The sequence below is a fragment of the Marinobacter sp. BW6 genome, assembly GCF_008107725.1.
In the GTDB taxonomy this organism is placed as follows: Bacteria; Pseudomonadota; Gammaproteobacteria; order Pseudomonadales; family Oleiphilaceae; genus Marinobacter.
This window is the reverse complement of the sequence record NZ_VIRN01000064.1, coordinates 864,524-978,015: the sequence shown is the minus strand read 5'-3', so window position 1 is coordinate 978,015 and position 113,492 is coordinate 864,524. Positions and strand designations below refer to the sequence as shown.

Annotated in this window: 110 protein-coding genes, 1 tRNA gene and 1 pseudogene (2 of these 112 running past the window's edge); 64 read left to right on the top strand and 48 right to left on the bottom strand. The window is 57.5% G+C overall.

The window, feature by feature from the left end; genetic code table 11:
- Nucleotides 1–612, top strand: the 3' end of a protein-coding gene (locus FMN52_RS13060; RefSeq protein WP_148609025.1) for an aldehyde dehydrogenase family protein. The gene continues 798 nt to the left of window position 1, outside the view; 612 of the gene's 1,410 nt are visible here — the last part of the coding sequence; its start codon lies beyond the left edge, outside the window; its stop codon occupies nt 610–612.
- 64 nt (nt 613–676) lie between these two features.
- Here FMN52_RS13060 and feaR read toward each other — a convergent pair whose 3' ends face one another.
- Entirely contained in the window at nt 677–1,591 is a 915-nt protein-coding gene (gene feaR, locus FMN52_RS13055) for a transcriptional regulator FeaR (protein ID WP_148609024.1), read from the bottom strand.
- Between the two features lie 262 nt (nt 1,592–1,853).
- On the opposite strand from feaR, the gene FMN52_RS13050 reads away from it, so the two are divergent.
- The gene (locus tag FMN52_RS13050) at nt 1,854–2,507 is read left to right on the top strand and encodes a cation transporter (RefSeq protein WP_148609023.1); all 654 of its coding nucleotides are present in this window, start codon (nt 1,854–1,856) and stop codon (nt 2,505–2,507) included.
- Here the strand turns inward: FMN52_RS13050 and FMN52_RS13045 are convergent.
- The gene (locus FMN52_RS13045) at nt 2,504–3,421 is read right to left on the bottom strand and encodes an AEC family transporter (RefSeq protein ID WP_148609022.1); all 918 of its coding nucleotides are present in this window, start codon (nt 3,419–3,421) and stop codon (nt 2,504–2,506) included. The genes FMN52_RS13050 and FMN52_RS13045 overlap by 4 nt on opposite strands.
- A 194-nt stretch (nt 3,422–3,615) precedes the next feature.
- Here FMN52_RS13045 and FMN52_RS13040 point away from each other — a divergent pair, with 194 nt between their 5' ends.
- The 6 genes from FMN52_RS13040 to FMN52_RS13015 are packed head-to-tail and all read left to right on the top strand — an operon-like array spanning nt 3,616 to nt 9,166.
- The gene (locus FMN52_RS13040) at nt 3,616–4,065 is read left to right on the top strand and encodes a cytochrome c (protein WP_148609021.1); all 450 of its coding nucleotides are present in this window, start codon (nt 3,616–3,618) and stop codon (nt 4,063–4,065) included.
- Nucleotides 4,066–4,075: 10 nt separating this feature from the next.
- Nucleotides 4,076–5,491 carry a cbb3-type cytochrome c oxidase subunit I gene (locus FMN52_RS13035; protein ID WP_148609020.1) on the top strand — a complete coding sequence of 472 codons (1,416 nt, stop codon included), beginning with the start codon at nt 4,076–4,078 and terminating at the stop codon, nt 5,489–5,491.
- Nucleotides 5,492–5,547: 56 nt separating this feature from the next.
- Nucleotides 5,548–6,498 (top strand): 4Fe-4S binding protein, encoded by a 951-nt coding sequence (locus FMN52_RS13030; protein ID WP_148609019.1) that lies wholly within the window; start codon nt 5,548–5,550, stop codon nt 6,496–6,498.
- A 15-nt stretch (nt 6,499–6,513) separates the two neighbouring features.
- On the top strand, nt 6,514–8,337 hold the full coding sequence (locus FMN52_RS13025) for a VWA domain-containing protein (protein ID WP_148609018.1): 1,824 nt from the start codon (nt 6,514–6,516) through the stop codon (nt 8,335–8,337).
- Nucleotides 8,338–8,342: 5 nt separating this feature from the next.
- Nucleotides 8,343–8,915 (top strand): cytochrome c oxidase subunit 3, encoded by a 573-nt coding sequence (locus tag FMN52_RS13020; RefSeq protein WP_148609017.1) that lies wholly within the window; start codon nt 8,343–8,345, stop codon nt 8,913–8,915.
- A gap of 11 nt (nt 8,916–8,926) precedes the next feature.
- Nucleotides 8,927–9,166 carry a cytochrome C oxidase subunit IV family protein gene (locus FMN52_RS13015; RefSeq protein ID WP_148609016.1) on the top strand — a complete coding sequence of 80 codons (240 nt, stop codon included), beginning with the start codon at nt 8,927–8,929 and terminating at the stop codon, nt 9,164–9,166.
- A gap of 34 nt (nt 9,167–9,200) precedes the next feature.
- Here FMN52_RS13015 and FMN52_RS13010 read toward each other — a convergent pair whose 3' ends face one another.
- From FMN52_RS13010 to FMN52_RS12985, 5 genes are read right to left on the bottom strand one after another with little or no spacing between them, the layout of a single operon-like run.
- Nucleotides 9,201–9,575 (bottom strand): hypothetical protein, encoded by a 375-nt coding sequence (locus tag FMN52_RS13010; RefSeq protein ID WP_148609015.1) that lies wholly within the window; start codon nt 9,573–9,575, stop codon nt 9,201–9,203.
- On the bottom strand, nt 9,541–10,329 hold the full coding sequence (locus FMN52_RS13005) for a CbbQ/NirQ/NorQ/GpvN family protein (RefSeq protein WP_148609014.1): 789 nt from the start codon (nt 10,327–10,329) through the stop codon (nt 9,541–9,543). The genes FMN52_RS13010 and FMN52_RS13005 overlap by 35 nt, the downstream gene beginning before the upstream one ends.
- Nucleotides 10,326–11,072 carry a hypothetical protein gene (locus FMN52_RS19750; protein ID WP_153245340.1) on the bottom strand — a complete coding sequence of 249 codons (747 nt, stop codon included), beginning with the start codon at nt 11,070–11,072 and terminating at the stop codon, nt 10,326–10,328. Before FMN52_RS19750 ends, FMN52_RS13005 begins: the two co-directional genes overlap by 4 nt.
- 1 nt (nt 11,073) lies before the next feature.
- The gene (locus FMN52_RS12990) at nt 11,074–12,288 is read right to left on the bottom strand and encodes a cytochrome D1 domain-containing protein (protein ID WP_240339512.1); all 1,215 of its coding nucleotides are present in this window, start codon (nt 12,286–12,288) and stop codon (nt 11,074–11,076) included.
- Between the two features lie 45 nt (nt 12,289–12,333).
- A complete protein-coding gene (locus FMN52_RS12985; protein ID WP_240339475.1) occupies nt 12,334–12,672 on the bottom strand; it encodes a cytochrome c in 339 nt (112 codons plus the stop codon).
- 308 nt (nt 12,673–12,980) lie between these two features.
- On the opposite strand from FMN52_RS12985, the gene FMN52_RS12980 reads away from it, so the two are divergent.
- The 9 genes and pseudogenes from FMN52_RS12980 to FMN52_RS12940 all read left to right on the top strand — a co-directional run bounded on the left by FMN52_RS12980 (nt 12,981) and on the right by FMN52_RS12940 (nt 21,016).
- Nucleotides 12,981–14,639, top strand: a complete 1,659-nt coding sequence (locus FMN52_RS12980; protein WP_240339511.1) for a nitrite reductase — start codon at nt 12,981–12,983, stop codon at nt 14,637–14,639.
- A gap of 27 nt (nt 14,640–14,666) precedes the next feature.
- Nucleotides 14,667–15,131, top strand: a complete 465-nt coding sequence (locus FMN52_RS12975) for an AsnC family transcriptional regulator (RefSeq protein ID WP_148609009.1) — start codon at nt 14,667–14,669, stop codon at nt 15,129–15,131.
- Nucleotides 15,132–15,160: 29 nt separating this feature from the next.
- Nucleotides 15,161–15,673, top strand: a complete 513-nt coding sequence (locus tag FMN52_RS12970) for an Lrp/AsnC family transcriptional regulator (protein ID WP_148609753.1) — start codon at nt 15,161–15,163, stop codon at nt 15,671–15,673.
- A complete protein-coding gene (locus FMN52_RS12965) occupies nt 15,657–16,139 on the top strand; it encodes an Lrp/AsnC family transcriptional regulator (protein ID WP_148609008.1) in 483 nt (160 codons plus the stop codon). The genes FMN52_RS12970 and FMN52_RS12965 overlap by 17 nt, the downstream gene beginning before the upstream one ends.
- Entirely contained in the window at nt 16,114–16,629 is a 516-nt protein-coding gene (locus FMN52_RS12960) for an Lrp/AsnC family transcriptional regulator (RefSeq protein WP_148609007.1), read from the top strand. The genes FMN52_RS12965 and FMN52_RS12960 overlap by 26 nt, the downstream gene beginning before the upstream one ends.
- Before the next feature lie 13 nt (nt 16,630–16,642).
- Nucleotides 16,643–17,839, top strand: a complete 1,197-nt coding sequence (gene nirJ, locus FMN52_RS12955; protein WP_148609006.1) for a heme d1 biosynthesis radical SAM protein NirJ — start codon at nt 16,643–16,645, stop codon at nt 17,837–17,839.
- A 77-nt stretch (nt 17,840–17,916) separates the two neighbouring features.
- A pseudogene (gene cobA, locus FMN52_RS12950) lies at nt 17,917–18,714 on the top strand (uroporphyrinogen-III C-methyltransferase); the annotation flags it as partial.
- Nucleotides 18,711–20,207 carry a nitrite reductase gene (locus tag FMN52_RS12945; protein WP_148609004.1) on the top strand — a complete coding sequence of 499 codons (1,497 nt, stop codon included), beginning with the start codon at nt 18,711–18,713 and terminating at the stop codon, nt 20,205–20,207. The pseudogene cobA and the gene FMN52_RS12945, both read left to right, overlap by 4 nt.
- A gap of 101 nt (nt 20,208–20,308) precedes the next feature.
- Complete coding sequence (locus tag FMN52_RS12940) at nt 20,309–21,016, top strand: Crp/Fnr family transcriptional regulator (protein WP_148609003.1); 708 nt, start codon at nt 20,309–20,311, stop codon at nt 21,014–21,016.
- A gap of 94 nt (nt 21,017–21,110) precedes the next feature.
- Here FMN52_RS12940 and wrbA read toward each other — a convergent pair whose 3' ends face one another.
- A complete protein-coding gene (wrbA, locus tag FMN52_RS12935) occupies nt 21,111–21,710 on the bottom strand; it encodes an NAD(P)H:quinone oxidoreductase (protein ID WP_148609002.1) in 600 nt (199 codons plus the stop codon).
- A 190-nt stretch (nt 21,711–21,900) separates the two neighbouring features.
- Here wrbA and FMN52_RS12930 point away from each other — a divergent pair, with 190 nt between their 5' ends.
- Nucleotides 21,901–22,566: a hemolysin III family protein gene (locus tag FMN52_RS12930; RefSeq protein ID WP_148609001.1), complete on the top strand. Its 666-nt coding sequence runs from the start codon at nt 21,901–21,903 to the stop codon at nt 22,564–22,566.
- Here FMN52_RS12930 and FMN52_RS12925 read toward each other — a convergent pair whose 3' ends face one another.
- Nucleotides 22,567–23,130: a Yip1 family protein gene (locus FMN52_RS12925; RefSeq protein ID WP_148609000.1), complete on the bottom strand. Its 564-nt coding sequence runs from the start codon at nt 23,128–23,130 to the stop codon at nt 22,567–22,569. It lies immediately after the preceding gene.
- 73 nt (nt 23,131–23,203) lie between these two features.
- On the opposite strand from FMN52_RS12925, the gene FMN52_RS12920 reads away from it, so the two are divergent.
- From FMN52_RS12920 to FMN52_RS12910, 3 genes are all read left to right on the top strand, one after another.
- Nucleotides 23,204–24,361: an NnrS family protein gene (locus FMN52_RS12920; protein WP_148608999.1), complete on the top strand. Its 1,158-nt coding sequence runs from the start codon at nt 23,204–23,206 to the stop codon at nt 24,359–24,361.
- A gap of 258 nt (nt 24,362–24,619) precedes the next feature.
- On the top strand, nt 24,620–26,212 hold the full coding sequence (locus FMN52_RS12915; RefSeq protein WP_148608998.1) for an antiporter: 1,593 nt from the start codon (nt 24,620–24,622) through the stop codon (nt 26,210–26,212).
- Between the two features lie 161 nt (nt 26,213–26,373).
- A complete protein-coding gene (locus FMN52_RS12910; RefSeq protein WP_148608997.1) occupies nt 26,374–26,790 on the top strand; it encodes a globin in 417 nt (138 codons plus the stop codon).
- Nucleotides 26,791–26,896: 106 nt separating this feature from the next.
- On the opposite strand, the gene FMN52_RS12905 is transcribed toward FMN52_RS12910, so the two are convergent.
- Nucleotides 26,897–28,396 carry an MFS transporter gene (locus FMN52_RS12905; RefSeq protein ID WP_148608996.1) on the bottom strand — a complete coding sequence of 500 codons (1,500 nt, stop codon included), beginning with the start codon at nt 28,394–28,396 and terminating at the stop codon, nt 26,897–26,899.
- Between the two features lie 46 nt (nt 28,397–28,442).
- On the bottom strand, nt 28,443–28,904 hold the full coding sequence (locus FMN52_RS12900; RefSeq protein WP_088828169.1) for a universal stress protein: 462 nt from the start codon (nt 28,902–28,904) through the stop codon (nt 28,443–28,445).
- A gap of 308 nt (nt 28,905–29,212) precedes the next feature.
- Here FMN52_RS12900 and FMN52_RS12895 point away from each other — a divergent pair, with 308 nt between their 5' ends.
- Nucleotides 29,213–30,574: a nitrate/nitrite transporter gene (locus tag FMN52_RS12895; protein ID WP_148608995.1), complete on the top strand. Its 1,362-nt coding sequence runs from the start codon at nt 29,213–29,215 to the stop codon at nt 30,572–30,574.
- 101 nt (nt 30,575–30,675) lie between these two features.
- Nucleotides 30,676–31,134 carry an EVE domain-containing protein gene (locus FMN52_RS12890; RefSeq protein ID WP_148608994.1) on the top strand — a complete coding sequence of 153 codons (459 nt, stop codon included), beginning with the start codon at nt 30,676–30,678 and terminating at the stop codon, nt 31,132–31,134.
- Nucleotides 31,135–31,158: 24 nt separating this feature from the next.
- Here FMN52_RS12890 and FMN52_RS12885 read toward each other — a convergent pair whose 3' ends face one another.
- Complete coding sequence (locus tag FMN52_RS12885; RefSeq protein WP_148608993.1) at nt 31,159–32,511, bottom strand: hypothetical protein; 1,353 nt, start codon at nt 32,509–32,511, stop codon at nt 31,159–31,161.
- 219 nt (nt 32,512–32,730) lie between these two features.
- Between FMN52_RS12885 and FMN52_RS12880 the strand changes: the two genes are divergently transcribed.
- Nucleotides 32,731–33,552, top strand: coding sequence for an ion transporter (locus FMN52_RS12880; RefSeq protein WP_148608992.1), 822 nt, complete (start codon nt 32,731–32,733; stop codon nt 33,550–33,552).
- A 1-nt stretch (nt 33,553) separates the two neighbouring features.
- Here FMN52_RS12880 and FMN52_RS12875 read toward each other — a convergent pair whose 3' ends face one another.
- Nucleotides 33,554–33,925, bottom strand: coding sequence for a SirB2 family protein (locus tag FMN52_RS12875; protein ID WP_148608991.1), 372 nt, complete (start codon nt 33,923–33,925; stop codon nt 33,554–33,556).
- 122 nt (nt 33,926–34,047) lie between these two features.
- Here FMN52_RS12875 and FMN52_RS12870 point away from each other — a divergent pair, with 122 nt between their 5' ends.
- Entirely contained in the window at nt 34,048–35,232 is a 1,185-nt protein-coding gene (locus tag FMN52_RS12870; RefSeq protein WP_148608990.1) for an NnrS family protein, read from the top strand.
- A gap of 8 nt (nt 35,233–35,240) precedes the next feature.
- Here the strand turns inward: FMN52_RS12870 and FMN52_RS12865 are convergent, their stop codons facing one another.
- On the bottom strand, nt 35,241–35,756 hold the full coding sequence (locus FMN52_RS12865; protein ID WP_148608989.1) for an SRPBCC family protein: 516 nt from the start codon (nt 35,754–35,756) through the stop codon (nt 35,241–35,243).
- 219 nt (nt 35,757–35,975) lie between these two features.
- Between FMN52_RS12865 and fabA the strand changes: the two genes are divergently transcribed.
- A complete protein-coding gene (gene fabA / locus FMN52_RS12860) occupies nt 35,976–36,485 on the top strand; it encodes a bifunctional 3-hydroxydecanoyl-ACP dehydratase/trans-2-decenoyl-ACP isomerase (protein ID WP_148608988.1) in 510 nt (169 codons plus the stop codon).
- An 11-nt stretch (nt 36,486–36,496) separates the two neighbouring features.
- Entirely contained in the window at nt 36,497–37,708 is a 1,212-nt protein-coding gene (gene fabB / locus FMN52_RS12855) for a beta-ketoacyl-ACP synthase I (RefSeq protein WP_148608987.1), read from the top strand.
- A 6-nt stretch (nt 37,709–37,714) separates the two neighbouring features.
- Here the strand turns inward: fabB and FMN52_RS12850 are convergent, their stop codons facing one another.
- A complete protein-coding gene (locus FMN52_RS12850; protein ID WP_064227559.1) occupies nt 37,715–38,071 on the bottom strand; it encodes a helix-turn-helix transcriptional regulator in 357 nt (118 codons plus the stop codon).
- 158 nt (nt 38,072–38,229) lie between these two features.
- On the opposite strand from FMN52_RS12850, the gene yegQ reads away from it, so the two are divergent.
- The 8 genes from yegQ to FMN52_RS12810 all read left to right on the top strand — a co-directional run bounded on the left by yegQ (nt 38,230) and on the right by FMN52_RS12810 (nt 46,210).
- Nucleotides 38,230–39,549, top strand: coding sequence for a tRNA 5-hydroxyuridine modification protein YegQ (gene yegQ, locus FMN52_RS12845; protein ID WP_148608986.1), 1,320 nt, complete (start codon nt 38,230–38,232; stop codon nt 39,547–39,549).
- A gap of 334 nt (nt 39,550–39,883) precedes the next feature.
- Nucleotides 39,884–41,332 (top strand): Fe-S cluster assembly protein SufB, encoded by a 1,449-nt coding sequence (gene sufB, locus FMN52_RS12840; RefSeq protein ID WP_148608985.1) that lies wholly within the window; start codon nt 39,884–39,886, stop codon nt 41,330–41,332.
- 85 nt (nt 41,333–41,417) lie between these two features.
- Complete coding sequence (gene sufC / locus FMN52_RS12835) at nt 41,418–42,191, top strand: Fe-S cluster assembly ATPase SufC (RefSeq protein ID WP_148608984.1); 774 nt, start codon at nt 41,418–41,420, stop codon at nt 42,189–42,191.
- Between the two features lie 12 nt (nt 42,192–42,203).
- The gene (sufD, locus tag FMN52_RS12830) at nt 42,204–43,490 is read left to right on the top strand and encodes a Fe-S cluster assembly protein SufD (protein ID WP_148608983.1); all 1,287 of its coding nucleotides are present in this window, start codon (nt 42,204–42,206) and stop codon (nt 43,488–43,490) included.
- 6 nt (nt 43,491–43,496) lie between these two features.
- Nucleotides 43,497–44,750 (top strand): cysteine desulfurase, encoded by a 1,254-nt coding sequence (locus FMN52_RS12825; RefSeq protein WP_148608982.1) that lies wholly within the window; start codon nt 43,497–43,499, stop codon nt 44,748–44,750.
- 13 nt (nt 44,751–44,763) lie between these two features.
- Nucleotides 44,764–45,117 (top strand): iron-sulfur cluster assembly accessory protein, encoded by a 354-nt coding sequence (locus FMN52_RS12820; protein ID WP_148608981.1) that lies wholly within the window; start codon nt 44,764–44,766, stop codon nt 45,115–45,117.
- A gap of 79 nt (nt 45,118–45,196) precedes the next feature.
- Nucleotides 45,197–45,739 carry a putative Fe-S cluster assembly protein SufT gene (gene sufT, locus FMN52_RS12815; protein ID WP_148608980.1) on the top strand — a complete coding sequence of 181 codons (543 nt, stop codon included), beginning with the start codon at nt 45,197–45,199 and terminating at the stop codon, nt 45,737–45,739.
- Nucleotides 45,740–46,210: a SufE family protein gene (locus FMN52_RS12810; protein ID WP_148608979.1), complete on the top strand. Its 471-nt coding sequence runs from the start codon at nt 45,740–45,742 to the stop codon at nt 46,208–46,210.
- A gap of 12 nt (nt 46,211–46,222) precedes the next feature.
- Here FMN52_RS12810 and FMN52_RS12805 read toward each other — a convergent pair whose 3' ends face one another.
- A complete protein-coding gene (locus tag FMN52_RS12805; protein WP_148608978.1) occupies nt 46,223–47,428 on the bottom strand; it encodes a flagellar assembly protein T N-terminal domain-containing protein in 1,206 nt (401 codons plus the stop codon).
- 27 nt (nt 47,429–47,455) lie between these two features.
- Complete coding sequence (locus FMN52_RS12800) at nt 47,456–48,004, bottom strand: LPP20 family lipoprotein (RefSeq protein WP_148608977.1); 549 nt, start codon at nt 48,002–48,004, stop codon at nt 47,456–47,458.
- Between the two features lie 248 nt (nt 48,005–48,252).
- Between FMN52_RS12800 and FMN52_RS12795 the strand changes: the two genes are divergently transcribed.
- The 5 genes from FMN52_RS12795 to trmL all read left to right on the top strand — a co-directional run bounded on the left by FMN52_RS12795 (nt 48,253) and on the right by trmL (nt 53,311).
- Nucleotides 48,253–49,512, top strand: a complete 1,260-nt coding sequence (locus FMN52_RS12795) for a conjugal transfer protein TraF (RefSeq protein ID WP_148608976.1) — start codon at nt 48,253–48,255, stop codon at nt 49,510–49,512.
- A 147-nt stretch (nt 49,513–49,659) separates the two neighbouring features.
- Nucleotides 49,660–50,781 (top strand): multifunctional CCA tRNA nucleotidyl transferase/2'3'-cyclic phosphodiesterase/2'nucleotidase/phosphatase, encoded by a 1,122-nt coding sequence (locus FMN52_RS12790; protein WP_148608975.1) that lies wholly within the window; start codon nt 49,660–49,662, stop codon nt 50,779–50,781.
- Nucleotides 50,782–50,790: 9 nt separating this feature from the next.
- Nucleotides 50,791–51,537, top strand: coding sequence for a pteridine reductase (locus tag FMN52_RS12785; protein ID WP_148608974.1), 747 nt, complete (start codon nt 50,791–50,793; stop codon nt 51,535–51,537).
- A gap of 125 nt (nt 51,538–51,662) precedes the next feature.
- Nucleotides 51,663–52,841, top strand: a complete 1,179-nt coding sequence (locus tag FMN52_RS12780) for an acetyl-CoA C-acetyltransferase (protein ID WP_148608973.1) — start codon at nt 51,663–51,665, stop codon at nt 52,839–52,841.
- A 5-nt stretch (nt 52,842–52,846) separates the two neighbouring features.
- Complete coding sequence (gene trmL / locus FMN52_RS12775; protein WP_148608972.1) at nt 52,847–53,311, top strand: tRNA (uridine(34)/cytosine(34)/5-carboxymethylaminomethyluridine(34)-2'-O)-methyltransferase TrmL; 465 nt, start codon at nt 52,847–52,849, stop codon at nt 53,309–53,311.
- Nucleotides 53,312–53,361: 50 nt separating this feature from the next.
- Here trmL and secB read toward each other — a convergent pair whose 3' ends face one another.
- Together secB and FMN52_RS12765 are read right to left on the bottom strand one after the other, a co-directional pair.
- A complete protein-coding gene (secB, locus tag FMN52_RS12770) occupies nt 53,362–53,865 on the bottom strand; it encodes a protein-export chaperone SecB (protein WP_064227537.1) in 504 nt (167 codons plus the stop codon).
- A 144-nt stretch (nt 53,866–54,009) separates the two neighbouring features.
- Nucleotides 54,010–54,426, bottom strand: coding sequence for a rhodanese-like domain-containing protein (locus tag FMN52_RS12765; protein ID WP_148608971.1), 417 nt, complete (start codon nt 54,424–54,426; stop codon nt 54,010–54,012).
- A gap of 147 nt (nt 54,427–54,573) precedes the next feature.
- Here FMN52_RS12765 and gpmM point away from each other — a divergent pair, with 147 nt between their 5' ends.
- The 4 genes from gpmM to FMN52_RS12745 all read left to right on the top strand — a co-directional run bounded on the left by gpmM (nt 54,574) and on the right by FMN52_RS12745 (nt 59,591).
- A complete protein-coding gene (gpmM, locus tag FMN52_RS12760; protein ID WP_148608970.1) occupies nt 54,574–56,121 on the top strand; it encodes a 2,3-bisphosphoglycerate-independent phosphoglycerate mutase in 1,548 nt (515 codons plus the stop codon).
- Between the two features lie 20 nt (nt 56,122–56,141).
- Complete coding sequence (locus tag FMN52_RS12755; protein ID WP_148608969.1) at nt 56,142–57,275, top strand: peptidoglycan DD-metalloendopeptidase family protein; 1,134 nt, start codon at nt 56,142–56,144, stop codon at nt 57,273–57,275.
- Between the two features lie 97 nt (nt 57,276–57,372).
- The gene (locus FMN52_RS12750; RefSeq protein ID WP_148608968.1) at nt 57,373–58,779 is read left to right on the top strand and encodes a S41 family peptidase; all 1,407 of its coding nucleotides are present in this window, start codon (nt 57,373–57,375) and stop codon (nt 58,777–58,779) included.
- Nucleotides 58,776–59,591 carry a divergent polysaccharide deacetylase family protein gene (locus FMN52_RS12745; RefSeq protein WP_148608967.1) on the top strand — a complete coding sequence of 272 codons (816 nt, stop codon included), beginning with the start codon at nt 58,776–58,778 and terminating at the stop codon, nt 59,589–59,591. The genes FMN52_RS12750 and FMN52_RS12745 overlap by 4 nt, the downstream gene beginning before the upstream one ends.
- 48 nt (nt 59,592–59,639) lie before the next feature.
- Here the strand turns inward: FMN52_RS12745 and hisF are convergent, their stop codons facing one another.
- The 5 genes from hisF to FMN52_RS12720 form a co-directional block, all read right to left on the bottom strand.
- The gene (gene hisF / locus FMN52_RS12740; RefSeq protein ID WP_148608966.1) at nt 59,640–60,413 is read right to left on the bottom strand and encodes an imidazole glycerol phosphate synthase subunit HisF; all 774 of its coding nucleotides are present in this window, start codon (nt 60,411–60,413) and stop codon (nt 59,640–59,642) included.
- A 9-nt stretch (nt 60,414–60,422) separates the two neighbouring features.
- Nucleotides 60,423–61,160, bottom strand: coding sequence for a 1-(5-phosphoribosyl)-5-[(5-phosphoribosylamino)methylideneamino]imidazole-4-carboxamide isomerase (gene hisA / locus FMN52_RS12735; protein ID WP_148608965.1), 738 nt, complete (start codon nt 61,158–61,160; stop codon nt 60,423–60,425).
- Nucleotides 61,154–61,795: an imidazole glycerol phosphate synthase subunit HisH gene (gene hisH, locus FMN52_RS12730; protein WP_148608964.1), complete on the bottom strand. Its 642-nt coding sequence runs from the start codon at nt 61,793–61,795 to the stop codon at nt 61,154–61,156. Before hisH ends, hisA begins: the two co-directional genes overlap by 7 nt.
- A 71-nt stretch (nt 61,796–61,866) precedes the next feature.
- On the bottom strand, nt 61,867–62,460 hold the full coding sequence (hisB, locus tag FMN52_RS12725; protein WP_014578250.1) for an imidazoleglycerol-phosphate dehydratase HisB: 594 nt from the start codon (nt 62,458–62,460) through the stop codon (nt 61,867–61,869).
- A gap of 138 nt (nt 62,461–62,598) precedes the next feature.
- On the bottom strand, nt 62,599–63,060 hold the full coding sequence (locus tag FMN52_RS12720; RefSeq protein ID WP_148608963.1) for an SRPBCC family protein: 462 nt from the start codon (nt 63,058–63,060) through the stop codon (nt 62,599–62,601).
- A 193-nt stretch (nt 63,061–63,253) separates the two neighbouring features.
- Here FMN52_RS12720 and FMN52_RS12715 point away from each other — a divergent pair, with 193 nt between their 5' ends.
- From FMN52_RS12715 to FMN52_RS12695, 5 genes are all read left to right on the top strand, one after another.
- Nucleotides 63,254–65,419: an AsmA family protein gene (locus FMN52_RS12715; protein ID WP_148608962.1), complete on the top strand. Its 2,166-nt coding sequence runs from the start codon at nt 63,254–63,256 to the stop codon at nt 65,417–65,419.
- Nucleotides 65,419–66,486, top strand: a complete 1,068-nt coding sequence (mutY, locus tag FMN52_RS12710; protein WP_148608961.1) for an A/G-specific adenine glycosylase — start codon at nt 65,419–65,421, stop codon at nt 66,484–66,486. Before FMN52_RS12715 ends, mutY begins: the two co-directional genes overlap by 1 nt.
- A 75-nt stretch (nt 66,487–66,561) precedes the next feature.
- Nucleotides 66,562–66,834 (top strand): oxidative damage protection protein, encoded by a 273-nt coding sequence (locus FMN52_RS12705; protein ID WP_148608960.1) that lies wholly within the window; start codon nt 66,562–66,564, stop codon nt 66,832–66,834.
- A gap of 121 nt (nt 66,835–66,955) precedes the next feature.
- Nucleotides 66,956–67,031 (top strand) — tRNA-Phe (locus FMN52_RS12700).
- A gap of 219 nt (nt 67,032–67,250) precedes the next feature.
- Nucleotides 67,251–67,616, top strand: coding sequence for an EF-hand domain-containing protein (locus tag FMN52_RS12695; protein ID WP_148608959.1), 366 nt, complete (start codon nt 67,251–67,253; stop codon nt 67,614–67,616).
- A gap of 125 nt (nt 67,617–67,741) precedes the next feature.
- On the opposite strand, the gene FMN52_RS12690 is transcribed toward FMN52_RS12695, so the two are convergent.
- The gene (locus FMN52_RS12690; RefSeq protein ID WP_148608958.1) at nt 67,742–67,930 is read right to left on the bottom strand and encodes a hypothetical protein; all 189 of its coding nucleotides are present in this window, start codon (nt 67,928–67,930) and stop codon (nt 67,742–67,744) included.
- 316 nt (nt 67,931–68,246) lie between these two features.
- Here FMN52_RS12690 and FMN52_RS12685 point away from each other — a divergent pair, with 316 nt between their 5' ends.
- On the top strand, nt 68,247–70,055 hold the full coding sequence (locus FMN52_RS12685; RefSeq protein ID WP_148608957.1) for a Na/Pi symporter: 1,809 nt from the start codon (nt 68,247–68,249) through the stop codon (nt 70,053–70,055).
- Between the two features lie 62 nt (nt 70,056–70,117).
- Complete coding sequence (locus tag FMN52_RS12680) at nt 70,118–70,363, top strand: hypothetical protein (RefSeq protein ID WP_148608956.1); 246 nt, start codon at nt 70,118–70,120, stop codon at nt 70,361–70,363.
- Here the strand turns inward: FMN52_RS12680 and FMN52_RS12675 are convergent.
- Complete coding sequence (locus tag FMN52_RS12675) at nt 70,341–71,912, bottom strand: inorganic phosphate transporter (protein WP_148608955.1); 1,572 nt, start codon at nt 71,910–71,912, stop codon at nt 70,341–70,343. The genes FMN52_RS12680 and FMN52_RS12675 overlap by 23 nt on opposite strands.
- Before the next feature lie 92 nt (nt 71,913–72,004).
- Nucleotides 72,005–72,445, bottom strand: a complete 441-nt coding sequence (locus tag FMN52_RS12670; protein WP_148608954.1) for a universal stress protein — start codon at nt 72,443–72,445, stop codon at nt 72,005–72,007.
- A gap of 188 nt (nt 72,446–72,633) precedes the next feature.
- On the opposite strand from FMN52_RS12670, the gene FMN52_RS12665 reads away from it, so the two are divergent.
- Together FMN52_RS12665 and rhtB are read left to right on the top strand one after the other, a co-directional pair.
- Nucleotides 72,634–73,587, top strand: coding sequence for a calcium/sodium antiporter (locus FMN52_RS12665; protein WP_148608953.1), 954 nt, complete (start codon nt 72,634–72,636; stop codon nt 73,585–73,587).
- Nucleotides 73,588–73,599: 12 nt separating this feature from the next.
- Nucleotides 73,600–74,220 (top strand): homoserine/homoserine lactone efflux protein, encoded by a 621-nt coding sequence (gene rhtB / locus FMN52_RS12660; RefSeq protein ID WP_148608952.1) that lies wholly within the window; start codon nt 73,600–73,602, stop codon nt 74,218–74,220.
- 12 nt (nt 74,221–74,232) lie between these two features.
- Here the strand turns inward: rhtB and FMN52_RS12655 are convergent, their stop codons facing one another.
- The 8 genes from FMN52_RS12655 to dctP all read right to left on the bottom strand — a co-directional run bounded on the left by FMN52_RS12655 (nt 74,233) and on the right by dctP (nt 82,467).
- Complete coding sequence (locus FMN52_RS12655; protein ID WP_148608951.1) at nt 74,233–74,673, bottom strand: DUF4124 domain-containing protein; 441 nt, start codon at nt 74,671–74,673, stop codon at nt 74,233–74,235.
- Between the two features lie 102 nt (nt 74,674–74,775).
- Nucleotides 74,776–75,984, bottom strand: coding sequence for a glycolate oxidase subunit GlcF (glcF, locus tag FMN52_RS12650; protein WP_148608950.1), 1,209 nt, complete (start codon nt 75,982–75,984; stop codon nt 74,776–74,778).
- Between the two features lie 2 nt (nt 75,985–75,986).
- Nucleotides 75,987–77,054, bottom strand: coding sequence for a glycolate oxidase subunit GlcE (glcE, locus tag FMN52_RS12645; RefSeq protein ID WP_148608949.1), 1,068 nt, complete (start codon nt 77,052–77,054; stop codon nt 75,987–75,989).
- Nucleotides 77,047–78,519 (bottom strand): FAD-linked oxidase C-terminal domain-containing protein, encoded by a 1,473-nt coding sequence (locus FMN52_RS12640; RefSeq protein WP_148608948.1) that lies wholly within the window; start codon nt 78,517–78,519, stop codon nt 77,047–77,049. Before FMN52_RS12640 ends, glcE begins: the two co-directional genes overlap by 8 nt.
- A 39-nt stretch (nt 78,520–78,558) precedes the next feature.
- Complete coding sequence (locus FMN52_RS12635) at nt 78,559–78,984, bottom strand: heme-binding protein (RefSeq protein WP_148608947.1); 426 nt, start codon at nt 78,982–78,984, stop codon at nt 78,559–78,561.
- Nucleotides 78,985–79,006: 22 nt separating this feature from the next.
- Nucleotides 79,007–80,539, bottom strand: coding sequence for a TRAP transporter large permease subunit (locus FMN52_RS12630; protein WP_148608946.1), 1,533 nt, complete (start codon nt 80,537–80,539; stop codon nt 79,007–79,009).
- Nucleotides 80,536–81,240 carry a TRAP transporter small permease subunit gene (locus FMN52_RS12625; RefSeq protein WP_148608945.1) on the bottom strand — a complete coding sequence of 235 codons (705 nt, stop codon included), beginning with the start codon at nt 81,238–81,240 and terminating at the stop codon, nt 80,536–80,538. Before FMN52_RS12625 ends, FMN52_RS12630 begins: the two co-directional genes overlap by 4 nt.
- Before the next feature lie 99 nt (nt 81,241–81,339).
- On the bottom strand, nt 81,340–82,467 hold the full coding sequence (dctP, locus tag FMN52_RS12620) for a TRAP transporter substrate-binding protein DctP (RefSeq protein ID WP_148608944.1): 1,128 nt from the start codon (nt 82,465–82,467) through the stop codon (nt 81,340–81,342).
- A 264-nt stretch (nt 82,468–82,731) separates the two neighbouring features.
- On the opposite strand from dctP, the gene FMN52_RS12615 reads away from it, so the two are divergent.
- The 6 genes from FMN52_RS12615 (at nt 82,732) to astE (ending at nt 87,962) form a co-directional block, all read left to right on the top strand.
- Complete coding sequence (locus FMN52_RS12615; RefSeq protein WP_148608943.1) at nt 82,732–83,490, top strand: FCD domain-containing protein; 759 nt, start codon at nt 82,732–82,734, stop codon at nt 83,488–83,490.
- Nucleotides 83,491–83,645: 155 nt separating this feature from the next.
- Nucleotides 83,646–84,416 (top strand): ABC transporter ATP-binding protein, encoded by a 771-nt coding sequence (locus tag FMN52_RS12610; RefSeq protein ID WP_148608942.1) that lies wholly within the window; start codon nt 83,646–83,648, stop codon nt 84,414–84,416.
- A 100-nt stretch (nt 84,417–84,516) separates the two neighbouring features.
- The gene (locus FMN52_RS12605) at nt 84,517–85,269 is read left to right on the top strand and encodes a transporter substrate-binding domain-containing protein (RefSeq protein WP_148608941.1); all 753 of its coding nucleotides are present in this window, start codon (nt 84,517–84,519) and stop codon (nt 85,267–85,269) included.
- 51 nt (nt 85,270–85,320) lie between these two features.
- On the top strand, nt 85,321–86,025 hold the full coding sequence (locus tag FMN52_RS12600; RefSeq protein ID WP_148608940.1) for an ABC transporter permease: 705 nt from the start codon (nt 85,321–85,323) through the stop codon (nt 86,023–86,025).
- A 3-nt stretch (nt 86,026–86,028) separates the two neighbouring features.
- Nucleotides 86,029–86,751 (top strand): ABC transporter permease, encoded by a 723-nt coding sequence (locus FMN52_RS12595; protein ID WP_148608939.1) that lies wholly within the window; start codon nt 86,029–86,031, stop codon nt 86,749–86,751.
- A gap of 158 nt (nt 86,752–86,909) precedes the next feature.
- Nucleotides 86,910–87,962 carry a succinylglutamate desuccinylase gene (astE, locus tag FMN52_RS12590; RefSeq protein ID WP_148608938.1) on the top strand — a complete coding sequence of 351 codons (1,053 nt, stop codon included), beginning with the start codon at nt 86,910–86,912 and terminating at the stop codon, nt 87,960–87,962.
- Here the strand turns inward: astE and FMN52_RS12585 are convergent.
- A complete protein-coding gene (locus FMN52_RS12585; protein WP_148608937.1) occupies nt 87,928–90,954 on the bottom strand; it encodes an efflux RND transporter permease subunit in 3,027 nt (1,008 codons plus the stop codon). The two genes, astE and FMN52_RS12585, sit on opposite strands and share 35 nt — an antisense overlap.
- Nucleotides 90,954–92,033: an efflux RND transporter periplasmic adaptor subunit gene (locus FMN52_RS12580; protein ID WP_148608936.1), complete on the bottom strand. Its 1,080-nt coding sequence runs from the start codon at nt 92,031–92,033 to the stop codon at nt 90,954–90,956. The genes FMN52_RS12585 and FMN52_RS12580 overlap by 1 nt, the downstream gene beginning before the upstream one ends.
- Before the next feature lie 166 nt (nt 92,034–92,199).
- Between FMN52_RS12580 and FMN52_RS12575 the strand changes: the two genes are divergently transcribed.
- Complete coding sequence (locus tag FMN52_RS12575) at nt 92,200–92,835, top strand: TetR/AcrR family transcriptional regulator (protein WP_148608935.1); 636 nt, start codon at nt 92,200–92,202, stop codon at nt 92,833–92,835.
- A gap of 22 nt (nt 92,836–92,857) precedes the next feature.
- On the opposite strand, the gene astB is transcribed toward FMN52_RS12575, so the two are convergent.
- From astB to FMN52_RS12545, 6 genes are all read right to left on the bottom strand, one after another.
- Nucleotides 92,858–94,198 (bottom strand): N-succinylarginine dihydrolase, encoded by a 1,341-nt coding sequence (gene astB, locus FMN52_RS12570; protein WP_148608934.1) that lies wholly within the window; start codon nt 94,196–94,198, stop codon nt 92,858–92,860.
- A 14-nt stretch (nt 94,199–94,212) separates the two neighbouring features.
- Entirely contained in the window at nt 94,213–95,688 is a 1,476-nt protein-coding gene (astD, locus tag FMN52_RS12565; RefSeq protein WP_148608933.1) for a succinylglutamate-semialdehyde dehydrogenase, read from the bottom strand.
- The gene (gene astA, locus FMN52_RS12560; RefSeq protein WP_148608932.1) at nt 95,676–96,776 is read right to left on the bottom strand and encodes an arginine N-succinyltransferase; all 1,101 of its coding nucleotides are present in this window, start codon (nt 96,774–96,776) and stop codon (nt 95,676–95,678) included. Before astA ends, astD begins: the two co-directional genes overlap by 13 nt.
- 52 nt (nt 96,777–96,828) lie before the next feature.
- Entirely contained in the window at nt 96,829–97,848 is a 1,020-nt protein-coding gene (locus FMN52_RS12555; protein WP_148608931.1) for an arginine N-succinyltransferase, read from the bottom strand.
- Between the two features lie 9 nt (nt 97,849–97,857).
- Complete coding sequence (locus FMN52_RS12550) at nt 97,858–99,072, bottom strand: aspartate aminotransferase family protein (protein WP_148608930.1); 1,215 nt, start codon at nt 99,070–99,072, stop codon at nt 97,858–97,860.
- A gap of 99 nt (nt 99,073–99,171) precedes the next feature.
- A complete protein-coding gene (locus tag FMN52_RS12545; protein WP_148608929.1) occupies nt 99,172–100,632 on the bottom strand; it encodes an exonuclease domain-containing protein in 1,461 nt (486 codons plus the stop codon).
- Nucleotides 100,633–100,794: 162 nt separating this feature from the next.
- Here FMN52_RS12545 and FMN52_RS12540 point away from each other — a divergent pair, with 162 nt between their 5' ends.
- Complete coding sequence (locus tag FMN52_RS12540) at nt 100,795–101,940, top strand: DcaP family trimeric outer membrane transporter (protein ID WP_148608928.1); 1,146 nt, start codon at nt 100,795–100,797, stop codon at nt 101,938–101,940.
- 286 nt (nt 101,941–102,226) lie between these two features.
- Here the strand turns inward: FMN52_RS12540 and aceF are convergent, their stop codons facing one another.
- Together aceF and aceE are read right to left on the bottom strand one after the other, a co-directional pair.
- A complete protein-coding gene (gene aceF / locus FMN52_RS12535) occupies nt 102,227–103,888 on the bottom strand; it encodes a dihydrolipoyllysine-residue acetyltransferase (RefSeq protein ID WP_148608927.1) in 1,662 nt (553 codons plus the stop codon).
- 10 nt (nt 103,889–103,898) lie between these two features.
- Nucleotides 103,899–106,562, bottom strand: a complete 2,664-nt coding sequence (gene aceE / locus FMN52_RS12530; protein WP_148608926.1) for a pyruvate dehydrogenase (acetyl-transferring), homodimeric type — start codon at nt 106,560–106,562, stop codon at nt 103,899–103,901.
- A gap of 685 nt (nt 106,563–107,247) precedes the next feature.
- Here aceE and FMN52_RS12525 point away from each other — a divergent pair.
- Nucleotides 107,248–108,612, top strand: coding sequence for a lysine 2,3-aminomutase (locus FMN52_RS12525; protein WP_148608925.1), 1,365 nt, complete (start codon nt 107,248–107,250; stop codon nt 108,610–108,612).
- A gap of 59 nt (nt 108,613–108,671) precedes the next feature.
- On the opposite strand, the gene FMN52_RS12520 is transcribed toward FMN52_RS12525, so the two are convergent.
- Together FMN52_RS12520 and trxA are read right to left on the bottom strand one after the other, a co-directional pair.
- Entirely contained in the window at nt 108,672–108,995 is a 324-nt protein-coding gene (locus tag FMN52_RS12520) for a hypothetical protein (RefSeq protein ID WP_148608924.1), read from the bottom strand.
- Between the two features lie 71 nt (nt 108,996–109,066).
- Nucleotides 109,067–109,930, bottom strand: coding sequence for a thioredoxin (gene trxA / locus FMN52_RS12515; protein ID WP_148608923.1), 864 nt, complete (start codon nt 109,928–109,930; stop codon nt 109,067–109,069).
- A gap of 207 nt (nt 109,931–110,137) precedes the next feature.
- Between trxA and lon the strand changes: the two genes are divergently transcribed.
- Complete coding sequence (gene lon, locus FMN52_RS12510) at nt 110,138–112,588, top strand: endopeptidase La (RefSeq protein WP_148608922.1); 2,451 nt, start codon at nt 110,138–110,140, stop codon at nt 112,586–112,588.
- A gap of 106 nt (nt 112,589–112,694) precedes the next feature.
- On the opposite strand, the gene FMN52_RS12505 is transcribed toward lon, so the two are convergent.
- Nucleotides 112,695–113,189 (bottom strand): MarR family transcriptional regulator, encoded by a 495-nt coding sequence (locus FMN52_RS12505; protein ID WP_148608921.1) that lies wholly within the window; start codon nt 113,187–113,189, stop codon nt 112,695–112,697.
- Between the two features lie 164 nt (nt 113,190–113,353).
- On the opposite strand from FMN52_RS12505, the gene FMN52_RS12500 reads away from it, so the two are divergent.
- A protein-coding gene (locus FMN52_RS12500) for a tetratricopeptide repeat protein (RefSeq protein WP_148608920.1) crosses the window boundary here: on the top strand, nt 113,354–113,492 show its 5' portion. Its footprint extends 770 nt past the window's final position; 139 of the gene's 909 nt are visible here — the first part of the coding sequence; the start codon lies at nt 113,354–113,356; its stop codon lies beyond the right edge, outside the window.

Below are 113,492 nucleotides of genomic sequence, written 5' to 3'. Positions count from 1 at the left end.
TGGGGCGCATTCCTGAACATGGGGCAGACCTGCGCGTGCATCAAGCGCTTGTATGTCCACGAAAATGACTACGACTCGGTGATTGCCGCCCTCAGTGATCTTGCCCGCCAGATGCCCATTGGCGACGGCATGAACGAGAACAACCTGATTGGCCCGCTCCAGAACGAGATGCAGTACAACAAGGTGAAAGAGCTGGTCGGCGATGCCCGGTCCAAAGGCTGCGATGTCATGGAGTTCGGCGATGTGCCTGAAACCGGCTACTTCCTGCCTGTGACCCTAGTGGGCAACATCCAGGATGGGCAGAGACTGGTGGATGAGGAGCAGTTCGGCCCGGCTCTGCCTATCGTCCGTTACAAAAACCTGGACGAAGCAGTCGCTTCCGCCAACGCCCTGTCGGCAGCCCTTGGCGCCTCGGTCTGGGCCAACAACCCGGAAGAAGCTGAGCTGGTTGCCATGAGGCTGGAAGCTGGAACCGTCTGGATCAATCAGCACGGGGCAATTCATCCCATGGTGCCTTTTGGTGGCAATAAAGCGTCCGGCTATGGGGTAGAGTTTGGCCTGGAAGGGCTGAAAGCGGTCACGCAGCCCAGAGTTATCAGCATCAAGAAATAAAGCGGCGGCAACACTGACCCTTCCGGGAGCTGCCAGATTCAACGGCCTGACAGCTCCCCTTTTTTCAGGAAGTACGGTCCTGGCAAAAACTCGAAGGTGTCACCCCAAAGTGTTGCCTGAAAGACGTCGAAAAAGCACTGGGACTGGCAAAGCCGAAACGGTATCCGACTTCGGTCAGGTTCACCTTACCGTTGGACCTCTTCAGGTAATCGGCGCACATCTCCAGCCGCTGGGCTTTGATGTACCCCGACACGGTCAGCGAGCGGGCCGAAAACGCCCGGTAGAGGCCGCGAACCGAGGTTCCGGTGGTATTTGCCACCATCCGCGCGCTCAATTCAGACTCGCCGATGTTTTCCCGGATAAATGAGGCAGCTTGTAGAAATACGCGCTCACTGGGGCTGTGCTGCCCTACGCTTCGAATCACGGAGGGTTTGATCAGCATGATCAGTGAGTCAATGATCGCCGCACCTTCTTCCTCGTCGAGGCTATCGTAATCAGCTGCTCCGCTAATCAACAGGTTGGCGACTCGGGCAATGTGGCTATCGGAGGGAATGCGTACACCAAGCTCAATGCCAGACAGATTCAGGGTTCTTTCAACGATTGTGCGGGGCAGAATCAGGGAAATCTGCTCGGATTCATTGTCATAGGTAAAACTGAAGGGAAGAGCGGAATCGACCAGAACAATGTCCCCTGCCTGGAGAATGGACCCATTTCCTGCCTGCTCAACCCGCGACTTTCCGCGAAGCTGGAACACACAGAAGAATTCTGGAGTGACACAACGACGGATTTCGCTTCGGCCACGAACAAGCTGCGCGCCACGGATGGTAACGTGGGACATATCCAGTGCGCTGGAGCCCATTTTGCTTATGTTTCCGGAGAATTCCTGTTCGAGAGGTTCTGCCGAAAAAGGCCCGCAGATCTGGTTTACATCACTGATCCAGCGGTCGAACCCTGCCGTTGAGAAGGTGTTTCCAAGCATAACTGGCCCACCGAGATCGGCTTTTGTGATTGTTTGTAAGGAGGTTGGCCAGTTCCTTTGTATATGTCAAGCGTTCTTATATGGCGATACTGAGAGCACTGACGAAACAACTCGATACCCACTTGCCAACCTCCTGCCTGAATTTTGAATCGCCTTTTTAGCCGTTTCAGGAGCGCTGCCTACATGAAATATTATCGAAGAGACTTGACCCTGTAGTTACTACAGGGTTTTCAATAAGACCATCTGAACTAAGGAGGTCTTTATGGCGTGCAGTTGTTCCGCCCCCGAACCCAAATCCCCGGCCCCGGGCTTTCGCAAAGCGCTGTGGATTGCCTTGTGGGTAAACCTGGCCATGTTTGTCGTGGAAGGCATCGCCAGCCTGTCATCCGGCTCGGTCTCTCTAATGGCGGACGCCATCGATTTCTTTGGTGACAGCGCCAACTACATTCTGTCCCTGACTGTACTTTCCATGGGTATGCTCTGGCGGGGACGCGCTGCCATGGTCAAGGGGATCACCATGACGCTGTTTGGCCTGGTGGTCTGGGCCCGTGCGGTCTGGGTGGTTCAGGCAGGTATTACACCGGAGCCGCTGACCATGGGAGCGGTCGGCCTGCTGGCCCTTGTTGCGAACGTGAGCGTTGCCGCCCTGCTGTTTAAATTCCGTGAAGGGGATTCCGATATGCGCTCGGTCTGGCTATGCAGCCGGAACGATGCCATCAGCAACATAGCCGTTATGGTGGCCGCTCTCGGTGTATTTGGCACCGGAACAGCCTGGCCGGACCTGATTGTCGCCGCAATTATGGGCACGCTGGCGATCACCGCCGGCATCAGCGTTATGCGCCACGCCCGCAGCGACATGGCCGAGGCCAGAGCCTGCGCAGTGGAACCGACAGCGGCAATCTCAAACAATCGTTAAAACGCCAGGGAAATCATCACCGGTATAAACGCCAGGGCAAACAGCGTGGTCAGCAACACCGTACCCGCTGCCTGCCTTGGCGAGGTATCCAGCAGGGTGGCAATAACCACGGTGTTCGCGGCAATCGGCGTGATCGAAATCAGGAACATGGCCTTGTGAACGGCCGGCTCATAGATCCCCAGCACGGTTGAATCCAGCCACCAGAACACGATGGCCACCAGTGGCCAGATCACGAACTTCCCGAAGAACGCCAGGGCCGTGAATCGGACATTGCCCGCCAGGCCGCGAAAGCTGGTGATGCTCATGCCGATGATCATCATGCCCAGAATGCTGTAGGCACCGCGCAGGTTATCAAACAGTGGCACGAAGATATCCGGAATCCTAACACCCGCCAGATTCAGGGCAACGGCCGCCAGGAAGGCATAGACAGACGGGAGCTTCAGCACCCGCCAGAGCGCATCCTTGATGCTGTAGCGCCCCCTCGCCGCCAGATAGAAGCCCACGGAGTTCTCGAACAGCGTGGTGCCCAGCATGCATACAATGTAGAGCCCGAGCCCTTCTTCCCCGAACAGCAACAATGCCACCGGCACACCGAAGTACCCGGTATTCCCGGAGCCCACACACAGAGGAATGATGTTGGCACTGCCGTCGGTAAGCACCCTATTTGCCAACCTTAACTGCACGATCCCCAGAACGGACGAGATTCCGAATACCAGAAATGGCAGCAGGATGACTTCCGGAGAAAGCGGCGCTGCCATAACCCCGGAAAACACCACGGACGGTGTCACGATATAGAGCATGATGCCGGCAATGTGGCGGCCGCTCGCCTCAAGGTAGCGGCCGGCAACCCAGCCCAGGGCGACCGTTACATAGAGCGGAATAAGCTTGAAAAAAAGCGCAAATGCGGCGGCCATTGGCACTCCGTGGGCAAGAAAACGAATCCGGACATGCCGGGCGCGCAGTTTACCACCTACCCCTCCAGAGGTAACTCCCCGGCGCAATGGTGAAATATCCGGGCATGCTTGATAATCATCAACAGCATTTAGGATGCATCTTTATATCCTAGTAGCGCAGTCAGGTATTCCACAAAGACCAAGGAGAGAGACCCATGGCCGAGCGCTTTACCAAAAGCATGGCCAGGAACATATACCTGGGAGGAAGTGCTTTCTTCGTCCTGTTGTTTCTGGCGCTGACTTTTGACACCCAGATTCGGGCAATGCCCGAACGGGATAACCGCGACCAACTCACTGACCAGGTGGTGCGCGGCAAACATGTCTGGGAGAACAACAACTGTGTGGGTTGTCACTCCCTGATGGGCGAAGGCGCATATTTTGCTCCGGAACTTGCCAACGTATTCGACCGCCGTGGCGCGGGAAACAGCGAAGTCTTCAAGGCGTATATGAACGCCTGGATGAACGCGATGCCCACCAATGTGCCCGGTCGCCGGCAGATGCCCCAATTCAATCTGACCGATCAGGAAATCGAGGATCTCGCTGCCTTCCTGGAGTGGACTTCGAAGATTGACGATAACGACTGGCCACCCAACATCGAAGGCTGAGGGAACAAACATGAAATACGAATCCCAAAGGGTAGCAATGCCCTACTTCATCTTTGCCCTGGCTCTGTTCGCCGGCCAGATTCTGTTCGGCTTGATCCTTGGTCTCCAGTATGTGGTGGGTGATTTCCTGTTTCCGGAAATTCCCTTCAACGTTGCCAGGATGGTTCACACCAACCTGCTGATCGTCTGGTTGCTCTTCGGCTTTATGGGGGCAACCTATTACCTGGTTCCGGAAGAGGCACAGACCGAGCTGCATAGCCCGCTGCTTGCCTGGATCCTGTTCTGGGTATTCGCCGTCGCTGGCACCCTTACCATTCTTGGCTACCTGTTTGTGGATTACGCCACCCTGGCGGATGTCACTATGAACAAGCTGCTACCAACAATGGGGCGTGAATTTCTTGAACAACCCACGATCACCAAAATAGGCATAGCGCTGGTTGTCGTCGGATTTCTCTACAACATCATGATGACTGCCCTGAAAGGTCGTAAAACGGTGGTCAACATTGTGTTGATTACCGGTCTCATTGGCCTGGCCGTGCTGTGGATGTTTTCTTTCTACAACCCGGGCAACCTTACTCAGGACAAGTACTTCTGGTGGTTCGTGGTGCATCTGTGGGTTGAAGGCGTCTGGGAACTCATCATGGGCGCGATCCTGGCCTATGTCCTGATCAAGCTCACCGGTGTTGACCGGGAAGTCATCGAGAAGTGGCTGTACGTCATCATCGCCATGGCGCTGATTACCGGCATCATTGGCACCGGACACCACTTTTTCTGGATCGGCCCACCCGAATACTGGCTATGGCTGGGGTCTGTGTTCTCTGCCCTTGAGCCCCTGCCGTTCTTCATGATGGTGATCTTCGCCTTCAACATGATTAACCGGCGTCGGCGCAATCATCCCAACAAGGCCGCCATGCTGTGGGCTATGGGTACTGCGGTTATGGCCTTCCTGGGGGCCGGTGTATGGGGCTTCCTGCATACCCTTGCGCCGGTAAACTACTACACCCATGGCAGCCAGATTACTGCGGCCCACGGCCATATGGCCTTCTACGGTGCCTATGTAATGATCGTACTCACCATCATCTCCTACGCCGTTCCTATCATGCGGGGCCGGCCCTACGGCAACAGCAATACCGCGCAGATTGTCGAGATGTGGGGGTTCTGGCTGATGACCATCTCCATGGTATTCATCACGCTGTTCCTGACAGGCGCTGGCGTATTGCAGGTCTGGCTGCAGCGACTTCCGGAAAGCGGTGAAGCACTGTCGTTCATGGCCACCCAGGACAATATCGCATTGTTCTACTGGATGCGTCTGGTCGCCGGCTGCTTCTTTATGGCAGGCCTGGTGGTGTACTTCGGCAGTTTCTTCATCAAGGGGCAGGCATCCCCGGCAGAAGAAGTCCGTGGTCCTGCTACGCAGGAAGCCTGAAAACCGCAGGCCGGAGCTGAACGCTCCGGTCTGCCCTACTTCAACGGACACTCACCGTGCATGAGCAGACTCTCCCGAACAAGGACACCCTCCAAAAGAAACGGTTGCTGACACGCACCGCTTTCTTCGGGCTGTTTCTGCTTGCGCCGGTACTAAACATTTTTCGGTACGATCTTACGGAAACCCACTTCGTACTTCTCGGGTTTCCCCTGTCATTCAATCTCGAACTTGCCTGGGTTAGCCAGAGTTCGCCGGCAGAAGTGGCCGGGCAGATCCTTGTCTGGTTCATACTCCCCATCACCCTGCTGGTACCGTTGGTGCTCTGGATTGCCTGGAAATGGGGGCGCATTTACTGTGGCTGGTTGTGCCCACACTTTTCAGTGGTGGAAACCATCAACCATTTGATGACCCGGATCACGGGCCGCCCAACTCTCTATGAGGCGCTACGCAGAGGCAAACGGGGCAAGGCACTTCACTGGGCCGGCCTGGTGCTGGTCTGCGGGCTGATCGGCTTCTCCTGGGCCCTGGCCATGCTGTCTTACCTGTTGCCACCCATACCGCTATACCTCGATCTGGTCACCGGCAACCTGGCACTTTACCCCGCCATTTTCCTGGCTGTCGCCACCTCACTGTTCACCCTGGACTTCCTCTTTGCCCGGCACCTGTTCTGCAAATACGGTTGCGCGTTCGGAGTGGTGCAGAGCATTGCCTGGATGACCAACGGTAAAGGCAGGGTTGTCACCTTTGATACCGAACGGGCCGCTGCGTGCCGTGACTGCACCAGAGCCTGCGATGAAGCCTGCCCCATGCGTTTACCGACCCGCAGTCACAAGCGCGCAAAATTCACCTGTACCCAATGCCTGCAGTGTGTCAGCGCCTGCCGCGAGGTGCAGAAGAACAATCCGGAAGGGTCCCTGCTCAGCTGGGAACCCGGAGAGCCTGGCAAACAGACCGTTCTCATTCCGGTTCGCCAGCTTGATCCATCATCACGTCAACAAAAGGCCTGAACCTGAGGAGCTGAAATGGAAGAGTGGGTAGGCTTCAAATGGCACGAATACATTACCCGACAGGCCATGGGGGAGTTCCCGGAGCATGCAGTTTATCTGAAAGATGAAGCGCGAACTCTGGGCGTTCTGTTCCGGGCGCTCGGTGGCGACCCGGCACTCAGCCTGGTTACCGCAGAACCCCGACATTTTCATACCCGGCGGCGCTTCCTTCAGAAGCTGGCCGGCACCCACAAGAAATTTGAACTGGCCTGGCGCGATGAACAAAGCCTGAGGTTGCCAGAACGGCTCGCACTGTTCCCCTCAAAGCGAACAAACCGGGATCTTTATCTTTGGCTGGCGGCACTGGCCTCCCTTGGCGAACTGACGGATTCCGACTGGCTGACTGGCAACCAGACCATGGTTCAGACCCTCCTGGCCAAATGGCCGGGGTTGGAGCCGGTTTACCAGCGTCTGGTGCGCCATACCCTGCAATGGCGACCAGACCACACCACTTTGCCAGCATCCGAAAGCCGTCGAGAGAAGGCAATCCGACAGGCACTGATTGATCCGGGCAGCGTCGAATATCTGCCAAGGGCTGAGTCCGATCCCTGGCCAGTTGTCATCTGGCTTTACCCCACCCTGGCCCAGGGCAAGGTTACCGGGCAAATCATCGGTGATGACAATCTGAACTCGACACCGGGCGGACTGGCCAAAAAGCGGAAGCGCCGGCGTGCTGAACGGGTGGATGCATTTGATAAAGATCAGGGCCTGATGCTGTTCCGACTGGAAAACCTGTTCTCCTGGAGCGAGTTTATTCCTGTAGACCGGGCCGGCGACGATACCCAGGAAGACGATGCCGACGCCGTGGCCGATGACATGGACATGATTTCTGTCTCCAAGGACCGGCGCGAAGCCTCCTCAGCAATCAAGTTCGACCTTGATCTGCCTTCGGAAGAAAACGACGACCTGCACCTTGGGCCCGGCATCCATCTGCCGGAATGGGACTGGCGTAGCCAGAGCTACCGGGAAAAATTCTGTTGCCTGCAGCCAATGCTAAGCAAGGAGTCTGTGCCCACGCGACTCCCGGACCACCTGTCCAGATCCGCCATGAGACTGCGCCGCCAGTTCAGTGCCCTGAAACCACTCCGACAATGGGAGCGCCGCCAGACCGAGGGCGAGGAGCTGGATCTGGACGCCTGCATGGAACGGGAAGTCCAGCACAGACGTGGCGCCGGCGTTATCGACCAGAAACTGTTTCGCCGCTGCAAACAGAACCAGCGGGACCTGGCATGTCTGATTCTGGCTGACATATCCATGTCTACAGATACCTTCATCAATAACAGCCAGAGGGTCATCGACATTGCCCGGGACGGCCTCCAGTTGCTCAGCGAGGCTCTCCAGGCCAGCCGGGACCCTTTTGCGCTTTTTGCCTTTTCTTCACGCCGTCGGGACCACGTACGCTTCCACCACATCAAGTCCTTTGACGAACCCTACAATGATATCAGTCGGGGCCGCATCCAGGCGCTCGAACCGGGCTACTACACCCGCATGGGCGCTGCCATACGCCAGGCTACCCGCATGCTGCAGGGCCGCCACGAACACCAGAAAATCCTGCTCCTGCTCACCGACGGCAAACCCAACGACCTGGACCTGTATGAGGGCCGCTATGGAGTGGAAGACACCCGAATGGCCGTTCAGGAAGCCCACAAAGCCGGCCTGACCCCCTTCTGTGTCACCATTGACGACGACGCCAATGAATACCTGCCTTATGTCTTTGGCAGCAATCATTTTGTGGTCATCAAAGACCCGACACAGCTGCCGCTCCAACTGCCCAAACTGTACATGAACCTGACTCGTTGAGACCGATGAAAACATCCGCCCCGACACATAGACACCTGCCCGGCGACCTCGCCGTCTGGTTCTTCATATTTGCGGAACTCGCGGTATTCGGCATCCTGTTCATCGGTTTCGGCGTCGCCCGCAGCCTGGATCCGGACACCTTCAGCGCCGGCCGGCAAGTGCTGCACCCCTGGACCGGTCTGATCAACACCATCGGTCTGATCACCGCCAGCTACCTGGTCGCCGTCGCCGTTCACCGCCTGCGCCATCGCCAGCCTGGCGTTACCCCGCTGCTTTGGGGTGCCATCGCCGCGTCCTCCACTTACTCCTTCGGCAAGCTCTGGGAGTACGCAGACCTATACAGCAACGGTTACAACCTGGGCACCGACACCTTCTTCATGTTCTATTTCTTCCTCACCTTCTTCCACTTTATGCACGTTGTCCTGGGCCAGATCATCCTGGTGGTTCTGGCCATGAAGGTCAGCAGAGGCGAGTACAACGGCGACGACATGAACGGTATGGAATCCGGCGCATCCTACTGGCACATGGTGGATCTGGTGTGGCTGGTTTTGTTCCCGATGCTTTACGTTCTGGCGTAAGGAGAAAGCAGATGTTTGCGGTTTATATCGCCCTTATGGTTTGCACCATGGCACCAGTAATTGCCATGCAGACAGGTGCTGATGCTTCCGTTCTGTTATGGCTGGTTTTCGCACTGGTCATCGTAAAGGCGCTTCTGCTGGTGGATCATTTCATGGAAATGCGAAAGGCACCCGCCGGTTGGCGCCTCGCCGCCCAGGCATGGGCGCCCATCATTGTGTCAGCATTAGCCGTCTCTCACTGGACAGGTTGACCACGACTTCAGCAGCCGGAGTCGAGCCTATCGGCTATAGAAATTGCCGCGGGAAATAGGGCGGTTTTTCACTAACCGCCTGAGCCAACGAAACCATCCCCCACAACACAAACGATGTGTGCAGAACAATCGCCCAGACAATGGCGCCAGTCCAGAAGTTGCCGGTATTACCAAACAGCAGCCAGAACACCCCCACGCCGGAGAAAATCAGCGCTGCGCCGATCATCGACATATAAAACGACGCGCGGGTATGGGCCCGTCGCAAGGCCGGCACCTGTTCGGAACTCAGGTACAGCCATGCCAGCACTGCGAATCCGATAGCCGGCAGAGCCAGCAGATTCAACAGATACCAGACAACAGGAACAACGGCGCCACTACTGGCCTTCGTCTGACCTCCCGAATACTGCATAGACCACCTCCATGAGTGCACTGACAGTTGCTTCGTCATCCGATAACGGCTCGATCATCCCGGCTCGGCAGGCTTCACTGACCGGCACGCCAGCCCGCACCAGGTGAGCTGTGTGAATCAGCAACCGCGTTGATGCCGCTTCTTCCAGATCATGGTCTTTCAGGTTCCGGACCGAACGGGCCAGATTCACGAGTTGCTCCGCCAGCTCCCGATCGCAACCTGACTCCTCCATCACGATGGTCTGTTCGGCAGCGGCTTCCGGGTAATCGAAACTCATCGAGACAAATCGTTGCCGGGTACTGGGCTTCATGCCCTTAAGCAGGCTCTGATACCCCGGATTGTAGGAAACCACGAGCATAAATCCGGGAGCAGCCTTCAGCACCTCGCCCGTGCGCTCTATCGGTAATTCACGACGATCATCAGCCAGCGGGTGCAGAACCACCGTTGTGTCCTTGCGGGCTTCCACAACCTCATCAAGGTAGCAGATGCCACCCTCACGCACCGCTCGAGTCAAAGGTCCATCCTGCCAGTACGTACCCTCCGGTCCGATCAGGTGGCGGCCCACCAGGTCGGCGGCGGTCAGATCATCATGGCAGGCAACGGTATACACTGGCCGTCCGAGCTTCTCGGCCATGAACCGGACGAAACGGGTTTTGCCGCAGCCTGTAGGCCCTTTGATGAGCACGGGCAAGCCGTTGGTTGCCGCCGCCTGAAACAGCTCTATTTCGTTACCAACCGATTGGTAAAACGTCATTGCATTGAATCCTCTGAATACTGTCTTTCGGGCAAGGCAAAGCCAAACACCCATTCAGGGAAGATGACGAATATCTGCGAATCATCTTCCCGCTGTAACCTTAGCAATGCCTGCTCACAGGCCAACGCCGCCTGGCTCCAGGCAGCCTGACGGTACCAGGCTGCTGCGGCTACCGGTTTGCCCTGCCAGCTCACCACCAGGTTGTTCCCGTCCAGAAACGGCCTCACAAACCCCAACTCTGAAACCGACGCGTGGGTGTTGTTGTGAAGCAGCAAGCCCAGAGCAGAGCTGTAGTCTCCCGCTTCGTACAACTGCTCCGCCGCAGGGATGAAGCCTTGTTTTTTCAGTTCCGCCAGCGGCAAGCTGGCACCCAACAGATCTCTGCCGGCAACCGTCGCAAGATCACGACCCTGCAGGTCCCGAATATGCCTCACACCGGCCATTCTTCGCGTAACCCAGACCGGAACCGGAAGCTGTCCATTCCGGTTAACCGCCTCCAGAATCGGCGCTCGCCCGGCCGGAATACCCGACAAGAACGCCAGGGCAAAGTCTCCGACTTCGGTGTTAAACCTGAGGTCGGCCCGGCAGCCCTGATCAAGCAGATACTCCGTCAGCCGGTAGCGAGCCACATCGGTAACGCTGGTCGCGGACTCAACCCCGATCACAATCCGTTCGCCCCCGTCGCTCGCATGCACGGTAGACAAAAGGCCAGCCAGCACCACGCCAGGTAATATCCGCCACATTTTAGAGGCCCAGGGCATGGGCCCGACTGGTAAAAAAGATGCCACTGGGTTTTTCGGCACTCAGCGTTGCAACGGGCTCCAGCGAGCGAGTGTTGTATACGGTCACCCGATTACTGTCCCTGGCAGATACCCAAACCTCTTCGCCGCGGGGCGTGAATTCCATGTGCAGAACTGCGTCACCGGGCTCCAGAGTACGGATAATTTCACGAGTCTGTGAGTCGATCACCTGCACCACATCGTTGTTCGGGTGGGCAAAGCTCACCCAGATCTGGCGATTGTCCGGACTGGCCATCACAAATACCGGCTGCCCCTGCACGGGAATACGATCGCTCAGGGACCAGTCATTGGTATCCGCCACCAGTACCTGATGGTGACCAACGGCCGGAACAAAAGCCCGCCCATCGGCGATAGCCCAGCCTTCCAGATGAGGCATCTTGTAAACCGGCAACTTTTGCTCACCCTTGCCATAACCCGGAAGGATTTCTGTCGCCCCCTGCCCCGGATTCCACAGATCCAGCATCGACAATCCGTCCTCACCAAACAGACCAGCAATGTAGTAACGGCCATCCGGAGTGATCAGGGCGTCATAGGGCGCATTGCCGGCCTTGAAGCGGTTGATTTCAGGCGACTCACCGCTCATGTCGAGGGTCCATATTTCTCCCGCCTCGAACAGGCTGAACACGAACAGGTTGCCTGGTGCATCCACCAGCCCCACCGTTTTTGATCGACCAGGCTCTCCGTCTTCGCCGGTATAGCTGGCGGAGACCTCTGCCACCAGCTCCAGGGTCTGGCTGTCAAACACCTTCACACCACCGGGCTCGTAATTGGATACCGCAACGTAGCGGCCATCCTGAGAAATCGCGCCGCCAATACTGTTACCCGACTGGATAACTCGATCGGCAATGGACCGGCTCAACAGATCCACTTTCGTAAGCCCGCCATCGCGCCCGAATACATAGCCATACCGTGCGTTTCTGGAGTAAACAACCGACGCATGGGACAGATCTCCCAACCCTTCGACTCGCCCAAGAACCTGGTGGCGGGAAGTATTAATGACCAATACTGAGCCAGAAGCACGCTCAATGATCAGGCCCAGATCACCCGTCCCCATGAGCTCAGGATGAGACTCTGCCCCCGCCGATCCCTGGAACGCCTGACACCCGGCCAGGCTCAGGCTGACGATCAGGAACAGCGCCAGGATCGGTTTTTCGGGCAGCTTAAATGTTGGACTCATACTTGATCATTCCTCCAGGTTGGCCCTTCAGGGCGACACCAGTGCACCGGATTTCAATCGCTTGCTGATCCAGTAGATCTCTTCCGGAGATAACAGAGGCTTCCAGGGTGGCATCGCTGTACCCGGCACACCTTCCCGGATAATGGCGGCAATGGCCTCGACCGGAAGGTGGTCGAGATTCTCTGGCCGCAAGGATGGTCCCAGACCGCCTCTCAGGGTCAGCCCATGACAAGAGCCACAATCCTGGACCACAAGATTTGCAAGACGGGCACGGCTCTCATTCCGGTCTGGGTTGTCGTCGCCCAAAACGGTGACGGACATCATGCTTAACCCGAAAAACAGGAGTGCCGAAATCAGCATTCGCATCTGCGCTTCCCACCAAAAGCCATTCACACGCCACATCCTCCCAAGTCTTGGCCACATCGTGAAGACAGCAATAAAACTCATCCTTGATATTGGTTAATAGAGAACTTCAGATCCAGGACTATTTTGGCTTACCTATAATTTGGTATAGCGCAACGACATAACATATATCTGATATTAATCAATGACCATGAGAGCAAAGAAGCGAAACCTACGGGGACTCTTAAATCCAAGGAGAGAACCTGATGAGAGTAACAAACCTGCTGTTCAAACCATTGGCTCTGGCCGTCGCCGTTGCCTCCTTCGGAGTGATGACTGTCCAGGCCACGCCCAAGGATCCCGATCCTTCGACAACTGCTTATGAGGGCACCGCCAGCGCGGTCGACCCTGAATCCGCGAAAGTGGTTCGCACGCCAGGCGCCCCGGACCTGACCGATGCCGAGTTCGAAAAAGCAAAGCAGATCTATTTCGAGCGTTGTGCAGGGTGTCATGGCGTTCTGCGCAAAGGCGCAACGGGCAAGCCACTGACCACTGACATCACCCAGGAAAGAGGCATCGATTACCTCAAGGCCTTTATCAGCTATGGCTCACCAGCGGGCATGCCGAACTGGCTGACCTCTGGCGACCTGACCGAGCAAGAAGTGGAGCTGATGGCCAAATACGTCATGCACGAGCCACCCCAGCCTCCGGAATACGGTCTGGAAGAAATGAAAGCGACCTGGGACGTGGTTGTTCCGCCTGAAGACCGTCCCAAAAAGCAAATGAACGACCTGAACCTGAAGAACCTGTTCAGTGTGACCCTGCGCGATGCGGGCCAGATTGCCCTGATTGATGGCGATACTCATGAAATCGCACACATCATCAACACGGGTTACGCGGTCCACATATCACGCATGTCCGCCTCTGGCCGCTACCTGTTTGTTATCGGTCGCGATGCACTGGTGAATATGGTCGACCTGTGGATGGAGGAGCCGGATACGGTGGCCAAGATCAAAGTCGGCATGGAGGCGCGGTCGGTCGAAACCTCAAAATACAAAGGCTATGAGGACAAGTTCGCCATCGCTGGCACTTACTGGCCACCCCAGTTTGTGATCATGGACGGCGAAACCCTGGAGCCGAAGAAGATCGTCGGCACTCGAGGGATGACTGTGGACACCCAGGAATACCATCCTGAACCACGAGTCGCCGCCATCGTGGCCTCTCACAAGCATCCGGAATTCATCGTCAACGTGAAGGAAACCGGCAAGATCATGCTGGTGAACTACGAGGATCTGGACAACCTCTCCATCACCAATATTGATGCAGCGCGATTCCTGCATGACGGCGGATGGGACAGCAGCATGCGCTACTTCATGACCGCCGCCAACCAGTCCGACAAGATCGCCGTAGTGGACTCGCAGGACCGCGACCTTGAAGCCCTGGTGGACGTGGGCAAGATTCCCCACCCCGGCCGCGGCGCCAACTTTATGGATCCTGAGCATGGACCGGTCTGGGCGACCAGCCACCTGGGCGATCCGACCATCCAGTTGATCGGCACCGACCCCGAAGGTCATCCGGATAAGGCCTGGAAAGTGGTCAGAACGCTGAATGGCCAGGGTGGCGGATCGCTGTTCATCAAGACCCACCCGAAATCCACCAACCTTTGGGTCGATACCGCCCTGAACCCGGCTGAGACTGTTAGCCAGAGCATTGCGGTGTTCGACATCAATAACCTGGATGCCGGCTATGACGTGCTCCCGATCGCCGAATGGGCAGACCTGGGCGAGGGGCCCAAACGTGTCGTGCAGCCGGAGTACAACGTGGAGGGCGACGAAGTCTGGTTCTCGGTCTGGAACGCTCAGGACAAGAAATCGGCTCTGGTGGTCGTTGATGACAAGACCCGTGAGCTGAAGTCGGTGATCAAGGATGAGCGGCTGGTAACGCCCACCGGCAAGTTCAACGTCTACAACACCCAGCACGACGTGTACTGAGCCGTTCCGGCCCGGAGGAGAATGATGATGAGACTGGATAGCACTGACAGACACCTGATCAACCTTTTCCAGCGGGATCTGCCCGTGTGTGAAAGGCCCTATCAGGCAATGTCCCGACAACTGGGCATTGCCGAGGAGGACGTCATTGAGCGACTGCATTCGCTTCAGGCTAGTCAGGTTCTCAGCCGGGTCGGACCGGTTTTCGAACACAGCCGGGCGGGCGCAAGTCTGCTGGCTGCCGTGGCGGCACCAGAGGAACAGCTGGATCTGGTCGCTGCCCGGGTAAACCGTGCTCCCGGCGTGAATCACAACTACGCACGCGAGCACACCTACAATCTCTGGTTTGTCATGACCGCACCTGACGAAGAGACCCTGGAAGAACGGCTCGACGAACTGGAACACCAACTCAGACTTCCCATGCTTCGCTTACCCATGGTCGAGGCCTACCACATCGATCTTGGCTTCCCGATTGACTGGGAGGCACTGCCGTGACCCTTCACCACTGCCCGGAAAGTCTGGCAATGGTGCCGGAAATCGCCTCAGCCGGTCCTGTTAGTGCCTGGGGTTTGTTGCGGCTTCGGCGGCAGCTGGAACTCGGCCTTCCACTGACACCAAAGCCCTATGAGATTCTGGCTGAAAAGACCGGTTTGTCGGAGCACGAGGTGATGACCGCAATCAGACAGTGGCAGGCCCACGGGCTCATCAAACGATTCGGGCTGGTTGTCCGGCACCGGACGCTCGGTTACACCGCCAATGCCATGGTGGTGTGGGATGTGCCTGACGACCACGTACAGGCGCTGGGCCAGGCACTGGCTCACACATCGTATATCACGCTCTGCTACCAGCGCCCTCGCCGGCTCCCTGACTGGCCCTACAACCTGTTTTGCATGATCCACGGCGTTGACCGGCAACGGGTAATGAACCAGCTGGCAACGCTGATTGCCGAGCAGGGGCTGGAACAGACACCCCATGCCGTGCTGTTCAGTACCAAAGCCTACCGGCAGAGAGGAGGCCGTTATGTCAGCCATGACTGAGAGCCTGGCGACAACGCCCGAATTTACTGAGGTGGAGCGGGCTGTGATTAACCGGCTGCAAACGGGGCTGCCTCTGGTGCATTCCCCTTATGCAGCAGTAGCCGATGAGCTGGGCGTGGCCGAGGAAGAGGTTCTGAACACCCTGCAGGATCTGCTGGACCGAAACATTCTCAGACGCTTCGGCCCCATGTTCCACGCCGGCGAAATGGGGGGCGGGCTGACTCTGGCTGCCATGCGCGTTCCCCAACAGGACTTTGACCGCATCACCGCGAAGGTTAACGCCTTTGAGGAAGTGGCCCACAACTACCGCAGAGAGCATGAACTGAACATGTGGTTTGTCCTGGCAACGGAAGCGCCGGACGACATAGCCCGGGTTATCGCCGCAATTGAATCCGCGACGGGCTATCGCGTTTACAACATGCCCAAGGAGGAAGAGTTCCATGTCCATCTCCACTTCCCGGTCTGACCAAAGCTACGTGCTCTGCGCGCTGGACCGGAAACTGATCCTGGCCACACAGGGCGGTTTGCCCCTGGCAACGGACCCGTGGGGAGCTTTGGGCGAACAACTGGGATTGCCCGCAGACGAGGTTCTGGCCCGCTTCCAGCGCATGCAGAACGCCGGCGTTATCCGGCGGGTGGCCGCGGTGCCCGACCACTACCGGCTGGGTTACCGCTTCAATGGCATGACGGTCTGGGATGTCCGCGACGACGCCATCACCGACATGGGCCTTCAGGTGGGTGAACTGCCTTTCGTCAGCCACTGCTACCGACGCCCGCGGCACCTGCCCAACTGGACCTACAACCTGTTCGCCATGGTTCACGGCATCAGCCGTGAAGAAGTCGAAGACAAGGCTTCGCAGATTCACGACTTGCTCGGAGACACCTGCGAAGGCCACACCATTCTTTACAGCTCGGCCATCCTTAAAAAAACCGGTCTGCGGCTGCGGAAATCATAAGAGAGGGAGCACCATGTTCAGAATGACCCGCTACATCAAGAGCCTGATGAATCCGGCTCCTGTGCGCCCGGTTCCGAAACCGACAGGCCCGGTCGTAATCTGGAATCTGATTCGCCGCTGCAACCTGACCTGCAAACACTGCTATTCCATCTCCGCCGATGTGGATTTCAAGGGCGAATTGAGTACCGATGAGGTCTACACCGTGATGGACGACCTGAAGGCCTTCGGCGTGCCGGTGCTGATCCTGTCTGGCGGCGAGCCGCTGATGCGCCCGGATATCTTCGACATCTCTCACCGTGCCAAAGCTTTGGGCTTCTATGTCGGCCTTTCCACCAATGGCACGTTGATCACGGAAGATAATATCCAGCAGATCGCCGAGGCCGGCTACGACTACGTGGGCATCAGTATTGATGGACTTGAACAGACCCACGACGAGTTCCGCCAGAAAAAAGGCGCCTTCGCGGCCTCCATGAAGGCCGTTGAGCTGTGTAAGAACGCGGGGATCAAAGTAGGCCTTCGCTTCACGCTCACTCAGGACAATTTCCCCCAGCTGCCCGACATGCTCAAGCTGCTGGACGAACACGATATCGACAAGTTCTACCTGTCGCACCTGAACTATTCCGGCCGTGGCGGCCGCAATCGTAAGCGGGATGCCTGGTACGACATGACCCGCGACGCCATGACTCTTCTGTTCAACCATTGCCACGAGGAACTCAAACGCGGCATCGAACGGGAATACGTCACCGGCAACAACGACGCCGATGGCCCCTTCCTTCTGCAATGGGCCCAAGAAAACTACCCCGATCAGGTTCCAGCCCTGGAACAACGGCTGAGGTATTGGGGGGGCAACGCCTCCGGCGTCAACATTTCCAATATCGACAATCTCGGCGAGGTTCACCCAGACACTTTCTGGTGGGACTACAACCTGGGCAATGTCCGGAACACACCGTTCTCCCGGATCTGGTCAGAAGCCAGTGACTCACTGATGACAGGCTTTCGCCAGAACCCACGCCCCGTCAAGGGACGCTGCGCTGACTGCCGGTACCTGGCCATCTGCAATGGCAACACCCGGGTTCGGGCCTACAACATTTCCGGTGACTTCTGGGAAGAGGACCCTGGCTGTTACCTCACCAATGAAGAAATCGGTGTGCTCGACATGCCCCGGCGGGTTGCCGCGCCAGTCATCGAGATTCCGGTTCATAACCTGTAAGGACAAGCATCATGACAACCAGCCAAAGGAAGAAGTGCCTGGTGGAGTTCCAGTTGGCGGAACAACCCTTACGGGCAGGAGAGGTAGCCATCGTTGGAGCAGGTCCGGGAGACCCCGGACTTCTGACCCTGCGGGCCCTGATGCTGATAAAGCAAGCCGATGCCATTGTGTACGACCGCCTGGTTTCGCCCCAGATTATGGAACTGGTGAACCCGGCGGCCGAACGCATTCACGTTGGCAAGGCGAGCGGGTGTCATTACGTTCCACAGGAAGACACCAATGAATTGCTGGTGCAGCTGGCAGTCAAACAACGCCGGGTGGTCCGGCTGAAAGGCGGGGACCCTTACATCTTCGGCCGTGGTGGCGAGGAAGCGGAGTTCCTGGTGGATAATCATATCGACTTCCAGGTGGTACCCGGCATAACTTCCGCCGCCGGTTGCGCTTCCTACTGCGGCATACCGCTGACGCACCGGGATTACTCCCAGAGCGTCACCTTCGTAACAGGCCACCGCAAGGCCGACCAGTCCCTGGAACTGAACTGGCGTGTACTGGCGGCGCCCGGCCAGACCCGGGTGTTCTACATGGGACTCCACAACGCCCCCACCATTGTCAGGGAACTCATTGCCCATGGTTTGCCGGGTGACTGCCCCGTGGCTCTTGTGGAACGCGGAACAACGCCACAACAGCACATGGCGGTAACAACGCTGCTGGATCTCGAGGCTACCATCGCTCGTGAAGGCTTCCAGCCTCCGACGCTGATCATTGTTGGTGACGTTGTCCGGCTGGCAGAGAAACTGGCACAACCAACTGCAGCCGGCTGGTACATAAGCCAGCCCGAGGCCACTGCAGCCAGTGCGGGAGGTCGGCCGGCATGACGATTCACAATATCACCCGACTGATTATGGCCTTCAGTCTGCTGATGCCAGCCTCGATACAGGCGACACCCTCACCGGAAACGGAGTGGCTGTACCAGCAACACTGCGCCAGTTGCCATGGCCAGGATCGTCTTGGTGGCATGGGCCCGGCCCTGCTGCCGGATAATCTGTCACGGCTGAAAAAGCCGCAGGCCGAGGACGCCATTAGTAACGGCCGGCCCGCCACCCAGATGCCGGCCTTTGCCGATGTTCTCGACAAGGAATCCATAACAGCACTGGCCGATTTTATTTACCGACCGCCAGCCAGCCCGCCGACCTGGGGCCGGACCGAAATTCTGGGCAGCCATTTACTGCCCCACCCACAAGGTACTCTGCCCGACAAGCCGGCTTACCAAGCCGACATGATGAACCTGTTTCTGGTGGTGGAAATCGGCGATCATCACGTTACCCTTCTCGACGGCGACAGGATGGAACCCATCCACCGCTTCCCGAGCCGTTACGCCCTTCATGGCGGACCGAAATACAGTCCTGACGGCCGTTACGTCTACTTTGGCTCACGAGACGGCTGGATAACCAAATACGACTTGTACAACCTGAAAGTAGTCGCCGAAGTACGCGCCGGTATCAACATGCGGAACATCGCCATTTCGGCCGATGGCGACCACGTTATGGCTGCCAATTATCTGCCCCACACCCTGGTTCTTTTCGACGCCAACAACCTCGAAGTCATGGACATCATCCCGGTGGAAAACGGCGCAGGCGAAAGCTCACGGGTCAGCGCCGTGTATGCGGCTCCACCCCGGGACAGCTTCATTGCCGCCCTGAAGGACATCCCTGAAGCCTGGGAAATCACCGTAAACGATGGCGAGGCCAACGTTCGCAGGATGCAAACCGACACCTGGTTAGACGACTTCTTTTTCGACCCCCGATATGACCACCTTATTGGTGCCGCCAGGGACGGAAAGCACGGCCTGGTGATCAACCTGGATACTGGCACTACCATCGCTGAGCTGCCCCTACCAGGAATGCCGCACCTGGGCTCGGGTATAACCTGGGATTACCATGGCAAACGGGTCATGGCCACCCCGCACTTCCGAACTGGCGCCGTTTCTATTATCGACATGGACAACTGGGAAGTGATCAAAACCCTGGAAACCGACGGCCCCGGCTTCTTCATGCGCAGCCACGAAAACTCACGCTACGCATGGGTGGATGTATTCTTTGGCCCGAACAAAGACAAGGTCCACGTCATCGACAAGCAGACCCTGGAAATCGTCAAAACCCTTCAACCCGCCCCAGGCAAGGTCGCTGCCCATGTCGAATTCGACCGATACGGTGAAAAGCTTCTACTGAGCGTCTGGGATAAGGATGGCGCCGTCATTGTCTACGACGCAGATACCTTGGAGGAAGAGAAACGAATTCCCATGAACAAACCCTCCGGCAAATATAACGTCTGGAACAAGATCAACTACGAAGAGGGAACCAGTCATTGATTGTTATCGACTCAGTGAAAAAGCCTTAATGATTTAAGTCATTTCTAAAGATGCTTCTCTGATACCATAATTGACCTGACACTCGTAACAGGGTCAACGCAATGAACAGCATCTTCAGGCCAGACGTTTCCTCCGCCCCGTGCATGTTGGGAGAAAACAACCCCGAGATTATCCAGCAGGATGCCGCACCTGAGTCAGCCGCCCTGCTGAATGGTCTCAGCCGGGTCTTCGGTATTCGCCTGGCAGGGCACGAGAATGATCCGGACGCACGGTTTCTGGCAGACCTCGCCCGCTTGTTTCACCTTCGCAGGGTTGACCCCGAAACCGCGCTGGAAAAACACGACACGCCCTGGGCAAACGTTTATCTGGTTCAGTACGGCATACTTCGGCTGTTCCGGGAAGCACCCAGCGGCAAGGTGTCCGTCCACCACTTCTTTTCCGAAGGGGATATGGTCTGGCCGGTTTTTGGCCGTAGCCGAACCGTACGAAACACCCTTTGCCTGACCTCAGTAACGCCGGTAACGGCCTGGGTTGCTGACTTCGCTGCATTCCGGTCCGCTATCCAGTCGCACGGAGAAGGACTCTGGCCCCAGTTCGCCCTTGCCCTGACTGAGGAAATCGCAGAGCTGACCAGCATGAGAGAGTTCCGCAAGCACACCCTGCCGGCACGGGACCGTTACAAGTTATTGCTTGAGGAATACCCGGAGCTGGTCAAACGGGTGCCGGATAATCAACTGGCGTCCTGGCTCGGTGTTGTGCCGGCAACCTTCTCCAGGCTGAAAACCGGGGCCTCAAATCATCGTCCGTGAACTCAGATAAAAAGCTGGGTACAACATAAAAAAGGGCAGCAAGCTCTCGCCTGCTGCCCTGGAAAACGCTCAACGCTTTGTTAATACCTCAAATTCAGCCGTGCAGTTTTACCGCCAACTCGGCAACATGCTTACCCTGGAAGCGGGCAATCGCCAATTCCTTCTCGCTGGGTTGCCGTGAGCCATCCCCACCAGCGATCGTTGACGCTCCGTAGGGTGTTCCGCCATTCACTTCCGAGATATCGAAGAACTCCGGAATTCCGTAACCCAGAGGCACAATTACCATGCCGTGGTGGGCCAAAGTGGTCCAGAATGAGCTAATGGTGTGTTCTTGACCGCCACCGGTGCCAGTAGAAGTAAACACGCTGGCCACCTTGCCGTGAAGCTTGCCTTCGGCCCACAAACCGCCGGTCTGATCGAGGAAGGTACGCATCTGACCGGCCATGTTTCCGAACCGGGTTGGCGTGCCGAAAATCACCGCGTCGTAATCTGCCAACTCTTTCGGATCGGCCACTGGAGCTTCCTGGTCGGCCTTACCACCGGCACCCAGGAACGCCTGGTCTGCCATGGTCTCCGGTACGCGTTTGACCGTCACGTCAGCACCGTCCACATCCTTGGCACCCAGGGCAATGGTGTTTGCCATTGTCTCGATATGACCATACATGGAGTAATAGAGCACAAGTACTTTTGCCATCGGGAGAACCTCCTTTGTCTTTGATCTGATACCGGCATGCTAACCAGTGGCAGACTCGAGAGAAATCGGAAGTTTTCCGACAGGTTATTCAGTTTTTCTGAACAGCCTCAGGGGATGGTCACTATCGGCCATTGCGTACACGTGTACGCTCAAGTATTTTGTGGCCATGGAATATGAGGAAGACGCTCCAATGACATCAACCACATCCCCAACACAGAATGTTCATCACCGCATAGAGGAATGGCTGAACAGCGCCACCCATGGGCTCGGCGCCATCCTAAGCGTTATCGGCACCGCAGCCTTGATCATTGGCGCCAGCCAGTTAGGAGATGCCTGGAAGATTGTCAGTTTCAGTATTTTCGGCGCGTCCCTGATCCTGCTCTACCTGGCCTCTGCCCTGTATCACAGTGCCCGACGGCCGGAACTGAAAAGGGCGTTCAAAACCCTTGATCATTGCGCGATTTTTCTGCTGATTGCCGGTACCTATACACCGTTCCTGCTTGTGAACATGCGCGGAACCGTAGGCTGGACACTGTTCGCAGTAATCTGGTCACTGGCGATCACAGGCGTGGTGCTGAAGGTTATTTTCAAAAATCGCTTCAAACTCGCCAGGGTTGGCATCTATGTCGCCATGGGCTGGCTGATCACGTTCGCCTCCTCCGATCTTGTAGCCAACCTGAGTGAGACAGCCCTCAACCTGACGATCGCCGGCGGCATTGTGTACACCGCCGGTGTCGCCTTCTACCTGGCAGACCGCATACCTTATATGCATGCGATCTGGCACCTGTTCGTAATCGGCGGCAGCGCCTGCCACTTCAGTGCTATCTATTTTGGCGTCCTGCCCCATACGGTCTGATCAGAACGCCCAAACCATCGCCATCAGCATGCCCCATGCCAGCAAAGACGCCGACATAACGGTGTAGGTGGCGGACATAACCACCACATCGTTATCGCTTCGCTCGCACAATGAGCGAACGCCCTGGTAGACCAGCGCACAGGACAGGAACAAGGCGGCAAACACCGCCACAACGCTTACTGCCAGCACCGGCACTAGCAGCGCCAGTGATGAAAGCCAGAGCGGTAGCGGCGCAATTGCAGCCAGCAAATAGGCATCCTGATAACTGATTTTCAGTTGATGGCTGCCCATGACGGCGTGAATCAGCCAGCCCATCACGAAGAACGTGAGTAACTCCGCCAGGAAAAGGATAGTGGTGATAAACCGCCACTCCCTGTCTCCGAATCCCTGCATGAAGGCGTCTCCGTAATGCGTGCCGGCATAGTAGAGCAGCACCGGCGGCAGAAACGACATCGGCACTACCACCACCCACGCCAGAAACGGAATGGACAGTTCAAGGCGCCGCAACTCGGACCAGGCACCATTACCGGAAAATGGTAGACGGGCAAATTGTGTAATATTCATGATGCACCTTTAAAATGTATCCCGCGTTATTTTTACTGATAGTTTCGGTACGCCGACGGGTCAAGGACACGAGATGACTTCGGACAACTCGGGCATGCCACGAAAGAACATTCATGCGTTCTGGCTGTTTTTCCCGGCCGCATCACTATTGGCCGCATTAACGGTTCCACTGTCGATTTACAGTGTGCTGTCCGGGACAGGCTGGCCGCCAGGTTTATTGGGTGCAGGACACGGCCATGAATTGATATTCGGATTCGCCCTGGCGCTCATCGCGGGCTACACGCTTGGGCCGCAGCCACACCGGCTACTCACTACACTCTTTGTGCTTTGGGTACTCGCGAGGGTCAGCTGGATTCTTGCCCCGGAAAGTCTTGCTGCCCAACTGTTAAGCCCGGCTTTTGCCCTCTTGCTGGCGCGCTACTCGGTCCCGAGATTTCAGGCTGCCAAAAAGTGGCGCAACCGGATTGTTGGCCCGTTGATTCTGCTTCTTTGCCTGTTGTCGGTCGTTTTCTGGCTTGCCAGCAACACACTGGCCGCAAGTACACCGGCGCTACCCGATAGCCGCCAGGTACTGATAACCGGCATTGTCGGTTTGCTGCTTCTGATGACGTTTATCGGGGGGCGAATCATCGCACCGGCAGTGGCCGGCACGCTGGAGAAACAAGGCATTACCCTTGAGGCCCGGGTTCAACCACATGTTGAGGGAACTCTTCTGGCCACCTTGCTGCTGGCACTGCTGCTCAGCTTTCTGCCAGTCGCGGCCCCGGGAGTCGGGGTATTATTGCTGGTTGCGGCTTTTCTGATTGTGGTTCGTGCTGTTCGCTGGAAACTCTGGCATTGCCGAAACCGACCGGACCTATTGGTCCTAACACTTGGTTACTTCTGGCTTGCTGTAGGCGCGGGGGCAAGCGGGTTAAGCCTCCTGAAGGAAAGCGACCCCGTCCCGCCCATGCACCTGATTACGATCGGTGCCCTTGGAACTCTGTCCACCAGTGTCATGCTGCGACTGGCCTGGCAGCGAGCCAGACGAATGGCACCACCCACTTGGCAGGTTGTTGGCATTGCCTCCGGCATGACCGTTGCCGCAATCGCCCGACTCCATGCGGGGAACACACCCTTCCTTGAACCGGCTGCACTTTGGTTGTCAGCGGCTATCTGGTCCTGCCTCTATGGTTTTGTGGCGCTGCAGGTGGTTTTGCTGTTCCAGCCTGGCCAGAACCGCCGGAAATGATTGGCTACCTCCACTGCGCCAGCCTCCCGAACACCTACCCATTTCGGAATATCACTATCGCATCCAATTGTTTTTATTGAATTTTAACGCACAAAAATGCGCCGGGCCTTTCATCGAAAAACCGACCAACTGACACGTCATTTTGTCCTTGATGAATATCAAGAATCCCTCCCCGCCTCGCTTTGCACAATGGTGTCGAGAAACCCGGATGCCACCAGAAATGGGGCCAGGGGCACGTTAACCGAGGGAGTCAAAATCATGGCCAAAACCAATGCCGACATCGAACACTGGGATGTCGAAAGCGAAGAATTCTGGGAGCGGGAGGGCAAGCGCATTGCCTCCCGCAACCTGTGGATTTCCATTCCCAGCCTGCTGATGGGCTTTGCCGTCTGGCTGATGTGGGGAATGATCACCACCCAGATGAAGAACCTGGGGTTTCCATTCACCATTGATCAGCTGTTTACCCTATCTGCGATTGCCGGCCTGTCTGGCGCCACCTTGCGGATCCCGGCCTCGTTCATGATCAAGATTGCCGGCGGGCGAAACACGGTGTTCCTGACCACCGCCCTGCTGATGATTCCTGCTGCCGGTACCGGCATCGCCCTGATGAACCCCGACACACCGTTTATCGTGTTCCAGGCCCTGGCGCTACTCTCCGGTATCGGTGGCGGTAACTTTGCCTGCTCCATGAGCAACATCAGCACCTTCTATCCGAAAAGCAAACAGGGCTATGGCCTGGGCATGAACGCCGGTCTCGGTAACTTCGGCGTCACTACCATGCAAGTGGTCATCCCACTGGTAATGACCGTGGGTATCTTCGGCGCCCTCGCCGGCGACCCGATGCAGCTGCAAAGCCCGAGTGGCACCCTGATTGGCCGCATCGAAGCGGGCACCGACACCTGGATCCAGAACGCCGGGTTTATCTGGTTGGTGTTTCTGATTCCCCTGGCGTTTGCCGGCTGGTTTGGCATGAATAACCTGAAAGTGGTTACTCCCAATCCGGGCAACCCGCTCTCGGCCTTCGGCAAGATTCTGGGACTCTATGGTGTAGGCATTCTCGCCTCTATCGCAGGCGTCTGGGCCCTCAGCGTACTGAACATGTGGCTGGCCCTCCCCCTGACCATCGTGCTCACGCTGATTCTGCTGCGACTGATCCCGGGCGACATCAAGCCCAATATCCAGAACCAGTTTGCCATCTTCAGCAACAAGCACACCTGGTCCATGACCGTGCTCTACATCCTGACCTTCGGCTCTTTCATCGGCTTCTCCGCTGCCCTGCCGCTGTCTATCAGCGTTATCTTCGGCAACATGATGGAAGTGGCGGCCGATGGCACCGTAACCCGTGTGGTTAACCCGGATGCGCCGAGCGCACTTACCTGGGCCTGGATGGGACCGTTTGTGGGCGCCCTGATTCGTCCCGTGGGCGGCTGGATTTCCGACAAGGTGGGCGGATCCATCGTTACCCAGATCATCTCGGTTGTGATGGTCGCAGCCTCCGTGGCGACCGGCTATGTGATGATGCTGGCCTACAACTCCACCGATCCGAACACCTACTTTGCGCCGTTCCTGATCCTGTTCATCATCATGTTTGCGGCCAGTGGTATCGGTAACGGCTCCACCTTCCGCAGCATCGGCTTCATCTTCAACCAGCAGCAGAAAGGCCCGGTTCTGGGCTGGACCTCCGCGGTTGCCGCCTACGGTGCGTTTATCGCCCCTCGGGTGATGGGCCAGGAAATCCAGGCCGGCACTCCGGAAGTGGCCATGTACGGGTTTGCGGTGTTCTACGCGCTCTGCCTGGTAGTTAACTGGTGGTTCTACCTGCGCAAGAATGCATACATAAAAAACCCCTGATACTGGGTTCATACGACAGCCGGCGTCCGTTCAGGACGCCGGCTTTTTTGTGCCTGCTCCTCATCAAAGGCTTCTCCCTACCTATCGCGAATGACGCACTCGCCGGCAAATGCTAGATTTAAAATAATTGATTACAACCTGACAGAATCAGGGAGCCTGCCATGTCCTTCGAAGAGCTCTTTGACGCAAGCTACGAACGCGTCCTTCAGACCCCATCCGAAACCCCTGACTTCTTTGAAGCCTTCTACCGCCGGTTCCTGATGTCTTCGCCGGAGGTCCGGGCACTGTTTCGCAACACCAATATGGCAGTCCAGCGAAGTATGCTGAAGAAATCTTTTTTCAGCCTCGTGGCGTTCTACGCCAGCGGCAACGTTGACGATGTCCTCCATCGAATTGCATGCCTGCACAGTGCCCGCCATCTCAGTATCAAACCCCACCTATACGATCTCTGGCTCGACTGCCTGACGGACACTGTAAGAACCTATGACTGGGAGTGCAGTGATGATATCGAACTGGCCTGGAGGTTGGTGCTGAGCCCCGGAATCACCTATATGAAGTTCGGATACGATCACTTCTGATCTGAGGTAAGCATCAGATCAGAAGTGATCCCCGAAAGACTCTCCTTACAAACGAAAAAAGGCCGCCGGGCTATGCCTCGGCGGCCTTTTCGTCAACGGCGGTGGATCAGCTGGTAGCAGCCTGCCGGCGACGCTCTTCGGCTTCAATCTGGAGATCCACAGAAGACACTTGGTATTCGTCAGCAAACCCTGACTCCGGCTCTTTCAGCCACATGATGCACAGCAACCAGCTGATAAACGCGCCACCGGCAATGATGTAGAAGAACTGGGTCGGAGTTACGAAGGTGAAGATGGTCAGGTATACCACCGCACCCACGTTGCCATAAGCGCCCGCCATACCGGAAATCTGGCCGGTCAGGCGCCGCTTGATGGAGGGGATAATACCAAAGGTTGCGCCCTCGGCACCCTGCACGAAGAACGAGGTGAATACAGTAATGCCCACGGCAATAATCAACGGCCAGTTGGAGTTCATCAGGCCCATGAGCGCGAAGCCCACCGAGATGCCGAACATGTAGCTGAGCATCACAAACCGGCGGTTGCCCATGCGGTCTGAAACCAGGCCACCCATCGGACGTGCCACCAGGTTCACGAAAGCGAAGGAGGCAGCGATAAGGCCGGCTGCGGTCGCGCTCAGGCTCCAGGTTTCCTCGAAGAACATCGGCAGCATGGACACCACCGCCAGCTCGGCACCAAAGTTGGCGAAGTAAGTGCTGTTCAGAGCTGCCACGCTGTTAAACGGGTACTTGTCGTCTTCGGGCACACCCTGTTTCAGCAAGGGAACATTAACCCGCAGAATCTGGATAATCTGATAGCAGACAATGGCCACGATCACGGCGTAACAGATAACGGCTCCGGTAGCACTCAGATACCCCATGTTCTCGATGCGCCATACCAGAATGCCCAGAACGCCCACCAGGGGAATGGTCCAGAGGATCAGCTTGATCATGTCGCCCCAGCTGCTGACTTCCAGTGCCACGGCCTTGCGCGGCTTGCGATGGACGGTGCCCGCCGGGCCGTCGGTAATCGCAAACCAGTAGTACACACCATAGGCCGCCATAACGATTGCGCTCTGGGCGATGGCCCAGCGCCAGCCGTCCTCACCGCCGTACATGTGCAGTGCAATAGTTGGCAATGTTATCGCCGCAGCGGCAGAGCCGAAATTGCCCCAACCGGCATAGAAGCCTTCAGCAAAGCCGATGTCTTTCGGCTTGAACCACATGGCGGTCATGTGGATACCCACCACAAAGCTGGCACCGATGGAGCTGAGCACCAGACGGCTGACCAGGAGCTGGGTCATGGTGTTACCAAAGGCAAACACCAGGGCCGGGATGGACATCAGGACCATCAGTACGGAAAACACACGACGGGGACCAAAACGGTCCAGGGCCATGCCCACGATGATCCGGGCAGGAATGGTTAATGCCACATTACAGATGGCGAAGAGGCGGAGGTCATCGGCGGTCAGCCAGTCGACGCTCTTGAGCATGCTCGATGCCAGCGGTGCCATGTTGAACCACACGTAGAACGTGATAAAGAATGCGATCCAGGTCAGGTGCAGTGCCCTGACTTCCGGATTCTTGACGTGGAAAACGTCTGCGACTTTCATGTCAGCCTCCCTGGGCTTTCAGGTACAGAAACGGTTATGGCCAGACTCAACGGCTGGGCAGAATAAGAAGTGGGCACTGGATGCGGCGGGCGAGGAAGGAACTCACGCTACCGAAGGTCATGTAATCCAGTTCGTCCACGAAATAGGTCAGTGAGCGGGCAATGAAGCCGCCGTCGGGCTCGTGGCTGTGGCGTGCGATAACGAGCATGTCCGGATGAACCTTTTTCTCCGCTGCGAACAGCAGCATCTTTCGGGCGTCGCCCTCCAGAAGCATGTTTTCGGCGGAGACCTGTTCCTGCTCACAAACCTCCATGGCCTCGGCAATGTGCTTTTTCAGATCGGCCACTTCTTCCTGGAACATGTCCTCGTTTCCCGAGGTGATGTCCCGCGGATTCTCGGCAACTGCAACCAGAGTGATGACGGGTTTGAGATCGCGAAACATGGTGATGGTCTGAGCCAGTGCCAACCTGGCATTTCGCGAGCCATCGTAGGCAATCATGATTTTCATTTTGGGTTCTCCCGAGGGCGTTTTCGGCGCCCTTTCAAAGGTCATTTCAAGGGGCATCCATTGATATCTGTCAGCATTAGCCCACACTCCGGTGCCGCTCATAATTGACGTAAATCAACCCTGGCAACACGTACCCCACGAGAGAAATCAAGGGTCTATCCCCTGAGCGCCAGAAACCCCGGATTGCCTACCACCACTGCACCCAGCAGGAGGTACCTCCAATGCCCCGCATGGAAAAACCCTGTTTTTGATATGGTTTAAGACGTGCTTTCAGACAGCACCTGATGGATATCTGAACGGAGGGGAAAATGGCCATTAGCCCATCAAAACCTGAGCAATATCGCGCGCTGGGTCTATCCACATTTGCCTTCACCCTGTGCTTTGCGGTGTGGACCATTTTCTCCATCATCGGGATTCGTATCAGCGAAGATCTCGGGCTGTCGGATACCCAGCTGGGACTGCTGATGGCAACCCCGATTCTTACCGGCTCAATCAGCCGACTGTTTCTGGGCATCTGGACGGACCGTTACGGCGGCCGCTGGGTATTCGGCATTTTGATGCTCACTACCGCCGCCTGCGTATACCTGCTCACCTTCGCGACGACCTACATCATGCTGCTGGTAGGCGCTCTGGGTGTCGGCCTGGCCGGTGGTGCCTTTATCGTGGGGGTGGCCTACACAGCCGCCTGGTTTGAACCGGAGCGGCAGGGAACGGCCCTGGGGATCTTTGGCGCGGGCAATGTGGGTGCAGCGGTAACCAACTTCGGCGCCCCGTTCCTGCTGGTGGCATTCGGCTGGGAAAGCACCGCGCAGATCTACGCTACGGTGCTGGCGATTATGGGCGTCATTTTCATCCTGCTGGCCAAGGAAGACCCAATGGCCGCCGAGCGGGCTGGCAGCACGTCCAAAACCTTCCTGGAGCAGATGGAACCCCTGCGGGAGCTGAGGGTCTGGCGCTTTGCCCTGTACTACTTCTTCGTGTTCGGCGCCTTTGTGGCTTTGGCGCTCTGGCTGCCGCACTTCCTGATTGGCGTCTACGGCCTGGACATCAAAACCGCCGGCATCATTGCGGCGCTCTACACCATCCCTGCGTCCCTGTTCCGGATTCTCGGCGGCTGGATGTCAGACCGTTTCGGCGCCCGTCGGGTGATGTACTGGACCTTCGGTGCTTCGGTTCTGTGCACGTTTCTGCTGAGCTATCCGCCCACCGATTACGTCGTTCAGGGAATTGATGGTGATATCCGCTTTACCCTGGCCATGAACCTGCCCATGTTCGTGGCGCTGATCTTTATCCTCGGATTCTTTATGTCCCTGGGCAAGGCAGCGGTGTACAAACACATTCCGGTTTACTACCCCATGCATGTCGGCGCCGTAGGCGGTGTGGTTGGCATGATTGGCGGGCTTGGAGGATTTATCCTGCCATTGACCTTCGGTGTGCTGAACGACCTTACGGGCATCTGGCAGAGCTGCTTTATGCTGATGTTTGTGATCGTTGCAGCTGCCCTGGCGTGGATGCACTATGCAATCCGTTCTGCCGAGCGGGTGGAGTGGGCCGCCAACGAGGAAAGAACGGATTTGCCGGAACTGGCCTCGCCACAGCTGTTTTACCCGTTAAACCGTAAAAAGCCCCAAGGGCCGCTGGCGCCTCCGCCGACAGCCGGCCGATCATAAAGCCGCCGGATTGATTGCGCCTCGTTGCCCCGCACTACGGGGCTCTTTTCGTATAATCGCTGCTCGTAAAGAGGCAGATTTGATGACAGGGGGCGGACATCATGACCAAGTGGCTGGTTAAATCAGAACCTGCGGAGTGTGGCATTGAGGATTTTGCCAAAGCCCCGGACGGGGTGATCCCCTGGGACGGCGTGCGTAACTACCAGGCCCGGAATTTTCTGGCCCGCATGGCAGAAGGCGACGAGGTTTTCCTCTATCACTCCAGCTGCAAGCACATCGGGATTGCCGGCATTGTGAAGGTCGTTCGCAGCGCCTACCCCGATCCGACCCAGTTTGACCCGGAATCGCCCTACTACGACGCCAAGAGCACAAAGGAAAAACCGCGCTGGCAGGCCGTGGACATGGCCTATGTCCGCACCCTGCCAAGGCTGATCCCGCTGGATGAGCTGAAATCCATGGCCGGGCTGGACAGCCTGCCTCTGGTCCGCAAAGGTAACCGGCTTTCCGTCATGCCTGTCGGTGAAGAAGAGTGGCAGATAATCCTGAGCCAGGCTGGCTGACACAGGGCATCCGCCATCGGCTTGTCACTCATCGTGAGGAATAGGATCCGGGCTCCGGTCCCAGCCTACCAGAGCCAGGGTTGCCACGACGCCAATCAACAGCCCCATCCAAGGCTCAAAGAATGCCAGAGCAGCGCCAATCAGAACCACCGTGCCCCGGGAAGCATTGTCCCTCGGGATCGACATGGCAATATAGGCGCAGGCAAAGCCGGTAAGCACAAGAGTCAGCGACAGTGCCACCCCCAGCAGCGGTTTGAGCCCGGTCAGCAGTGGCAGGAGGAAGAAGATAAACGGCAGGCCCATCAGGTAGTACGAGGCCAGGCCACTGTGGAGACTGTTCATGGCCTTTGGCCCCTGCTTCCAGCGCTGCACCACGATTACGTGAACACCGGTCCAGACCGCGCCCTGGGTCGGAAAGAATGGGGCAACAATGCCCATGATGGCGTTACGGATCGCCAGGGAAAAGTGGGTGCGGTTGAGGTTGATATCCACATGCTCGTCCTTGCGCACCTTCAAGCCGTCCCGCAACACTTCATTCCCGGTGACCAGATCGCCAAACAGGATGATGTAGGCAATCAGTGCCAGCGGAATACTCTGGAGAATCATCTCCTGGGACGGCCAGCCAATGGCCAGCGGAGAAACCTTTGCCAAGGCCTCGCCCAGTGGTGGCACCAGGATTCCCCATTGAATATCGAAATTCACCTCGCCAACCAAGGGCCCGACGATGGCCGCGGCCAGAAAGCCCGGCAGCAGGCCCAGGGCTCCCAGCATAAAGAAGAACCGGCTGCGCTCCTTGAGCTTCTGCATCGGAATGGAGAAAGTGAATATCAGGCAGATGGCGCAGGCAAGCCCGGTAGCGATAGGCTGTTCAAGCAGAAAGCGCTCGGCATCGTCCACGAACACCCGCTTGAGTGCGGCAATCGAGGCTCCGAGGATAATGCCGGCCTTGAGGGTATCGGGCAGCCAGATCACGAAGCGCCGGCCCAGGCCGGTGATCCCCAGAAACAGCACAAGGGTAGCGAATACCAGGCTCAAGGCGGTCATTGCCTGGAAACGGCTGACCGGGTCCTCGTAACCTCCTATCACAAACGCCAAGATCAGGGGCAACGCCGGGGTAATCCAGCCTCCCGCATAGGGCTCGCCGAAAACGATCACCGCCGAGGCAATCAGGGAGGCGTGGATCATCGACAATGCGACCGCTTCTTCAAAACTGAGGCCGAAGAAGGCCGTCATCACGGGGATCAGGGCCAGGCCTGTGGCGGCCGAAACAAACAGCCCCTGCAGGAACTCGGACCAGCACAGACGCGTGTGGTAAAACGGCACGCGGAACGTGAACGGCCCCCAGCGCCAGCCGGCTAACTCCGGTCTATCTTCCATGGAATGTCACTCGCTTTTTGGTTTTATTGTTTGCGAGTTGATTATGGGAAGGGTTTGCCCATCGCACGAATGAATATTTCTGATCTAGCTGAATAAATCCTGCTAATTGCGTGCAGCCGCGTACTTTGCAACACGATCGTCTGTTGTTGAGGCTATCCAATTCTGTCCCGGCCCTTTAGAATTCGGCCTTCCCCGAATCATCTGGAGCCGTCGCCTGCCATGTCGCCCCAATTGAACCCCGCCTCCGGTTTCGAGAAACTCCGCCGCATTGAGTCCAGCAAGGTTTTTCAGGGTGCTGTCATTGCCATCATCATCCTGTCGGCACTGACCATTGGTGCCAAAACCTATGACCTGCCCCCCCTGGTGGAGAAGTCGCTCATCGTGATGGACAACGGCATTACGCTGTTTTTCCTGATGGAGATCCTGTTCCGTTTTAGTGTATGCGCAAACAAGAAACGCTTTCTGTTCGACGGCTGGAACCTGTTCGATACCCTGGTGGTGATCGGCAGTCTGATTCCTCTGGATAATTCTGAAGCGGTGTTGCTGGGGCGTCTGTTGCGGGTGTTCCGGGTATTGCGCCTGGTATCCGTGGTTCCGGAACTCCGGTTCCTGATCAACTCGCTGTTAAAAGCGATTCCGCGCATGGGCTATATCGCCCTGCTGATGTTCATCATTTTCTATATCTACGCGGCCATGGGCTCAATGTTCTTTACCAGTGTAGATGAGGAGCTCTGGGGTGATGTGGCCATTGCCATGCTGACACTCTTCCGTGTGGCCACCTTCGAGGACTGGACCGATGTGATGTACGCCACCATGGAGCAATACCCGCTCAGCTGGATTTTCTACATCACGTTCATTTTCCTGACGGCGTTTGTTTTCCTGAACATGATGATCGGGGCGATCCTGGAGGTCATGAGCGAGGAGCAGAACGCCAAGCAGGCCCAGAAGGCCCATGATGAGCGAGACGAGATTGCCCGCCAGCTCCAGGCCGTTCAGGTACAGCTGGCGGAGCTGACGAAGCAGATCAGCGAAAAGCGCTGACTCAGAATGGCTTGGTCATTGCCAGATGCAGGATGGCGCTCACCTGCACCAGAGCAAGCACCGCAGCAGAAATTCGAACGGGCTTTCCGAGGGTGGTTTTCAGGGCGAATACGCCGGCAATGATGTAGCCGACCAGCAATACAATTTTGGCAATCAGCCACCCGGGCATGGCCGAAGCGTACCCGGCCACAAAAACCAGCGAGATCGCCGCCACCAGCAGAATGGTGTCGTTGATGTGGGGGATGAACCGCAGCGGGGTCTGGCGCCAGCCCGGTCTTCCGACGGCGTCCAGCAGCAGGCGCAGGGCAAACAGGGTGATGGTGAGGTACGCGGTGGTCACGTGCAGGTGCTTGAGAAGCATGTACGCGGTCATGAAAGTTCCTTTGTTAACAAACGTTTTGCCGCATTGTACGCAATCTACCTACAAGCAGGTATGGTTAACCCGGATGCCAGGGTTTAACATATACTCAGAATACATGTATATGGGAGACATCTATGCGGGCCATTCCAACTTCCCCTGAACGGGCGTCTGCCAGCGTCAGTCAGTTATTTTCCTACCCCTTCCGGATTTTCTTTCTGTCCATGACCGTTCTGGCCCTTGCCGCCATTCCCCTCTGGGTAATGCAGGTCAATGGCGTCATTAGCCTGCCCCTGGCGATGCCCGGCTTGCTCTGGCATCAGCACGAGATGCTGTTCGGTTTCCTGTCGGCAGCAATCGCGGGGTTCCTGTTAACCGCCGTCTGCGTGTGGACCCAGACCGAGCGCACCCACGGATTCAAGTTGGTGCTGCTGTGGGGCGTTTGGCTGGCCGGCCGCCTGCTGTTGGCAACTGGCGCCGACCTGCCGTATTGGTTGGTGCAGGGAGTGAACCTGGCTTTCCTGCCCCTGGTGATGGTGGATGCCGGCTGGCGAATCTGGCACGCCAGGCAAAAACGACAACTCATGATCATGGTGGTACTCGGCCTGCTTTGGTTGATGCAGATCGGCTTTGTCACCCGCCTCGACATGGCCTTCAGTTATGGTGCCCTGATCATGGCCATGGCACTGATCAGCATTGTCGGTGGCCGCATCACTCCGGCGTTTTCCACCGGCTGGTTGCGCCAGAGGGGACTCGACAGTAACGCTGTAAAGACCAATCCCGCGCTGGACATGGCAACTGTATTCAGCCTGATTCTGCTGATGGCATCCCTGGTGACTGGCTGGCAAACCGTTACCGGTTTGCTGGCGTTGCTGTCCGGTGTGCTTATGCTGGTGCGTCTGGCAGGATGGAAGGGCTGGCTCGTTCGCCAGGAACCCCTGCTCTGGATTCTGCACCTGTCCATCCTGTGGGTGCCGGTGGCCCTGTTCCTGTTGGCAGGCACGCTCTTCGCCGGCTGGCCATCCAACGCCTGGAGTCACGCGGCTGGAACCGGTGCCGTTGGTTGCCTGATTCTCGGAGTCATCGCCCGGGTCTCCCTCGGCCACAGTGGCAGAGCGCTGGTGTTACCCAGGGGAATGGTGCTTGCATTCATTGCCATTCATCTGGCCGCGCTGATCCGGGTGCTCACAGCCTTCGAGATTATTCCGTGGCACCCCGGCATTGGCTCCAGCACTTTGCTCTGGTTACTTGCCTTCGGGCTGTTCCTGTACCGCTACACCGGGATCCTGGCCAGCCCGAGACCAGATGGCCGCGAAGGCTGAACTACTGGTCAGGCGGCTAATTGCTCCCTGACCAGCAACTCAAACCGGGCCCTGGCCTGTCGAAAACGGCTGGCTGGAAAATGGATGCTGATCCCTTCCAGGGCCGCCAGTAACATTTCAAGGTGCGCATCCCAGCCCGCGCAGGCAATGGGCACCAGCTCATCATCAGGCAGCAGTAATGTCAGTGACAGGCGGGAGCCCTCATCAATGGGCTCAAGCTCCCATACCAATGGCCGCTCGGGGGAATCGCCGGAACTCCAGGAATAAGCCAGACGACGATTGGGCTGGCAATCCGTGACCCGGCAATCGATCGGCATACCGCTGTTGCCGAAATCCAGTTGAACCCGACCGCCCGGCCTGGCGTCGAGTGTACCCGGCGCTAACCACTCGGCCAGATACACTGAGTCTGTCAACATCTCCCAGACTCTCTCCGGCAAGTGCCCGGTTTCTCTTTCCAACCGCACCATAACCCGGTCACCCTCGCGCCGAACCTTGCCTTCGATGGTTTCCTCGTTCCCGGACATACGCCCTCCTTGCCAGTTTCGAATCTCCGGATTTCACAAAACGGACTCCAGATGATTGTATTTGGAGGGCCAGGCAACCACCTTGATGACCATCAAACGGGCTGAACAGTCGAAATCCGGTAACTCCAAACCAATAATCATCCACTAAAGGTCAATAGCTCATCGCGAAATTCGAGCTAAAGTATAAGGAAACCATTTTGTAACAGAGATACTGGCACTATGAACCCGGATCATTTTGACAAAGAAGACCTGATCAAATGCGGCCATGGCGAGCTCTTCCCTGGTTCCATGCGTTTGCCCATCAACGAGATGCTGATGTTTGACCGCGTCACGCATATCGCAGATGACGATGGCCTCTACGGTAAGGGCAGCCTGGTGGCCGAGCTCGACATCAACCCGGACCTGTGGTTCTTCAAGGTACACTTTGTTGACGATCCTGTGATGCCGGGTTGCCTTGGCCTGGACGCCATGTGGCAGCTGGTGGGATTCTTCCTGGCGTGGGGTGGCGGTGAAGGCAAGGGTCGTGCACTGGGCTCTGGTGAAGTGAAATTCACTGGTCAGGTGCTACCCACGGCGAAAAAAGTCACGTACCGCCTCGACCTCAAGCGCGTGATCAGACGAAAGCTGACCATGGCAATCGCGGATGGCCGGATGGAAGTAGATGGCCGGGAAATCTACACTGCCAAAGACCTGCGGGTCGGCATGTTCACCTCGACCGATGATTTTTAGGAGTTAACAGGATGCGTCGTGTTGTAATCACCGGTATGGGCATTGTTTCCAGCCTTGGTACCAACCAGAAGGAAGTCGCCCAGTCACTCAGGGAATCCCGTTCCGGCATCGGCTTCAGCGAAGAAGCCCGGGACAATGGTCTGCGCAGCCACATATGTGGCCAGATCAACCTGAACCTGCCCGAATTGATTGACCGGAAACTTTGGCGCTTCATGTGCCCGGCTTCCGGTTACACCTACCTGGCAATGCGCGAAGCCATCGAGCAGGCCGGGCTGACCGATGAGCACATCAAGGCCGATACCACCGGCATCATCTTCGGCCAGGGTGGCGCCTCGACAGTTGAACTGCTCGATTCCATCGACACCCATCGCGACCGCGGCATCCGCCGGGTTGGCCCTTATCGTGTGCCCCGCACCATGGGCAGCGCCATTAACGCGTCACTGGCAACCGGGTTTGGCATTCGCGGCATTAACTACGGTATCACCTCTGCCTGCGCCACGAGCGCCCACTCCATCGGCCATGCCGCAGATCTGATCGCTCTCGGGCGCCAGGATGTGATGTTTGCCGGCGGCGGCGAAGATATCCACTGGACCCTGAGCCTGCTGTTCGATGCCATGGGCGCCCTGTCTACCAAGTATAACGACACACCGGAACTGGCCTCGCGCACCTATGACGCAAACCGGGACGGCTTTGTTATTTCCGGTGGCGGCGGTGTACTCGCGCTTGAGGCGCTGGAACACGCCGAAGCTCGTGGCGCGAACATCCTGGCAGAGCTCGTCGGCTTCGGTGCAACTTCCGATGGCGCCGACATGGTTGCCCCGAGTGGCGAGGGCGCAGTGCGCTGCATGAAACAGGCAATGAAGAATCTGGATGGCGAAATCAGCTACGTGAACACTCACGGCACCAGCACCCCGGCCGGGGATATCACCGAGCTGAAAGCCCTGAAAGAGACGTTTGGCGACAAGATCCCGCCGTTGAGCTCCACCAAACCCCTTTGCGGCCACGCCCTGGGTGCGGCGGGCGTGCATGAGGCTATCTACAGCCTGATCATGCTGCGTGACGGCTTTATTGCTCCATCGGCAAATATCGAGACCCTCGACGAAGGGGCCGAAGGCTACCCGATCGTGCGGGAACGCATGGATAACCAGAAACTGGACCTGGTGATGAGCAACAGCTTTGGCTTTGGCGGCACCAATGCCTCTCTGGTGTTCAAAAAGGTCTGATCCGGATCAGGACAGCCTGACAGAGCGATATTCAGCCGGGGATGTTCCCATCCAGCGCTTGAAAGCCCGGCTGAATGCACTCAACTCCGAAAACCCAAGCTGCTCGGCAATTTCCACCAGCGGCTTGGTCTTGTCCTGCATGTAGGTCAAAGCCTGCCTGCGACGAACATCCTCTAGCAGACGAGCAAACGTCAGCCCTTCCCGCTTCAGTTTCTTATGCAGCGTGTAACGGCTCATATGCAGCTGCGACGCCACGACTTCCACACCAACCTTGCCACGAGCAAGCTGCACACTGATCAGGGAACTGACCCTGACACTCAGCGAAGCCCGCGCCACCTCTGGCGTCAGAGGCTTTAATGCCATCTGGAACTCCTCCTTTGCAACGCTTCGGTCCCAAAAACCGGAACCGTGAGCGTACACATGTTAGCCGAAAACAATCAATAAGACCTTTGAGCAGGATCAAGGGAACGCCCGGCGGCATACGGCAAAATGCCCCACTTTCAGAATCGCCCGGAGCCACCATGAATACCCCGGAACTGTTAGCCCCCGCGGGCACCCCCGAACACCTGGAAACCGCCTTCGCCTATGGCGCCGATGCGGTCTACGCTGGCCAGCCCCGCTACTCGCTGAGAGTAAGAAACAACAGTTTCAAAGACGTTGCAGCGCTCGGCGCGGGCATTGAACGGGCCCACGAACTGGGCAAACAATTCTACCTTGTCTCCAACATAGCACCTCACAACGACAAGGTACGGTCCTATCTCAGGGATCTAGCGCCAGTACTGGAACAAAAGCCCGACGCCCTGATCATGTCAGACCCCGGCCTGATCATGCTGGTGCGGGAGAAATGGCCAGACCAGCCCATCCATCTCTCGGTACAGGCCAATGCGGTGAACTGGGCCACCGTGGAGTTCTGGCGGCGGCAGGGCATCAGCCGGGTGATCCTGTCCCGGGAACTGGCACTGAATGAGATCCGCGAGATTCGAGACCGCGTGCCGGACATGGAACTGGAAGTCTTCGTACACGGCGCCCTGTGCATGGCCTATTCCGGTCGCTGCCTGCTCTCGGGGTACATGAACCACCGGGACGCCAACCAGGGCGCCTGCACCAACGCCTGCCGATGGAACTACAAGCAGGTTCAACACGGCCACGACCAGACCGGTGACCTGATCGCCACCAGTAGCGGCGGCGAAGTGCAGGAAGTGGCGCCCAAAGAAATCCTGATGGAAGAGCCCAACCGCCCGGGCGGCTTCATTCCCGCCTACGAAGACGAGCACGGCACCTACATCATGAACTCAAAGGATTTGAGAGCCGTTCAGCACGTGGCGGAACTTGCAAAGATGGGCGTTCACTCCCTGAAAATTGAGGGCCGGACAAAGAGCACCTACTACGTCGCCCGCACCACCCAGGTTTACCGTCGCGCCATCGACGAAGCCGTGCAGGGCAAGCCCTTCGACATGGGCCTGATGGACGAACTGGAGGCCCTCTCCAACCGCGGCTACACCGAAGGCTTTCTCCGCCGCCACCTGCCCCGGGAGTACCAGACCTACGAACAGGGCTCCTCATTCCTCGGCACCCAGCAGGTTGTCGGCACTATCACCGATGCGAATGACCAGTGGCTGACCATCGACGTGAAAAACAAATTTGCTCCCGGTGACCAACTGGAACTGATCAGCCCGACCGGCAACATCCGGTTCTCGGCCAGTATCATGGAAAACCGAAACGGCCAGGCCATGGACTGTGCGCCTGGCAGCGGGCATATCGTGCGAATTCCGATACCGACTGATCTTCCACAAACTCTGGAGCACAGCTACCTCACCAGAATCCTGACTACCGGCGACTAGCAATTAGTCTGACTATCGGCCCCATTGCCAGTCCCTTAGTGCCCCAATGGCCGATTAAGGTATAATCACCCCACCCATAAATTAATACCTGACTATTTTACTCTGGTATTGTATAATCGCTGGCCAGAAGCGATGGATCAAAGCGGCTTTATCTGCTTATTTTTCAACACCGGCTTTGAAAATCCGTCATCCAAAAAGCGATTGCAGGGCGTACTCACAGGTTGAGCGATCACTGCAACACCCAAACTGATGACATCCGATCGACAGCCAATCTTGAGGCTGTCGGCGACACCAAGGGCGCAAGCCCGCGATGAGAGAATACGGAGCGACGATCATGGCGACCACCGACACCGAGGTGAACGAGCTGATCAAACGGGAATACGAGTACGGATTTGTAACAGATATTGAATCCGACACGTTCGAACCCGGCCTTAATGAAGACGTTATCGCCCGCCTGTCCGGCCTCAAGAAAGAACCGGAATGGATGCTGGAGTGGCGTCTGAAAGCCTACCGTCGCTGGCTCGAGATGGACGAGCCGGACTGGGCCCATGTGGGCTACCCAAAAATCGACTACAACTCGATTTCCTACTACTCCGCGCCCAAGCGCCCCGAAGACATGCCCCAGAGCCTGGACGAAGTGGATCCGGAACTGCTGAAAACCTACGAAAAGCTGGGCATTCCCCTGCACGAGCGCGAAAAGCTGGCAGGCGTAGCTGTTGATGCAGTATTCGATTCGGTTTCCGTAGCAACCACGTTCAAGGAACCACTGGCCAAGGCCGGCGTGATCTTCTGCTCCATCTCCGAAGCGATCCAGGATTACCCGGAGCTGGTCAAAAAATACCTGGGTTCGGTAGTGCCTGCTGGCGACAACTTCTTCGCTGGCCTGAACTCCGCAGTCTTCTCCGACGGTACCTTTGTGTACGTACCCAAGGGCGTTCGCTGTCCCATGGAGCTGTCCACCTACTTCCGCATCAACGCCGCCAACACCGGCCAGTTCGAGCGCACCCTCATTATCGCCGAAGACAGCAGCTACGTGAGCTACCTCGAAGGTTGCACCGCGCCGATGCGGGACGAGAACCAGCTGCACGCGGCCGTTGTTGAGCTGGTGGCCCTGGACGACGCCCAGATCAAGTATTCCACCGTACAGAACTGGTATCCCGGCGACGAAGAAGGCAAAGGTGGCATCTTCAACTTCGTCACCAAGCGTGGCGCCGCCATCGGCAAGAACTCCAAGATCTCCTGGACCCAGGTCGAAACCGGCTCTGCGGTCACCTGGAAATATCCGAGCTGCGTCCTGCGGGGCGAAAACAGTGTTGGCGAGTTCTATTCCGTAGCGCTAACCAACAACTACCAGCAGGCCGACACCGGCACCAAGATGATTCACCTGGGCAAAAACACCTCCAGCACGATCATCTCCAAGGGTATCTCGGCCGGCAAGAGCTCCAACGCTTACCGTGGCCTGGTGAAATTCGGTCCCGGAGCGGAAGGGGCGCGTAACTTCACCCAGTGCGACTCGCTGCTGATCGGCGATCGCTGTGGCGCGCACACGTTCCCGTACATCGAGAGCAAGAACAAGTCGGCCATCGTCGAGCACGAGGCAACCACCTCGAAGGTCAGCGACGAGCAGATGTTCCTCTGCCGTCAGCGCGGCATTGAACCGGAACAGGCGGTCTCCATGATCGTGAACGGCTTCTGCAAGGAAGTGTTCAAGGAGCTGCCAATGGAGTTCGCTGTCGAAGCCGGCAAACTGCTCGAGGTAAGCCTCGAAGGGTCCGTTGGTTAAACACCTTTGCCCTGCTGGTCTCAAAGAGGCCAGCAAGCGAGTCTAATTTTACAGACAGAATTTCGGAATAGAGAGAAGTCTACAAATGCTGAGCATCAAGAACCTGCACGCATCCGTCGAGGGCAAAGAAATCCTCAAGGGCATCAACCTGGAAATCAAGGCCGGGGAAGTTCACGCCATCATGGGCCCCAACGGCTCTGGTAAGAGCACCCTGTCGCAGGTGCTGGCAGGCAACGAAGCATTTGAAGTTACCGAGGGTGAAATCACCCTGAACGGCGACAACCTGCTGGAACTTGAAACCGAAGAGCGCGCCCGCGAAGGCATCTTCCTGGCGTTCCAGTACCCGGTGGAAATTCCCGGCGTTAGCAACCTTCAGTTCCTGCGCACCGCCGTAAACGCCATGCGCCAGCACAAAGGCCAGGACGAAATGAACGCGGCTGAGTTCATGAAGCTTGCGCGAGAGATCTCCAAGCAGGTGGATCTGGACCCGGCGTTCCTGAAGCGGGGCGTTAACGAAGGCTTCTCGGGCGGTGAGAAAAAGCGTAACGAAATCATGCAGGCACTGCTGCTGCAGCCGAAGCTGGCGATTCTCGACGAGACCGATTCCGGGCTCGACATCGACGCCCTGAAAGTTGTTTCTGACGGCGTGAACGCTCTGCGTGCGGAAGACCGCGCCATCCTGATGGTGACCCACTACCAGCGCCTGCTGAATCACATTGTGCCGGACTACGTGCACGTTCTGGCCGGCGGCAAGATCATTAAATCTGGCGGCCGCGAACTGGCCCTGGAGCTGGAAGAACGCGGCTATGGCTGGCTGGGCATCAAGGATGAAGAAACTGCCGACAGTTCAGCCAACTAAGGAGGTCGCGGAATGAAACCAGCACCCACTCTTTCCACGGCGTTCCTGCATCCAGCCGGTCAGTCTCTGCCGGAACCACTGCTTGCCCTGCGCAAGCAACGGGGTACTGCACTGGTCGACATGCCGTTGCCGACCCGGAAAACCGAGAACTGGAAATACTCCAGCAAGTACTTGAAGCTGACCGACGACATGGCCATCTCCCTGCCGGCGGAAGGCAAGACCGGCAGCAGCTTGGCAGTACCCGGCTACAAGGTAGCGTTCCTCAACGGCGTGATGATGCCGGAAGCCTGCGAATACCCGGATCTGGACGGCATCAGCATCAAAAGCTTTGGTGACCTGAGCGACGACGAAGCCAGTGACCTGGCGGACCGTCTGGACAGCACCCTGGACAACAAGGCGGTCCAGATGGCCCGGCTCAACTCTGCGCGTTTTGAAGACGGCCTGCTGATTCGCCTGAAGCCAGACGCCGTACTCGACCAGCCGCTGTTCATTGTCCACGAGGTCACGGCCGAGGCAAGCGGTTCAGCCTTCCCGCGCATTTTCGTGGATGCCGGCCGCCACAGCCAGATTACCCTTGTAGAAGAATATATCTCCAGCGGCTCGGCCCAGGTGATGGTCAACACTGTTACCGAATTCAACGTGGCCGAAGGCGCCAATATCACCAGCGTCCGCCTCAATATGGAAGGCGAGAATGTCCAGCACATTGGCTCTACCGGTGTCCTGCAGCAACGTAGCTCCCGGTTTGAAAGCCACACGGTTGGCTTTGGTGGCCCCCTGCGCCGGCACGACCTCCAGGTTCGACTGGAGGGCGAAGGTGCCGAGTGCAAGCTCAACGGCGTGGTTGTTACCCAGGGCAAACAGCACTACGACAATCACACCACCATTGAACACGTGGCTGCCCACTGCAACAGCGAAGAGACCTACCGCAATATTGCAGCGGACCAGTCCCACGCAGTTTTTAATGGCCGGATTCATATCCATCAGGATGCCCAGAAGTCCAATGCGGATATGAACAACAAGAACCTGCTGCTGTCCAACGGGGCAGAGATCGATACCAAGCCGGAGCTGGAAATCTACGCCGATGACGTAAAATGTGCCCATGGCGCAACCATCGGCCAACTTGATGAGATCTCACTGTTTTATCTGGTTTCACGAGGCATCGGCCGGCGTGAGGCGAACGTTCTGCTCACCATGGCCTTCATCAACGAGCTGGTAGAGCAGATTCCGATTGAAGCAGTGCGGGAAACGGTCCAGGGCCGGCTGAACCACTTCTTCGAACAGGCATTCCAGGAGGCGTAACCGGTTATGACCGATCTGTCCGTGGCAAGCACCGCCAAGCGCACCACCTTCGATGTGGACGCGATTCGCCGGGATTTCCCGATCCTGTCACAGCAGGTGAACGGCAAACCCCTGGTGTATCTGGACAACGGCGCATCGGCCCAGAAGCCAGAGGCTGTGCTGAACGCCATGGATCGGTATTACCGGGAAATGCACTCCAACGTTCATCGTGGCGCTCATACGCTTGGAGATCGTGCGACCGCCGCCTTCGAAGGTGCCCGTGAGACGGTCCGCAACTTCCTGAATGCCGAGAGCACCAAGGAAATCATTTGGACCCGTGGCACCACCGAAGCCATCAACCTGGTTGCCAACGGCCTGGCACCGCGCCTGAAGGCCGGCGACGAGATCCTGGTGAGCCACATGGAGCATCACGCCAACATTGTGCCCTGGCAGATGATTGCCGAGCGCACTGGGGCGAAAGTGGTTCCGATTCAAGTGACACCGGACGGCGAGCTGGATCTCGAATCTTTCACCAGCCTGCTCAATGAGAAAACCCGGGTGCTGGCCATCACCCACGTCTCCAACGTGCTTGGCACCGTAAACCCGGTGGCGGCCCTGGTTGAACAGGCCAAGGCCCACGGCATTATTACCCTGGTGGACGGCGCCCAGGCGGTGCCACACTACCAGCCGGATGTGCAGGCGCTGGGCTGCGATTTCTACGTGTTCTCGTCTCACAAGCTGTTCGGCCCCACGGGCATTGGCGTGCTCTACGGCAAGGCCCAATTGCTGGAGGAAATGCCCCCTTACCAGGGCGGCGGAGAGATGATCGAACGGGTCTCGTTTGAGCGGACCACCTGGAACACCCTGCCCTACAAATTCGAAGCCGGTACCCCGGCCATTGCCGAGGCGGTTGGGCTGGGCGCGGCCATCGACTACCTGAACGGCCTGGATCGCCCGGCCATGGAAGCGGCGGAGGTCGCTCTACTTGAGCGGGCCAACCAGTTAGTGGAAACGGTACCTGGCATGCAAATCATCGGCACCGCGAAACAGAAAGTGCCGGTCATGTCCTTTAAAATTGCCGGCCTGCACCCCAGTGATATAGGCACGCTGCTGGATCAGCAGGGTATTGCGATCCGCACCGGCCATCATTGCGCCATGCCGTTGATGGATTTCTATGGAGTTCCCGGTACAGCCCGGGCCTCATTCGCGTTCTACAATACACTGGACGAGGTGGATACATTGTTTACCGCCCTGCAGAAAGTCCAGCGTCTGTTTGCCTGATGGAGGTGGAATCATGACAGCCGAAGTCTTCACCCCGACCGTTGCCGTCACCATGACGCCAAGCGCGGTCAAGCACGTACGCAAACAGCTGGAGAAAAAGCCGGAAGCCAAAGGCATTCGGCTGGCTATAAAAAAGAGTGGCTGCTCCGGCTTCAAGTACGAAACCCAATGGGTGGAAGATGTCGCAGCCGACGACAAGGTTTTCCACATTGATGGCGTCGACGTCTTCGTTAAAGAGGAGCACCTGCCTCTGGTGAATGGCATTGAGATCGACTTCATCACCGAGGGTGTGAACTCCATGTTTCACTTCCGCAATCCGAACGCCACTGCAGAATGCGGATGCGGCGAGAGCTTTACCGTAGCGTAATCCCTCACTGAACGTGTAGGTCGGATTAGCAAAGCGTAATCCGACACCAGAGATTGATAAAAGCGAGGCCCGAACAGGCATGCAAGAACGGGAAGTGGTCCTGACCAAACGCGAGGTGGAAGCCCGCCTTGTTCCTTCCGGAACCGAAATCATGATTCCGTCGGACACCTTTGTGACCATCACACAGTCGCTGGGTGGCACCTTCACGGTCGCCGTGAACGGCAACCTTGCCCGGATTGAAGGCCACGATGCCGATGCGCTTGGCAAGAAACCGCTGGAAAGCAGCTTCGAGACCCCTGAAGACGGCACCGTCAACGAAAATCAGGTCTGGGAAGCCATGCAGAACTGCTACGACCCGGAAATTCCGGTGAACGTGGTCGATCTGGGCCTGATTTACGAGTGCAAGATTGAAAATGGCACCGAAGACGGCAACCATGTCTACGTCCTGATGACACTGACTGCCGCTGGCTGCGGCATGGGGCCGGTTATTACCGAAGATGTGAAAACCAAGTTGGAGCATGTGCCCAACGTGGACAAAGTCACCGTTGAGCTGACCTTCGATCCGCCCTGGAGCAACGACATGCTCACCGACGAAGCCAAACTCGAACTGGGAATGCTGTAAATGACTGCCAGTGAACAGGACTTTCTGAACAACCCTTTGGGCAAAGACACCACCCTCGAAGACGTTCTCGATGGCTTCGAACTGCTGGACGACTGGGAAGAGCGCTACGCCTTTATTATTGATCTGGGCAAACAGCTTCCCGCCTTCCCGGAGGAGGCCAGGGTTGAAGAGAATTATGTTCACGGCTGCCAGAGCCAGGTCTGGCTGATACACCATTACGATGAAGCCAGTGGTCGCCTGTACCTGCTGATCGACTCGGACGCCATGATCGTTCGCGGATTGGCCGCCATCATCCTGGTCGCCCTGAACGGCAAGACTCCGAGGGATCTCCTGGCCACAGACATCGATGAATTGTTTGAGCAGTTGGACCTGTTCCGCCACATTTCCCCGACCCGCGGCAACGGGCTTCGAGCCATGGTCGGCAAAATCCGGGATATTGCGGCCGCCGAAGTGGCCGGCACCAGCAACTGATGCCTGCCAGTCTTACCAGATAATCGCTATATCATCTCTCTGAATGTTAACGATTCCGCCAAGCTGGGGCATTGTGCCCCGGCTGAAATGCGGCTGTACCCTATCGAGCGTTACTGAAACCTCACTGTCTTGCAGTTCCGGCGAATCCTCTGGGGAATCCAGATAGCGCTTGCTACGGTAGAGTTTCAACTCGTCGCCCGGTCGAAGCCCGGCTGTGGCACCCGAATCCAGCGTTACCCCGTGGCCGTCCACTCGCGCAATCCGGGTAATAAAAGGCTGACACGCCAGCGCCTCGGTTACAGCCGCCGCCATTTCCCCGATCACGCCATCGACTGCCTGACCATAGACGGTTTTCTGAAAGCCCGCCGATCCGAATCCGGTTGAACTGCCGGGGCCCGCATTCCAGTCTGCCGCTGTGGCAAACCGCTGCCGGTAGACAGGCGCACCACTGAACCCGTCAAAGATAATGAGATCCGCAGCAAAACGACGCCGTTGGTCCACCACCCCAATGCCCCGTTGCATCTTGTCCAGTACGGAGGTGCCCCACGCCGAGGGGTCTGCAACGCCAAGATCACGAATAACCCCGGTCACCACGAACTGCACGCCCATTTCCCGGGCCAGCTCGAGTACGTTGCTCAATCGATTGTCGCCCTGTTGAACTGTCGGTGCGTTCAGCAGGTCAGTAAACATTCGGGAAGTGGTAGCCCCGAAAACCTGCAGCCCGCCCTGGGCCACCAAACGCTGCTGGAGCTGTTGCGGCAAGATTTCGCCGGCATCGTCAATACGCCCGACTCTGGCCTGGTCTGGATAAAGCATCGGGAACCCGGTCACCGCGACCCGCTTTTTCAGCCGGCCAGCATCTCCCGCGCCACACTGACTGCGACTCTCGCTGATATCTCCCCGGACAATCACCCGCAACAGGTTGCCGCTCTGGTACTCATCGATTATCCGCACGTTCCGGGCCCTGGCGCTTGACGCAAGATCCATCCGGGACTCGGTGATAACGCCGTTTTCCATAGTGTCGTGCGTGCTTACCCTGGCCTCATACTGCAGAGACAGATCCCGGATCGCGGCCCTGCGAGCCTCGGCCCGGGCGGCTTCCAGATTTCCGTCGTGGATATTGGCGTGACCCACGCCCTCCAGAACAACGGCTTGGGCGCCTGAAACCACGAAAAGGGCCAGAGCTCCGAGCACAGCCAGTGACAGCAAGCGTTTCATAATTCTCGATACTCTCTATACTCTCGATCAATCAAGGTAATACAGGGAATCCACGCCCTTGCTCTGCACATCGCCCACACTGTCATTTTCCTGCGGCATGGGGATTGGGCAGAGATCCTGCACCTGATCATCAGCGACCTTGGCAACACAGGCCCGGAAACGTGGCTCAAGTTTCAGTTCCATCACGGTCTCGAACACACCGTCGCTGTGCTCGTTAACGGCGACCAGCTTGGCGCCGCGAATGTAACTGTCGACGTAGGTTCTGAACGTGTCATTGCGCAGCACAAAATCATTGACGGTGGAGCTGCCGTACACGACGGTGCCGTAAACCCGCTCAACGAGGTTCCGATAGGCGTCCAGCTGGGAGGCTCGCCGGGCCATCAGACGTTTGCGGGTATTCGAACGATCGGCCGCAACATCCTCATAGGTACCAAGGCCGCTCACCCGCACTGTGATGGACTCCAGCTCGGTATCCTGACGGGACTGGCTGCCGTTATCCCCCTGGTAACTGCCAACAGGCGCACAGGCAGCCACCGTTGTTGCCAGCAGAGGCATAAGTATCCAGCGAAGGTTCATTGCGTGTCTCCAGAAAACGTCATTTCCGGTTTCCCATGAAAAAACTACGCCAGTTTTTCTAACTCCCTGATATTCCGATCAACAGTCCCCAACCGCATTGTTTTGCAACCCCTATGCGGCAAAAAAATGCCTCTGTTTACACATCAAAAACAAACCGTTACCCCATGCGTCATGAGCTGGATAAGGTTCTGCATTAACCTTTCAGTTACTTAATATCTATTTTGCCTTTTTACCCGACAGGATTATTCATGACCGGACATCGTCTGACCAAACTTTCTGTAGCCATTGGCCTATCCATTGCCACCTCCTCTGCCCTGGCCAGCCCACAGTCTTTTATGTCTGCCCGCTCTTTCGCCATGGGCGGCACTGGAGTTGCTGTAGCAACGCCCTCCACGGCACCAGCGGACAACCCGGCGATGATGGCCGCGGATCACCATAGCTGGAACGATGATTTCGGACTGATACTACCCTCCGTGAATGCAAGGGCCGCAGACGAAGAAGAAACCATTGATCAAGTGGATGATATTCAGGACACCATTGATGACTTTGAACAGGCCATCGACGACCTGAATCAGGCAGAAGCACAGGGGCAGGCTGCCAAGCTCCGTGATCAGCTTCAGGCCTTTGATGAGGATACTGCCCGCGTTAACGCCGGCCTTGGACTCTCGGTCGCCTTTCCCGGGCCGAAACTGTCGGTAGGCGTGTTCGCCAATGGCAACCTTACTGCGACCGTTCGGGGGGAATACGACGAGGACGATGATGCCATTCTCGAAGCTATCGAGAATGGCAACACCCTGCCACCCTCAGGCATTACAGATGACCTTGAATCCCGCGGCAAAATTCTGGCCTCCGCTGTTTCCGAGGTTGGGATCAGCTTCGCCCGAGAGTTTCAGCTGGCTAATGGTGATGTAATGCAGTTGGGTGTTTCACCCAAGTACATCAACCTGCAAACTTTCCAATACACGGAAACCATTTCCGGTTTCGAAGACGATGATTTCGACAGTGACCAATACCAGACCGACAAGAGCGGCTTTAACCTGGATATCGGTGCAGCTTATGCATTTGGCGATGAGAAACAGTGGAATGCAGGTATCGTGGTCAAGAACCTCATCCCAATGGAGCTGGACTCTGCAGCCAGCCGCCCGGAGCTGGGTGAGGAAGTGCGGACACTGGAACTCGACCCCATGGCAACGGCAGGTATTGCCCACAAGAGCGAATACCACGTCGTCACCGCAGAAATTGACCTGACCAAGAAAGAAGCCTTTGGCTACGAAGATGACACACAGTGGCTTGCCCTGGGAGCGGAGTTCGATGCCTTCCGTTACGCCCAGCTTCGAGTCGGCGTTCGCCACAACCTGGCCAGCAACGATGACAACGAGGGCATTGAAGAGAAGACACAGTTTACCGCCGGTCTTGGCCTGAACATTGTCGGCGTCCGACTCGATATCGGCGCCCTGTACAGCGATGCCGATGTGGGCGCGGCTCTGGAGCTTGGCACGGCGTTCTGACCGGACACTGATTTGCGGCAGTAAATCGAAGCCCGCCCAGGCACCCCGGGCGGGCTTTTTTATGACCAGGCGCGTCACAGGTTTGCCTGCCCTGCCCGGGAACCGGATAATCCAGCCACACACTATCCGAAAGGAATCAGACATTTCATGCAGGTCTATCTGGTTGGCGGTGCCGTTCGTGATGAATTACTCGGGCTTAAGGTCAAGGACCGGGACTGGGTGGTCGTAGGCGCAACCCCCAAGGAAATGCTTGCCAACGGATTTAAACAGGTAGGCGCCGACTTTCCGGTATTTCTGCATCCCCGTACCCGGGAAGAATACGCCCTGGCTCGCACCGAGCGAAAACAGGGACGCGGCTACCACGGTTTCACCGTCTACAGCGCGCCGGACGTCACCCTGGAGCAGGACTTGAGGCGACGCGACCTGACCGTCAATGCAATGGCAAAAACTGAAGGCGGTGATCTGGTAGACCCCTTTGATGGCCAACGTGACATAGAAGATCGCAAGCTTCGCCATGTTTCGGAAGCCTTCACCGAAGACCCCCTTAGAATTCTGCGCATCGCCCGGTTCGCAGCCCGCTTTCGGCCACTGGGATTTAGCGTGTGCGACCAGACTATGGCTCTGATGCAGAGCATGGTGGATAGCGGAGAAGTGGACCAACTGGTTCCGGAACGGGTCTGGCAGGAATTTAAGCGAGCACTGCATGAAAAGGCGCCCGAGGCGTTTTTTGAAGTCCTCCGTGACTGCGGAGCACTCTCGGTACTGATTCCGGAAATCGAGCCATCTCATGCATTTTCCGAGGCTATGGAGACACTTCAATGTGTCCACAATCAGGCCGATGCTGATACCGACGAGCGCTTCGCCGCTCTGCTCTCGCCGCTGGAAGAATCGGTAGCTTTGGCCCGGGCCAAAGCCCTGAAGGCCCCTAATGACTGTCAGAATTTGGCGAGACTGGTTACAGCCTTTACGGCGCAGATCCGGGGCATCGATGCTCAGCAGCCTGAAGCCAAAGTCCTGCTGGACCTTCTGGATCAGGCGGATTTCTGGCGCCGCCCGGAACGCTTCTCTGCGCTTCTGAGAGTCCTGGAGTGCTCCCTGCCCGGGGATTCCGGCCCACTCAGCCTGCTTCGAAAGGCATCGGAAGCGGCCAGCGGGGTTGACCCTAAAGTACTCCTGGCCCAAGGCTACAAAGGCAAGGAACTGGGTAGCGCAATCCGGACTGAGCGCATGAAACGGATCTGCGACGCCGTCGCAACGACCAACGACTGAGGAGCCACCATGCCGTCCACGACACCTGTTGCTCTGGTCACCGGCGCAGCCCACCGTCTCGGGGCACAAACTGCGCGGACACTGCACGAAAGAGGCTGGAACCTGGTGATTCATTATCGGAGCCGGGAAGAGCAGGCAAATGCCCTGACTGAACAGATGAACCGGCAACGGCCGGACTCCGCCTGCGCCCTTCAGGCGGATCTGAGCCGAACGGCCGGATTAGACCAACTGGCCACTGACGCCGCGGCACAATGGGGCCGACTGGACGCACTGGTGAATAATGCATCGGTGTTCTACCCCACCCCGACAGCGGACGCTACCGAAGACGACTGGGACACCATCCTGAACACCAACCTCAGGGCTCCATTTTTCCTGCTTCAGGCGTGTCTGGCAGAACTTCGGCGAAACCGGGGCAGCGTAGTGAACCTGATCGACATCTACAGTGAAAGACCCATCGATGACCACCCACTATACTGCGCCAGCAAGGCCGGCCTGGCCGCCCTGACACGCTCCTGGGCAAAAGACCTGGCGCCGGATGTGCGGGTGAACGGCGTATCGCCAGGCGCAATCCTCTGGCCAGAGGGCGAAGCCGAGATGGATCAATCAGCGCAGCAGGCAATTCTCCAAAAGACCCCACTGGCCCGAACTGGCAACCCCCGTGATATCGCCAAAACCATCGCGTTCCTGATCTGCGATGCGCCGTTCATAACCGGTCAGATCATCTCTGTTGATGGCGGCCGAAGCCTGAATATGTAGCGATACCTGCGCGCTCAGGGCCTGTTCTTTGGCCGGGCGCCGCTTTCCGGATACAATGCAAGCAGTTTTCAATCCTGCACGCGCCGGCCCCAGTCCCGCGCGCGCCACTGATCCGGAGAATCCCCATGCGTGATGTCGTTATTGTTGCCGCCCGCCGTACTGCTATCGGAACCTTTGGCGGAGGTCTTTCCAGCCTGAGCGCAGACCAGCTGGGAACCGCCGTCATCAAGGCATTAATGGAAGAAACCGGCGTCGCCGGTGACCAGATCAACGAGGTAGTGCTGGGTCAGGTTCTTACCGCCGGTGTTGGCCAGAATCCGGCTCGCCAGTCTGCCATTAACGCCGGCCTTCCTGCCTCCGTGCCCGCCATGACGATCAACAAGGTCTGCGGCTCCGGTCTAAAAGCGGTTCACATGGCGGTGCAGGCCATCCGCTGTGGCGACGCCGAGATGATGATCGCCGGTGGCCAGGAGAGCATGAGCCAGGCGCCCCATGTGCTGCCCAACAGCCGAAATGGCCAGCGGATGGGCAACTGGTCCATGGTCGACACCATGATCAAGGACGGTCTGTGGGATGCCTTCAACGATTACCATATGGGTATCACCGCCGAGAACATCGTCGAGAAATACGGCATTAGCCGTGATGAGCAGGACGAATTTGCAGCTGCATCCCAGCAGAAGGCCGCCGCCGCTCGCGAGGCCGGTTATTTCGATGGTCAGATTGTTCCGGTCTCCATTCCCCAGCGTAAGGGCGATCCGATTGTGGTTGACCGCGACGAGGGCCCCCGGGACGGCGTCACTGCCGAGGGGCTTGGCAAACTGCGTGCGGCCTTCAAGAAGGACGGCACCGTTACCGCCGGCAACGCCTCATCCCTGAACGATGGCGCCGCTGCCGTGATGGTCTGCAGTGCCGAGAAAGCCAAAGAACTGGGGCTGACTCCGATCGCCACCATCAAGGCTTACGCCAACGCCGGCGTGGACCCGACTATCATGGGCACCGGCCCGATTCCCGCCAGTCAACGCTGCCTGAAGCTTGCGGGCTGGAACACAGATGATCTGGACCTGGTTGAAGCCAACGAAGCCTTCGCAGCCCAGGCCATTTCCGTAAATCGCGACATGGGTTGGGACACCGGCAAGGTGAACGTGAACGGCGGGGCCATTGCCCTTGGCCACCCCATCGGCGCATCCGGCTGCCGCATCCTGGTTTCCCTGCTGCATGAAATGGTTCGCCGTGATGTTCACAAGGGCCTGGCCACGCTGTGCATCGGTGGCGGCATGGGCGTTGCCCTGGCCGTCGAGCGCTGAGTTTCATGCTCCACGTTGTGCTGTACGAGCCGGAGATACCGCCGAATACCGGCAATATCATCCGGCTGTGCGCCAACACCGGCTGCCAGCTGCATCTTATTGAACCGCTGGGGTTTAACCTGGAAGACAAACAGATGCGGCGGGCCGGGCTGGATTACAGCGAGTACGCCACGGTGAAGATCCACAGGAACTACCAGGACTTCCTGGCCAGCGAGCAGCCCGTACGCCTGTTCGGGCTGACCACCAAAGGCAGCACCCACTACCATCAAGTAAGCTATCAGGATGGCGACTACCTGATGTTCGGCCCGGAAACCCGCGGTCTTCCTGCTGATGTCCGAGAGGGGTTGCTGCCCGAGCATCGCCTGCGGGTTCCGATGCAACCGCAAAGCCGCAGCCTGAATCTCTCCAACACCGCCGCTCTGGTGGTTTACGAGGCCTGGCGGCAACTGGGGTTTACCGGAGCGACATAAAAAAACCGGCCGAAGCCGGTTTTTTTTATTACTGATTGGCGCACCACCGATCAGTGAGTCTGCTGCTCTTCGTTTGCCTCGCCCGCAGCTTCTTCCTGCTTGCGCTTGAGCGCCTGGGCATAGATGGCGTCGAAGTTTACCGGCGCCAGCATCAGGGCCGGGAAGCTGCCTTTGTTCACGATACCGTCGATTGCTTCGCGAGCATAAGGGAACAGGATAGTTGGGCAGTAAGCGCCCAGCATCTGGCCCAGCTGCTGACCTTCAATGCCCTGTACCAGGAACACGCCACCCTGCTGGATCTCGACGATGTATGCCACCTTCTCGCCCACTTTTGCGGTGACGGTCAGGGAAAGCACAACCTCATATTGGTTGTCGCTGACCTTATTGTGGGAAGTATTCAGATCCAGGTTAACCTGTGGCTTCCACTGCTCCTGAAATACGGTGGGAGAGTTCGGTGACTCAAAAGACAGGTCCTTCACATAAATACGTTGAAGGGCAAACTGGGGTTGGTTCTGGTTGTCACTGCCTGCTGCGGCTTGCTGATTCTCAGCCATTTTCAGTCCTTTCGTTCTCGATCATGGGCTCGGGGCCCGTTATTATGGAATGCTTTGGAGCGTTATGCCGGGACATTTTACGTCTAGGCCAGGCCGGCTTATGTGAAACAGTGCGGCAGAATGATCCTCAGATCAAGGGCTGCCCTACTTCTTCACCAGTGGAAGATTGCTGGCCTTCCAGTCAGCAACGCCACCGTTCAGGCGAACCACATTGCTGAAGCCCTCGGCGTTCAGCTGTTTGACTGCCATAGCGGAATGCTGGCCCATCTTGTCGGCAACGATAATCTGCTTGTCCTTGAACTTGCTCAGCTCGCCCACCCGACTCTTCAGACTGTTCAGGGGAATGTTGACCGAACCGGTAATGCGGCCCTCACCAAACTCCTTACGGTCCCGGATGTCCACTACAACAGCTTCATCCTTGTTGATCAGGTTGACCGCGCCCTGGGCCGAGATCTTGGCTCCGCCGCGACGGGACTCCAGAATAAGGATGGCGACCAGAAATGCCACGAACAGCGACACGAGAATGTAGTGGTTAACGACAAATTCAAACAACCGGTCCATGAACTTACCCTGATAATGAGTTTGGCGGGATTATACACAGCCTGACTCCCTGACAGAAGGTGACGAAACTGGTCACTAAATGCGAAAATAGATAGACTTCATCCTTGTTTTAGTAAATTTACTAATATTTCATATCCGGAACTAATAATGACTGCAATGCGCAAGCCGACTGCACTGATTATCCTGGACGGCTGGGGCCACCGCGACCCGGCTGAAGACAATGCCATCAGCAACGCCAGCACCCCATACTGGGACAAGCTGTGGCAGAACCAGCCCAAGACCCTGATCAACACCTCAGGGATGTTCGTGGGGCTGCCTCAGGGACAAATGGGCAACTCGGAAGTCGGTCATATGAACCTGGGCGCAGGGCGTGTTGTGTATCAGAGCCTGACCCGCATCGACAAGGATCTCGAAGAAGGTACTTTCCAGAAGAACCAGGTTCTCTGCTCCGCGATCGATAAGGCCGTTCAGAGCGGCCGTGCCGTTCACCTCATGGGCCTGATGTCGCCGGGTGGTGTGCACAGCCACGAAGACCACATTATTGCGGCTGCTGAACTGGCCGCTGCTCGCGGCGCCAAGGAAGTTTACATCCATGCCTTCCTCGATGGCCGCGACATGCCACCCCGCAGCGCCAAGCCATCATTGGAAAAAGCCGCTGCCAGACTGAAAAATCTTGGTGTGGGCCGTATTGCTTCAATCGTGGGCCGCTATTACGCGATGGACCGTGATAACCGTTGGGATCGGGTCGAAGCCGCTTACAACCTGATGACCCAGGGCACCGCAGAGTTCACGGCAGCCGACCCGATGTCTGGCCTGGAGCGGGCGTACGAGCGCGGGGAAAACGATGAGTTCGTTACACCAACCAGCATCCACGCACCGGGCGAACCTGGGGGCACCATCAACGATGGCGACGCCGTGCTGTTCATGAACTTTCGGGCCGACCGCGCCCGGGAAATGACCCGTACCTTCGTGGAGAAGGACTTCGACGGTTTCGACCGCAAGAAGCACCCGGAACTGGCCGATTTTGTGATGCTGACCGAGTACGCGGCCGACATCAATACCTCCTGCGCCTACCCGCCGGAGCAGCTGTCCAACGGCCTCGGCGAGTATATGGCGAAGCAGGGCAAGACCCAGCTGCGCATTGCCGAAACCGAGAAATACGCCCACGTTACCTTTTTCTTCAACGGCGGCCTGGAAACGCCGTTCGAAGGCGAAGACCGGATTCTGGTGCCCTCGCCCAAGGTCGCCACCTACGATCTGCAGCCGGAAATGAGCGCGCCAGAGGTAACCGACAAGCTGGTGGAAGCCATCAAGAGCGGCAAATACGATCTGGTGGTCTGCAACTACGCCAACGGCGACATGGTTGGCCACACTGGCAAGCTGGATGCGGCTATCAAGGCCGCCGAATGTCTGGACGAATGCGTGAAGCGTGTTGTTGAGGCCCTGGATGAAGTCGGCGGCGAGGCACTGATCACCGCCGACCACGGCAACTGCGAACAGATGACCGATCCGAACTCCGGCCAGGTTCACACAGCCCACACCATTGGCCCGGTGCCACTGGTATACACCGGCCACCGCAATGTGGTGTTGAAAAACGACGGCAGCCTGAGCGACGTTGCACCCTCGCTGCTCAATCTGATGGGGCTGGAGCAACCAGAGGAAATGACCGGCCACAGCCTGGTTGAGATCGACTGATCCTGGAGCGGAACCAACCCTTGCGCCTTTCCGCAATCCTGGCGCTCACCCTTTCTCTGGGTGCAGCGCCGGCACTCGCCCAGCAGGAGGTCACTCCAGCCCAGATCGAAGAACTCAAGGAACGCATTGAGGACATCGACGACTGGCTGGAGGATGCCGAAGAAGACCGCTCCTCTCTGGAGCGGCAGCTTGCCGCGACCGAAAAAAACATCAGCCGCCTGACCCGCGAACGACGCTCCCTGCGCCAGCAGGCAGAGCAACAGCAGCAAAGACTTCGGGAACTGGAGAATGAAGCGCAGGAGCTCACCCGCACACTCGACCGCCAGCGGGACAGCCTGAAGAAGCAGATCCGCGCGGCCTGGATGGAAGGGGATGCGCCAGCTGTAAAAGTGCTGCTCAATGAAATAGATCCGGACAAGATTGCCCGGACCATGACCTACTACGAATACCTCAGCAAGGACACTGTCCACCGCCTTGAGGCGTTCAGGCAAAGCCTGCAAGAGCTCAGAAGCACCCAGGCTGCGGTGCAGTCAACGCGGGTTGAACTGGCCAAGACTGAAGAGAACGTCGCCAAACGCCAGCAGGAACTGACAACGTCCAGAAAGGAGCGCCAGCAGACACTGGCCGCCCTCAATGCCGATATCCAGAACCGTCGCAGCGAACGGAAAGAGCTGGAATCAGATCGCAAACGGCTGGAAAACCTGCTCGAGGAAGTCCAGCAAGCAATCAACAACATTCCCTCACCCAATGAGTCCCAGCCCTTCGCCTCATTACGCAACAAACTGCCGTGGCCTGTGAAAGGCCAGGTACTGAGCCGTTACGGTGAGCGCTATGCCGACGGCAAGCTCCGGCGCAACGGCCTTCTCATCGGCACCGGAAACGAAGCCGAAATTCGTGCCATACATTACGGTCGGGTCGTGTTTGCCAACTGGCTTCGGGGGTTTGGCCTGATTACCATCATTGATCACGGTGACGGCTACATGACACTGTATGGCCACAGCAGCAGCCTGTTCACCAGCCCCGGAGACTGGGTAGCCGCCGGAGAGCCCATCGCCCAGGCCGGCCGCACCGGTGGCACCGATTCCCCGGCCCTCTACTTTGAGGTCCGACACAATGGCAAACCCGACAATCCTGGCCGTTGGCTGGCAAACTGAGAAGCCCCGCGAGGGCTGACAAACGCTGCGGGTAACGCCATACTGTCCGGAGTCAGGGAATCCAGTCCAACTATCGGAATAAAAACGGGATATGTGAATGAAACGGGTCAGAAGTACACTCCACGCCTTTCCATTACGCAGCATTGCTCTCGCTACCTGTTTCGCAACCGCATCCGGACTGGCCTTGGCCCAGGATGAAGATGCCGCCACCGAACAGCTACTGGAAGGCATCCAGAACGGCGAACGGGTGGAAATCAGCCTGCCCGATCCCGAGAAACAACTGCCGTTGGAAGACCTCCGCAAGTTTACCGAGGTATTCAGCCGCATAAAGGATGCCTATGTTGAGGAAGTAAGCGATCGCAAGCTCCTCGAGAGCGCCATTAAAGGGATGCTGTCAGACCTGGACCCCCATTCCACCTACCTGGCCCCCAAAGATTACGAGGAACTGGAAGAAAGCACCTCCGGCGAGTTCGGCGGACTGGGCATTGAAGTGGGCATGGAAAATGGGTTTGTGAAAGTTATCGCGCCCATTGACGACACACCGGCGCAAAAGGCAGGCGTCCAGGCCGGAGACCTGATCATCAAGCTCGATGAAAAACCGGTTAAAGGCATGAGCCTGGAAGAAGCTGTTCAGCTCATGCGGGGCAAGCCCGGCTCCATCCTGACACTCACCATTATGCGTGAAGGCGAAAACGCGCCTATCGAGATCGAAGTCGAACGCGACATCATCAAGGTCACCAGCGTGAAATCCCGGATGCTGGAGAATGGCTACGGTTATGTCCGCATTACCCAGTTCCAGGCGGATACCGGTTCACAGTTCAAGGACGCCCTTAGCGGGCTGGAAGATGAGTTGGGCCGTGACCTTGACGGGCTGATCATTGACCTGCGAAACAACCCGGGCGGCGTACTCCAAGCAGCAGTAGAGTCTGCGGATGCTCTGCTCAATGAAGGGCTGATTGTTTATACCGAAGGACGTATCCAGAGTTCGCGCCTGCGCTTCAGCGCCAGGGCTGGTGACATCATGGAAGGCACACCTATTGTCGTTCTGATCAATGGCGGCTCTGCCTCCGCGTCAGAAATCCTGGCCGGCGCCCTCCAGGATCATGAGCGGGCCGTGGTGATGGGCACCAAATCCTTTGGCAAGGGCAGCGTTCAGACGGTGATTCCGCTGGATGAGACCCATGCCATCAAAATGACTACAGCGCGCTATTACACACCGAATGGCCGTTCCATCCAGGCGACCGGAATCAAACCTGACATTGAAGTTCGACCGGCGGAGCTGAAGGAACTCGACAGTAAACCCTTCTTCACCGAAGCTGATCTGAGCGGGCACCTTGAGGGCCAGAATGAAGGTCAGCAACAGGACACTGAAAACGACGCAAAGGGCGAAACCAGTTCCCTGGCAGATCGTGATTATCAGCTGCGCTCAGCACTGAACCTGCTCAAGGGCATCCGGATTCTGAACCCGAACAACAAGGGCAAGGCAAAAGGAAGTGATCAGTGAGAGTAGTGTTTTCTCTGCTGGCCCTGGCACTCTGGTCTGCGGCTGTCCCGGTATCGGCGGAACCGGCAAGAAAAGCGCTGCCACCCACCATTGCCATCATTATTGATGACATGGGCCACAGCCTTGTCGAAGGCGAGCGACTGGCGAATCTGGATCAGCCCCTGACACTGGCATTCCTGCCCTACCGCAGGCACACGGATACCCTTGCCCGGCTTGCCCACAAGCAGCACAAGGAAATCATGCTGCACGCCCCCATGGCCAACACACGCAATTATGGCCTTGGGCCGGGCGGCCTGACGCCCGATATGGACGAGCAGAGCATGGTGACAACCCTGCGTAGAGCGCTCCAGTCCATCCCCCATGTTCAGGGCGTCAACAACCACATGGGCAGCCTGCTGACCCAGCAGCTGCAACCCATGGACTGGGTAATGAAAGAGCTGTTCCGCTACCCGGTGTACTTTATCGACAGCCGCACCATTGCATCATCCGTGGCAGGTGATGTCGCTGCTGCCTATCAGATTCCAACCATGACCCGCGACGTGTTTCTCGACCATGAACAGACCGAAGAGTTTGTCGACCGCCAGTTCAAATTGCTGATCAAGCGAGCCAAAGAAAACGGCAGTGCCATCGGCATTGGCCATCCTCACAAGGTGACCGTGGATTACCTGGAGAAGCATCTGCCCAAGCTGGATGAGCAAGGTATAGCCATTGCCACCGTCAGTGGCCTATGGGCCATGCGCAACGGCAATCGGGAGATGTTTGCAGAGGGAGAAAAGCAGGACATTCGCCCTGCTTTTGCACAGAAAAAGTAACCTGGGCTGTCGGATTACGGCTTCGCCTAATCCGACAAACCATTCACTCTATTCGCGAACCTCTATGCCCTGAGCCTTCATAAAGGCCTTGGCCTCTGGGATGGTGTGCTGTCCGAAGTGAAAAATAGACGCCGCCAGAACTGCATCGGCACCGCCCTGGGTAACGCCATCGGCCAGGTGCTGCAGCTCTCCGACACCGCCGGAGGCAATCACCGGTACAATCACCGCATCGCTGATGGCCTTGGTCAGGCCCAGATCGAATCCGATCTTGGTGCCGTCCCGATCCATACTGGTCAGCAGTAACTCGCCAGCGCCCATTTCCACCATCTTGCGCGCCCATTCCACAGCATCCAGCCCCGTGGGCTTGCGGCCACCGTGGGTAAAGATTTCCCAGCGGGGCTCCTCGCCCTCCTCACCGACCTGCTTCGCATCAATGGCCACCACAATGCACTGGCTGCCGAAGCGCTCCGCCGCTTCCCGAACAAACTCCGGATTGAACACGGCTGCGGTGTTGATCGACACCTTGTCGGCGCCGGCATTCAGTAGTTTGCGGATGTCATCCACGGTACGCACACCGCCGCCAACAGTCAGCGGGATGAAGACTTCCGCCGCCATTCGCTCAACGGTCTCATAGGTGGTGTCACGGCTTTCATGACTGGCCGTGATGTCCAGGAAGGTGATCTCGTCGGCGCCCTGCTCGTTGTAACGACGGGCCACTTCCACCGGGTCGCCGGCATCGCGGATATCAATGAAATTGACACCCTTCACCACGCGGCCTTTGTCGACATCGAGGCAGGGAATGATGCGTTTCGCCAGAGCCATAAGCTGTCCTTACCCCTTCAGGCCGTCGCAGAAGGCCTGGGCTTCAGCAACATCCAGTGTGCCTTCATAGATGGCACGGCCGGTGATGGCGCCGAGAATGCCCTTGTCGGCCACAGTAGCCAGGCGCTTCAGATCGTCCATATTGGTCACGCCGCCAGAGGCGATGACGGGGATCCCGCCTTCTTCGGCCAATGCCGCAGTGGCTTCGACGTTCACACCCTGCATCATGCCGTCGCGGCTGATGTCGGTGTAAACAATGGCGTCCACGCCGTCGTTGGCAAAGCGCTTGGCAAGGTCGGTGGCCATCACTTCCGAGACTTCGGCCCAGCCATCGGTAGCCACGCGACCGTCTTTGGCGTCCAGGCCAACGATGATATGGCCCGGGAACTCCTTGCACATCTCGGTCACAAATTCCGGCTCTTTCACCGCCTTGGTGCCGATGATAACCCACTGAACACCGGCCTTAAGATAGGCTTCGATGGTTTCCGCTGAGCGGATACCACCACCGATCTGGATCGGCAGATCCGGGTATTTGCGGGCAATCGCCTGAACGATTTCCCCGTTGACCGGCTCGCCGGCAAAGGCCCCGTTCAGGTCAACCAGGTGCAGGCGCCGGGCGCCGGCCTCCACCCAGCGGGTGGCCATATCGACAGGATCGTCACCAAACACTGTGGAGTCGTCCATGCGGCCCTGGCGAAGGCGTACGCACTTGCCGTCTTTAAGATCAATCGCGGGAATTATCAGCATTTTCCAGTCCAGTTCGTAAAATTCTCAAGCAACTGCAAACCCGCCCGGGCGCTTTTCTCCGGGTGGAATTGCACCGCAAAAATATTGTCTCGTGCCACCGCTGCCGCAAGGTCTACACCATAGTGGGTGCGGCCCGCCATATCAGCGTTGCCTTGGGCTTCGGCGTAGTAACTGTGCACGAAGTAGAAACGGTCCCCTTCGGGAATGTTATGCCACAGGGGGTGATCAATGGATTGCTGTACCTGGTTCCAGCCCATGTGGGGCACTTTCAGGCGCTCACCGTTTTCCGTCAGGTGGTCACCGAAATAGCGCACTTCCGAAGGGAAAAGGCCGATACAGTCGACGCCGCCATTTTCCTCACTGCGGGACATCAGGGCCTGCATGCCGACGCAGATGCCCAGAAAAGGCCGGTCCTGAGAGACCTCACGCACCAGGTCCACCACCCCAAGACGATGCATTTCTGCCATACAGTCACGGATGGCGCCGACGCCAGGGAGGATAACGCGGTCGGCTTCACGAATTTGTTCGGCGTTGTCGGTGACCAGTACGGTGGTGTCCGGGGCAACGTGCTCTACTGCTTTTTTGGCAGAGTGAAGATTGCCCATGCCGTAGTCGATTATGGCAACGGTTTTCATGGTTGTTGCGATGTCCTTGATTGACCGGTGACAAAAGACTGCTTAAAGCGAGCCTTCTGGCGAAGAGCCTTTTACAGAGAGCCCTTGGTGGACGGCGTAATACCGGCCATGCGCTCGTCCATCTCAATCGCCATGCGCAGGGCACGGCCGAAGGCCTTGAACACGGTTTCAATCTGGTGATGGGTGTTCTTGCCCTTCAGATTGTCGATGTGCAGGGTCACCATGGAGTGATTCACAAAGCCGTGGAAGAACTCCTCGAACAGGTCAACGTCAAAGCCACCTACGGCACCGCGAGTGTACGGCACATCCATCATCAGGCCCGGGCGGCCAGACAGGTCGATAACCACACGCGAGAGAGCTTCATCCAGAGGGACATAGGCGTGGCCGTAACGGCGGATGCCCTTTTTGTCGCCAACGGCCTGTTTGAAGGCCTGACCAAGGGTGATACCGATATCTTCCACCGTGTGGTGGTCGTCGATGTGCAGGTCACCCCTGGAAACAATGTTCAGATCCACCAGACCATGTCGGGCGATTTGGTCCATCATGTGCTCCAGAAAGGGCACCCCGGTGTCGAAACTGGATTTACCGGTGCCGTCGAGATCAATCTCAACGGTGATCTGGGTTTCAAGGGTATTTCTTTCTACCCGAGCCTTACGTTCGGCCATGGGGACTCCGTGACAATTGAGTGGCATAACGCCGGAAAAATTCGATCCGACGATTATACCTTTTATGTCCGCTGGAGTCCCACAACCGGTTTAATCGCTACGATAGCGAAGTAAGGGTTTATGGCAGAAAGGGCTTTGTCAGAAAGCCTTTTTCAGATTGTTCATATACGTGTCCACGAGACTATTGAACTCGTGCTTGATAACCGGGCTGATGGCCAGCTTGAGCAGGCTGGGCAGGGGCACAGTCAACTCGGCACTGGTCTGAAACCTCACAGCAGTGGCATTGTCACCCTTGGATTTGACTGTCCAGGAACCGCTCACAACCCCGTTGCCCTCGCCTTTCACCGGCTCCCAGGTAATCCGCCCGGCGTCTTTGTCCGAATGGTACTTGCAGGCATAGACCGACTGGATCGCGTGCTTGTCGACGCCGACTTTTTCCATTTCCCAGCGGTAAGTGTTGTCGCCAAGATCGGTCAGTTTGTGAACTTTGGGAAAATGACTGGCTGAACGTGGCACATCCGCCAGCAGATCAAAGACTTCATCATAGCCTCCCGGAATCTCAAGTTCCCGGTTCAGCTCAATCGAAACGGTAATAGCCACGGCCAACTCCTTTTTATGTTTATAGGTATCAATGTAGTCATAAAATCAAGGAGGTGTATTTTGGCCCAACACTACCGCATTGTCATACTCCTGCGCTGTTAATTTGTTAACCCTGCGTTATCCTTTGAGTCATCGGCATCGGTATTCGCGGCGAATACCGCAAGCTCCCAACATTAGGAAGGAAGCCTGAATCATGAAAGCTGTCCGTTATGTACTGATCGCCGTCGTTGCGCTGATCGTTCTTGCCGTGGCCGCCATTGCCATCGCCATGGCCGTGATCAACCCCAACGACTACAAGCCACAGATTGAACAGGCCGTTGAAGATGCAACGAACCTGGATCTGGTTCTTGAAGGCGATATTGGCTGGTCCTTCATTCCTCTGGGTCTGGAGCTGAATTCCGTCGAGGCCACACTGGAAGGTGATCGTTTTGTGGCCCTGGAACAGCTGGTTGCCCAGATTGATTTCTGGTCACTGATTGCCATGTCCCCGAGGGTTAACACCTTCGTACTGGACGGGCTGGACGCCCGCCTGGAAGTGGACGAACAGGGCAACGGCAACTGGACCCGCATCATGCCCGAGAAGGCCGCAGGAGCGGCAACGGAGGAAACAGCCGGAACTCAGGATGAACAGGCACAAGAAAGCGAGGGCGCCGGCGGCGAGCCTCTGAACTTCAACGTTGAAAACGTTCAGATCAGCAACGCCCAGGTGCACTACACCGATAAGAGCACCGGCCAGTCGGTCACGCTGGAGAACTTCACAGTCAACGCCAGCAACATCACTCTGGGCTCCGAGTTCCCGCTGGAGATCGGATTCCGGGTAGCCACCACCCAGCCCACGTTTGAAGTGGATGGCAACATCAGTGCCCGCCTCGCCGCCAACGAGGCGCTCAACGAGTTCGCCTTATCCGGCCTGAATGCCGTGTTCGACATGACCGGCGAGCCGTTCGGAGGCAAAGAGGTCACGGCTGAACTTGCGGGCTCTGCCAGAGCGAACCTGGAAAACGAGACAGCTAACCTGAGCGGCTTTACCGCCAGCCTGGCCAACCTGAACCTGTCTACCGATCTGGATGTTACCGGATTCGGCGACAAGCCAACCCTGAGCGGCGAGATCTCCATCCCCGAGTTCTCGCTGAAGGATCTTCTGAACAACCTCGGCCAGCCCCCAGTGGAAACCAGCGATCCGGACGTACTTGAAGCCATCGCCTTCTCCACCGGCATTGGCGGTCCGGCTGGAAAGGTGGAACTCACCGACCTGACCATCAAACTGGATGACACCACCTTCAATGGCTCCGGCAGTTACAACCTCGCCGACACAGGCGTTGTCTTCCAGCTCCAGGGCGACCAGTTGAATGCCGACCGATACCTGCCACCTAAAGCTGAAGAAGATGCCGAAGAAGCACCAGCATCCGGGGAAACGGCGTCAACCGGACCGGAGGGCGACCTGCTGCCTCTGGAGACTATTCGCAGCCTGTTGCTGGATATTGATCTGGGCCTTGGCCAACTGATCGTCAGCAACCTGACCATCAACGAAATCAAGGCCAGCACCACGGCGAAAAACGGCCTGCTCAAAGTTGACGAGTTCAGCGGCAAACTCTACGAGGGCAGCTTTGGCGCCAACGTGACCATCGACGCCCGCAGCGACAATCCGAAATGGACTGTGAGCTCTGACCTCACCAACGTACAGACGCTACCTCTGCTCACTGATCTGGCGGAAGTGGATATGCTCGCCGGCGGCGCGAACCTCAAAGTGAACGCCAACACCTCTGGCAACCGGATCTCGGCACTGCGCAGCAATGCTGACGGACAGGTCAGCTTCAACCTCGCAGAGGGCGAGTTCCGCCGCATGAACCTCACCCGCATGGCCTGCCAGGGCATCGCTCTGGTCAACCAGGATGAGCTGACGACGACAGACTGGGGCACTACCACCCCTTTCAACGACATGCGTGGCACCCTCGACATCAACGGCAACACCCTCAACAACACCGATCTGGTGGCGGCGCTGGCCGGCATGCGTCTCGAGGGCAATGGCACCGTAGACCTGGCCCAGAGCCAGCTGGATTATGAGGTTGGGCTGAGAGTCGTTGGTGAGATCCACCGAGACAACGCCTGCCGAGTCACCGAGTATGTAGAAAACGCGGTTATTCCCGTGGAGTGCCGCGGCAACTTCGCCGAGGACCCGGCAGGGCTTTGCTCCTTTGACGGCTCCCGCTTCCGGGACACCCTGAAAACCATCGCCGAAAATGCCGCCAAGGCGAAAGCACGCGAGGAAGTAGACAAGGCAAAAACCAAGGCGGAGGAGAAGGTTAAAGAAAAGGTCCAGGAACAGATCGGCGACAAACTCAAAGGACTGTTCAACTAATGCCGGACAGCTTCGCCAACAAACTGCTCCATTGGTACGACAGCCACGGCCGGCATGACCTGCCGTGGCATCACAACCGGAACGCCTACCGTGTATGGGTTTCCGAAATCATGCTGCAGCAGACACAGGTAACCACTGTTATCCCCTACTTCGAGGCGTTCATGGAACGCTTCCCGGACGTCCACTCGCTGGCCGAAGCACCCGTGGATGACGTGCTCAGCCACTGGTCCGGTCTTGGTTACTACGCCCGGGCCCGCAACCTGCAGAAAGCGGCGCAGACGGTGGTGCGCGAGTTCGATGGTGAGTTCCCGCAAACCCAGGAGGAGCTTGAATCCCTGACCGGCATCGGCCGCTCAACAGCCGCCGCCATTCTGGCCCAGGCCTTTGGCATTCGCGCCGCCATCCTGGACGGCAACGTGAAACGGGTGCTGGCCCGTTACCATGCTATTCCCGGCTGGCCCGGCCAGACCGCCGTTCTCAATCAGCTCTGGCAACGAGCCGAAGAACATACCCCGGAACAACGGGTGCGTGACTACACCCAGGGCATTATGGATCTGGGTGCCATGGTCTGTACTCGCCGCCGCCCGGCCTGCGAGAGCTGCCCGCTGCAAGAGGACTGTAAAGCCTACGCCCAGGGTGAAACCTCACTCTACCCCGGCTCCAAACCCAAAAAGACTAAGCCGGAGAAAACCACCTGGATGGTAATCCTTGAGGACGGCGAGGGGCGCATCCTGCTGGAGCGTCGCCCGCCCAGCGGCATCTGGGGCGGCCTCTGGAGCCTGCCGGAACTGGACCCGGCCTATGGCGCCGAAGAGCTTCAGGAAGCCTGCGAACAGAGCCTGGGGCTGGATTGCGCAGAACCAGAGCTGATCAGCGGCTTCCGACATACCTTCTCCCATTACCATCTGCACATTCAGCCGGCCCGGCTGAATGTCACCGGCGGCGCCAACACCGTTGCAGACCACGATCATCTGAAATGGCTTCACCGCCATGAAGCCCTCAATCTCGGTCTGCCGGCACCGATCCGGTCGTTACTTACCGAACCGGAGCAAGCCGCCCTGCTGTAATCCGGTCCGCTAGCGCCCTCAGCCGCAACGATCTGTTATCATCACCGCCAGCAACATTTGCCAACAGGAGCCACCATGAGCCGTACCGTTTTCTGCCGCAAATACCAGAAAGAACTGGAAGGCCTGGACTTCCCGCCCATGCCCGGCGCCAAGGGCCAGGATATCTTCGAGAATATTTCGAAACAGGCGTGGGTAGAATGGCAGGCCCAGCAGACCATGCTGATCAACGAAAAACACCTGAGCCTGATGGACCCGAACACCCGCAAGTACCTGCAGGCGCAGATGGAACATTTCTTCAACAACGAGCCGTTCGACAAGGCCGAAGGCTACGTTCCACCGGAACAATAACCCCGGATTGGTCAAAGCCTGAGCATGCCTGAAAAGATTCAGAAATTTTTCCGGCTCAGCCTTGACTCAAAACAGCGAAACCGGTTTAATAGCGCCCCGTTGCACAGCAGTAGCGCAACATGCCCGGATAGCTCAGTTGGTAGAGCAGGGGATTGAAAATCCCCGTGTCGGTGGTTCGATTCCGCCTCCGGGCACCATTAAGAATTCAGACAAGACCCGCCACGTGCGGGTTTTGTTGTTTCTAGGCCGCCCTAAGGGACATCCGCCACAAACACTTCGCAACTCTCCCTGCCAACCACTGGTCTCCTGAGCCCCGCAGCTGCAGCACAGGCATGTCTGGCGCCCCTAGCAACATTCGCATATCCTTTGTTTTTGGCTCCCAACATCAGTAATGCAACGTTTCAGAGGGCATTACCATGAGAAATCTCCACCTAACCCTATCTTTAGCGGTTTCTCTTTTGGTAGCTGGATGCGTCAATAACAACGTCGAACCAACGCTTAAAACTTCCAGCGCATCTGTGAGCTCCAAAGGGCTGTTTGAATGCATTAACCGCAATGGTAACGGTTACATCGACCGTTCTGAACATGTTTACCTGCGCCCATGCGGAATCACCGAAGACCTCGCCTGCGGTAATGTTCCAGACGCATTTGACGAAAGCTCTAACACTGACACCGTGCAATTCGGATCGAGATTTCTTCAACTTGCCGATGCAGATGGTGATGGAAGGATAAGCAGTCTGGAGCTCCGCGCCCACTGCAATAACATGACCGTGAAGAAATAGATCCTGGGTTCGCCTGGGCGCAATTTGATGAGACATGAAAGTGGTGCCCGCCGGGCACCACTACGAATCCAGACAGAACCCGCCTTGTGCGGGTTCTGTCGTTTCTGAGGCCCAAGAAGAACGACTCACCCTGCAACCCTTTGGGAATAACTCGCCCTGGGCTCAACGCGCTCCTCCATCAGCCGTCGCTCAGACATGGCGTTTTTCAGTTCTGTGTAGTTCGTGGGGCTCGGATCCTCTTCGTAACGTTCCTGAGCCAGTCTCGCCAGGTCACATTTATCGAGCCACTTCTCGATCAACTCTGTAGTCTTCATGGCCACCTCGTTTGCTTGAATTCACTGAGTCAGCATAACGATCTGGCTCCGGATCTATCTCGGTTGTTTTTCGCATGAATTGTGGCAAATGATGGCCTTGGTTGGGGCCAACACTGAAGACTGCATTTGTTCGCGCAGCAAAACGCCTGCGAGTGATGTCTACAGTTTTACTGCACAGGCCCGGACGGATGGAGCTTACTTCCATTACATAAATGTGACAAAGTAAGATCGCGAGAGCAAAACGCTACCCGATTCATGGTGTGGCGTCCTAATCGCGCGAAGCCAAACCCGAGCCAATTGCGGGAAAAATGAACCAATGAACTACCGCCAATTCGTCCTCGCCGGAATACTCGGACTTCTGGCTTTTGCGCTCTGGGCGAGTCCCGAGTTCAAACAGATTGCCGCCGGGGTTGCGATCTTCCTGTTTGGCATGCTCTCGCTCGAGAACGGGTTTCGCCGATTTACCGGCGGATTCCTGGAGAGGGTGTTGCGCCGGACCACGGACACGATTCCCAAGAGTCTGGGTTTTGGCATCGTCAGCACCGCCATTATGCAATCCAGCTCTCTGGTATCGATCATTACCATATCCTTCCTGAGCGCCGGCCTGCTTCCGCTGATCACAGGCATTGGCATCATTTTCGGAGCCAACCTTGGCACCACAACCGGTGCCTGGCTGTTCGCGACTATCGGCATGAAGATGAGTCTCTCGTCCTTTGCTTTGCCGATGCTTGTTTTCGGCGTTGTGCTGAACTTCCAGCAATCCCGCGTGCTCAAGGCCCTTGGCGCGATTCTGGCCGGCCTGGGATTTCTGTTTCTCGGCATAGATTTCATGAAGGAAGGATTCGAGAGCTACCAGTCGGCGGTCGATCTGCGCGACTATGCAATGACGGGCGTAACCGGACTGCTCGTTTATACAGGGCTCGGAATTCTGGCGACCGTCGTCATGCAGTCGAGCCACGCGACACTGGCCCTGACCCTGGCCGGCCTGGCCACAGGCCAGGTAACCTACGAGAATGCTCTGGCACTGGCGATCGGTGCCAATATTGGCACCACGGTGACCGCGCTGATCGGCGGTCTCGGCGCGAATATCGCCGGCAAGCGGCTGGCAGGCGCCCACCTCTTGTTCAATATAGCAACGGCAGCAATCGCCCTGGTGCTGATCGAACCGCTACGCTGGTCCGTCGATAGCCTGTCGGCGCTCATGTCGATCGCAGAGGATGATTACACAGTCAAGCTCGCGGTATTCCACACCCTTTTCAACTGCCTGGGTGTAGCCGTAATGTTGCCTTTAATTTCCCGGATGGCGAACGCGCTGGAACACTGGCTGCCAGAACGTGAGGAAGAGGCCGAAGCCCAGCCCAAGTACCTGAATCCGGCCGCAATGGACTTCCCCGATAGCGCAAATGCCGCTGTCCGCCGTGAGGTCTGGCACCTCTTCGATCAGGCCTTCGTCATCCTGGCCCACGGTCTCCACCTGCATCGTGAGAAGATCCGCAACTGCGATGACCTGGCATGGATGATCAATCATAGCCGGGAACGCATCGACATCGACATCGATCTGGTCTATCGACAGCGCGTCAAGCGACTTTATAACGCCATCCTCGATTTTATCTCTGGGCGAATGGCGCGCATGTCCCCGGCGAGCTCCACCGACTCCCTCTATCGTCTGCAGCATGCTGCCGCCGAGATGGTTGAAGCCATCAAGCACGTCAAACATCTGCGCAAGAATCTCACGATCTACATGGTTGCAGATAACACTGCGATCCGTAATGAGTACAACGATCTCCGGCTGCGGGTCGCTATGGTGCTCCGCGAAACCCACCGGTTTTACGAGGGCAAATTTGACGATGCCAGCACGGCAATACTTGAGCTGGACGAGATCGCCGTACGCGCCCGGGTAGACCGTGAATCCATGGTCGCGCGCGTGACGCGGCTCCTCGGGGCAAAGCGGATCGATTCAGCAATGGCCACTTCCCTGCTTAACGATTCCGCCTATGCCAGCGAGACAGTGGATGCTATTTTGGCTGGGACGCGTGCGCTTCTTACAGCCACAGATGTGGAAGCGGCCCGGACAACGGAGGCAGTGTCGGTGAGTGATGAGGGCCAGGCAGAGATCACTCTCTGAGACCTCAATGGCTCGTGACGACGTCCGGGCAGACCAATCTTCGATCACGGCGGAGTCGGACAATGGGTTTCAAGGATTTGGTGGCCAGGCTTGACGATGTCCTGCGTGAACACGACAAGGGCAGGTCCCTCAAGCGCAAGGAACTGAAGCGTCTGCAGCAGGAGCTTGAAAAAAAACAGGCAAAATACCGCGATCAGCTAAAGTCCGGCTCTTCCCGGGAAACACCCGCTCAGACCGAGGTCCGCCTACGCGTGGTCGAGGCGCAACTCGCTAAACTGCGAGAGCTTATGGAAGAAGCATCCCTCTGATGGTGAAGAACAATACAGCCGCCAGCAGCCCCGATAACGGTACCGTAATCAACCAGGCAGCCACGATCCTGAATACCGCCGATCGCTTGACGAGCTCCTGACGGTACACTTTTTTCAGGCCCTTACGGTCACTTTTCGAGATCGGCGTAGAGCCACCATTCTGGCTCTTCAGGTTCTTGAGAATCTCTCCCTTCTCATCGAACGAGGCCTCATCAAACTCCTTGAGCAGACGCTCTACTACTGCCCGATCCTCTCCGGCATGGTGCGCCTCAATCTCCTCGATCTTCTGGCGATAGGTAGTTTTGAGATGCTCGCGCAGAAAGCCAACTCCGAACACCCCCCCAATGGCGATGTGAGTTGAACTCACTGGCAGGCCGAGCTGGCTTGCGATGATAACGGTAATCGCCGCGGCCATAGCCACGCAGAAGGCACGCATGCGGTCGAGCTCTGTGATCTCCGATCCGACGGTACGTATTAGCTTGGGGCCGTACAATGCCAGACCGAGAGCAATCCCGAGTGCCCCGACCAACAACACCCAGCTGGGGATCGCCGCCTTTGCCGCGACACCGCCTTGCAGTACGGCTTCATTGATCGCGGCCAGAGGACCCACCGCGTTCGCAACATCATTCGCCCCGTGTGCGAAACTCAGAAGCGCAGCTGAAAAAATCAACGGGTAGGTGAACAGGCCATCAACCCCCGCTTTACTGTTTTCCACTTCCTTAGTAGAACGGGCAATAAGCCATTTCGTGATCCACCACACGATGCCGCCAGCAACCGCGCCGATGCCAATGGCGGGAAGAAACCCAATGTCGACAATCTTGCCTAGCCCCTTGATCACAAGATACGTGGCAAAGGCCCAGGCCATTATTGCGACAAACAGCGGAACGTTGTACCTGGCGGCCTGAGCAATGTCCCGTTTGTAGGTGATCCGGCGCTTGATCAGGTACAGGGAAAGTGCTGCGATGGCCCCACCCAGCACTGGCGATATAACCCAGCTCGCGGCAATCTGACCAAACTGGTTCCAGTCCACGATATCGACCCCACCCGCCGCTATACCCGCGCCCATGACACCGCCGACGATTGAGTGGGTCGTGGAGACGGGTGCCCCGATATAGGTGGCTGTATTCAACCAGAGCGACGCAGCAAGCAAGGCCGCCATCATAAGCCAGATGAAGGTGTCGGGATCTCCGATCAGCGCAGGATCGATAATCCCCTTTTTGATTGTGCCTACGACATCGCCGCCGGCAATCAGCGCGCCGCTAGCCTCAAAAATTGCCGCTATCGCGATTGCCCCCGCCAGGGTCAATGCTTTGGAACCGACCGCGGGACCCACGTTATTGGCGACATCGTTCGCGCCGATATTCATCGCCATGTATCCGCCGATCATTGCCGCTATCACCAGCATGACCATGTTTGGAGCATCAGCTCCGATCGAGCGCACGTACAACATGATCCCGGCAAGGAATATCACCGCCAGGCCGATACGAAAAACCTCAGCACGGCCGTAACGGGTCGCCTTTTCTATGGCATTGAGTTGTTCCAGCTCCATATTTACGCCGCCATCTGTCGATAACTAGTGCAAGCCTCTGAGCCAAAAAAACCGCGATCAGAATCGCGGTTTTTTTGGCAATTGAGCCGTTGCTATTCGCTTACAACGGTTACCGGCCCGTGGGCATGCCTGACTACCTTTTCGCTGACACTGCCCAGCGTGAGGCTTCTTACCAGTGAGTCGCCGCGCCGGCCCAGAAACATATGGGTTCCGGGATTGTCCTCAAGGTAATCAATGATTTCCTTGGCAGGGTCACCTTTGAGCAGGACTTCTTCAGTGGGTTCAACCATCCCGCTCACGGTTTTCTTCGCAGTATCGAACGCTTTGCGCCCGTACTCGTTTGCTTCTTCATCAATATCACTCTGCAACACACCGCTTACAATGAGCCTCTCTGCCCTGGTACCCGGGAATACAGCTAACAGTTTGAGTGGTTGGCCGGTAGCTTTAGCAAGGTCAGCTGCCATTTTGGCGGCATGCGACGAATGCTCTGAACCATCACAGGCCACAACGATGCTTTGAATTCCTTGTGCCATAACTTCCCTCCAACTCTGATCAATGTTTAACCAAAGTAACATTGCTGCGACCACCGAAGGGTTGACTGAAATCAATTACAGCTAGATCGGTTTTATGATTGAGGCGCATTTATACCTATTGCCGTAACCTATGCCACCATTGATTCTTGCACTGCCGAGACGGCAATTGACGATAAGGAGTGATTGAAATGCTGATGGCCATTGGGGCGATCATTGCGGGTCTGATTCTGCTGGTATGGAGTGCGAATAAATTTGTAGAGGGCTCGGCAACCACAGCGAGCCATTTCGGAATGCCCCCGCTGCTGATTGGCATGGTTGTGGTCGGCTTTGGCACGTCTGCGCCGGAGATGGCCGTTTCTGCCCTTGCCGCTTCCCAGGGCAACCCGGGGCTGGCGCTGGGCAATGCTTATGGTTCGAATATCACCAATATTGCCCTGATTCTCGGCATTACAGCATTGCTGGCTCCGATCGCGGTGCACTCGCAGGTCATGCGGAGAGAGCTGCCCATCCTGATCCTGGTAACCGCCTTTGCTGGTTGGCAGCTCTGGGACGGCGACCTGAGCCGATTGGATGCCATCGGCCTGATGCTTGTTTTCGTGGTGCTGATCGGCTGGAGCATCTATCAGGGCCTCCGGCAGCCGGACGATACCCTGGCCAAAGAGATGACGGAAGAAGTCCACGCCATGCCCCTGCGCAAAGCGCTTTTATGGCTGGTGGTCGGCCTGCTGCTGTTGATTGTCAGCTCCCGTATTCTGGTGTGGGGCGCCGTTGATCTAGCCACCATGTTCGGCATCAGCGATCTGGTTATCGGCCTGACCATTGTCGCCGTTGGCACATCGCTCCCGGAACTGGCCTCATCCATCATTGCGGCACGCAAAGGGGAACACGACCTGGCTCTGGGCAATATTCTGGGTTCCAACCTGTTCAACACCCTGGCTGTTGTGGGTATTGCGGGGCTGATTGCGCCAATGTCGGTGGCGCCGGAAGTGCTTGCCCGGGATTTCCCGGTTATGGCTGCCCTCACCCTGGTTCTGTTTACAATGTGCTATGGCTTCCGTGGGCCCGGACGTATCAACCGGCTTGAGGGCGGCGGCCTGCTGCTTGCCTTCGTGGCCTATACGGTGTATCTCTTGGCCTTTTAAGGAGCGTAAATTATGTCACTGGCAGCCTGGCTGACCTTCCTCGTTGCGGCCGTACTGATCAGCGTTTCCCCGGGCGCCGGGGCGATCAATACCATGAGCAATGGTATGCGTTACGGTGTTCGCCGTTCGCTTCCGGCCATCATGGGGCTGCAGCTAGGTTTCGGGATCCAGATTCTGCTGGTGGGTGCCGGGCTGGGCGCCATCATTGCCTCCTCGAACATCGCCCTGTCGGTTATCAAATGGCTGGGTGTCGCCTACCTGGTCTGGCTGGGCATTTCCAAATGGCGCGAGCCGGTCATGGAATCCATGGACGATGATCGCCAGCCCGTCAGCGGACACAAAAGGTTCTGGAATGCGGTGTTCGTGAACCTGACCAACCCCAAGGCCACGGTCTTTCTCGTGGCCCTGTTCCCGCAGTTTCTGATGGCCGGAGCCCCCCATGGTCCGCAGCTGATCACCATGGGCGTTACCCTGATTCTGGTGGATTGTCTGGTGATGCTCGGCTACGCGCTGCTGGCCAGCCAGCTGTTCCGATTCATGACGACCACCAGGCGCCAACGGCAAATGAACAGGGTATTTGGAGGGCTATTCGTCACCGCCGCCGTCGCCCTGGCCAGCTTCAAGCGCGCCTGATACCGGGCCGAATCAACGCAGGATACACTCACGGCTGAGCTTCTGGCTGAGCGTCCTGCGCTGCTGCCTGAGGGCATTCCCCCTGTCGTTGCTATAACCCGCCCGCAGCTTGGACTGGACTAGGTCCAACTTGCTTCTGTAGGTTGCGCAGGTCTTCTCAAGCTCGGCATCGGCCTTCTCTTTTGCGGTCATTCCGGAACCTCCCGGACGCCCCGAGGCAAGCAGGCCTTCAACCTCTTTGCGGATTCCGGACACACGTTTCCCTTGCCTGAGATTCTCCGACATCGGCACTGTAACAGGCGCCCGAACCTGGACCTGTTTATGGGGAATTTCTCCCGGCGGGTAATCGGAGTAATGTGCCACGCCCCGGCTGTCTATCCAGGTATAAACGTCGGCGTTGGCTATTGAAACGAGAAAAAAAGACAAAACGAGACCTGCCATCATCCTTGGCATACGATTCCACTCCCTGTGGTTCGGTAATTTGGTGGGGCAGTATAGCGAAAAAGCCAAAGGCTTGGGGGCAGATGAAAATTCCATCTGACCCCAACTTGCGTTCTACTGATCCAGAAGTTCAATCCAGTGCTGTACCGGCACCGGTGATTTGGTCTCCAGGTGCATCTGGCAGCCGATATTGGCGGTTACGATGCGGTCCGGATTGTCGACGGTCAAAGCCTTCAGCTTGTTGCCAAGCAGCTTCTGGCTCATCTCCGGCTGGGTCACCGAATAGGTGCCAGCAGAGCCACAGCAAAGGTGCTTGTCCTTGGTGGCAGCGAGATTAACACCGGCACGGGTCAGAACCTGCTCCACCACACCGTTCTGCTTCATGGCGTGCTGCAATGTGCAGGGGCAATGGAACGCCACCTTGCCCGGATCCTGGCGAACCTTGAGTTTCTCCAGGTCCTGTTTCAGCAGGAAGGCGCCGAGATCGGTACACAGCTCGCTCACCTTCTGCGCTTTGGCGGCATAGACCGGATCGTCTTTCAGCAGATGACCGTAATCCTGCACCATGGCGCCACAGCCGGAAGCCGTCATGATGATCGCTTCCGCACCCGCTTCGATGGCGGGCCACCAGGCATCAATGTTCTGGCGCATTCTTTCCAGACCTTTCTCATGCTCGGAAAGGTGATAGTTCACGGCACCACAGCATCCGGCCTCTGGCGCTTCCACCATGGTGATGCCGAGCCGGTCCAGAACCCTGGCGGCCGCAGCATTGGTGTTCGGAGTGGCCGAAGGCTGCACGCAGCCGGCCAGTGCCAGCGCAATCCGGCTGTGGCTGGCCGCGGGCCACGGGCTCGCCTGCTTCCTGGGCGGCACCTTGGTGCGCAGCTTTTCCGGCAGCACCGGGCGGAAAACCTGCCCCATCCGGAGCAGCGCGCCGAACAACTGGCGGTTCGGAATCACTCGGGCCAGGGCCCAGCGCAGCCATTTGTCTTTCGGTTTCCGGGGCAGTTCCTTTTCCATCAGGCCACGGCTGATGTCCACCAGGCGGCCATACTGAACCCCGGAAGGGCAGGTAGTCTCGCAGCTACGGCAGGTCAGGCAGCGATCCAGATGCTCCTGGGTTTTCTCGGTGACTTCTGCCCCTTCAAGGAACATTTTCATCAGGTAGATCCGGCCCCGGGGGCCGTCTCGCTCGTCGTTCAACTCCTGATAGGTCGGGCAGGTAGCGGTACAGAAGCCACAATGCACACAGGCCCGCAGGATGGACTCGGCTTCCTGGCCTTCCTTGGTGTTGGCAAATTGTTGAACCAGATTCGTTTGCATAATTACAACCAGCTGTATAAACGTCCGGGATTGAAGATGTTGTCCGGATCAAAGGCATTCTTGATGCGGCGCTGAATCCCCTTCAGAGCCTCCGGCTGATGGTGCATAACCTCACCGTTGCGATCGCCACCCCGAAACAGGCTGACCTGGCCACCGGCAGCACGGGCAGCAGGTTCAAGTTCTTTCAGCTGACCTGCTCCACGGAACCAGCGCTGGGAACCGGCCCAGTCGATGAACCAGTTGCCTTCCAGCTCTGGCGTGGCGGCCGTCGAGCCCACCGAAAAGCGCCACAGAGGCACGTCGTTACCGGCAAAAAAGGCGTGCTGCATATCCTGCACCTGCTGCCAGAACTGGTCGCCCTGCTCCATCACCTCACCGGACCACTTTTCAGCCGTGGCTTCCACGCCGGATTTAGCACCAGCCAGGCGCAGGTATACTTTTCCATCCACCCAGCAAGCGGCCGTAATTGGCTTAGGCTCAGCTGCGCGGCTGTTCATATAGTGAATCACCTCGTCCATGCCCATTTCCTGAACCAGGGTCAGGGAGGCCGCCGGCTTCGGCATCACTTTCATGCTGATTTCGGTAATCACCCCCAAGGTTCCGAGGGCGCCAGCCTGGAGGCGGGATACGTCGTAGCCGGCCACATTCTTCATAACCTGGCCGCCAAAGCGAAGGTGCTCACCTTTGCCGTTCAGCAGCCGAATACCCAGAACCTGGTCCCGCACCGAGCCGGCCCAGGGGCGTCCCGGACCGGAAAGGTTACAGGCCAGGGTGCCGCCGATGGTGGAGGCAGCACCAAAATGGGGTGGTTCAAAATGCAGGCACTGGCCTTCTTCAGCCAGAGTCGCCTCGATTTCGCTCAGCGGCGTGCCGGCACGGACGGTCAAAACCAGCTCCACCGGGTGATAGTCAACGATACCGGTATGCTCGCCCACGTTGAGGGTTCCGGCATCGGTGTCGGCTTCCCGGCCCATGAAGGCCTTGGTGCCACCGCCGACAATATTGAGTTTGTGCCCGCTGTCCCGGGCCTGGAGCACCTGCTCCTTCAACTGTTGGGAAATATCAGCCATGGGCGGCTTCCGTATGTTCGTGCGTGTGTTGTTTATGCTCAAGGGAGCGGTATTCCTGACAGAACCGAAGGGCCGGTACGCCCTTGCCCGGGTTCAGGATACCGGCGGGATCAAACGCGGCCTTTACGTCGTGGAACTGCTGGAGCTCCTCATCGTTGAACTGCACCGCCATCTGGCGAATCTTTTCAACGCCAACGCCGTGTTCACCGGTAATGCAGCCACCTACCTCCACACACATTTCCAGGATGCGTGAGCCAAAGGCCTCGGTGCGTTCAAATTCGCCGGGCACGTTGGCATCAAACAGAATCAACGGGTGCAGGTTGCCATCACCAGCGTGGAACACGTTGGCGACGCGCAGACCAAACTCCTCGGACATCTTCTCCATTTCCGTCAGCACATAAGCGATCTCGCGACGGGGAATGGTACCGTCCATGCAATAGTAGTCCGGTGAAATCCGGCCAACGGCCGGGAACGCAGACTTGCGGCCTTTCCACAGCAGGGCTCGCTCTTCCTCGCTCTGAGAGGTCCGAACCGAAGTGGCACCCAGCTTGCGGAAGACTTCTTCGGCCTGGGCAATGTGTTCGTGAACTTCCTCCTCGGTGCCGTCCACTTCACAAAGCAACAGCGCCTTGGCGTCCCGCGGGTAGCCGGCCTGCGCGAAGTCATCCGCAGCAACAATGGCATGGCCATCCATCATTTCCAGGCCACCGGGGATGATGCCGTGGGAAATAATACCGCCCACGGCGTCCCCGCCTTTCTGAACGTCATCAAACCCGGCCATGACCACCTGGGCCACTTCCGGCTTCGGCAAAAGCTTCACTTTGACTTCCGTCACCACACCCAGCAGACCTTCCGAGCCGGTCATCAGCGCCAGCAGGTCCATCCCGCAGCCGTCCAGGCCATCACTGCCGACGGTGACAACATCCCCCTCAGCCGTCACCATTTCGACGCTAAGGATGTTGTGAACCGTTAGCCCGTACTTAAGGCAGTGCACGCCTCCGGAGTTCTCCGCCACATTGCCGCCAATGGTGCAGGCGATCTGGGAGGACGGATCCGGCCCGTAATACAGGCCGTACTGGGCCGCCTCTTCGCTGATAGCGAGGTTGCGTACCCCGGGCTGGAGCCTTGCCGTTCGTGCCAGCGGGTCAATCTCGACAATGCGGTTGAACTTGGCCAGAGACAGAACCACACCCTCCTTGTTGGGCATGGCACCGGCACTGAGCCCGGTTCCGGCACCACGGGCCACGACCGGCACTGCGTTCTCGTTACAGATGCGCATCACACGCTGCACCTGTTCAACGGTCTCGGGCAGCACCACCAGCAACGGCATCTCGCAATACATCGACATGCCGTCGCATTCGTAGGGCTTCATGGTTTCATCATCGGTGATGACGTAGTCCGGGTCGATAAAGGCCCGGAACTGTTCCGCCAGCTCGGCTTTGCTGACTTTCGGCTTGGTAGTCATAGCATTCTCTGGGTTTGAATTACGTCAGTGTGACAGTCATCAACCGCGCTTTGTTTCAAAGTGGTCAAGACCGGCCTGGGCGCAGTCCATGTCCTGCTGGGGGGTACCGGAACTGATTCCGATACCTCCCACCACATCGCCGTCCACGATCACCGGCAGGCCACCACCCACGGAACTGATGCGCCCGCCCACTTCGGTATGGATACCGAAAGCCAGACTGCCGGGCACATTCACCTTGTTGTAGTCATGGGTGGCCTTCTTGGCCGCGGCCGCGGTAAAGGCCTTGTCCTGGGCAATGGTCACGCTGGTGATCTTGCCACCGTCCATGCGCTCGAAGGCCACCAGATTGCCGGATTCATCCACCACAGCGATGCACATGGGCACGCCGATCTCGCGGGCCTTTTCCGCGGCACCCTCAATGAGGATGCGCGCTTCGGCAAGGTCCAGTCGTTTGATCGTCAACATAAAGCATTACTCCTTGAAATAATTAACCGTAAACCAGCCCTGGCAGCCAGGTGACAATGCCGGGGATCAGGACACACATGAACAGCCCGAACGCCTGAATCGCCAGGAACACCAGGGAAGACTTGAAGATGGTACCCATGGAGATTTCCGGCGGGCAAACACCACGGATGTAGAACAGGGCGTAGCCAAACGGCGGACTCAGGAACGACATCTGCATGTTCACCAGGTACAACACGCCGAACCAGAGCACGACGTCGTCACCAGCAACCGGCGGGAAGCCGAACAGACCCGGGAACTCCAGCGCTTTTACAATGGGAATGAAGATGGGTACCGCCAGCAGCAGGATACCAACCCAGTCAAGGAACATACCCAGGACCACCAGCAGCACCATCAGCAGGAGCAGGATACCGTAAGCCGACATGCCCGTGCCCAGAATGGCGTCCGTTACGAACTGCTGACCACCCTGGAGGATGTAGAAACCGACGAATACCGATGCCCCGAACATGATCCAGAGAACCATGGCAGACGCCTTGGCCGTGGTCACGGAGGCCTCGCGAAGACCTGCGATCGAGAACTTCTTGTGCATCATCGCAACGATGATGGCACCGAAAGAACCGATGCCCGCCGCCTCAACCGGCGTGGCGATACCACCGAACAGCAGGCCGAGAACCAGACCAACCAGCGCCAGGGGCGCGATTAGATTACCCAGCAGCTTGAGCTTCTCTTTCAGGCTGATCCTGTCTTCCACCGGGATCGGCGGGCCCAGTTTCGGATTAAGCCAGCTGCGAATCAGAACGTAGCTCAGGTAGAGACCGGACAGCATGAGACCCGGCAACAGGGAGCCGAGGTAAAGCTCGCCTACGGACTGCTGCGCAACTACCGCATAGAGAATGGCCAGAATTGAAGGCGGGATGAGGATGCCAAGGGTACCACCGGCCATGATTGAGCCGATAGCAATCTTGTGATCGTAATGACGCTTCAACATGGCCGGCAGTGCGATGATGCCCATGGTTACAACGGCGGCGCCGATAACGCCGACCATCGCGGCCAGAATCGTAGACGCGACAATGGTTGCAGCGGCAAGACCGCCACTGATGCCGCCCATCCACTTGTAAACCACGCTGAACATCTCTTCGATCAGGCCCGCACGCTCAAGCATGGAGGCCATGAAGATAAACAGAGGAATCGCCGCGATGTCCGGGTTGGCCATGAGCGGGAAAATACGACCGGGAACGATGTTCAGCATCATGGCATCACCTACCAGGTAGATGAACATGACACCCAGGCCGCCGGTTACGAAGGCCAGCGGCAGCCCCATCATCAAAGCTACGGCAAGAGAGCCGAACATCAGATAGGTCAGCGGGCCAATGTCCACACCGGACAGGCTACCCGACAGCTTGAAAAGGAATCTCTCGTCACTCCATGGGTCGTAAAACAGAATGTTGATCAATTCAACACAGATGACAAACGCCAGACCCACAGTGGCGATGATCATTAACCATGTGCCCAGCTTCCCGGCCATGCCGCTGCTAGGCGCTGCAGTTGTGGTACTCATGATGTGCGCTCCTGGCCGAGACGGATAAACAGTACGATGTCTTTAAGCAGCTTTGAGAAGCCGGCGAGCAACAGCAGAATTGCGCCCGCAAACATCACGCCTTTCACGGGGTAATATTGAATTCCCCATGTCTCGACAGTGGTCTCTTGCATCATCAGCGAGTCCTGGAAGAAGGTCCACGATGTGGTAGCCAGTACAGCCGCGAAGATAAAGAAGAACATGGAAGTGAATATATCCATGCCCACCCGTCCGCGAACTGGAAGGAAGTTGTAGACAACGTCCACCCTCACATGGGCACCGTGCAACAGCGCAAAAGCGCCAGCGAGAATGTACTGCATGCCAAAAATCAGGAAGCTGGCTTCATGTACCCAGATCGTTGGCATATTGAAGACATAACGCATCACCACTTCGAAGAAATAGAACAGCACTGCGTTGATGGTCCAGAACGAAACGAAAAGGCCTGACTTCTCGCACATCCAGTCAACGATTTTCGTAAACCAGTTACCCTCGTACTCGAATTGAGCAAGCGGATCGTCTTCTTCAGACTGCAGCTCGGAAACCGTTTTCTCAGGCTCGGCATTATCCCCGCCATGCTTACTGCTCCATTTGTCCCAAGCCATCATGAGCAGTGGCATAACTGCCAGCCAGCCCCAGTAGAACCAGTGCGGCATGACAAAGCCAAATGCACTCAGATCAGACATGTTGTTACCACCTAGATCAAAGAGCGGGGAAGGAAGAGTTAATCCTGTGCCGGCTAACCCTGCCTTCCCCGATTATCGTTTTTGTTTAAATGTCAGGACTTAGTAGCCCTTGATGTCTTCTTCCGTAATGTACCCAACCGTATCGTTCATCATGTACTCGAGCTGAATATCAAGGATGGCGCGTGCGTCCTCGTTCTTGTTCGCCCAATTGAACCAGATGGGGATGGCGGCCTTCCGCCAGGTCTCCAGGTCTTCCTGGCTCAGACGGGTAACCGTATCGCCCTCTGCCTTGAACTTCTCCATGGCGGCAATATTGCGTTCCTGGATAGCGAGGTAGTGCTTCTGGGAGTAAATGCGTACTTCGTCCTCAACCAGTTGCTGCAGCTCGGGCGAGATAGAGTTCCAGGCACGCAGGCTGACCGTCAGGTCCATCAGATCCACCGGCTGGTAGATGGACATGACGCCAGGAGGTCCGAAGATGATGTAGTCGGTCACCTGGGAGAAGCCCAGCTCGTAGTTGACTGCAGGACCTACGTAGTCCGCTGCATCAATAGTGCCTTTCTCAAGGGCCGGGAAGATATCCGAGCCCGGCAGACTGACGGTAGACACACCAAACTGTTGGAACACCTCGGCAACCATGCCACCCGGCACACGGATCTTCATGCCTTTTAGATCGTCCAGGCTGTTCACAGGCTGCTTGGAGTGAATGATGTTGGCGTCGTGCTGGATCGGGCCCACGTAGAACAGGCCGAACTTCTTGTAGATTTCCCGGGTCTTTTCCAGCATGCCCATGGAGTAGAACATGGTGTCCCACTGATGGGGCTGGTCAGGACCGGCAGGGTAAGAAGAGAGGAAAACGGAAGCAGGGATCTTCCCTGACCAGTACAGAGTGAACGGGTTCATGCCCTGTAGAACACCATTGCGGACAGCATCAAAGAGCGCGTTGTTATCAGCAGCGACAGCCTTGGCCGGGAAGCATTGGAACTTCAGCTCGCCACCAGACTTGGCCTCAATACTCTTACACCACTCCTCGAACAACGTGTAGCCCACGGTGCCCGCGTCCCAGGTCGACTGGATTTTCCAGGTGGTTGCTGCGTGGGCCTGTCCTGCACCCATCAGCATCGCACCCGCAAGAGCGGCGCCCATGGCCGCGGTTTTTAGGAAACTTCTGCGAGGTGGGGTCTCGCCAGTGTCACAGCTATTTCGGATGTTATTCTTCGAATTCATCGAAACGTCTCCGTTGGCTTTGTTGTTATCAGCGTCTATGGCAACGCCGGCAAAGGCCGACATTAGAATGATATTCGTAGCCAAACCGGGTTTAGTCCAGTTCGAAGACCACTGGTCTGACCAGTTTTTGAAGTATTAAAAATGGACGAAATACTCTGAATCGGCCATATTTAACGGGCTCGGACGTGCATCCGCTTACATCGGAAACACCAACAATCAGAAGCAATCACTGGTCAGACCAGAGAGCGCAAAACAGGCACCCATATGGCAATCTCCCAGGAAATCTCATATCGGCTGGAGCGCCTCATTCTCGATGGCGGGCTTGCCCCGGAGCAGAAGATACCCTCTGAACGTCAGTTGGCAACGCGGCTGGGCGTGTCCCGTGCGGTCATTCGGGAAGCCCTTCATGAACTCCAGGGCCGCGGTGTGATCGAAACCCGCCACGGCAAGGGCTCGTTTGTGGCCAGCATGGTGCCCGGCGCCAGCGAGATCGGCGAACAGAGTCCGCTGATGCATCTTTTCGAGGGACACCCGCGAACCCTTTTCGATCTCCTGGAAGTTCGCGAACAGCTGGAGGGTCAGGCTGCCTACCTGGCTGCGCAGCGGGCAACACGGCTTGACCGGCATCGCATCACCAAGGCATTCCGCACCCTGGAAGACACCGATCCGCTCAGCAATGCCCGGCTCGACCACGGTTTTCACCTGGCGATTGTGGAAGCATCCCACAATCCAGTTCTGGTGCATGTGCTCAACAGTCTGAAGAACATGATGTTGTTGACCGTTCAGGCCTCGGTTGCCAACCTGAATCCAAGAGAAGAAATGCGCAAGAAAATCGTCCGTCAGCACAGGCAGCTTTATGAAGCCGTGATTGCCGGGAAACCGGCCAATGCCCAAAAGGTAGCGATGGCTCATGTGCGTTTCGTGAGTGAAGCCATGAGAGACATGGAAAAAGATGGCGGAACACTGATCAGGCTGCCAGTCAATCAGGACGCGGCCAACGAATATTCCCGGGCCAGCACCTGAGCATGGCAAAAAGCTTGCATTGAACAATCATTCGACCACAATGACATGCAGCGAACGGCGGTGAAATTCGGTAAAACGCTCTCTTTAAGGGATTGATTTCCGCATCCACAGTCCGTAAAACATGCGCCTTTGAATTACAGCCCCAGGAGTCACCCATGGCGGACCAATCGCCTTTGATCTGCAGGGACATTTACAAGACCTTCGACCAGCTCGAAGTGCTCAAAGGAATTTCACTGGAGACCCGCAAAGGCGATGTGGTTTCCCTGATCGGCAGCTCCGGCTCCGGCAAGAGCACCTTCCTGCGCTGCATCAACCTGCTGGAAACTCCCACCTCTGGCGACATTATCGTGCACGGCGACCCAATACGGTTCACAACCAACCGCAAGGGCGAGCGAATTCCGGCCGATAACAAGCAGGTCGAGCTGATCCGGGCAAAACTTTCCATGGTGTTCCAGAGCTTCAATCTCTGGTCTCATATGACCGTTCTGGAAAACATCATTGAAGCTCCGATCCACGTTCTGAAGGTTCCAAAGAAGGAAGCCATTGAGCGCGCCGAGGCCTATCTGAACAAGGTGGGCATCTACGAGCGCAAGGACTACTATCCGGCCCAGATGTCGGGTGGCCAACAGCAACGGGCGGCCATCGCCCGGGCCCTGGCCATGGAACCGGAAGTCATGCTGTTTGATGAACCCACTTCAGCGCTGGACCCTGAGCTGGTGGGTGAAGTATTGAAGGTTATGCAAGGCCTGGCTGAGGAAGGCCGAACCATGATCGTGGTCACCCACGAAATGGCATTCGCAAGGGATGTGTCGAGTCAGGTCCTGTTTTTGCATCAGGGCGTGATCGAGGAACAGGGTACCCCCGAGAAAGTGTTTGATCACCCGGATTCGGAGCGCATGAAGCAGTTCCTGACTCCCAACTTCTGACACTCGGTGCTATCTTGAACCGGTGAAGAAATAAAATGTTGGAACCAAAAACTTCCATCAAAAATAAAGCCCAAAAGGCAAACCACTGGAGAAGTGACACATGAAGAAAATGATTTTTGCAGCAAGCTGCGCCCTCGCCCTGATTGCTGGTAGCGCACAAGCCCAGGAACGGGATCTCCGCATCGCGTTCGACGTGCCCTATGCACCGTTTGAGTATAAAGACGAGAACGGAAACCTGACCGGCTTCGAAGTGGAACTGGCCGAAGCCATGTGCGAAGAAATGAACGCCAACTGCGAGTTCGTGATCCAGGCATGGGACGGCATGATCCCGGGCCTGCTGGCACGGAAATTCGACCTGATCATGTCTTCCATGTCTATTACGCCGGAGCGTGCAGAGCGGGTTCTGTTCTCTGAGCCATACTACAACACCCCGGGTGGCTGGTTCGGCCCTGAAAGCTTCAACACCGACGTTACCGACATGGATGCAATGGCAGGCAAGACCGTTGGCGTGCAGCGCGGCACCACCATGGACACCTACGTAACTGAAAACATGGGCGGCATTGTCACCATCAAGCGCTACACCACAGCCGATGACATGGTCCTGGATCTGGAAGGCCAACGTCTGGATGTAGTTTTCGTAGATTACCCGGTAGGTGAAGAGACTGTCCTTTCCAAAGAAGGCTTCAAGGAAGTTGGAGAGCCGGTCAAGCTTGGCCAGGGCGTAGGTGTTGCCATGCGCCAGCGTGACACCGAGGTTGCAGAGGAAGTAAATGCTGCCCTTCGCACCCTGAAGGAAGATGGTACCTATGACACCATCATGCAGAAGTACTTCGCTTACGACATCAAGATGTAAATCTGCCGAGGGGTGGCCCGTCAGGGCCGCCCCTGCTTACCGGACGTTCCCATGCTTGATCTAAAAGGCTATGGCCCGGCCCTGCTGGATGGGGCAATAGTCACCATTGAACTGGCCTTCCTGTCTCTTGCTCTCTCGGTTGCCCTGGGACTGGTTGGTGCGTCTGCCAAACTGTCGCAAAGCCGGGTTGCCAAAGGTATCGCGACTACCTACACCACCCTGATTCGTGGTGTGCCAGACCTGGTTATGATGCTGCTGTTCTACTATGGCGGCCAGGTGGCAGTGAATATGCTCTCGGATTACATCTGGGAAGCCTACGAGATCGACTTTTTCTTTCAGTTCGACCCGTTCATCTCCGGCGTCGTAACGATCGGGCTGATTTTCGGCGCCTACATGACCGAAACCTTCCGCGGCGCTTTCCTGGCGGTTGAAACCGGCCAGATTGAGGCGGCTCGAGCCTATGGTTTTACCCGTTTTCATACCTTCCGCAGAATCATGCTGCCTCAAATGATGCGCCATGCCCTGCCCGGCCTGGGCAACAACTGGCAGGTTCTGCTGAAGACCACCGCCCTGGTTTCAATTATCGGCCTGACGGACATGGTTCGTGTGGCTGAAGAAGCTGCCAAGGCGGAGCGCATGCCCTTCCACTTTTTCATTCCGGTGGCGTTCGTGTATCTGGCCCTGACGGCGGGGTCTGAATTGTTTATCAAGTGGCTCGACAAACGAGCCAATGTCGGCGTGGTTCAGGGGAGTTAACGAATGCCTGATTTCATTGCCGAATGGCTGAACCAGAACGAAATCTTTACCGCCATGACCATCATGGAATACTGGGATGGCATGGTGACCACCGTGCATCTGGTGTTCCTTTCCCTGGTCATCGGTTTGCTGGTGGCGGTTCCTCTGGCCATTCTACGGACGGTTCGAAACCCGTTTGTCTCCGGCCCGGTTTGGCTGTACACCTATCTGTTCCGCGGCACGCCGCTGCTGATCCAGCTCTACATCATCTATTACGGGCTCGCCCAGATTGAGGGCATCCAGGAAACCTTCTGGTGGGAGATTTTCCGGGAACCTTTCTACCCGGCCCTGCTGGCTTTCACACTGAACACGGCGGCCTATACCACGGAGATTATCCGCGGCGCGATTGTGTCTACGCCCAATGGTGAAATTGAAGCAGCGAAAGCCTATGGCATGAACTGGTTTATGCGGATGCGGCGGATTGTGCTGCCGAGCGCAGCGCGGCGGGCGGTGCAGGCCTACTCCAACGAAGTTATTTTCATGCTGCACGCGAGTGCGATTGCCAGTGTGGTGACCATCGTGGATCTGACCGGGGCGGCCCGTAACATTTACTCCCGGTTCTATGCGCCGTTTGATGCGTTTATCTTTGTGGCGCTGTGCTACATGGCACTGACCTTTATCCTGGTGTTCGCTTTCCGCAAACTGGAAACTCATCTGCTGAAGCATCAGCGGCCGGTTAGCGGCTGAACCCATTGATTGCGGTTTGGTGCCGGGTCGGCTGGCGGGTGTCTTCCCGGGAGACGCTACGAGCACATCCATGTGCGCTTGACTGAGGCCATCCATGGCCTCAGACACTCCCGGGAAGACACCCGCCAACCGCCCTCAAACTTTTCCGTGGAGTCCCCATGACCGTTAGTGCGGATCTATTTGGCAGTTCACCTGATTGGCTATCCCATACCCTGGATAACGCAAGCGCAGACCTCCCGGAGGTGAAAGCCCTCCTCCCCGATGGCACCCGTATCAGCCGCAAGGCGGTGGGCGTTCTGGACATTGTACCTCCCGCTGACCGCAGCAATCCGAATGCTGAAGCCATCATTGTTTCTGCGGGTGTGCACGGGAATGAGACAGCGCCTATTGAGGTTATGAACGGGCTGGTTTCCGAACTGATCGATGGCAGGTGGGAACTGGCTTGTCCGGTCTTGCTGATTCTGGGCAACCCGCCTGCGATGGTCGCTGGAAAGCGGTTTCTGGAAGTGAACCTGAATCGGCTGTTCGATGGCGCTCATACGCGGAGCGAGTATGAGGGGCTGGCCGAGGCCGCTCGGGCGCAGGAGCTTGAAGAGGCGTGCCGGCAGTTTGCCATGGCTAATCCCCAGGCGCTTTATCACTACGATCTGCACACGGCCATTCGTCCTTCTCACCGTGAGCGTTTTGCGCTGTATCCGTTTGTTGAAGGTCGGACCGTTTCGATAGACCAGTGTGATTTTCTGCTGGAGGCGGAGGTGGAAACGCTTCTGCTGCAGCATAAGGCAGGCACGACGTTTTCGTCGTTTTCCTCGTCGCTGCTGAAGGCCGAGAGTTTTACTGTCGAGCTGGGTAAGGTGCGGCCGTTTGGCCAGAACGATCTGGGGCGTTTTTCGGGGATTCGGGATGCATTGCGGCGGCGGTTCCGCGGGCTTTCAACACCATCCCGTAAACCACCGTTTGATCACCTGACGGTCTTCGAGGTAGTCCATGAGATTCTGAATACCGGGAAGAACTTCCGGTTCCATATTCCGGACGATGTCGCCAATTTCACCGAATACCCGCCCGGCACGGTCATCTGGGAGGATGATGAAACCAGCTACCGGGTGGGGCATTCGCCAGAGGCGATTATTTTCCCCAACCCGGATGTTCCTGTTGGGCACCGAGTTGGACTGATGGTCAGGCCGGGGCGTTTTCAGGTTCCGGCACGCTGACTTTGATCACCTGGGTACAGACAGCCGGGATCACCAGCAGAGTCAGTACCGTTGATGCCAGCAGGCCGGAGATGATGGCCCAGGCCATGGGTGGCCAGAGCGTCGAGCTTGAGAACGCCAGGGGCAGCAGTCCGGCCACTGTGGTGGCGGTCGTCAGCAGGATCGGGCGGGTGCGCTGCTCTACCGCGTTACGAATGGCATCGCGGATGTCTTTTCCTTTCTCAAGTTCCCGGTCCATCACGTCCAGAAGAACGATAGCGTTGTTCACCACGATACCCACCAGCGCAATCACACCCAACAGGGACTGGAAACCAAAGGGGGAGCCTGAGAGCACCAGCCCGGGGAAGATACCGACGGTGGCCAGCGGCACCGTCAGCAGGATAATGCCGACCCGACGGAAGGAGTTGAACTGCAGCAGAAGGAAGAACAGCAGCAACAGAATCCCGATGGGCGCTGCGGTAAGCAACGCGGTGTTCGCGTCTCCGGAGCCTTCGGCATCACCGCCCATGGCCAGTCGCGTGCCCTTCGGCAAGGGCTTCTTCTCCAGTCCCGCGTAGAGGCCTTCCAGGGCCTGACTGAAGCTGTAACCGGTTTCCAGGTTCGCGGTAACCGTATTCATTCTCACGCCATCGCGCAGGTATCGGGCCGCCGGTTCCCAGGTAGTGTCCACAGTGGCCACCGCCGACAGAGGGACGGCGTCGCCACGGTCGTTGTAGATATTGACGGACAGCAACCGTGAGAGTGACAGGGCTGTGCCTTCACGGGACCGCAGCACCAGAGGAATGGGGTCATCTTCCTGGCGGTAGCGCTCGGCCACCACACCAAAGCTCTGGCCGTAAAGACTCTGGGCCACATCGGCGCGAGTCAGGCCATAGCGGGCCGCCGTCGCGTCGTCGACGTTGATCGCAATGCTGGGCACGCCAATATCGAGATCATGGCGGACATCAACGGTGCCCTCGACGCCCCGCAGGATGCTGAAAATCTGTTCCACCGCGTCTATACGGGTGCCGTCGTTGGCGTGGTAGACCCTTATTGCCACCGGCGCGGCCCTTGGTGGCCCCTGTCCGAGGATACCAACGGTCACATCCAGTTCCGGCATCTGCTCTTTGACATGGGCGCGGATCCAGCGAATCATGCCGGTGGTGTCTTCCAGCGTGGGTGTGGTAACCACCAGCCGGGCCCGGTTCGGTGCCTGAGGCGCGCGCTGAAGGTTGTAGTAAAAAGATGGACCAGTGAAGCCCACGAACCGGTGAACCTCCAGGGCGTCAGGTTGTGACCGAATAACTCGTTCCAGGCTTTCCGTTGCCTCTGCCGTGCGGGATTGGTCGGTGCCCTCGGGCATATAGACTTCGACAATCACCCTCGGGCGATCGGCATTGGGGAAGAACTGCTGGGCCATAAAGGGGGTCATGGCAACACTGACTCCGACCAGTATGGCGCCGGCGGCAATCAGGCGCCCGGGATAACGGGATACCAGGCCTCCAAGGAACCGCGCCAGCCCGATCAACCGGTCCTGCCCGGCCTTGCGGCGGGGTTTCAGGAACCTGGCCGCCAGCAGGGGAACGGCGGAGATAGCAAGCAGGTAGCTGACTGACAGTGTCAGCATGATCATGACCGGCACGCCGCGGGTGAAGTCAGCGGCACCACCCTTGGCCAGGAGCAGGGGCGCAAAGGCCGCCAGCGTGGTTCCCGTTGAGGCACCCAACGGGCCGGCCAGTTCACTGACGGCCTTACGCAGGGCATCCAACCGACGCATGCCCTCATCCAGATGCCCCTGAATGTTTTCGACGATTACGATGGCGTTGTCGATCAGAATCCCCAGCGAGATCACCATGCCGATTACGGCAATCTGGTGCAGCACACCGCCGCCCAGATCGTAGAGCCCGACACTGATCAGGGCGACCATGGGCAGGATCGACGCCACCAGAAGGCCCATGCGAATGCCCATCCCGGTGAAGACAACGGCAACGATAATCAGCACCGACAGCACCAGGCTCCAGGCCAGGTTATCGAGGCGCTCCTGCACCTTGTCCGGCTGGAAGAACATCTCCCGGATCTCGTAGGGCTTAAAGTCTCCGCGAATCTCTTCCATGCGTTCACGCACCCGCTCACCAAAGCGGATGGCATCGGTCGTGCCCTCTTCCATAATGATCGAGACCAGCACCACCCGTTCGCCGTCATACCAGGTTTCCGGCTGACGCGGCTCAGCTGGCCCCCGCCAGACGTCCGCCGCTGCAGCAAGCGGCACCTGGGAGCCATCAGGAAGCTCAATGGGCGTGGCGCGGATCGCATCAATATCGGCAAATTCGCTGTTGGGAAGCACCGACAGGCGACGGCCATTGACCACCACGAAACCACCGGGAATGGTCTGGTTGCGTCGGGCCAGGGTGTCGAGCACCCGCGCCGGGGAGATGCCCAGGCGATAGAGCGCCGCATCATCCAGGGCCAGGGTAATCTGCTCGTCGGCATCGCCTTCCAGCTCGATCCGGGAAACACCCGGTAAATCCGAGAGGTTTTGCTTTAACCGTTCGGCGACGTCAGATAATTCCGTTACCGAGGGCGAGCCACCCACGGCCATGACAATGGCAGGAATATCGATCAGGCGGTCATCAAGCACCATCCTTCCCACATCGTCCGGGAAGTCCTGTTTGGCCCGCTCCATGGCCTGACGCACCCGGTCCCAGGCCGGGTCGGTGTCATAGATGTCATCGTTCAGACGCAGTCGGACCAGGGCCACGCCGGTGCGAGCCGTTGACTGGGTGAAATCCACCTCCTCCACCTGCCGCAGCTCATCCACCAGGGGCCGGAGTACGAGCCTTTCAACGGCCTCGGCGCTGGCACCCGGATAATTGGTGCTGATCAGGCCTGCCCGGTAGGGAAACGACGGATCTTCCTGGCGCGGCATGGTGCTGTAAGCGGCGATACCAAGCAGGCAGAGCATGGTGACCACCATGCCAAGCAGGCGCTGGCAGTTCAGAAGCCGGCGGGTCATCAGCGCACCTCCACGGCATCACCGTCCGCCAGACGCGTCATACCGGCATACACTACCTGATCACCCGGGGACAGATCGCCGGAGGTAACCACCACCCGCTCGCCAACAACCCGGTCTACTTCCACCGAAACCCTGTTGGCCACATTATTCCGAACCCGGAATACGCTGACGCCTTCGGCGTTGCGGATCACCGACAGCAGAGGCACCGTCAGGGCAGACTCCCGCACCGGCGTGATACCGACTTCTACCGGTTCGCCCGGCTCGAGAGTATTAACTGGCAGGCTCACCAGAACCGGATGAAGCTCGCCGCGAATGGCGCTGGCCTGGGCAATCTCGACCACCGAACCGGACTGTGGCGGGCGACTGCGGTCCTGAACCGACCACACAGGCAAGGTTTGCTCCAGCTCCACATGATCCAGCAGATACGCTGGTACCCGCACTTCCACCTCACGTCCCTCCGGTGAGGAAAGTCGCATCACCGGCTGACCGGCCGCAACAAATTCATCCCGCTCAACCAGCAGGGCTTCTACCCGGCCGGAAAATGGCGCCCGAAGTGTACTCTCTTCGAGTAACTGGGTTGCCTCCGCCAGGGATGCCCGCGCTGTTGCCACGCTGGCTTCCAGGGAATCCCGCCGCGCTGCCAGCTGCTCCAGGGTCTGCTCCGACACAACACCACGCTCATGCAAACGGCTGGAGCGCTCCCACTCCCGTTGCGCCTGCTGATACTGCGTTCTCAACTCTTCCAGCCGGGCCCGGGCAGAATCGCGGGCCGGCTCCAGACCGGGGTTATAGACCCTGGCAAGCAGATCACCGGCCTGCACTTTCTGCCCGAGCTCCACCGCCTGCTCCTTGAGGGTGCCACTGACCTGGAATGTCAGTGTCGCTCGCTGGGTAGCACGAACAATTCCCGAGAACCGCAGCGGCATATCCTGGCTTTCACCACCGGTAACCTCTGACACACGCACCGAAACCTTCTGCTGCCCGGATTCCAGGGCTACGTCACTGGCTTTACAGCCCGACAGAAACAGTGAAAAAACCGCAAGCGAAACGATGGCGACGGGGATTCGAAGTGGTGTCATGACTCTTCCTTTCATCCATGCTTGTGTAGTTGGCGGGGTCCTGTCCCTGGAGAAACCCGACGGTTAATTTAGACATCATGTCATTCTTTGACATTTTGTCAATAATCGGGTTTGATTCGTTTTCAGGTATCCTATGCCCGCTGTTGCCAACTAACCGGATGATTGAATGAGCGAACCGCTGAAAACCCGCCGCGAGCGAGAGAAACAGGCCCGTTACGACACCATTCTGGACGCCGCCGAACTGGTGTTCTCAGAAAAGGGCTACGAGCGCACGTCCATGGACGACATCGCCCGTACCGCGAGTCTCAGCCGGGCCTTGCTGTACGTGTATTTCAAGGACAAGGCGGCGATACAGCGGGGCATCATGCTCAGAGCGGGGCACAGCCTGTTCCGGCGATTCGAAGAGGCAAGGCAGACCGCCGACAACGGTCTGGCCCAGATACGGGCAATGGGGGAATCCTACTATCGCTTCTATCTGGAGGAGCCGGATTATTTCTCGGCGCTTACCAAGGCATCCACCGCCATGGCCGAGGCCGACGAAAGCCAGGCTGAAGAAATGCTGTGCTCAAAATCAGACCTGATGGAGCTGATGGTAGGGGCCATCGAACTGGGACTTCAGGACGGCACCATGAACCGTGACCGGATTAACGACCCAGTTCAGACAGCCCTTTACCTGCGTGGCGCCCTGCACGGGGTGATCCTGCTCTGTCAGTCGGAGATGGGCGAGGGAAACCCGGAATTTCCTGCCGAGCAGTTGATCCGGCACACCATGGATATGCTGACGTCGTCTATTTCAGCGTGACAGATCGCAGCACAGCAGGCTACTAGAGCTGGAAGTCGTAGATGGAACCGAGGCCCATGATCCCGGTTAGCTCATCCAGGGCTTTACGGACCTCTTCCAGCAACATTGGGTCGCCCAGCTCGTCCTGGCTGAGCTCATCCCGGTAATGGGCCTCCACCCAGGTGGTCAGGCGCTCGTAAAGTTCATCGGTGAGCAGCACACCCCGGTTGATGGCCTGAAGCTCATCGTCGTTGAGCACCACCCTCAACCGCAGACAGGCCGGGCCACCGCCATTGCGCATGGACTGCTTGACGTCGAACACTTCCACCGCTGTGATCGGCCCGCCAGACTTCACGAGGCCATCCAGATAACGGCTGACGGAAGCCACTTCACGGCACTCGCCGGGCACCGCCAGCAGCATGCCGTCCGGTGTATTCAGTAGTTGGCTGTTGAACAGATAGGAGGCCACCGCATCTTCCAGCGGCACATCGGCACTGCTGACCCGGACCGCTTCCAGCTCGGCACCGGTCAGGCGCTCCCGGATATCCGCCAGCACCTGTTCTTCTTTGAGAAACGCCATTTCATGATAGAAAAGGGTGTTACCGTTGCCCACGGCAATCACATCGTTGTGGAAAACGCCGCTATCAATGGCGTCCGGGTTTTGCTGGGCAAAGACCGCATGTTCATCCTTGAGGCCATGCAGTCGAGCCACCGCACGGGACGCCTCAAGCGTCTGTCGCGCCGGGTATTTTTGCGGTGCCGGCGCCTGCTCGTTGAATGCGATCTGGCCATACACAAAGAGTTCCACACCGGGCTCGCCGTATCCGGCGCACAACCGGGTGTGATTGGCGGCGCCTTCATCGCCAAATTGGCTCACCGATGGCAGCGCCGGATGGTGCGCAAAATAGCTCTCGTCAGCAAAGATGGCCTTCAGGGATCGACCGGTCACCGTGTGCTCGATGGACCGATGAAACTTGGCACTCAGATTGGCCGGGGTGAAGTGCACGCGATGATCTGAGGTATCAGCACTGGGCGATACCGTGGCCGCATTTGCCGTCCACATCGGAGAAGCAGACGATACCGCCGCCAGTATCGAAGGACTGGATTTGGCCGCCTGCTCCAGCACACGGGCGTCTGTCCCTTCAAACCCCAGGGCTCGAAGCGTCGGAATATGCGGGCGCTCATGTGGCGGCAGAATGCCTTGCACATAGCCCCGGTCCGCCAGACGCTTCATCTTGGCCAGGCCCTGCAGTGCCGCCTCTTTCGGGTTGGAGACGGAACTGACATTGGACTTGGAGGCAACATTGCCCCAGGACAGCCCCGCGTAATTATGGGTGGGGCCAACCAGGCCATCGAAGTTTGCTTCTACCGCGTGTTTCACCATGGCAGTGTGTTCCGTTAATCGAAGTTCAGGCCCGGTGCCAGTGACTCTGGCAGCTCACTCGTGCCGGCTTCCAGTGAGGCCATGGGCCACGCGCAGTAGTCGGCGGCATAATAGGCACTCGGTCGATGGTTACCGCTGGCACCGACACCCCCGAAGGGCGCCGCACTGCTCGCACCGGTCAGTGGCCGGTTCCAGTTCACAATACCGGCCCGCACTTCCTCTACCAGGCGCTCATAGAGCTTCCGATCATCCGTGAGGATGCCTGCGGAAAGCCCGTAGTGGGTGTCGTTGGCCAGTTCCAGAGCGTTATCGAAACTCTTGTAACGATACACTGTCAGCAATGGCCCGAAGAACTCCTCATCGGTCACGTCCAGACCTGTGGCATCTACGATACCCGGCGACAGCAGGCCGGTTCCCGACTTCAAGGACTTCATCTCCAGCAGGGATTTGCCGCCCTTCTCAAGCAGGCTGGCCTGGGCCGCCAGGAGCTTTTCGGCGGCCTCCGCGGAAATCACAGAGCCCATAAACGGCTGCGGATCGGCATCGAACTCACCGACCTTGATGCGGGCGGAGACTTCCACCAGCCGGTCGAGGAAGGCGTCACCTTTCTTGCCCTTGGGAACCAGCAGTCGACGTGCACAGGTACAGCGCTGGCCCGCCGACAGGAAGGCCGACTGCAGGGCATGATGTACCGCGCCATCCACGTCGGCCACGTCCTGGACGATAAGCGGGTTGTTGCCGCCCATTTCCAGGGCCAGGATTTTCTCCGGCTGGCCACCGAACTGTTTGTGCAGCAGGTGCCCAACAGTTGAGCTGCCTGTAAAGAACAGGCCGTCAATCGCGAGGTGGCTGGCCAGGGATTTGCCAGTATCCGAGCCGCCCTGCACCAGGTTGATCACACCGTCTGGAATGCCGGCCTTCTCCCAGAGCTTTACCGTCAGCTCGGCAACCCCGGGGGTCAGCTCGCTCGGCTTGAACACCACCGTGTTGCCGGCCAGCAAAGCGGGCACTATGTGGCCATTCGGCAGGTGCCCCGGGAAATTGTAAGGTCCGAACACGGCCACCACACCGTGGGGCCTGTGCCTGAGCACGGCGTGACCGCCGGCAACATCGGATTCAGACGTTCCGGTGCGGTCATTGTAGGCTTTCACGGAAATGCCGATCTTGCCGATCATCGCCGCCACTTCCGTGCGGGATTCCCACAATGGCTTACCCGTTTCCAGACCGATCTGATGGGCCAACTCTTCCTTGTGAGCCTCAAGCAGCTCACCAAAAGCTTCGACAACCGCCTGTCGTTCGGCAAAGCTCTTACGCTGCCACTTCAGAAATGCGTTTCTCGCCTCACGAACGGCCGCATCAACATCCTCCAGATTAGCGCTTTCGCCATCCCAGACTGTTTCACCGGTCACCGGCTGGACAGATTCGAATACCGGCCCATGGCCCGGTAGCCAGAGCCCGTCGATAAACAGTTCACCTGTCAGCTTTGCCATTTCGATGCACCTCCCGGTACTGAGCTTCTATAACTATGTTTGGTCAGTAGCCCCGAGTCTTTCAAGGGGGCCAGACGAACCGGATCACCCGATTCAATCTGCAACGCCTCGGCCACTTCCGGCGGCAGGCTGACGGTATCCGGCCCGATGCAGTCTATCGGCAGGGTGGTCACCCGGAAGTCGCGGAATGAGCGGTTCGATACCATTACCCGCTCATCGGCAGGCACGTCCAGGTTGACCGACTTGCGCGTCACCATGGCGTGCCGGTTCATGCCTTCCCGTACCGTGCGAATATTGTGAACGAAGGCTTCAACCACGGGCCCGCCATCAAAAATGTCCACCAGTCCGTTGAAGTTGAACCCCTCGGACTGGAGCATTCGAAGCGCTGGCGCGGTATTGTCGTGAACCCGACCAATCACGGCTCGGGCCGAATCCGGCAGCATGGGCAGGTAGATTGGGTACTTGGGCATCAGCTCGGCGATAAACGATTTATTACCCAGGCCAGACAGCATGTCGGCCTCACTGAATTCCATATCAAAAAATTTGGTTCCCAGCGCATCCCACAACGGGCTTCGGCCCTGGGTATCGGACACGCCGCGCATTTCCGCGAATACTTTTTCCGAAAAATGCTTACGGAATTCATCCAGATACATGAATCGGCACCGGGAGAGCAGCAGCCCGTTGCCCCCGCCCTTGTACTCATCGGACAGCAGCAGCGAGCAGATCTCGCTGGTGTCGGTCATGTCATTGGACAGGTGCAGCGTGGGCGTCCGCACGTGAACACCCAGCTCTTTGGAGGCATTCACGGTAACGCTCAGGCGGTAGTTGTAGAAAACCTCGTCCAGCCCAACCCGGGCCTGGATGCCGCTGATTCCGACGGTCTTTTTACGCTCGATATCCTCCAGGGCAAACAGATACAGCCCAGCTTCAGGCGCAATGCGCTGGTTGAAGGTTTCACGGGCGTGGTTGATCTTTTTCTCCAGCAGCTCGCGATCCGCCGGCAAGGTGGTCAGCCCTTTCCCGGCACTCTGGGCCATGGCGTACAGGTCATCCAGATCGTTTTCCTGTAACGGGCGAATTACCAACATGCTATCGCCTCCCTGAGCCCGCCGGCTGCACGCTTTACCATTCCGAAACTTGTCATAGCGGCGCAATCCTTACCCGGTCGCCCGCGGTCCTGTTCAGTGTCTTCCAGGTGGCAACCGGAACCTTGAGTTTGTCGTCCAGTGTCTCGGCCACCGGTGTCAGGGTGCAGCGGAAGTGCTCCCGCTCACCGGCAGCAATCAGACAGGTTTCGCCCACATCCTCATTGGTGCCATGAAGCTCCATGGGGTGACTGGTTACCAAGGTTCTCAGGCTGTCGGTGCGAGCCTCAAGGACCGGACCGGCATCAAAAATATCAAGGTAACTGCCCGGCTGGAATCCTTCCCGCTGAAGCAGCTCAAAGTTGGGCACGGTTATCTGGTGCGGCTGCCCCATCGCCTCCTGGGCCGCCTCGCTCAGCAGCGTGACGTAGATCGGATTAGGGGGCATAAGCTCGGCAATAAAGGTCTTGCTCAACTGGCCGGAGTACTGGTCCGCCGTCTCGAAATCCATATCGAAGAAGTGCCGGCCAAGACTGTCCCAGAAGGGCACGCTGCCATCCTCCAGCTGCACGCCCTGGATTTCCACCGCCATCCGCGAGGTAAACCATTCCCGATGATCGGCCATGAACAGAATCCGGGCCCGGGACAGCAACTCGAACGCGTCGGTTCCCTGCAGTTCGGGGCGGATGGAGAACGAGCACAGCAGCGAGACATCGGTCAGCGCATGGGAGGGATACAGCACCTCCACCCGGCGCGACACACCCAACTCATGGGACGCATGGATCAGGGCGTCCCGCCGGTAACTGTAGAAGGGCTGACCGTTGCCGGCGCGCGCATCAATGCCGGCGGTGCCTGCGATGTCTCCGGTCTCGGTATTTTCCAGCACGAACAGGAATCGCGGCGGATCGTCTTCGACGCTGATCCTGCCAGCAAAGGAAGCCAGGGACTGCTCGATCTTGTAGGCCAGGGCATCGCCCTGTTTGGGCAGAGTGGAAGAAAGACGGGCACATTGGGTGCCCGCGATGGCGAGAATCTGGTCCAGATCATCCGGCTGAGCCGGACGTACCAGCCACATAAAATCTCCTTAGGCCGTCAGTTTTTTCACCGCCGCTTCGAAACGCTCGAGGGCTTCGTCGATGTCCGATTCCGGGATAATCAGGGACGGCGCCAGACGAATCACGTTTGCGCCGGCCACCAGAACCATCACGCCCTCTTCCAGACCGGCGTTCAGGAAATCCTTGGCCTTGCCCTGCCATTTTTCTGTAAGCACACAACCAAGCAGCAGACCGGCACCGCGAACCTCAGTAAACACATCGTAGCGTTCGCCAATGTCCATCATACCCTTGCGGAGCTTTTCTGATCGGGCTTTCACGCCCTTGAGAATCTCCGGCTGACTGACGGTATCCACAACCCTTTGCGCCACGGCGCAGGCCAGTGCGTTACCACCGTAGGTGCTGCCGTGAGTACCCACGCCCAGGCTTGCTGCAACTTTGGCCGTGGTCAGCATGGCCGCCACCGGGAAGCCGCCGCCAAGCCCCTTGGCACTGGAGAGAATATCCGGCACCACGTCGTACATCTGGTAGGCGTAAAAATGACCGCTTCGGCCAACGCCGGACTGTACCTCATCAAACACCAGCAGCGCGTCGTTATCGTCGCACAACTGCCGCAGCCCCTGGAGGAACGCGAGGTCGCCGGGCATAACACCACCCTCACCCTGAATTGGCTCCACCACAACGGCGCAAGTTTTCTCTTTGGAGATCAGCTTCTTTACCGATTCCAGATCGTTGAACTCGGCATGATGAATGCCACCCGGTGCCGGCTCGAAACCTTCAAGGTATTTTGGCTGGCCACCAACGCTCACGGTGAACAACGTGCGCCCGTGAAAAGAGTTCTTGAAAGAAATAATCTCGTTCTTTTCCTTGCCATGGTGCTCCCAGGCATAGCGACGGGCCAGCTTGAAGGCCGCTTCGTTGGCCTCAGCACCGGAATTAGCGAAGAACACACGCTCGGCGAAGGTGAGATTGCAAAGCGTTTTGGCCAGGCGCAGGGCCGGCTCGTTGGTCATCACGTTGGACAGGTGCCAGATTTTCTCGGCCTGATCGTGCAACGCACCTACCAGCCCAGGATGGGAATGGCCAAGGCAGGTTACTGCGATACCGCCCTGGAGATCGATAAACTCGCGGCCTTCCTGATCCCAGATGCGGGAGCCCTCCCCTCGCACCGGAATGATGGAACCGGGAGCGTAGTTGGGCACCATGACTTCATCGAACAGTTCGCGGCTGACGGGTTCTTTATTCATAGATCTCTCTCGGGAAAGCGGCTAAGCAATTAAAAATAGTAGAGTGGCCGCGCCAGACAAGTAAGTAGGTGTGCGGACTCTTGCACCATAATACGCCACTCACGGCATAAGAACATCCGGTTCCCCGATGGCCGGCAATTCAATCACCCGCTGCTGTTCGTGCCCGCCCTTATTTCTGTCCATGAGGGCGCCAATCAGAAGTTTGTAGGAATCCAGGTCAAAGGTGACTGCCTGGCCACGGAGAGAGAGATCCGCCAGCTCCTCCTCGTCGTGCAGGGTGGCTACATGCATCCAGTTATAAACCACCAGGATGTCTGTACGCCCGGACCGCTCATCCCCCTCAACGATCCCGACCGGCCCTTTCCAGGGCCAGGTTTTCAGTCGCAGGCCGTGAAAGGCAATCTGCACCCTGAGGTTGTAGCGCTCGACATTCTCGAGTTCCTCGCAGGCGCCCTTGCAGCGCCCCAGCGAACGCTGGAAACAAGGCCCCTCATGCTCGGGCTCCAGGCCCAGCAGCCGGTTGCACAATTCATTCTTGGCCGCGATGCCGCTCAATGCCCGCTCGGCATCCCGCTTGCTGCGGAACAACCCGAAATAATCACCCAACCGGTGGGGCTCGATTTCACGAACCAGGCGCGCCTGGAGATACCCCGCCTCGTTTTTCGACAGCTCAATGCTCACCAGATTCTTGGCCGCCCGGGAGCGACGGTTGAACAGAGGCTTCAGGGTCTTGATCTGCTTGAGTTCCAGCAACAGCGCGCCAAGCTCGCCGGCAGTTTCCGTCCACTCAACACGGCGCAGACTCTCGGACATCCTTACACCACGGGCAGAGTTATGATCGCCGGAAAAGTGCGAGGCTACCCGCTGGGCAATATTGGTGCTCTTGCCCACATATAAAAGCACATCGTTTTCGCCGTAAAACCGATATACCCCTGGGCCCCGGGGCAGGTCCTGAAGCGTATCCGACGGAAGATGGGACGGAATACTGGGCCGTTGCAGCAGCTCTCGGAGAGCCTTATCGAACTTCCCGTCGCCTTTTTCCGAACGTGCATGCTCAAAGAACGCCAGCATGGCGGACACATCGCCCATGGCCCGGTGGCGCTGAACCCGGGCAAGGCCATGGCGGGCAATCAAGGCATCCATGTTATGCCGCCGGAATTCCGGATACAGCCGCCGAGACAGTTTTACAGTGCACAGCACCTTCGCAGAGAACAATCGCCCCAGCCTACGGAACTCGGCTTTGATAAAACCGTAATCAAAGCGGGCGTTGTGTGCGACAAACACTTTGCCCTTCAGCTGCGCCTCCAGCTCATCCGCCACCTCTTCAAACAACGGCGCGTTGGCGACCATCTCATTGGAAATGCCGGTAAAGTTCTCGATAAACGGAGATATCCGCGTTTCCGGGTTCAGCAGCGCTTGCCATTCCCCCACCACCTCGCCGGCCCGCCAGAACCGGATACCAATCTCGGTAATCCGGTCCCGGGCTGAATTGCCGCCGGTGGTTTCGATATCAAGAAACGCGAACGTGGCTGACTCAATAACTGTACTTTCGGACGTCATGGAACAACTTTACGCCTCGCTGGCAACTGCAGATGTCTGTATATGAACGAAAAGCTGCTATAGACATTCGTCTAACTTCTGCATGAAATTATTTGAATTGTCACGAATTCGTAACTACCTTGTTTTTGGGTCCAACAACAAAAATGTGTGGAGACAACAACGATGCAAAGCAACAAACTGAGATTGGCAATTCGTGCGACGGCAGCAACAGTAGTAATGGGGGTTGCCTCTCAAGCGAGCGCACTTACGCTGAATGTAGGTGACGATACCGAGGCGAGCCTGTATGGCTACGCCCGTCTGAACATGAGCTATGACCTGGACGGCAACCGCGCCGTATCTACCCGTGCAGGTACTTTCTCCCCTGTAGCCGCCGATGGCAGCGACTTAGATGCTACTGACGGTCACTTTGGCTCCGACGTGCAACAGAGCCGCCTTGGCATCAAAGTAAATCATGCCTCCGGCGTAGCCGTCACCGTGGAAGGCGATTTCCGTGGCTCCGGCAACAGCGCAGGCAGCCTGCGCATCCGTCATGCATACGGTCAATACAAAGGCTTCATGGCCGGTCGCAACTGGTCTAACACCATCAGCTTCGTGGGCGCGACGCCGCTTCTCGATTTTGACGGCGTTGCAGGCAGCATGGGTAGCTGGGATCGCACGGAGCAGCTTCGTTACACCACGGGCGGACTGTCCTTCTCCATCGAAGATCCGAGCAGCCAAGCAATCGTTGATGGTTCAGGTCGCACCGGTACGCCAGCCCTCACAGCTCGCTTTGAAAACTCAATGGATGCAGTGTCATTTGCCTTATCAGGCGTAGTTAGCCAAGTCACCTCAGACGACGGCACTAACGACGATAGCGCGATGGGTTACGCTATGTCCGCTGCAGCCAAGCTCGCACTGAGCGACATGTTCTCCGTTCAGGGCTCTGTTACCGCTGCTGATGGTGCTACCGGCTATCTGTGGCGCTCAGGCAGCAACTACTACGGTCCCAGCGCGTACCTGGATGGCAACAGCGTTGAAACCATCTCAGCTTATGGTGGTAACGTCGGTGTAAGCATGGCACTGGGCGGCGGTCGCAGTATCAACCTGGCCTACGGCATGACCACTCAGGACCTGGATGATGCAGTTGCAAACTCTTCGCTGACCAATGCGGCACCCGAGACCAACCAGAACCTGTTCCTGAACTACATGTGGACCCCCGTACAAAACGTCATGATGGGCGTTGAATACGGCTACTTCGATCAGGAAACCGTTGCTGGCGACTCCTCCGATGCAAACCGTATCCTGTTCGCAGCGCAGTACAACTTCTAATCCTTCCGTTAGAAGTTAGTTAACTCAGCAGAAACCCCGGCTCCGGCCGGGGTTTTTGTTTGTGCGGGATTTATGAAGGCTGGCCTGACGCAACAATATGAACAGCAAGCAGCGAACAGCTAGGGGCTAAAACGAGAGAGGCGGGCAATACGATTCAGGACTGTAGAGGGCCATGGATGGCCCGAAACAAGCGCACAGGGATGTGCTTGTAGCGTGTCCTGAATCGTATTGCCCGCCTCTCTCGCCGCCCCCAAACCTCAAAGGCTGGGAGCGGATCTAGCGGCTATCACAGCAGAAGGGTACGAATATCCCCAAGAAGCTGACTGAGCACCGTGGTAAAGCGGGCAGCATCCGCCCCATTCACCGCGCGGTGATCGTAAGACAGCGATAACGGCAGCATCAACCGGGGCTGGAACTCCTTGCCATCCCAAACCGGCTTCATCGCCGCCTTGGAAACACCCAGAATCGCCACCTCCGGCGTATTCACGATCGGCGTAAATGCCGTGCCGCCAATACCACCCAGACTGGTGATGGTAAAACAGGCACCCTGCATCTCTGCCGGCTTCAACTGCTTGTCCCGGGCTTTCTGGGCAAGCTCGGCGCTCTCCGCAGCAAGCTCCCACAAGCCCTTCTTATCCACATCCTTGATCACCGGCACCATCAACCCGTTGGGCGTATCCACCGCAATCCCGATGTGAATGTACTGCTTGCGAACCACCTCCTTCCGTTCCATGTCCAGAGACACGTTAAACTGGGGCAGTTCTGCCAGCGCCGTGGCACAGGCTTTCAGCAGGAACGGAAGCGGCGTCATCTTCACGCCCTTCTTCTCGCCGGCTGCCTTCTGGGCCTTGCGGAAATCCTCCATATCGGTGATGTCCGCATCCTCGAACTGGGTCACGTGAGGCACGTTCAGCCAGCTGCGCTGCATGTTGTTCGCCGTGGCGAACATCATCCGCGACATGGCCTCGCGCTTCACCTCACCAAACTGGCTGAAGTCTGGCAGCTTGACCCCGGGGATACCGGAGCCGGTGGCAACACCGCCACCCTGTTGAGCCTGCTTGAGCTGGCTCTTCACATAGGCGTGGACATCGTCCTTGATGATACGCCCCTTGGGGCCAGAGCCCTTGATGCGGGCCAGATCGGCACCCAGCTCACGGGCCAGTTTGCGAACGGCCGGGCCAGCATGGACCTTCGCGCCAGGCGTGGGCGGCTCATAGGTCGCGCCCTGAGGCTCAGGGGCAGACTCTGCTTGCTGCTTTGGCTTCTCTTCGGACTTCGACTCCGACTTCTCTTCCTTCGCCGGTTCTTCAGACGCCGCCTCAGAGGCTTCCTCATCACCGCCTTCTTCCTGAACGGTCATCTCAAGCAGTTCATGGCCCTCGGAGAGCTTGTCACCCTCGGACACCAGGATCTTGCCCACCTTGCCCGAGTAGGGAGAGGGAATCTCCATCGTCGCCTTGTCGGATTCCACCGTTACCAGAGGATCGTCGGCTTCAATGGTATCGCCTTCAGCGACGTTGATTTCGATAACCGGGACATTGTCGAAGCCATCCAGCGCGGGAACCTTCACGGTTTCCTTGCGGGAGCCACCGGAAGCCTTCTTAGGCGCCGGCTTGCTCTCTTCGGACTTCTCTTCCTGCTTGGCTTCGCTCTTTTCCTCGGCTTTTCCTTCCGGCTTTTCCTCGGAATCGTCAGAGCCACCGCTATCGGCGCTGGCTTCCATCATCCCGACGACGTCGCCTTCCTTGACCTTGTCACCCACCTTGACGGTGATCTTGGTGATCTTGCCGGCACCGGGAGACGGCAATTCAACAGACGCTTTGTCTGACTCTACGGTCAGGATCGGATCTTCTGCTTCAACCGAATCCCCTGCACTGACGGTGATTTCGATAACCTCGACCTCATCCGCACCGCCGAGATCCGGAACCTTGATTTCCTGTTCACTCATGGCGGTCTCCTTAGCTCAGCACCGGGTTCGTTTTGTTGCGATCGATTCCGTACTTGCGCATGGCTTCGAGAACCACATCGTTCTTCACCTCACCGTCCTTGGCCAGAGCTGACAGCGCCGTGACTGTTACGTAGTAACGGTCGACTTCAAAGAAGCTGCGAAGCTTTTCCCGGGTGTCACTGCGGCCAAAGCCGTCGGTGCCGAGGGTCAGGTAGGTTTTCGGGATGAACGCCCGGAGCTGCTCGGAGTGCAGCTTGATGTAATCGGTGGACGACACCACCGGCCCGCTCTGCTTCTCCAGGCACTGGGTTACGTAGGCCTTCTTGGGCTTGTCATCCGGGTGCAGACGGTTCCAGCGCTCTACGTGCAGGCCTTCACGGGCAAGCTCATTGAAGCTGGTGACACTCCACACATCGGAGGCAACCCCCCAGTCGTCTTTCAGCATCTGGGCCGCTTCGCGCACTTCGTTGAGGATCGCGCCGGCACCAAGCAGCTGAACCCGAGGCGTCTTCTTATTGCCTTTGGTTTCAACAGACTCGAACTTGTACATACCCTTGATGATGCCGTCCTCACAATCCTTGGGCATTGCCGGCTGTTCGTAGTTCTCGTTCTCGATGGTCAGGTAGTAGAAGACGTTCTGGTTGTCCTCGAACATCTCCTTCATACCCTTGCGGAGCACGACCGCCATTTCATAACCGTAAGCCGGATCGTAGGCCTTACAGTTCGGAATGGTGTTAGCCAGCACATGGCTGTGGCCGTCCTGGTGCTGCAGGCCTTCGCCATTCAGGGTGGTCCGCCCGGCGGTACCGCCGATCAGGAAACCACGGGCCTGGATGTCGCCGGAGGCCCACGCCAGATCGCCAACGCGCTGGAAGCCGAACATCGAGTAGAAGATGTAGAACGGGATCAGCGGGAAGTTGTTGGTGCTGTATGACGTTGCTGCTGCCATCCAGGCCGCCATGGAGCCATCCTCGTTGATACCTTCCTCAAGGATCTGACCCTTCTTGTCTTCCCGGTAATACATGATCTGATCACGGTCTTCTGGCACATACTTCTGACCCTCGGCTGTGTAGATACCCAGCTGACGGAACATGCCTTCCATACCAAAGGTACGGGCTTCGTCGGGTACGATCGGTACCACGCGCTTGCCGATACGCTTGTCTTTTGTCAGAGCGGTCAGGATACGAACGAAGGCCATGGTGGTGGAGATCTTCCGATCGCCGGAACCCTCCAGTACCGCCTTGAAGATGTCCAGATCAGGAATCTGCAGCGGCTGGCAATCTTTGCGCCGCTTGGGATAGAACCCACCCAGCTCCTGCCGGCGCTTCTTCATGTAGACGATTTCCGGGCTATCCGGCGCTGGCCGGTAGTAGGGAACGTCCTTGAGCTCCTCGTCCTTCAGCGGCACCGCAAAGCGGTCGCGGAACGACTTCAGTTGCTCAATATCAAGCTTTTTCAGAGAGTGGGCTGTATTCTGCGCCTCGCCGGCTTCACCGAAGCCATAGCCCTTGATGGTGTGAGCCAGGATGACGGTCGGGCGCCCACCGTTCTTGTTGATAGCATGGTGGAAGGCTGCATAGATCTTGTACGGATCATGGCCACCCCGGTTGAGCTTGTTGATCTCCTCATCCGACAAATCCTCAACCAGCTTGGCGGTTTCGGGATACTTGCCGAAGAAATTCTTACGGGTATAGGCCGGGCCATTGCTCTTGAAGTTCTGCAGGTCGCCGTCGCAGACCTCGTCCATGACGTGCTGCATCTTTCCTTCCTTGTCCCTCTCGAACAGGGGATCCCAGTGGCGACCCCAGACAACTTTCAGCACGTTCCAACCGGCACCGCGGAAGACGCCCTCAAGCTCCTGAATGATCTTGCCGTTACCGCGCACAGGCCCATCCAGACGCTGAAGGTTGCAGTTAACCACAAAGATCAGGTTGCTGAGGTTTTCCCGGCCAGCCATGGAGATGGACCCCAGGGTTTCCGGCTCGTCGCACTCGCCGTCACCGACAAAACACCACACCTTGCGGTCGCCCATCTCAATGAGTTCCCGGCTATCCAGGTACTTCATCACGTGCGCCTGGTAAATCGCCTGAATCGGACCGAGGCCCATTGAAACCGTGGGGAACTGCCAGTAATCCGGCATCAGCCAGGGGTGCGGATAGGAGGAAAGGCCAGTGCCGTCTACTTCCTCGCGGTACTTGTCCAGGTCTTTTTCGTCGAATCGACCCTCGAGGAAGGAGCGCGCATAGATACCAGGTGAAGAATGTCCCTGGAAGTAAACCAGATCGGATTCGCGCTTTTCGTCGCCGCCGTGGAAGAAGTAGTTGAAGCCAACATCGTAGAGCGTCGCAGCCGACGAGAACGAAGAAACATGGCCACCAAGGTCTCCGGGGCGCTGGTTGGCACGCATGACCATGGCCATGGCGTTCCAGCGGATCAGAGAGCGGATACGACGCTCCATAAAGAGGTCGCCGGGCATGGGCGCCTGTTGAGACACCGGAATGCTGTTCCGGAATGGCGTGGTAATTGAATAAGGTAGCTCGGTTCCATCGCGGCTCGCCCGCTCGGAGAGCCTCTCAAGAATGTATTTGGCCCGGTCAACGCCTTCGTTCTCGATCAGAGATTCCAGCGCGTCCAGCCATTCACTGGTTTCAATGGGATCATCATCCTGGTACATCAAACCCTCCCCTTGGCATCAAAAAGTGCAGCGCCGCCACGATCAGCAGCCGGGCGCGTTGCGGTGTCGATAAGCTGCGATGGAATGCAGTGTTTTGTTATGGGTATTCAAAGAGTCTTTAACTGACTACTTATGCCTGCCAGGTGTACCGGCTCCCAGTACACAGAACCTGTACAAAGCATAGAACAGCTTTCACACTTTTCCTGCCTGACAGCACCGCTTCCCGGGCTTTTGACCCCGAGGCTTGCCAAAATTCAGACGAAGTGCGTGGATCAGCCCACCCGATTCCGTAGTATTTTTACTACATTTAAGTCATCAAACTCAATTAAAGTCCTATGGAATTCCATTTCGGAGCGGCTACTTGCGATTACTTACGGAAGAATGACCGTTTTTGGACCATCAGACAACCAGACTGCGACCAATGTCGTAGCATTCTTGTCAACGGGAAAATTGATTACCACGCTAAACGATCTGCTCGCCGCTATTTGTCCCTCATTCGCCGAATTTAACGCTTTTTATTGAATTTTCAGCCAGATCTCACCCGACACTCATCTGATTTACCGGAACTTTTTAATTAGACCTGAAAATAACCCCCCATTTATGTATACTCGCCTGCCTGATTTTTAACCACCGAAAAAGTGGTCGGACCACTTTTGCTGTCATTAACACCAACAGAGGGCGACCTATGAACTCCATCGTCACCTTTCCGAACCGGATTCCCACTACGGAGTTCGAGGAACGGCGTTTCAAGGTCTACACGGACCGCCAGCTCGACAAGATTGAAGTCATCCAGAATCTCCCTGAGGAGACCCTGTTCGAAATGAAGGTGGTCGCCAGCGTGCTGCCTTTCCGGGTCAACGAGTACGTGATCAATGAACTGATCAACTGGGACAAAGTTCCCAACGACCCGATCTATCAGCTTGTCTTCCCCCAAAAAGGCATGCTGAAAGAAGAGCATTACGAGCGCATGGCACAAATGCACCGGGAAGGTGCCGACAAGAAAGAGATCCAGGCGGTTGCCAAGGAAATCCGGGATGAACTGAACCCGCACCCGGCAGGCCAGATGGAAATGAACATGCCCGAGCTGGACGGCGAGGTGCTGGACGGTGTTCAGCATAAGTACCGCGAGACAGTGCTGTTTTTCCCGGCCCAGGGTCAGACCTGCCACTCTTACTGTACCTTCTGTTTCCGCTGGGCACAGTTTGTCGGTGACAAGGACCTGAAAATGGCCAGCACCGAAGCCGAGAAGCTTCATGGCTACCTGCAGGAGCACACAGAAGTCACCGACCTGCTGGTGACCGGCGGTGATCCCATGGTCATGAAAACCAAGAACCTGGTTCAGTACCTCGAGCCGTTGTTGGAGCCTGAGTTCGACCACATCCAGACCATTCGCATCGGCACCAAGGCGCTGACCTTCTGGCCATACCGTTTTGTGACTGACAAGGATGCCGATGAACTAATCGACCTGTTCGCCCGTCTCGTGGACGCCGGCAAGCATGTGGCCATCATGGCCCACTACAACCACTGGCAGGAAATCACCACCGAGATTGCCGAAGAGGCCATCCGCCGCATCCGTGCTACGGGCGCCGAGATCCGCGCCCAGGGCCCGCTGATCAAGCACGTCAACGACGATGCCGACGCCTGGGCCAAACTGTGGAAGAAAGAAGTGCAGCTGGGCATCATCCCCTACTACATGTTTGTAGAACGGGACACCGGCGCCAAGAACTACTTTGAAGTGCCCCTTGTGGAGGCTTTCCACATCTATCGGGAAGCCATGAAAAAGGTCAGTGGCCTGGCCCGCACCGCCCGCGGCCCCTCCATGAGCGCCGGCCCCGGCAAGGTGGAGATTCAGGGCATTACCGAAATACACGGTGAGAAGGTCTTGGTGCTGCGCTTCCTGCAGGGTCGCAATCCGGATTGGGTTCAGCGCCCATTCTTCGCCAAGTACAGCGAGACAGCCACCTGGCTGCATGAGCTGGAACCGGCCTTCGGAGAGGAGAAGTTCTTCTTTGAGGATGAGTATGAAGCCATGAAGAGGGGCAACGGCTAAAAGCTCATTGCCCTTATGCAAACAGGGCCAGATGGAAGCCCCACCTGGCCCTGTTCCGCTCACCTCCTTCGAAACTTCGGCACAAACCCCTCTGGCTTGTCCCTGAGCCACTCAACAAACGTCCGCAACTCCTCCAACTCCAGCAACTTTTCCCGGGTATTGAAGTACAAACCAAGCTCGTATTCCGAGCGAGTTTTATGAATGGCGTTATGACAGGGTCGGCACACCCAGAGGGTTCGGGTGATGAGCTCTTCTTTGGAGAACAGTTTCTGGAACCGTTTTTTACGGTGCAGGTGCTTCGGGATCAAGTGGTGCCGGGTGAGCCTGGCAACCGGGCGTTCGCAGAGTTCACAGTTGTCGGGCTGGGGTGGAAGTTTGAGCATTGCGGAAATACCAGTCGGGTTTTGCCTTTGGCTCTACCCGACCTACATTGTTTTTGGCGAGCGCCAAACGATCAGTGCATCAAGGTATAGAGTTTCCGCCGATAGGTCCGTACGTCCGGGTTGTTGTTGCCCAGCTTGTCGAACAACTCGATCAGCGTTGTCTTGGCTACTTCGTCCTTGTATTTGCTGTCCACCTGCATCAACCGGATCAGCAGATCCATGGCCTCTGCGTTGTTCTCCTGTAATACGTGGTGAAGCGCCAACTGGTGCAGTGCATTCGGGTCTTTCGGGTCCTGCTCCAGGGCCATTTCAAGATCCTTGATCGGTGGAAGCTCGGCAGATTGCCTGAGAAACTTGACCCGGGCCGCCAGCTGTTTGGCCTGGTGCTGCATTTTCTCTTCCGGAGGCAGGCTTTCAAGCACTTGCTCAGCCGTTTCCAGATCGCCCATCTCCGCCTTCAACTGGGCCAGATCAATCAGCACCTTCAGGTTCTCGGGATCCTCCTGGTTCATCTGCGACAGGATCGTCAGCGCGCCTTCCACATCACCTTCTTCCCAGATCCGGTGGGCCTTCTCATAGGGGTCTTCCTTGGGCGCCTCCACATGCTTGTCGAGAACCTGACGGATTTCGCTTTCCGGCAGGGCACCGTTGAAGCCATCCACTGCCTGACCGTTCTTGACCAGGATGACCGTGGGCAGGCTGCGCACGCCGAGGCTGGAGGTAAGCTGCTCCTGCTCGTCGGCATTCACCTTGGCCAGCATGAACGCGCCCTGATAATCGTCGGCCAGTTTTTCCAGCAAGGGCATCAACTGCTTGCAGGGAGCGCACCACTCAGCCCAGACATCCACCAGAATGGGCGTGCTGGCAGAGGCTTCCATAACCTTCTGCTGGAAATTTTCCATGGTGGCTTCAAAGATGTAGGGAGAATTGCTCATGCAGGGCACCTGAAAAGTCGAATGAATCGTTGGAAACTGTCAGGGACATGGGGCCAACTGTCGGAATTTCAAGCGCCAACAGTCCAAAGCCAACTCCTTGAAATCACCGTATGTGCCGTTACATAGCTAGTAAGCAACGCTCCGGGACAATTGCTCAGCAGCCTGTCCCGGGCAGATTCACAACCTTTCCGGATGGATACTCGCGGCATGAATGATGACACGCAAAACGATTCACTTGAGGAATTCGAAGAGGACGTGACCGAATACATTGGCAAGGACGAGCACAGCAAGAGCCTCGCCCTGCCCCAGCAGATGATGCCCCGGCGCATGTACGTGCTGCCGGTTTCAAACCGCCCTTTCTTTCCGGCCCAGGTGCAACCGGTGGTGGTTAACCAGAATCCGTGGCAGGAAACCCTGAAACGTGTCGGCGAGACCGATCACAAAGTCATGGGAATCTGCTTTGTTGACGAACAAGCTGCCGAAGAAGACATCCCTGCCAGCGAACAACTGGAAACCACCGGCTGTGCCGTGCGCGTGCATCATGCCCAGAATGACAGCGGCAAGATCCAGTTTATCGCCCAGGGCCTTCAGCGCTTCCGCGTTGTCCAGTGGTTGCGGAGAAAGCCACCCTATCTTGTGGAAGTTGAATACCCGACCGAGCCGGAAGAAGACGCTGACGAACTCAAGGCCTACACCCTCGCCATTATCAGCGCGATCAAGGAGCTGCTGCGCACCAACCCACTCTACGGTGAGGACGTAAAACAGTACCTGTCCCGTTTCGGGCCGGACGACAGCTCACCGCTCGCCGATTTCGGCGCCTCGATGACCAGCGCCCCGGGCAACGAGCTGCAGGATGTGCTCGACACCGTTCCCCTGCTCCGCCGCATGGAGAAGGTTCTGCTGCTGATGCGCAAGGAACAGGAAGTAGCCAGGCTGCAGTCGGAAATCAGCGAAGAGGTTAACGCCAAGGTTCAGAAGCATCAGCGCGAGTTTTTCCTGAAGGAACAGCTAAAGGTCATCCAACGCGAGCTGGGCATGGCCAAGGATGACAAAACTGCGGACGTGGAACGTTTTCAGCACCGCATGGCGGAGCTAAACCCGCCCGAGTCGGTCCAGGAGCGCTTCAATGATGAAATCGAAAAACTGCAGGTGCTGGAACAGGGGTCGCCTGAATATGGCGTTACCCGCAACTATCTGGACTGGCTGACGCAGGTTCCCTGGGGCATTCACTCAGAAGACCACTTCGATCTGGCCGAAGCCCGCCGGATTCTGGACCGGGATCACGACGGCCTGGACGATGTAAAAGATCGCATCGTCGAATTCCTTGCCGAAGGTACCTTCAAGGGCGAGGTCAGCGGCTCCATCCTGTTGCTGGTGGGACCGCCGGGCGTTGGCAAGACATCGATCGGCCATTCCGTGGCGGATGCACTGGGGCGTAAATTCTACCGTTTCAGCGTTGGCGGCATGCGGGATGAAGCTGAAATCAAAGGCCACCGCCGTACCTACATCGGCGCCATGCCGGGCAAGTTTGTACAGGCACTGAAAGATTCAAAGGTGGCGAACCCGGTCATCATGCTGGATGAAATCGACAAGATCGGTGCGTCTTTCCAGGGCGATCCGGCTTCGGCCCTGCTGGAGACTCTGGACCCGGAACAGAACCGCGACTTCCTGGACCACTATCTGGACGTCCGTATGGACCTATCCAAGGTTCTGTTCATCTGCACCGCCAACCAACTGGATACAATCCCGCGGCCGCTGCTCGACCGCATGGACGTGATCCGTCTTTCCGGTTACATCGCAGAGGAAAAGCTGGCCATTGCCAAGCACTACCTGCTGCCCAGACTGCTGAAGCGGGCCGGGTTGCTGAAAAAGCAGCTCAACATCACCGATGCCGCAATCAAACAGGTCATCGAAGGCTATGCTCGCGAGGCCGGCGTGCGGAGCCTGGAAAAGCTGCTGCATAAGATACTCCGCAAGGGCATCGTGAAGCTGCTGGAAAATCCGGAGCAGCCGGTGAAGGTGGGCGTCTCGGATCTGCAGAGCTACCTGGGACAGCCCTCGTTCAGGAAAGAGAAATCGCTTAAGGGCACTGGTGTCGTGACCGGACTGGCCTGGACCGCCATGGGCGGGGCCACCCTGAGCATCGAGGCCTCCAGGATTCACAGCTCACAACGGGGCTTCAAACTGACCGGACAGTTGGGCGATGTGATGAAGGAGTCCGCCGAAATCGCCTACAGCTATGTGTCCTCGAACCTCAAACGCTTCAGAGGTGACCCGACCTTCTTCGACAAATCCTTCGTGCACCTGCACGTGCCCGAGGGCGCCACACCCAAAGACGGTCCCAGCGCCGGCGTCACCATGGCCACCGCGTTGCTTTCCATCGCACGCGGAGAAGCGCCGCAGCAGAACATCGCCATGACGGGAGAGCTCACCCTGACCGGACAGGTGCTGCCGGTAGGCGGTATTCGCGAGAAAGTCATTGCGGCGCGGCGGCAGAAAATCAGCAACCTGATCCTGCCGGAAGCAAATCGGGGCGACTATGAGGAGCTACCGGAATATCTGAAGGAAGGCCTGTCGGTGAATTTTGCCAAGCATTACAGCGACGTGTTTCAGGTGTGCTTTGGCAATAAGCCCAAGAGCGGGTCTTCGGTGCATTAATTGAAGCGGGTTTGTCGGATTACGCTTCGCTAATCCGACCTACGAGTTTGGATAGCTGATTTGTAGGTCGGATTAGATCCAACGGGTCGTAATCCGACACCACTGTTCAGGCTTTCTCTTTCCACCCGTCATCCTTCAAAACCGACCCAACCGTCAGCACCGGCGACGCATCAATATCATCGGCGTCCATCATGTTCGCGACCCGTTGCAGCGAGGCCAGGATCATGGTCTGCTCCCACTCTGCCAGGCTCTGGAATTTCTGGACAAAATCCTCCTGCAGCGGATTGGGGGCCCGGGCGAGTAGGTCCGCACCTTCGTCAGTCAGGTGGGCATGCACCTTGCGTTTGTCCTGGGTGCTGCGCACCCGGTACACCAGATTGCGATGTTCCAGACGGTCCAGAATCGTCGTGACCGTTGCCTGGCTGAGACTCACCTTTTCCGCAATGGTGCCGATGGTCACCTCACCAAGATCCCGGATCGTTCTCATGATCAGCAGCTGCGGCCCGGTCAGTCCCGCATGCTTGCTCAGGCGCTTGGAGTGAAGGTCTGTTGCCCGGATTACCCGCCTGAGAGCCACCAGCACATCTTCATAACTATTCACAGCAATACTCCGATTCGGTATCGGGAATTTGTTTATACCCCTAACTATTAGAGGTCTTTGTACCCAGGATTGCAAGTCGGGAGGATTCCCGGCATTTTTTCGGGCAGCCAATATGCTAAGGTTTCGGACTTGTTCCATACCGACAGACGAACGGATTGCGCCCGATGATCAAGTACTTGCTGCCTCTCCTTTTCATGATGACCTTCGCCGGAACCCTGTACGGCCAGGACAACCTGGGGCCTGAGAAAGAGCTCACCGCGGAAGAGCTTAAAGAGAGCATAAAGACCCTGGAAAAGCCGATGT

Excerpts from the sequence above, each read along its gene's own strand:
- FMN52_RS12575 (WP_148608935.1), top strand. The coding sequence starts at position 92,200 with ATGAGCGAACCGCTGAAAACCCGCCGCGAGCGAGAGAAACAGGCCCGT.
- lon (WP_148608922.1), top strand. The coding sequence starts at position 110,138 with ATGAATGATGACACGCAAAACGATTCACTTGAGGAATTCGAAGAGGAC.
- gpmM (WP_148608970.1), top strand. The coding sequence starts at position 54,574 with ATGACTGCAATGCGCAAGCCGACTGCACTGATTATCCTGGACGGCTGG.
- FMN52_RS13035 (WP_148609020.1), top strand. The coding sequence starts at position 4,076 with ATGAAATACGAATCCCAAAGGGTAGCAATGCCCTACTTCATCTTTGCC.
- FMN52_RS12875 (WP_148608991.1), bottom strand. The coding sequence starts at position 33,925 with ATGACCGCGTACATGCTTCTCAAGCACCTGCACGTGACCACCGCGTAC.
- FMN52_RS12780 (WP_148608973.1), top strand. The coding sequence starts at position 51,663 with ATGCGTGATGTCGTTATTGTTGCCGCCCGCCGTACTGCTATCGGAACC.
- FMN52_RS12750 (WP_148608968.1), top strand. The coding sequence starts at position 57,373 with ATGAAACGGGTCAGAAGTACACTCCACGCCTTTCCATTACGCAGCATT.
- FMN52_RS12945 (WP_148609004.1), top strand. The coding sequence starts at position 18,711 with ATGACGATTCACAATATCACCCGACTGATTATGGCCTTCAGTCTGCTG.
- FMN52_RS12655 (WP_148608951.1), bottom strand. The coding sequence starts at position 74,673 with ATGCCAAGGATGATGGCAGGTCTCGTTTTGTCTTTTTTTCTCGTTTCA.
- FMN52_RS12665 (WP_148608953.1), top strand. The coding sequence starts at position 72,634 with ATGCTGATGGCCATTGGGGCGATCATTGCGGGTCTGATTCTGCTGGTA.
- astD (WP_148608933.1), bottom strand. The coding sequence starts at position 95,688 with ATGGCAAAGCTGACAGGTGAACTGTTTATCGACGGGCTCTGGCTACCG.
- glcF (WP_148608950.1), bottom strand. The coding sequence starts at position 75,984 with ATGCAAACGAATCTGGTTCAACAATTTGCCAACACCAAGGAAGGCCAG.
- FMN52_RS12715 (WP_148608962.1), top strand. The coding sequence starts at position 63,254 with ATGAAAGCTGTCCGTTATGTACTGATCGCCGTCGTTGCGCTGATCGTT.
- FMN52_RS12800 (WP_148608977.1), bottom strand. The coding sequence starts at position 48,004 with ATGAACCTTCGCTGGATACTTATGCCTCTGCTGGCAACAACGGTGGCT.
- FMN52_RS12685 (WP_148608957.1), top strand. The coding sequence starts at position 68,247 with ATGAACTACCGCCAATTCGTCCTCGCCGGAATACTCGGACTTCTGGCT.
- FMN52_RS13045 (WP_148609022.1), bottom strand. The coding sequence starts at position 3,421 with ATGGCCGCCGCATTTGCGCTTTTTTTCAAGCTTATTCCGCTCTATGTA.
- FMN52_RS13025 (WP_148609018.1), top strand. The coding sequence starts at position 6,514 with ATGGAAGAGTGGGTAGGCTTCAAATGGCACGAATACATTACCCGACAG.
- FMN52_RS12690 (WP_148608958.1), bottom strand. The coding sequence starts at position 67,930 with ATGAAGACTACAGAGTTGATCGAGAAGTGGCTCGATAAATGTGACCTG.
- fabB (WP_148608987.1), top strand. The coding sequence starts at position 36,497 with ATGCGTCGTGTTGTAATCACCGGTATGGGCATTGTTTCCAGCCTTGGT.
- hisA (WP_148608965.1), bottom strand. The coding sequence starts at position 61,160 with ATGCTGATAATTCCCGCGATTGATCTTAAAGACGGCAAGTGCGTACGC.
- FMN52_RS12600 (WP_148608940.1), top strand. The coding sequence starts at position 85,321 with ATGCTTGATCTAAAAGGCTATGGCCCGGCCCTGCTGGATGGGGCAATA.
- FMN52_RS12695 (WP_148608959.1), top strand. The coding sequence starts at position 67,251 with ATGAGAAATCTCCACCTAACCCTATCTTTAGCGGTTTCTCTTTTGGTA.
- FMN52_RS12580 (WP_148608936.1), bottom strand. The coding sequence starts at position 92,033 with ATGACACCACTTCGAATCCCCGTCGCCATCGTTTCGCTTGCGGTTTTT.
- dctP (WP_148608944.1), bottom strand. The coding sequence starts at position 82,467 with ATGAATTCGAAGAATAACATCCGAAATAGCTGTGACACTGGCGAGACC.
- FMN52_RS13015 (WP_148609016.1), top strand. The coding sequence starts at position 8,927 with ATGTTTGCGGTTTATATCGCCCTTATGGTTTGCACCATGGCACCAGTA.
- FMN52_RS12545 (WP_148608929.1), bottom strand. The coding sequence starts at position 100,632 with ATGACGTCCGAAAGTACAGTTATTGAGTCAGCCACGTTCGCGTTTCTT.
- FMN52_RS12790 (WP_148608975.1), top strand. The coding sequence starts at position 49,660 with ATGCAGGTCTATCTGGTTGGCGGTGCCGTTCGTGATGAATTACTCGGG.
- FMN52_RS12795 (WP_148608976.1), top strand. The coding sequence starts at position 48,253 with ATGACCGGACATCGTCTGACCAAACTTTCTGTAGCCATTGGCCTATCC.
- FMN52_RS12850 (WP_064227559.1), bottom strand. The coding sequence starts at position 38,071 with ATGGCATTAAAGCCTCTGACGCCAGAGGTGGCGCGGGCTTCGCTGAGT.
- glcE (WP_148608949.1), bottom strand. The coding sequence starts at position 77,054 with ATGGCTGATATTTCCCAACAGTTGAAGGAGCAGGTGCTCCAGGCCCGG.
- FMN52_RS12880 (WP_148608992.1), top strand. The coding sequence starts at position 32,731 with ATGTCGCCCCAATTGAACCCCGCCTCCGGTTTCGAGAAACTCCGCCGC.
- FMN52_RS12675 (WP_148608955.1), bottom strand. The coding sequence starts at position 71,912 with ATGGAGCTGGAACAACTCAATGCCATAGAAAAGGCGACCCGTTACGGC.
- FMN52_RS13005 (WP_148609014.1), bottom strand. The coding sequence starts at position 10,329 with ATGACGTTTTACCAATCGGTTGGTAACGAAATAGAGCTGTTTCAGGCG.
- FMN52_RS13050 (WP_148609023.1), top strand. The coding sequence starts at position 1,854 with ATGGCGTGCAGTTGTTCCGCCCCCGAACCCAAATCCCCGGCCCCGGGC.
- FMN52_RS12585 (WP_148608937.1), bottom strand. The coding sequence starts at position 90,954 with ATGACCCGCCGGCTTCTGAACTGCCAGCGCCTGCTTGGCATGGTGGTC.
- FMN52_RS12705 (WP_148608960.1), top strand. The coding sequence starts at position 66,562 with ATGAGCCGTACCGTTTTCTGCCGCAAATACCAGAAAGAACTGGAAGGC.
- FMN52_RS12890 (WP_148608994.1), top strand. The coding sequence starts at position 30,676 with ATGACCAAGTGGCTGGTTAAATCAGAACCTGCGGAGTGTGGCATTGAG.
- FMN52_RS12765 (WP_148608971.1), bottom strand. The coding sequence starts at position 54,426 with ATGGACCGGTTGTTTGAATTTGTCGTTAACCACTACATTCTCGTGTCG.
- FMN52_RS13020 (WP_148609017.1), top strand. The coding sequence starts at position 8,343 with ATGAAAACATCCGCCCCGACACATAGACACCTGCCCGGCGACCTCGCC.
- secB (WP_064227537.1), bottom strand. The coding sequence starts at position 53,865 with ATGGCTGAGAATCAGCAAGCCGCAGCAGGCAGTGACAACCAGAACCAA.
- FMN52_RS13040 (WP_148609021.1), top strand. The coding sequence starts at position 3,616 with ATGGCCGAGCGCTTTACCAAAAGCATGGCCAGGAACATATACCTGGGA.
- aceE (WP_148608926.1), bottom strand. The coding sequence starts at position 106,562 with ATGTACCAGGATGATGATCCCATTGAAACCAGTGAATGGCTGGACGCG.
- FMN52_RS12630 (WP_148608946.1), bottom strand. The coding sequence starts at position 80,539 with ATGAGTACCACAACTGCAGCGCCTAGCAGCGGCATGGCCGGGAAGCTG.
- FMN52_RS12885 (WP_148608993.1), bottom strand. The coding sequence starts at position 32,511 with ATGGAAGATAGACCGGAGTTAGCCGGCTGGCGCTGGGGGCCGTTCACG.
- FMN52_RS12980 (WP_240339511.1), top strand. The coding sequence starts at position 12,981 with ATGACTGTCCAGGCCACGCCCAAGGATCCCGATCCTTCGACAACTGCT.
- FMN52_RS12985 (WP_240339475.1), bottom strand. The coding sequence starts at position 12,672 with ATGCGAATGCTGATTTCGGCACTCCTGTTTTTCGGGTTAAGCATGATG.
- FMN52_RS12820 (WP_148608981.1), top strand. The coding sequence starts at position 44,764 with ATGACAGCCGAAGTCTTCACCCCGACCGTTGCCGTCACCATGACGCCA.
- rhtB (WP_148608952.1), top strand. The coding sequence starts at position 73,600 with ATGTCACTGGCAGCCTGGCTGACCTTCCTCGTTGCGGCCGTACTGATC.
- FMN52_RS12640 (WP_148608948.1), bottom strand. The coding sequence starts at position 78,519 with ATGACTACCAAGCCGAAAGTCAGCAAAGCCGAGCTGGCGGAACAGTTC.
- feaR (WP_148609024.1), bottom strand. The coding sequence starts at position 1,591 with ATGCTTGGAAACACCTTCTCAACGGCAGGGTTCGACCGCTGGATCAGT.
- FMN52_RS19750 (WP_153245340.1), bottom strand. The coding sequence starts at position 11,072 with ATGTGGCGGATATTACCTGGCGTGGTGCTGGCTGGCCTTTTGTCTACC.
- FMN52_RS12865 (WP_148608989.1), bottom strand. The coding sequence starts at position 35,756 with ATGTCCGGGAACGAGGAAACCATCGAAGGCAAGGTTCGGCGCGAGGGT.
- FMN52_RS12550 (WP_148608930.1), bottom strand. The coding sequence starts at position 99,072 with ATGAATAAAGAACCCGTCAGCCGCGAACTGTTCGATGAAGTCATGGTG.
- hisH (WP_148608964.1), bottom strand. The coding sequence starts at position 61,795 with ATGAAAACCGTTGCCATAATCGACTACGGCATGGGCAATCTTCACTCT.
- astA (WP_148608932.1), bottom strand. The coding sequence starts at position 96,776 with ATGTTGGTAATTCGCCCGTTACAGGAAAACGATCTGGATGACCTGTAC.
- astB (WP_148608934.1), bottom strand. The coding sequence starts at position 94,198 with ATGGTGAAACACGCGGTAGAAGCAAACTTCGATGGCCTGGTTGGCCCC.
- FMN52_RS12925 (WP_148609000.1), bottom strand. The coding sequence starts at position 23,130 with ATGAATATTACACAATTTGCCCGTCTACCATTTTCCGGTAATGGTGCC.
- FMN52_RS12805 (WP_148608978.1), bottom strand. The coding sequence starts at position 47,428 with ATGAAACGCTTGCTGTCACTGGCTGTGCTCGGAGCTCTGGCCCTTTTC.
- sufB (WP_148608985.1), top strand. The coding sequence starts at position 39,884 with ATGGCGACCACCGACACCGAGGTGAACGAGCTGATCAAACGGGAATAC.
- FMN52_RS12905 (WP_148608996.1), bottom strand. The coding sequence starts at position 28,396 with ATGAAAGTCGCAGACGTTTTCCACGTCAAGAATCCGGAAGTCAGGGCA.
- FMN52_RS12525 (WP_148608925.1), top strand. The coding sequence starts at position 107,248 with ATGAACTCCATCGTCACCTTTCCGAACCGGATTCCCACTACGGAGTTC.
- FMN52_RS12965 (WP_148609008.1), top strand. The coding sequence starts at position 15,657 with ATGTCAGCCATGACTGAGAGCCTGGCGACAACGCCCGAATTTACTGAG.
- FMN52_RS12900 (WP_088828169.1), bottom strand. The coding sequence starts at position 28,904 with ATGAAAATCATGATTGCCTACGATGGCTCGCGAAATGCCAGGTTGGCA.
- FMN52_RS12615 (WP_148608943.1), top strand. The coding sequence starts at position 82,732 with ATGGCAATCTCCCAGGAAATCTCATATCGGCTGGAGCGCCTCATTCTC.
- FMN52_RS12940 (WP_148609003.1), top strand. The coding sequence starts at position 20,309 with ATGAACAGCATCTTCAGGCCAGACGTTTCCTCCGCCCCGTGCATGTTG.
- wrbA (WP_148609002.1), bottom strand. The coding sequence starts at position 21,710 with ATGGCAAAAGTACTTGTGCTCTATTACTCCATGTATGGTCATATCGAG.
- FMN52_RS12625 (WP_148608945.1), bottom strand. The coding sequence starts at position 81,240 with ATGTCTGATCTGAGTGCATTTGGCTTTGTCATGCCGCACTGGTTCTAC.
- FMN52_RS12595 (WP_148608939.1), top strand. The coding sequence starts at position 86,029 with ATGCCTGATTTCATTGCCGAATGGCTGAACCAGAACGAAATCTTTACC.
- FMN52_RS12960 (WP_148609007.1), top strand. The coding sequence starts at position 16,114 with ATGTCCATCTCCACTTCCCGGTCTGACCAAAGCTACGTGCTCTGCGCG.
- aceF (WP_148608927.1), bottom strand. The coding sequence starts at position 103,888 with ATGAGTGAACAGGAAATCAAGGTTCCGGATCTCGGCGGTGCGGATGAG.
- FMN52_RS12670 (WP_148608954.1), bottom strand. The coding sequence starts at position 72,445 with ATGGCACAAGGAATTCAAAGCATCGTTGTGGCCTGTGATGGTTCAGAG.
- FMN52_RS12555 (WP_148608931.1), bottom strand. The coding sequence starts at position 97,848 with ATGTGGCTGGTACGTCCGGCTCAGCCGGATGATCTGGACCAGATTCTC.
- FMN52_RS12825 (WP_148608982.1), top strand. The coding sequence starts at position 43,497 with ATGACCGATCTGTCCGTGGCAAGCACCGCCAAGCGCACCACCTTCGAT.
- trmL (WP_148608972.1), top strand. The coding sequence starts at position 52,847 with ATGCTCCACGTTGTGCTGTACGAGCCGGAGATACCGCCGAATACCGGC.
- fabA (WP_148608988.1), top strand. The coding sequence starts at position 35,976 with ATGAACCCGGATCATTTTGACAAAGAAGACCTGATCAAATGCGGCCAT.
- FMN52_RS12970 (WP_148609753.1), top strand. The coding sequence starts at position 15,161 with ATGGTGCCGGAAATCGCCTCAGCCGGTCCTGTTAGTGCCTGGGGTTTG.
- FMN52_RS12910 (WP_148608997.1), top strand. The coding sequence starts at position 26,374 with ATGTCCTTCGAAGAGCTCTTTGACGCAAGCTACGAACGCGTCCTTCAG.
- FMN52_RS12540 (WP_148608928.1), top strand. The coding sequence starts at position 100,795 with ATGCAAAGCAACAAACTGAGATTGGCAATTCGTGCGACGGCAGCAACA.
- FMN52_RS12895 (WP_148608995.1), top strand. The coding sequence starts at position 29,213 with ATGGCCATTAGCCCATCAAAACCTGAGCAATATCGCGCGCTGGGTCTA.
- yegQ (WP_148608986.1), top strand. The coding sequence starts at position 38,230 with ATGAATACCCCGGAACTGTTAGCCCCCGCGGGCACCCCCGAACACCTG.
- FMN52_RS12930 (WP_148609001.1), top strand. The coding sequence starts at position 21,901 with ATGACATCAACCACATCCCCAACACAGAATGTTCATCACCGCATAGAG.
- FMN52_RS12975 (WP_148609009.1), top strand. The coding sequence starts at position 14,667 with ATGAGACTGGATAGCACTGACAGACACCTGATCAACCTTTTCCAGCGG.
- astE (WP_148608938.1), top strand. The coding sequence starts at position 86,910 with ATGACCGTTAGTGCGGATCTATTTGGCAGTTCACCTGATTGGCTATCC.
- nirJ (WP_148609006.1), top strand. The coding sequence starts at position 16,643 with ATGTTCAGAATGACCCGCTACATCAAGAGCCTGATGAATCCGGCTCCT.
- FMN52_RS12680 (WP_148608956.1), top strand. The coding sequence starts at position 70,118 with ATGGGTTTCAAGGATTTGGTGGCCAGGCTTGACGATGTCCTGCGTGAA.
- hisF (WP_148608966.1), bottom strand. The coding sequence starts at position 60,413 with ATGGCTCTGGCGAAACGCATCATTCCCTGCCTCGATGTCGACAAAGGC.
- FMN52_RS12920 (WP_148608999.1), top strand. The coding sequence starts at position 23,204 with ATGACTTCGGACAACTCGGGCATGCCACGAAAGAACATTCATGCGTTC.
- FMN52_RS13010 (WP_148609015.1), bottom strand. The coding sequence starts at position 9,575 with ATGCAGTATTCGGGAGGTCAGACGAAGGCCAGTAGTGGCGCCGTTGTT.
- trxA (WP_148608923.1), bottom strand. The coding sequence starts at position 109,930 with ATGAGCAATTCTCCCTACATCTTTGAAGCCACCATGGAAAATTTCCAG.
- sufT (WP_148608980.1), top strand. The coding sequence starts at position 45,197 with ATGCAAGAACGGGAAGTGGTCCTGACCAAACGCGAGGTGGAAGCCCGC.
- mutY (WP_148608961.1), top strand. The coding sequence starts at position 65,419 with ATGCCGGACAGCTTCGCCAACAAACTGCTCCATTGGTACGACAGCCAC.
- sufC (WP_148608984.1), top strand. The coding sequence starts at position 41,418 with ATGCTGAGCATCAAGAACCTGCACGCATCCGTCGAGGGCAAAGAAATC.
- FMN52_RS12870 (WP_148608990.1), top strand. The coding sequence starts at position 34,048 with ATGCGGGCCATTCCAACTTCCCCTGAACGGGCGTCTGCCAGCGTCAGT.
- FMN52_RS12785 (WP_148608974.1), top strand. The coding sequence starts at position 50,791 with ATGCCGTCCACGACACCTGTTGCTCTGGTCACCGGCGCAGCCCACCGT.
- FMN52_RS12520 (WP_148608924.1), bottom strand. The coding sequence starts at position 108,995 with ATGCTCAAACTTCCACCCCAGCCCGACAACTGTGAACTCTGCGAACGC.
- sufD (WP_148608983.1), top strand. The coding sequence starts at position 42,204 with ATGAAACCAGCACCCACTCTTTCCACGGCGTTCCTGCATCCAGCCGGT.
- FMN52_RS12610 (WP_148608942.1), top strand. The coding sequence starts at position 83,646 with ATGGCGGACCAATCGCCTTTGATCTGCAGGGACATTTACAAGACCTTC.
- hisB (WP_014578250.1), bottom strand. The coding sequence starts at position 62,460 with ATGGCCGAACGTAAGGCTCGGGTAGAAAGAAATACCCTTGAAACCCAG.
- FMN52_RS12635 (WP_148608947.1), bottom strand. The coding sequence starts at position 78,984 with ATGTTGACGATCAAACGACTGGACCTTGCCGAAGCGCGCATCCTCATT.
- FMN52_RS12605 (WP_148608941.1), top strand. The coding sequence starts at position 84,517 with ATGAAGAAAATGATTTTTGCAGCAAGCTGCGCCCTCGCCCTGATTGCT.
- FMN52_RS12915 (WP_148608998.1), top strand. The coding sequence starts at position 24,620 with ATGGCCAAAACCAATGCCGACATCGAACACTGGGATGTCGAAAGCGAA.
- FMN52_RS12810 (WP_148608979.1), top strand. The coding sequence starts at position 45,740 with ATGACTGCCAGTGAACAGGACTTTCTGAACAACCCTTTGGGCAAAGAC.